Below are 109,900 nucleotides of genomic sequence, written 5' to 3'. Positions count from 1 at the left end.
TCGGTTCAGCTCTGGAAGACTGGGGCCAGTGGCGGCAGTCACAGACAAGGGGGGACTCCGTGGCAACCGGAATGCCCGTACGCAGGCGCTACCTCGTCATCCAGCTCAGGCGACTTCGTCATGCCGCGAAGATGACCCAGGACGAGGTATGGAAGGCGCTGGGCTGGGGTCGGGCCAAGATCCAACGGCTCGAGGCGGGTGAGTTCCAGCGGGTGAAAGCTGGTGACATCATGGCGTTGTGCCAGCTCTACAGCGCCCCTGAAGCCGTCGCCGAGGAACTCGTCCAGATCGCTCGGGACTCCCGCACCGACAAGCCCTGGTGGCTCCAGTACCAGGACGTCCTCCCTGGCGCCTTCGTCGGGCTCGAAGCCGAGGCGACGATGATCCAGGAGTTCAACATCGGCCTGGTGCCCGGTCTGCTCCAGACGGAGCCGTACATCAGGGCGTTGCTCGCTCCCTCCATAGGCAACACGGAGGAACAGGCCAACCTCCGCCTGGAGAGCCGACTCGAACGCCAGAACAAGGTGCTGGGCCGGAGCGAACCGGCGCTGTTCTTCGCGGTGATCGACGAGGCCGCCATCCGGCGTCAGGTCGGTGGACCCGATGTCATGCGTGGACAGATCGAGCATCTCTTGGAGATGAGTCGGCGTCCGAACGTGGAGATCCAGATCCTCCCGTTCAGTGCGGGAGCACACGCCGCAGGAGGGCTACCGTTCACCGTTCTCAGCTTCAGCGACGGCAACAGCGCTGACAGCGTCGTCTTCCTCGAATCTCGGGGCGATGGCTTCTACCTGGAGTCTCAGGAGGAGATCCACCGCCATAGGCTGATCTTCAGCCGAACTCAGGGCAGCGCCCTGTCCGTAGGGGAATCCGCTGACTTCCTGGGATCCCTGATCGGGTGACGTACCGACCGGAATCGAGGCCCCTCCATGGACATGACGACCGCGCAGTGGCGAAAAAGCAGCTACAGCAACCCCGACGGCCCTCAGTGCGTCGAGGTCGCTGATCTGCCAGGCGTGACGGCGGTCCGGGACACCCAGAACAGGGGCCTTGGCCACCTCACCTACCCCAGCGCCGAGTGGTCCGGTCTCGTCGCAGCCCTGAAGGCGTCCTCAGGAAATCGCTGAGCCGCACCCTGTGATGCCAAGCACCAGCCTGCGGTGTGCCCCCGTCCGCGCTGCACACGGGCACACCGCAGCGACGCTCACTTCGTGTCGAAGCGCAGATCAGTGATGGTGGTCAGGTCGATGCCGTAGTGGGCGTAGACCTTGGTGGTGTTCTCCCCCGTCAGGTCGGCTTCGGTGTAGCCGAGCAGCGCCGCGACGCGCACCACCTCGGCGCGACTGTCAGCCTCGATCTCCAGATAGGCCGGGATGCGGGGCCAGGCGTCGATCTCCAACTGAGCGCCGTCCAGGGTGAAGCTGCGCCTGCGGTTCTCTTGGTAGGCCTTGGGTGCATAACCCAGCTTGCCTAGCAGGGCGTTGGTCGTCGCGAAGTCGCCAACCTCGGTCTCTGTCTCGCGGGTCCCGCCGATGGCGTCGGAGTCGATCTCCTTGACCGTGAGCGTGACCTGCTTCCCGGTGTCGCGCAGCCGCACCCACCGGGAGGCATCGCCCGGCTCGATGTCGTAGACGTAGCGGCGTTGGAGCACCTCCCCGAGGTCCTGGCCGCCCTTGTCGAGGATGAGCCGGGCGACCTGGTCGGGGGATATGTCCAGCACCTTGGCCTCGTACTCGATCACGCTCATGTCGTCGTGCTCCCTTTCGTGTGGTGTGTGTTCGCCAGAGCGGCGGTCGGGGCGCTGTGTTCGGCTTCCAGCCTGGCACGGTCGGCCTGGCGGAAACGGAGGATCTCGGTACTCACGGGTCCGTGGAGGAATTCCTCGATCGTTTGGCACAGGTCCATGCGCTGTAGACACACGCCCACCAGGTAGATCCCCTGACGGTCTCGGTAGAGGCGCAGGCCGTAGAAGCCCTCCTGGCAGTCGGTGCCGTTGTTGAAGTGGCACCCTTGGCACGTGGTCGGCAGGCGGACGGGGCGGATCCATTTGACGTGGATGCGGCGTCGTCCACCGTCGATGCGGTAGGTGGTGCGGGATCCGGATGCTCCGGCGGTGAGGTGGTGGGACTCTCCGACCGCGCCGCGCTGGGCCAAGACTTCGCCGATGGCGTCGATGGATACCTGGCCGTGGTCGAGGGAGTTGAGCAGGCGGACGGAGAGCTCCGGGGCGTAGGTGTCCAGAAGCCGGTGGACGCGGTCGATATGGGTGTGGTCGAGGACGACGATGTTGGCACTGGCGCGGACTCCGTGGTCGACGCAGGCCTGGATGGAGGCGTGGAGGGCTTCGATCTTGGTGGCGGCTTTGGCCGGGTCGCGGAAGCGGTCGTGCTGGACCTGGGCGAGTTCGTCGGGTGTGGTGCCGAAGATGGAGAAGTTGACCCGGTCGAGTCCGGCCTCGGCGCAGGCGGGGATCTGTCGGGCTCCGTTCTCGCCGTTGGAGGTCATGCATACCCGATATCCCTGATTGGTGGCCAGTCGGACCATGTCGGGCAGACGGGGGTGGAGTGTGGGTTCACCTCCGGTGAGGTGGAGTTCGGTGAAACCCATGCCCTCTCCCAACTGCTGCAGGGTGTGGGAGAAGCCCTGGTCGGCTGGAATGGTGGTGGGCAGGAAGGTGGAACCGTTGGTCGCCGCGTAGATCGACGTCCGTCCGGAGCTTCCAGCAGCCAGGAAGGGACCAGGGGCGCGGTTGCGGTTGTCGACCACGACGGGTGTGCCCTCGTTGTGGCAAAAGGTGCAGGTCATACCGCAGGCGTCGAGGATCTTGACGCGCAAGGTGGTATCGGTGTCGATGTATGTCGGCAGGGGTTCGCAGGTCAGGGAATCGTCCATGATCGGGCTCCTGTGACAGTGCTCGCGCTGGAGCGGGAGGGTGTGTCACAGGCGACGATTCCGTCACGGGTACCGCCCCTCCCATCCCTTGTGGATATCCCACTTCGGGATAATCGGTTGCGCGTCGACCTCGCCCTGTGAACGATCGGAAGGAAGTCATGCCTGGTCATGCCTGGGAAAGGATCGACATTCCGTCCTGGGCGTGGGAACGGCAGCAGACACGACATCTCTTACGGGAGCGCGACATTGCTGGATTGCTGGGTCTGGCTCAGGCCCATGGGGCGAGCCAGACCCGAATCGCATCGGCGACCGGCATCGCTCAGGGGCGCGTGAGCGAGATCCTGAGCGGGAGACGGACGGTCAGTTCACTGCAGCTGATCGAACGGATCGCGGACGGGCTCGGCATGCCCGACCACTCCCGGATCCTGCTCGGCCTGGCACCCAGACGGACACCTCAGGAGACGGCGCACTCCGCAGTCGGCGACGCTACCGATCGCGCCGCCCCACCGAGGGCATCGGCCATCGACCACCAGGTACGGGAGCGACTGGAGGTCGCGTCTGTCGATCATGCGCTCATCCGCCTCTTCGAAGCCCAGACGCAGAACCTACGGTTGATCGATCGCAAGCTGGGAGCCCACTACCTCCTCGCCCAGAGCCAAGCCCACGTCCAGCAGATGCATGATCTGTTACATCACTCGATTCCGGGTTCCGTGCGGCGCGACCTCGCGCGCGTCCTGGCCGAGGCCGCGTCCCTGACCGGATGGCAGGCGCTCGACGCCGGACGTGTCGCCACGTCCTGGCGCTACTACGAGCTTGCCAAAGCCGCGGCCCGTGAGAGCGAGGACCTCGTCGTGCTGGCACACGTGAGCGCCGAACAGACCTATGTCCTCTTGGATACCGATCGCTCAGACGAGGCACTCGCGGCCCTCCGAGCAGCACACGACGGCGGTGAAAAATCACTGCCCGCCCTGCTGCGCTCATGGCTGTGGGCGGTCGAGGGAGAGGTACGCGCTGCCCTCGGGCAGGAACGGGAATCCCAGAGGACCTTGGAGCGTGCCTTCCTCGTTCTGCCTCAGCAGCCGAATGATCCCTCGCTGCCGTTCCTCATGTTGGACCACACGCATCTATTGCGCTGGAGAGGACACTGCCTGGCCCGCCTCGGGCGCGGTGAGGCGATCGAGGATCTCACCCGGGCGCTCGATGGCATCGCCCCGTTGGAACTCGGGCGTGCCGAGGCCGGACTGCGTACCGATCTGGCTCTGGCCTACTCCGCCCACGGCGACCTCACGCAGGCCCGCCGACAGGCACGAAACGCCGCCGAACTCTCCAAGCGGTCTGGGTCCGTTCGCCAACGTGCCCGCCTGGCGCGGCTTCTGGAACCGCAGACTCCTTCAGGAGGCGAGGATGTGGAGCAGGGCGATGAGGGTTCCTGAGCTCTGTACCCGCCCCTCGGTGACCAGGCCGCGGACCTTGGCCAAGGGCACCCATTCGTAGACGCCCTCGTCGAACTCGGTCGGATCCGCTACCAGCTCGACATCGCGGCCGACAAAGACGTGGTGGGGGCTGCGGACCGTGCCGATCATCGGCTCGAACGTGGCCACGTGCTCCACCGAGCCGACCCGGTGACCGGTCTCCTCCAGCGCTTCGCGGACGGCGGTCTGCTCCGGTGATTCTTCGGGATCCAGTAGGCCGCCGGGCAGTTCCCACCCCCACACGTCGGGCACGAATCGGTGCCGGTAGCTCATCAGGACGCACTCCTCGTCCTGGTCCAGGATCGCGATTACCGCGGCTGAGGGCAAGGTGACGGTGTGGTGCTCGAACCTGCTGCCGGAAGGCGTGGTGATGTCGGCCTTGCCCAACCGCACCCACGGGTTGTCGTAGAGGGTGCGCTCACCGTGCACCACCCAGCGGCCCTGACTGTCGTCGGTCCTGTCCATGCCCCGAAACTACCGTGACGGAGTTCGCGTGGCGGGAGTGGGATGCGCCCACCTTGGAGGCCAGTGACGCCCGCATTCTCCTCCGAGGCCCGGGACATACAAGGTCTGTTCCGAGGGGCGGAATCGGCCTGGTCAGGAGGTACTGCGCCATGATGCAACGTCCGTGGCGCCTGAGTTCCTGTGGACACGCATTCAGGGGGCAGATCTAGGCGTACAGCGACAAATCAAACTAAAAGATCGTGAATCATCTTGTGTCTGTCGATAAGGTACGCAGCATGCCAGCCAGCGATGAGCGCACATTCCCCTTCTCCGAGCTGCCGGAGAGCGACCTCCTCCTGGACGCCGTCTACCAGGGTGGAACGGCAGGACACAGCGGTGACGACCCGATCGCCCGCCTCGTCAGAGTCGGTAACCAGGGCGGGTTCCGGATGATGGGCTCTCCCTGGAAGCGGTCCGTCAAGCTGGCAGTGCTCTACAGCTCGGCTCAGGAACCGGACTGGCCCGACAACCTCGATGTTCAGACCGGACGCTTCACCTACTACGGAGACAACCGCCGCCCCGGGTACGACCTCCATGACACTCGACGGGGCGGGAACTGCCTGCTGCGCGACACCTTCGCGGCGGCCTCGGGGAGCGCTGACGATCGGAGCCGGATCCCTCCCTTCCTGCTGTTTCAGAAGACGGGCAGAGGGAGGGACGTCCGCTTCCGCGGCCTCCTCGCTCCGGGTGCCGAGGGGCTGTCCTCCGACGACGAACTCGTCGCCCTATGGCGGAGCACACGCGGCCAGCGCTTCCAGAACTATCGGGCGGTCTTCACCGTCCTGGACACCGCCTGCGTCACCCGTGAGTGGATCAATGAGCTGTCCGCAGGGCTGACGACGGGTCAGCATGCCCCTGATACGTGGCTGTCCTGGGTCAAAGGCCGCCAGTACCAGGCGCTGACCGCCCCAGCGACAGTGAACACGCGCACCCGGGATGAACAGACCCCGACCCCGGGCGAGCAGGTACTGATCTCGGAGATCACGGAGTACTTCAAGGACCGCTGGCACGACTTCGAAGAATGCGCTGTGGCGCTGTGGAGGATGCAGGCCCCCGCGACGGGCCAGTGTGAGGTCACGCCGCCGTACAAGGACGGAGGGCGTGACGCCATCGGCCAATACATGCTCGGGCCCGATGCTGACCCTGTGCCGGTTGAATTCGCTCTGGAGGCCAAGTGCTACGGCCCTGACACGTCTGTGGGCGTGCGGGATGTATCCCGGTTGATCTCACGCCTCCGCAACCGCCAGTTCGGAGTGTTCGTCACAACTTCCTACTTCCACGCCCAGGCCTACCAGGAAGTGCGTGATGACCACCATCCAGTCGTCCTCATGTGCGGCAGGGACATCGCCGATCTGCTGAAGGCGCGCGGCTTCAGCTCGCCGCAGGACGTCCGGCAGTGGTTGCAGGCGTCGTTTCCCGAGCGTCCGTGAACTTCCTGCGCTGTCCCAGAGAGGACGGGCCGCAGGTAGTTCCCGGGGTCAGAGCAGCTCGGCGGGCAGGGCCTCGGGCGTCAGGTCGCCGGGGCCGGTGAGGGACCAGGCGGGACACGGACCGAGGGTCCGCAGGACGCGGCCCCGGCGCTCGCGGTGGGTGGCGCGGCGGTCGTCGGTCAGGCGGTGCCATACGGGCGCGCCGAAGGCCGACTCCACGTTCGCGGCCAGGGCGGACACGTGCCCCTCCGTCCCGCCGGTCAGCGGCGTGACCCGGGTGGTTCCGGGGCCGATCCGGGGGTGTAGCACGCCCCTGACCGGGAAGGACAGCCCGACCGGGGTGCTCGGGAAGCGCTCGCGGAAGCGCACGGGGTCCACCGCGTACTTCCCGTAGGGCGAGAAGTCGGCCGCAGGCGCCTCTTCTGGCGAGACATCGGTGATCTCCGGCAGGCCGGGGTACTTGGCGATCGTCCCGTGGCCCAGGTGCGGGTAGCCCGGCCAGCCGGAGGCGAGCACGGCCCCGTCCGGTTGTTCGCGGAGCACGGTCTTGTCCCCGCTCAGGATTCGGAAACCGCAGTGCTCCACCAGTTCGAGCAGGATTGTGCTCTTCCCGGTGCCCTTCGCTCCCGTGACCAGCACGGCCTCTCCGTCGCGGACGGCGGCCGTGGCGTGCAGCACCACCGCGCCCCGGTTCTCCTGGTCCTTCAGGAACAGGTCCCGCAGCAGCTCGACGAGGTCGAGTGCCCCCTTCGGGTCCGCGACCGCGTCGATCCGCCGGGTGGCATGGTCGATCGCGAAGCGCGTGCCGGTCCGCACGCACTCGACCAGGTCGCGCCCGTCGACGCGGGCCAGGCGCGCCGGGATCGTGAAGAAGTCGCTCGCGCTCTGGCGCACGAACCCCTCGCGCCACTCCGGCGCTGATGGCCACTCCTCCGGCTCAGCCGCCACACGCAGGTCCGCCAGGGGCTCGGGGCCCTCCGCCGGTCCCACGGTGACGTGCGTCCCCAGGAAATCGTGGGCCCCACCGATGTCCGCGCCGGGTGCCACCGTCACGTCCACGTGCGTGTCCAGGTAGGACAGGCGCGTCCGTTCGTCGGTCACCGCAGCGCTCCGGCCTCCTCGGCCTCCTTGCGGATGCGCGCCACCACCTCCGCCGCCGGGGCGTCGGTCGCGGACCGGAAGCCCTCGCCCGCCCACAGCGCCATCCCGTCCGGAGCGCCCGCGCCCGCGGCGGCAGCGCGCAGCGGCCTGGTCATGTGGTGGACCTCCGGGTAGGCGGTCGGGGCGTCCACGTGCTCCCGCGTGAACCGGTTGGCCAGTCCCCGCGCCGGTCGCCCCGTGAACGCCCTGGTCAGCGTGGTCTCGGTGAACGCCGGGTCCACCAGCGCCGCCTTGTGCGCCGGGTTCGCCCCGCTCTCCGGGCAGCGCAGGAACGCCGTCCCCAGCTGCACGGCCGCCGCCCCCAGCTCCAGCGCCCGGGCGGCGTCGCGACCGTTCATCAACCCGCCCGCCGCGATCACCGGCACGTCCACCGCCGCCGCCACCTCGGGCAGCAGCTCGAACAGTGGCGACCCGGCCCCTCCGGCCGGGTCGAACACCGCGCGGTGCCCTCCGGCCTCCGAACCCTGCGCGCACACCCCGTCGGCGCCGCGCTCCACCGCGATCCGTGCCTCCTCGACGGTCGTCACCGTCACCACGGTCGTCGAACCCACCGCGCGCAGCCGATCCAGCGCCTCGGCCGACGGGCACTCGAAGGTGAAGCTCACCACCGGCACCGGGTCCGCCACCAGGAGGTCGATCTTGGCGGTCCACGCGTCGTCGTCCCGGACCGGCTCGCCCACGGTCCCGCCGTGCCGCTCGGCCTCCGAACCCAGCTCCTCCCGGTAGGCCGCCAGTGCCTCCGGCGGGGCGGGCTGTCCCGAGGGGACGAACACGTTCACCCCGAACGCCGTGGTCCCCAGCGCCCGCACGGCCCCGATCCGCTCCGCCAGGGCGTCCGCCGACAGGTACCCCGCGGCCAGCGAACCGAGCCCGCCCGCCCCGGAGACCGCGGCCACCAGTTCGGGAGTCGATCCGCCGCCCGCCATCGGCGCCTGGACGATCCACCGTTCCCGCAGCAGCTCCGCCAACCGCATGAGCCCCCCGCCTTCCCGCACGTTCGACGGGACGGAGGCTAACAGCGGCCCCCGCGGCGGCGGGTCACCGGCCCGGCCTCACGCCTGGGGCACCGTCCCGAACAGCGGCAGCAGCACCGTGTCCACGATCTCCTCGATCATCGCGTCGCCGACCGGCTCGTGGTGGAAGACGAAGTGGTTGCGCACCAGCGCCTGCCCCACGTCCAACCGCATCGGCGTCACGGCGCGCGCGTCGATCTCCCCGCGCTCCACCGCCCGCCGGGTCACCTCCGCCATCATCCGGCGGCCCATCCCCTGCGAGTGCGACCGCAGCCGTGCCGCGCGCTCCGGGTCGGGCAGGATCTCCGTCATCAACCCCCGCAGCCCCGTGCCCGCCGGTCCCGCCAGGGTCCGCGCGGTCCACCGCAGCGCCGCCAGCAGGTCGCCGCGCAGCTCACCGGTGTCCGGCAGCTCGCCCGGCGCGGGGACGACCGTGTACACCGCGTCCATCACCAGCTCGGCCCGGCCCGGCCACCGCCGGTACAGCGACGCCTTGCTCGCCCGCGCGCGCTCGGCGACCCCCTCCATCGTCAACGCCGCGTAGCCGTGCTCCTCCAACTCCTCGACGGTCGCCCGCAGGATGGCGGACACGAGCGCCTCGCCCCGGCGGCGGGGACGTTTGCGGTGGTCGGTGCTCTCGGGATCGGCGGCCATGTCCCGCATCCTACGAAGCCCGGACGACCCGGCCCGCCGAGCCGTCGACGGTGACCCGCTCACCGTCGGTGAGGACGGCCGTTCCCGTGCCCGACCCCATCACCGCCGGGATGCCGTACTCGCGGGCGACGATCGCCGCGTGCGACGCGGCCGCGCCCGTGTCGACCACCACCGCGGCCGCCCGCTGGAACAGCGGTGTCCACGACGGGTTGGTGTAGGGGCACACCAGGACGTCACCGCTCTCCAACCGGTGGAAGTCGGCGGGTCCGCGCACCACCCGGACCGGGCCCGTCGCCGTTCCCGCGCTGGCCGGTGTGCCGGACACCAGCGCGTCGCCCCGGTCCTTGACGGGGAACACCCGCGCGGGGTCGATCAGCCGTACCCCGGCGAGCTCGGCGCGTTTGGCGGCCCGGGCCCGGACCAGGGAGCGCAGCCGGGTGACCTGGTCGGCGGGCACGTCCTCGACGTCGCGGATCTCCAGGACCTCCTCCAGGCGCAGGTGGAACACGTCGAAGGGCTCGTCCACGACCCCCGCCGCCCGCAGCCGCGCGCCGACCTCCAGCAGCGCCCTCCGCAGGGCCGGGAGCCCCGCGGTGAAGTAGAAGTGCGAGTCCTCCCGGAAGGCCAGACCGCTCTGGGCGGCCCGCACCCAACGGATCATCCGCGCCCGGGCCCGCTCGCCCCGCAGCAGCGGGTGCTCCAGCAGCCGGGACAGCGCCCGCTCGGACCGGGACCCGGGATCGTCCTCGCGTTCCCGCCCGACCAGGACCCGGACCAGCCCGACCACGCTCTCCGGCGACTCGGCGAGGGTGGGCGGGCTGACCAGCAACGGCGTGGTGGTCTCACGGCGTCCGTACTCGCGCTGGAAGGCGTCGAGGTCCTTCGCGAACGCCCCGAGCGGCCCCCGCCCCGACCGCAGCTCCCGCACGATCTCCGCCGGGTCGGCGGACGCGAAGAGCGCGCGCAGCTCGGGGGTGGCGCGGACCGTGTCCGCCAGGTCCTGCAGCGCCCGGTTGGCGTCCTCGGTCCGCGTCCTGGCCCCGCCCAACAGGTCGCCGAGCAGGGAGCGCCGTCCGAGCAGGGCCGTGGCCGCGGCCAACCGCGCCACCGACACCCCGGTGCTCGGCAGGTAGTCCAGGCGCAGGTCACGGCAGTGGTCGAGCAGGGCGAGCACCCGGTCGGGCACCTGGACCAGATCCGGCCACGGCAGCGCCGCCGGGTCGAGGGCGTCGAGTTCGTCGGCACGGCGCAGGAACTCGGTGAACCGGGGGTCCTCCCGCCAGGCGCGGACGTCCATCGCGCGGGGCCTGCGGGCGAGGCGGAACGGAGCGGCCAGCGCGCGGAGCGTCGGTCGGGGCGCCCGCGGGGTGAGCTGGGTGACCACCCCGTCCTCCTCCGCGTAGAAGTCCTCGAATCCGCCGGTGATCCCGTAGGCCTCGGCGATCTCCTGCATCATGCGCGCCGGGCCACGGCCGAACCACGTGCTGACGTCCATCGGGTACGGCCGCACCGGGACGTACTCGGTCAGGACCGAGCCGAGCAGCCGCTGGCGCCGGTTGAGCGGCCCGGTCACCGGCGGCAGGGCGGTCATCGGTCGGGACTGGACGATGTACACGCGTCCACCCGACAGGCACCACTCGATGTCCTGGGGGCGGCCGAAGTGCTGGGCGATCGTACGTCCGTGCGCGACCAGGACCGAGAGCTGGTCGTCGGTCAGCAGCGGTTCGCCCCGCCCCGCCCCCGCCCCCTCCCGGTCGCCGGTGTCCCCGGCCTCCGGCCGCTCCTGACGCCTGACCCCGCCCCCGGCCACGGCGCGGATCACCACCTCGCCCCTACCCGGGGTCCACTCCAGGAGGCGGCCCCCGTGGTCGAGCACGTAGTGGTCGGGGGTGACCAGGCCGGACACCACCGCCTCCCCGAGCCCGGCGCCGGCGTCGACGATGACGCGGTCGCGCGCACCGCTCACCGGGTCGGCGGTGAACATGACCCCGGCGACGTCGGAGTCGACCATCCGCTGCACGACCACCGCGATCCGCACCTCGGAGTCGGCCACCGACCGCTCCGCGCGGTAGGACACCGCCCGGTCGGTCCACAGCGACGCCCAGCACCGGCGGACCGCGTCGACCACGGCGTCGGCGCCGACCACGTTGAGGTGGGTGTCCTGCTGCCCGGCGAACGTGGCCCCGGGCAGGTCCTCGGCGGTGGCGCTGGAGCGGACCGCGACCGGGACGTCCGCGCCGAGGTCGGCGTAGGCGGCGGTGATCGCCGCGCGCAGCCCCTCGGGGACGGGCGCGGACTCCAGGTCGGCGCGGAGCGCGGCGGGGTCGGGGGCGGTGTCCGCGTCCCGGCCGGTGAACCGCTCCTCCAGGCCGATCCCGGCGGCGACCTTCGCGTAGGCGTCGGTGGTGACCACGAACCCGGGCGGCACCGGCAGCCCGGCCCGCAGGAGTTCGCCGAGGTTGGCGCTCTTGCCGCCGACGGCCTGGAGGTCGTCGGCGCCGAAGGCGTCCAGGGGGGCGACGGAACGTGTGTGGGTCATCGGGGAGTCTCTCTGTCTGGATCCGCGTGCGCCGTGGTGCGCAGGGGGAGCTGGGGAAGGGCGAGGGCGATCAGGAACGCCAGGTCCATGAGCGCGGTCACCAGCAGGCCCGCCCGGGTGGCGCTCCTACCCGGGGCGATCCGCGAGAACGCGGGCACGTGGGTGAGCACGCCGGAGAGGCCGAACCCCAGCAGGAAGCCGACCGCCGCGGGCAGGGCGAACGCCCGGTCGCCCAGGCGGCCGAAGACCGGCATCACGGCGGTGGTCGCGACCGGGTAGGCGGTGACGATGACGGGCATCTGGTCGAGCCCGCCGAGGTCGCCCGCGATCTCGGGGAGGGCGGGGGCCGGGGCCGTCTGGTCCAGTGCCGCCATCAGCATCGCCATCAGCGGCCCGGAGAGCGCCAGGGCCACGGGGATCGGTCGTCGCGGCACGGCCCTCGTCCTCCTGACCAAATTAGGAAACGGTTCGTTCTCTAATGAGGCTAGCTCCCGGCCTTGGGGAACGCAACGTTTCCTGTGGGTGCATCGAAGGGAACGGTCGAGGGAACGCGGGCCGCGCCGCTCCCGTGGGAGGGCGGTGCCGTGGTGTGGCGGACGCGGTGGCTGTGACCGGCCCGGCCCACGCCCCGGCGGGGCTCAGCGTCGATGGGTGGACGGGCGGGGGTCAGGGCCGTATCCCGGGCCACGCATGGCGGGCACCGCTGTCCGCCCGGGCCCCGGCCGGCCGGTGCGTCACCGGATGACCACACCACCGCCCATCGCTCGCGCACGCCTGGCGGCGTCCTCGATGTGCGCCAACCGCACGGAGATCCTGTCCTGGTGTTCCCCGACCGTCCGCGCCGGGCGCGTGCCCGCGGCGATCCTCCCACGGTTCTCGCGGAGAAGGGCGCACTCCCGAAGGAAGGCCGGAACCTGGTCGGGTTCGACCCACAGGTCGGCGTCGGCCAGGGTCGGAAAGAACCGGGCCCCCAGCGCACGGACCACCTCCGAGCCCCACACCTCGGTACGCCACCTCTCGAATCCAGCCAGGTCGGAACATCCCTCCGGAACGTCCAACACCCGCCTGACCCCGTCCGGCCCGAGGGCGAAGACATGCACCGACAAACTCATGGGTGCAGTGGATCACGGCCGCCGTGCGCCGGTCCAGCGGATTCGGCGCCCGGGAGCCCGGTGCCGCCGCCGGTGCCGTCGCACCCGAGCGGGGCGGCACCTCGAATCGCCGCTCGCGGCCCGACCCGGCCTCCCGCACGCTCCCCGCGTCGGCCGGAACACCGGGGCGGCGGAGCGGGGTCGCGCGGTTGCGCCGCGTGGCCCGAACCAAGAGGAGACCGATCGGTCTCCTCGTTTCTGTCCCCGCCTCCGGCCGCCCACCCCGCCGGGGCCGTTCCCGCCGCGCCGACGACCCGCGTGTACGCTCGGCCCGACACCGCATCCGCCCAGGAGGAACCCACCATGACCGCGACCGCCGTCGTCACCGGAGCCAGCAGCGGGATCGGCGCGGCCACCGCGCGCGGACTCGCCGCCGAGGGCTACGACGTGGTCCTCGTCGCCCGCCGCGCCGACCGGATCGAGGCCCTGGCCGAGGAGCTGACCAAGGCCGGGCACAGCGCCCGCGCCCAGGTCCTGGACGTCACCGACCGCGCCGCCGTCGACGCCTTCGCCGAGGCCCTGCCCGCCTGCTCGGTCCTGGTCAACAACGCGGGCGGGGCGATCGGGACCGAGACCGTCGCCACCGCCGACCCCGCGGACTGGCGGGCCATGTACGAGGTGAACGTCCTCGGTGTGCTCAACATGACCCAGGCCCTGCTGCCCAAGCTCGTGGCCAGCGGGGACGGCACCGTCCTGGTGGTCTCCTCCGTCGCCGGGCACGTGGTCTACGAGGGCGGCGGCGGGTACGTGGCCGCCAAGCACGGCGCGCACACGCTCGCGGCCACGCTGCGGCTCGAACTGGTCGGCCAGCCCGTGCGCGTCCTGGAGGTCGCCCCGGGCATGGTCAAGACCGAGGAGTTCACCCTCAACCGCCTGCGCGGGAACGCCGAGGCGGCCGAGGCGGTCTACGCCGGGGTGCCCGACCCTCTGTCGGCCGAGGACGTCGCGGACACCATCGTCTGGGCGGTCACCCGGCCTCCGCACGTCAACATCGACCTGCTGGTCGTCCGTCCGCGCGCGCAGGCCGCCCAGCACCGCATCCACCGGGTGAAGGAGTAGCCGGACCGGGGCGGTCGGCCGGGGGCGGTCGGTCGGCGTGGGGGCGGGGTCGGAACCCGGCTTGACCCTGACGCCGCGTCAACTCCTAGCGTCGGCGGCATGAGTGAGAACAGCGCCGCGCGCGTCACCGGCGGGAACGCCACCCCCGAGATCGACCGCACCATCTATCCCATGCCGATGTTCGCCACCCTCCGGGTCGCGGACCCGGCGGCGGCCGAGGCGTTCTACCACGCCGTCGGCTTCGTCTCCCTGGCCACCCTCCCGGGCCCGGACGGGTCCCCCGCGGTGGTGCACCTGCGCCGGACGCGCTACCAGGACCTGCTGCTCGTCCCCGGTGAGCCGGAGCGCGGCAGCACCACCGTGAGCTTCAACGCCGCCGGGCTGGACCTCGCGGAGCTGGCGGAGGCGATCCGCGCCGCGGCCCCCGAGGGCGCGCGGGTCCAGGGGCCCGAGGACACCGCCTGGTTCACCACCGACCTGACCGTCGACGACCCCGACGGCAACCGGGTGATCCTCACCGCGCCCCGCGAAGCGGACATGGAGCGCGCCAGGGAGTGGGCGGCCACCTTCGAGGGGGACTACGTCGTGGAACGGTAGACGGGGCCGGGCGGCACCCGGGAGAGGGGGAGGAGCCCGTGGAGTGGACCATCCACCAGGTCGCGGCGGACGCGGGCGTCACCAGCCGGACCCTGCGCCACTACGACGCGATCGGCCTCCTGCCGCCCTCCCGGGTCGGCGACAACGGCTACCGCTACTACGACTCCGTCGCCGTCGCCCGCCTCCAGCGCATCCTTCTGCTGCGTGACCTCGGCCTGAACCTGTCCGTGATCGCGGACGTCCTGGACCGTGAGGAGGACGAGGAGGCGGCCCTGGCCGAGCACATCGGGTCGCTGGAGGCCGAGCGCGACCGTCTCGACCGGAGGATCGGCGCCGTCCGGTACACCCTCGACGCGCGCCGGTCGGGACGCGACCCCTCGATGGGGACGCTGCTGGAGGGCTTCAACGACCCCTACGAGGAGGAGGTCGTCGCCCGGTGGGGCGAGGAGGTCTTCCGGAAGAGCAACGCCTGGTGGCACGGGAAGACCACGACGCAGCGGATCGAGTGGAAGCGGGAGACCGACGCCCTCGTCACCGCGTGGACGGCCGCCTGGCGGGACGGCGTGGACCCCGCCTCGGGCCGCGCGCGGGAGCTGGTCGCCCGGCACGTGGAGTGGCTCCGCCGGATCCCGGGGACCCCGGTGGCCGAGGGCGACCGCGAGCGTTCCGTCGAACTCCTGCGCTGCCTGGGCGACACGTACGTCGAGGACCCCGGCTTCGTCGACACCTACGGGGGGCCGGAGGGGGCCGCCTTCGTGCGCGACGCCCTGCGCGCCCACGCCGACCGCGCCGTGTGACCGGCCGGGTCCTCCCGCGTGCCGCGGCCGACCGCCACCGCGCCTTCGGAGCACCCGCCCGGCGCGGTCGGTCCGGGGGCGCACGCCCGTGCCCGGACCGCCTTCACGGCCGTGAAGGGGCCGTGATACCTGTGATGTGTCCCACACGGGGGTTCCGGGGGATGTCCGCGCCCCGGTTCCCGCCCGTGTCCCGGCACGGCAAGGAGTCCGGATTGAGTTCTCGCGTTCCCCGGAGCAGTTACTCCTCAGGCACCTCCGGCACCCCCCTCCTCGGCGACACCATCGGCGCGAACCTCGCCCGCACCGCCGCCGACCACCCGGACCGCGAGGCCCTGGTCGACCGCGCGGGCGGGGTGCGGCTCACCTACCGCGAGTTCGACGCGATCGTCGACCGGGTCGCGCTCGGCCTGCTCGACCTCGGCGTCGCCAAGGGCGACCGGGTCGGCGTGTGGTCCCCCAACCGCGCCGAGTGGGTCTACGTGCAGTACGCGACCGCCCGGATCGGCGCGGTCATGGTCAACGTCAACCCCGCCTACCGGACCCACGAGCTGGAGTACGTGCTGGGCCAGGCGGGCATCTCCGTCCTGGTGGCCGCGCCGTCGTTCAAGACCTCCGACTACGCGGCGATGATCGACGAGGTCCGGGGGCGCTGCCCGGACCTGCGCGAGGTCGTGCTGTTCGACACCCCGGCGTGGTCGTCCCTGCTCGCGGCGGGCGAGGCGGGGGATCCGGCGCGGCTGGCGGAGATCGAGGCGGGGCTGTCCCCGGACGACCCCATCAACATCCAGTACACCTCGGGCACCACCGGGTTCCCCAAGGGAGCCACGCTCTCTCACCACAACATCCTCAACAACGGATTCTTTGTGGGTGAATTGTGTGGATACACGCATGTTGATCGCATTTGCGTGCCAGTTCCCTTTTATCACTGTTTCGGGATGGTCATGGGAAATCTGGCCGCCACCACCCACGGCGCGTGCGTCGTCCTCCCCGGTCCCGGCTTCGACCCGGCGGCGACCCTCGACGCCGTCCAGGCCGAACGCTGCACCTCGCTGTACGGGGTGCCCGCGATGTTCATCGCCGAACTGGCCCTGCCCGACTTCGACGACTACGACCTCTCCACGCTGCGCACCGGGATCATGGCGGGCTCGCCCTGCCCCGTCGAGGTGATGCGCCAGGTCATGGGCCGGATGGGCATGCGCGAGGTGTCCATCTGCTACGGGATGACCGAGACATCCCCGGTGTCCACCCAGACCCGCCGCGACGACACGGTGGAGCGCCGGGTCTCCACGGTGGGCCGGGTGGGTCCGCACCTGGAGGTCAAGGTGATCGACCCGGACACCGGGGTCACCGTCCCGCGTGGGACCCCCGGCGAGCTGTGCACCCGGGGGTACTCGGTCATGCTCGGGTACTGGGACATGCCCGACCGCACGGCGGAGGCGATCGACGCGAGCCGCTGGATGCACACCGGCGACCTCGCGGTCATGGACGAGGAGGGGTACGTCAGCATCACCGGGCGGATCAAGGACATGGTGATCCGCGGCGGGGAGAACGTCTACCCGCGCGAGGTCGAGGAGCTGCTGCACACCCACCCCGACCTTCTGGACGCGCAGGTCATCGGGGTTCCGGACGAGAGGTACGGCGAGGAACTCATGGCGTGGGTGCGGATGCGCGACGGAGCCGAACCGATCACCGCCGAGGCGCTGCGCGCGTTCTGCGAGGGGCGGATCGCGCACTTCAAGATCCCGCGCTACGTCCACGTCGTCGACGGGTTCCCGATGACCGTCACCGGCAAGGTCCGCAAGGTGGAGATGCGCGAGCAGGCGATCCGGCTGCTCGGCTGAGTTCGTCGCCCGGCCCCGCCCCGGCCGGGCCTTTCCACGGTGGCACGCCGTTCGGAGGGGCGGGCCCCGCCCCGCGCACGGGCCGTGCGCGGGGCCGGAGCGCGTACGGCCGGCGCCCTACGCCTCGGAGGGGGCCGTGTCCATGTCGGAGGCCAGCAGCTCCGCCAGCCCGTCCAGGGCCTGGTCGGCGGTGTCGGCGTCGTCGCAGGCCAGGGTCACGGTCTCGTTGTGGCCCGCGCCCATGGACATGACCGCCAGGACGCTGCGCGCGTCCACCGGGTCGTGTCCCTCGCGGGAGATGGTGACGGGCAGGCCCGTCTCGTTGACGGCCTGCACGAAGAGGGCCGCGGGCCGGGCGTGCAGTCCGAGGTGGGATCCGACGGTCACGGTGCGCTGGGGCATGTCAGTCCTTCTCTGGTCGAGAGCGGCGGGGCGGATCACAGGTCGTCGATCCGCCGCCGCGGGTCGGGGTCGGCCACGACCGTGGCCTCGTGCGCGGCCACGTCGTCGGGTGTGGGGATGGTCGTACCGGGAGGGGAGACGGCGGCCGTCCCCCAGGACACGGCGCGGCCCAGCCCCGTGTCGGGAAGGCCGTCCTCGCTGAGGTAGCCCGCGAGGGCGCAGTCGCCCGCACCCACCGTGCTGCGGGTGCGTACCCGGGGACCGCGCGCCCACCAGGTTCGCTCGGCGTCCACGAGTATGGCCCCATGGCCGCCCAATGTCACGAGGGCCAGCTCATTGCCCCAGGAGAGGACCTCGCGGGCGGCCCCGACGCCGCCCCGACGGTGGGCAGGTCGCGGCCGGTCAGCTCGGCGAGCTCCTCGCGGTTGGGCTTGAGCAGGGTCGCCCCGCCCGCGTGGGCCGCCTTCGCGAGCGGCTCCCCCGAGGCGTCCAGGGCGAGCGGGACCCCGTAGGCCGAAGCCAGCCCGGCGACGCGGACGTACAGGTCGCCGGGTGCCCCCGAGGGAGGCTGCCGCAGGCCGCGATCCGGTCCGGGTCCAGGGACAGCTCCTGTTCCACGACGTCGAGCAGGGCGTCGGTCCGATCGGCTGCCTGTACGTCCGGCTGGCCCGCGCCCGCGGCGCCTCCCGCGTGTACCTGGTGGACGTCAACGGGGAACGCCTCGACATGTCCGCGCGGGTCGTCCGGCCGGAGGCCGCCGTCTCGGGCCGCGCCCAGGAGGACGCCGTGCGCATGGTCGCGCGCGGTGGCCGGATCAGCTTCTTCGGCGGGCTGCCCAAGGACGACCCGATCATCCGGCTGGACTCCAACATCGTGCACTACCGGGAGATCTCGGTCCTCGGCGCGAACGGCTCCAGCCCCGCCCACAACCGCCGCGCCCTGGAGCTCATCTCCTCCGGCGCCGTGCCGGTCGCCGACCTCGTCACCGAGCGGATGGGCCTGTCCGACGTGCACGAGGCCATCGAGACGGTGGCGTCGGGCAACGCGATCACGGTGACCGTCGAGCCGTGAGACGCCCCGGCCCACTGGCGTCCCGGGGCGTTTCACGATTGGCTGTGTACCCGGCATTCGCACACGCCCGCCGGTTCGCAGGACGGGCCCGGGTGAGCCGAGACCGATCGATGACCCGATCCAGGAGCGATGATGCCGCAGCCCGGCCCCCTGCCCCCTGACACCCAGAGCACCGAGACACGCACCCCCCGCCTGACGGGCGTCCCCGCCAGCCCCGGCGCGGCCGTCGGACCGGTGGCCCGGATGGCCGCCCGTCCCACCCTGCCCGACCGGCCCCCGGCCCCCGGGGACCCGGCCGCCGAGGCGGACCGGGCGCGCGACGCCCTGGGCCGCGTCGCCGACTGGCTGGACGCCCGGGCCGCCGGACTGACCGGTGAGGGGGCGGCCGTGCTCTCCGCGCAGGCGCTCATGGCCCGCGACCCCGAACTCGCCCGCCGGGTCGGCGAGCGCGCGGAGTCGGGCGAGGCCGCCGCGTGGGCGGTCCACTCGGCGGTCGGCGCCTACCAGGACCTGCTGCTCGCGGCCGGGGGCTACCTGGCCGAGCGCGCCGCCGACCTGGCCGACATCCGCGACCGGGCCGTCGCCGACCTGCTCGGGGAGCCCGTGCCCGGGCTGCCCGACCCCGGCCGCGACCACGTCCTGGTCGCCGACGACCTCGCGCCCGCCGACACCGTCCAACTCGACGCCGACCGCGTGCTGGCGATCGTCACCCGGCAGGGCGGCCCCACCAGCCACACGGTGATCCTGGCCCGCGCGCTCGGCATCCCCGCCGTCGTGGGGTGCGCGGGCGCCGACGCCCTCCGGGACGGGACCGCCGTGGCCGTGGACGGGGACGCGGGGACCGTCGACGTCGAGCCCGACACGGAGGCGGTCGAGCGGATCCGCGGCCGGGGCGAGCGCCGCCGCGCGCTGCTCGCCGAGTCCTCCGGCCCCGGCCGCACCCGGGACGGCTCCTCCGTGGCGCTGCTGCTCAACGTGGGCGAGGGCGACCCGGAGGCCGCGGCCGCGCACGACAGCGAGGGCGTGGGCCTGCTGCGGACGGAGTTCCTCTTCCTGGACCGGTCCGAGCCGCCGACGGTCGACGAGCAGACCGCCGGGTACACGCGGCTGCTCAGATCCTTCTCCGGCCGCACGGTCACCGTCCGCACCCTGGACGCCGGGTCCGACAAACCGCTGCCGTTCGTGGAGACCGGCCCCGAGGACAACCCCGCGCTCGGGGTGCGCGGGTACCGGACCGCACGCGATCAGCCCGGCCTGCTGGCCGACCAGTTGACGGCGATCTCCGGCGCCGTGCGGGCGGCCGGTACGCGCACGCGTGTCATGGCGCCCATGGTGTCCACCCCCGACGAGGCGGCGGAGTTCGCGGCGCTGGCCCGGGAGGCGGGACTGGCGGAGGTGGGCGTCATGATCGAGGTCCCCGGCGCCGCGCTGCTGGCCGACCGGATCCTGGCGCACGTCGACTTCGTGTCGATCGGCACCAACGACCTCGCCCAGTACACGATGGCCGCCGACCGCACCCTCGGGTCGCTGCCCGACCTGCTCGATCCGTGGCAGCCCGCCCTGGTGTCCCTGGTGGCGGCCGTGGGCCGGGCGGGGGAGCGCCTGAGACGTCCGGTGGGGGTGTGCGGCGAGGCCGCCGCCGACCCGCTGCTGGCGCTGGTGCTGGTGGGGGCGGGGGTGAGCAGCCTGTCGATGTCGGCGCCCGCGCTGCCCGCCGTGCGGCACGCGCTCGCCCACCACACCCGCGAGGAGTGCCGCCGCCTGGCCGACCTGGCCCTGGCCGCGTCCAGCGCCGAGCGTGCCAGGGAGGCCGTGCGCGGCGCCGCGAACCCGGAGGTCGGCCTCTGGTGACCGCCTCCCCCTGACCCGTCGCGCCCGTTCCCCTCCCCTCAGGCCCCGGGAGCGGGCGCGGGGTGCTCAGCCTCTCGCGTCCCCCAGCCGCCTCCGACGACCTCGGGCAGCAGGTCGAGCCGCTCCCGGGCGGCCGCGAGCAGGTCGTCGGCGTCGGTGGAGCCGGAGGCGCTCCAGGACTCGCGGGCCGTGCCGAGCACGGAGAGGAAGGCGGCGGTCAGGACGTCGGGCCGCGGGTCGGCGGCGCGGTCGACCCCGGCGCGTTCGGCGACGACCTCCGCGATCCGCTCCTGGTGGCGTCGGCAGGAGCCCGTCATCGCGTCGACCACTGCGGGGTCGTCCTTCAGGACGGTGGCGGCGCGGCTCAGGAAGTCGCGGGTTCGGGGATCGACGCTGTTCCAGTGGTCCTGGACGGCGTTGCGCAGCGCGGTCAGCGGGGGTTCGTCGGCGGGGCGGGCGCGCAGGGCCGACAGGAAGAGTTCGTCGACGCCCGCCACCGCCTCCAGGAGGAGCTCCTCCTTGGTGGCGAAGTAGCGGAAGAAGGTCCGCTGGGAGACGCCGACGCTGGCGGCGATCTGTTCCGTCGTCGTCCCGTGGTACCCCTGTTCGAGGAAGAGGCGGAGCCCCGACCCGACCAGGTTCTGGCGCAGCCGCGCCTTCTTGCGCTCCCGCAGCCCCACCGTCCCGGATGCGACCGTGTCCGTCATGGGTCCTCCCACCGTCGGTACTCCTCCTCCCCGCGACGTTTCCGCGCCCCGAATATTACGTCAGTCACAGTCAAAAATCACTTGCTGCAAAGTGTCAGCCGCTGACAGACTTTCGCCCGGCGCACCGAGAATCTGGGGGAAACATGACACACGGGGAAGCTCCGCCCGCGTCCAGGGCGGCCCGACTACGGGAAAGCCCGTGGTCGACACTGGTCGCCATCGCCTTCGGCGTGATGATGGTGGCCCTGGACGGCACGATCGTGGCCGTCGCCAACCCCGCGATCGGCGCGAGCCTGGGGGCCTCCCTGGCCGAACTCCAGTGGGTGACCCACGGGTACCTGCTGGGTCTGGCGGTCTTCCTCATCACCGCGGGCAAGCTCGGCGACCGCTTCGGCCACCGCCGCACCTACATGGTGGGCGTGGTCGGCTTCGTCCTGTCCTCGGTGGCGATCGGGCTGTCCGCCGGGGTGGTCATGCTCATCGCCTTCCGCGTGCTCCAGGGGATCTTCGGCGCGCTGCTGCTGCCCGCCACCATGGGGCTGCTGCGCGCCGCCTTCCCGCCGGACAAGCTCGGTCGGGCGTTCGGCGTCTTCGGCAGCCTCATCGGCGCCGCGACCGCGGGCGGTCCCATCGTCGGCGGAATCCTGGTGGGCGCCTTCGGCTGGCAGGCGGTGTTCTTCATCAACCTCCCGGTCGGCGTGGCGACCGTCGTCCTGGCGCTGTGGCTGCTCGGCCCGAACCAGGCCACCGACGTCGGCGCCCGGATGGACGTCCCGGGCATCGCGCTGCTCAGTGTGGCGATGTTCGCGCTGGTGTGGGCCCTCGTGGAGGCGCCCACCGCGGGGTGGACCGCTCCGGTCACCCTGGGATCGCTCGCCGTCGCCCTCGTCGTGGGCGCGGCCTTCCTCCTGTGGGAGCGGCGTCCGAGGGACCCGCTGGTGCCCCTGGGACTGTTCACCCATCCGTCGATCGCCATCGGCGCGGTGCTCACGGCGTTCATGGCGGTCAGCCTCATGGGCGGGCTGTTCTTCGTGACCTTCTACCTCCAGGGCGTGCGCGGCATGTCCCCGGCCGAGACCGGGCTCCAACTGCTGCCGATGACCGCCACGATGGGCCTGACCTCGCCGATCGCCGGACGGGTGCTGGACCGGGTGGGCGCCCGCGCGCCGACGACGGCCGGTCTGCTGATGGCGGCGCTGGGCATGTTCATGCTGTCCAGGCTGGACGGGGAGACCGGGGTCCCCTACATCTCGGTCGCGTTCGTCCTGGTCGGGATGGGGTTGAGCCTGGTCATGACCGGTGCCACGGCCGCCATCATCGGCAACGCGCCGCTGCGCTTCGCGGGGGTGGCCTCGGCGGTGCAGCAGGCCGCCATGCAGCTGGGCGGTTCGCTGGGCACGGCGGCTCTGGGCGCGGTGATGTCGCTGAGCATCATGGCGACCCTGCCCGGCCACTTCGCCGCCGCCGGGCTGGCCGAACCCGCCGCGGGTGAGCTGACGGAGATACAGAGCGCCGTCGCCCAGGGCGGGGCGGTCGTCCCGCAGGGGGCCTCCGCCGAGACCGTACGGGCGGTCACCGAGGCCAGCCACCTGGCCTTCATGGACGGGCTGCACCTGGCGTTCGGGATCGCCGCGGCGCTCATGCTGGCGTCGGCCGCGCTGTCGCTGTTCATGCGCGCGGGCCACCCGACCGGGGAGGACGCCGCCGAGGGCGAGTCCGCCACAGGCGCGTCCGCCGTCCACGTGTAGGCGGACCCGTGCCGGGGAGGGGCCGACCGGCCGCGCCCCGGAACGGGCCACCGCTCAGTGCGGGATTCCGTCGATGATGCCGCGCGCTCCCTTCCGCAGAAGAGTGGCGGCGACGAACGCGCCCAGCTCCTCCGGGCGGTCAGGCGTGTCCCACTCATGGGCGTAGGCGAACCGGCCGCCCTCGCGGGTGAACACCATCCCGAGCAGGGAGAGCTGACCGTCCGCCGTGGTGTGGGCGTGCCCGGCGATCGGTGAGTTGCAGTGCCCCTGGAGAGCGGACAGCATCGTGCGCTCGGTGGTGACCCAGGTGCGGGTGTCGGGGTCGTCGAGCAGCCGCAGGAGTTCGGCGATGTGGGTGTCGGCGGTGCGGCACTGGACTCCGATCACGCCGGAGCCGACCGGAGGGCACCTGATCTCGGGCGGAATGACCTGGGTGATCCGGTGTTCCATGTGGACGCGGCGCAGCCCGCTCGCGTTGAGGATGATCGCCTCGAACCGCCGTTCGGCGTCCAACCGGGCGATCCGACCGTTGACGTTGCCGCGCAGCCGGTCGACGTGCAGGTCCGGGCGGTGTTTGAGGAGTTGGGCCTTGCGGCGGACCGCCGACGTGCCGATCCGGCTGCCCGGCGGCATGGCCTCCAGACCGGTGTACGGGGACCCCTCGCGGACCACCAACACGTCCGAGACGTCCTCGCGGGGCAGGTAGGCGGCGAAGGCGGTTCCCTCGGGCATCGGGACATCGCCCGGGACGTCCTTCATGGCGTGGACCGCGATGTCGATGCCGCCCATCATGAGGTGCCGGTCGATCTCCTTGAGGAAGGCGCCCTTTCCGCCCAGTTCGGCGAGGTCGCCCATCCACTTGTCGCCGCTGGTCTCGATGCCGACGATCGCCGTGGGGAGGTCGCCCGCGATCTTGGCGACGAGGTCCTGGACGAGGCGGGCCTGGGCCATGGCCATGGGCGAGGTGCGGGAGCCGATACGGAGTGGCGGACGGTCGGCGAGCATGTGCTCAAAGTACTCGGCCGCGGGTGCGGGCCGCTGGCGTTCCGGCGGGTCGGGGCGGGACGGGATGAGGTCGGACACGTGATCTCCTCAGGTAAAAGCCCGCGCCCCGACGTCGGACGAGCCCTCCCTCTCAGGTCATGACGCCAGGGCGCGGGGGTCGGTGGTGTGTCAGCGGAGTGGTCGATCGCCGTTCCCGGCGGTGCGCAGAACGGCCTGGACGCGACCGATCGGATCGTCGGCGCCGCGCGGCGGGCACACCAGGGCGAGACCGACCGCTTCCGTGGCCGTGACCGGGGCCGGGGGCGGAGGCTCCTCCCACCTGGGCGGGCCGGGGTCGGCTGTCTCGAAGCCGTCGCCCCAGGGGCGGTTGTCGGTGGTCACGTGATGTCCCTCCGGTTGCGTCGGGCGATCGCGGCGAGCAATGCGCGGTGTGTCGGCGCGGTCAGGCGCTCGTGGGGGTTTCCGCGGCCGTTCCAGCCGGTCGGACGGTGGGCGACGTAGGTGCGCCTTCCCCTGGTGTCCTCGGTGAAGGTGAGCACCCAGCGGCCCGCGATCAGGTCGTCGAGGACGCGGTCCATGGCCGGGTCCGGGCCCGTCGGGTCCTCCTGGCCGATGTCCTCCAGCGGGGACCGCCACACCAGGGGACGGGTGCCGGGGGCGCGTTCGCGGCCGCGCGCCACCCTGGTCACGTGGCCACGGGTGGCGGTGTAGACCGGGCGGCCGTACAGGTCCCATCCCTGGTGGCGCACCGTCGTGCCGTGTTCGGCCGCCCAGGTCCGGAGTGCGGACATGCTGGGCAGTTCGCGGATGTCGCAGACACGCGTCATCGGGGGCTCACCGCCCATCGGAGGAGCGGGGGGACGACGTTCTCGATCACCAGCAGCGGGGTGATTCGTGCGGACTTCGGCCGGGCCGCGTAGGGGCGCACGCGCGTGAGACGTCGGGGTCGGCGGTTGCGCGGGTTCACGCGCCCACCCCCGCGAGCTCTCGCCAGCTGCGAACGGCGATGGCCAGGTCCTCCAGGTCCACGGGCGGCTCCGGGCGCGCATCGGCGTCGGGGGCGAGGAGGTCACGGCCCCGAGCGGGCTGTTCGGCGTGGTGGCGTTCGACGGCCAGGAGGTACGGGCGCGCCAACGGGGGGTCGTCCACGGGGGCCGGGGCCGCCGAACGCGGAGCCCGGACCGGGGGCGGAACGATCGACTCCTCTTGGAGAACCGGGGGACGGGGCCGGGGGATCGGGTGGCTGTCGTCGTGTGCGGCGGGCCGGAGGTTCGAGCGGGCGTGGCGTCCGCAGGGCGGGGGCCACAGCCTCAGGATCAGGTTTCGCAGGTATCGCATACGCGACTCCTCGATGGATGCCGGATGGGAGGTCCGGCGGGAGTTAGAACACCTCCATCATGTAACGTAAATTTTAGATACTCAAGTCCATGTCTAAAAATCGACGAGAGATCATTTACGTCCGAAAAGTGAACGTTGAGACGGCTGATGACATGCGGAGATAGGATTCAGCGCGTCTGGCGAGGAGGGCAAGTATCAGGTCGTACTGCGGGACCCACCATCAGTAGGAGGCAGCTCTCGGGCGTGCTTCGTCGCCTCCGCCGCGAACAGGGCAAAACCCTGGAGCAGGTGGCCGAACAGGTTGAATGGTCGACCGCGAAGGTCTCCAACTTCGAGACGGGTAGAACCGCGCGCCCCTCGGTGACGGATGTCAGCGCGCTTCTACGCGTCTACGGCGTGCCAGCGGACAGCCCCGAGGACGAGGCGATCCTGACTCTTGTACGTCAGTCGAGACAGAAGAATCGCTGGTCAGGCTTTGGGGACGTCCTCACCGGCGAGTACGCGGCGCTGGAGGAGGAAGCTGCGCGGATCTCCACCTATGAGCCGATCGTCATTCCGGGTCTGGTGCAGACCGACAGCTACGCTCGCCTTCACATGCAGTCCGCGTCCGTGCCCCGCGTCGACGCCGACATCGACCGTGCGGTGGCCGCACGTCGTCATCGACAGGAAATCCTCTCCAGGCCGGACGCTCCCGAGCTCTGGATGATCATCGACGAGAACGCCATCCGCCGCATGCAGGCGGAACCAAAGATGATGCGTGAGCAGATCGAACACCTGCTCGCGGTGTCGCGCGACCTCTCCAATGGAGTCACCCTCCAGGTGATGCCCACGAGTGCGTCATTCCGGTCGGGCCTCGTCGGACCGTTCGTGATCCTGGAGTACGACGATCCCGACGTGGCTCCGTTCGTGTTCCTGGAGACGGACACCGACGGCCTCTACCTGGAACGAGACGAGGAGGTCGACCGGTACCGGCGACTCTTCGAGCAGGCCCAGTCCATCGCCCTGAGCGCCCACGAGTCGGCGGAGCTGTTGCGTGCTCTCACACCCTAGAAAGAAGTGAATCCGATGCGTTTGACTCCCATTCCCGCGGACCTCTCCTTCCGCAAGAGCAGCTACAGCACCCCGCAGAACTGCGTGGAGGTGGCTGACATCCCCGGTGGTGACACGGCTGTTCGCGACTCGCAGAACCCAGACCTCGGCTACTTCGTCGTTCCCGGGGGCGAGTGGGCGGCGCTTCTGGACTCCGTCAAGCGCCACGGCCTGTGAACGGGGGAGGCCCCCGACGCGTTGTCGGCGCCGGGGGCCTCATCTAACTCCCGCGACGAGCCTACAGCGCACCGCCCTCACCGGCCAGCGCCAGAACGATCCCCGGACGAGTTTGGACAGCTACGGGCGCGCCACCTCGTTCTCCGGGGTGTCCAGCCAGACGTGTTGTCCGCCCGGGGCGACCGTGAGCCCGAACCGCGTGTGCGCGGGACTCCCGACTTCCTTCCACCACGAGTAGGCGGTCTCCAGTTCGTCGAACAACCGCCGCGGCCCGTGCTGGCGTACCACGTACGTCATCGGCCCGGGTTCGATCCGCCACGACGCCCATGACCCGGCGTAGGGGTCCATCAGATACACCGTGTACGAACCGCACGCGGGATCGTCATCGTCGAACACCACGACAGAGGTCATCGCGGGCACACGCAGGCCGATGGCGAAGCTGCCGTCGAAGTCACCGACCGATTCGTGGGGGTGCAGGCCGGTGGTCAGCTCATCGAAATCGTGGTCAGGCAGGACTCGGTCCTCGACGGCTCCGTGCGGGGCGCGTTGGGCACGGGTCCACATGAACGCCGCGTCCCCTCCAAAGTTCCCCTGGGCCGTGCTCCCATCGGAGCTGACCCGCAAACGGAGCAGGGCGCCACTGTGGAAGGCCGTGCCGAACGGAGTGAGAACGATTCCGTCCGCGCGTGTCTGTTCGACCCACGTGTAGGGGATGGTCCGCACGGCCGCCGTCGCCATGATCCGATCGAACGGCGCGTTCTTCGGACACCCCTTCTCACCGTCGCCGTTGACGACCTCCACCGGCCAACCAGCACGCTCCAAGGCGGTGGCGGCCCGCTCGGCCAGCACGGCGTCGATCTCGATCGTGGTGACGTTCTCGATCCCGGTCACGGAGGCCAACAGTGCGGCGTTGTAGCCGGTCCCCGTCCCGATCTCCAGTGTGCGCAGACCGGGGGAGAGGTCCGCCGCGTCGAGCATCCGGGCGACGACCGTGGGCATGGAGGCCGTCGACGACACGTACCCGGATCCGGTGCCGTCCCCGTCGTCGAGTTGGACCGCGACCGGGGCGTCGGAGTAGCAGACCTCCAGCCACCGGGCGGGGTCGTCCTCACGCCGGAGGGGGTAGGGACGGTCGTCGGTGCCCCTGACCCAGACGGTGTCGGGGATGAACAGGTGGCGGGGCACCTTCAGAAAGGAGTCCCGCCACGCGGGAGGCATGCCCTCCGCGAGGCGGGACCGGAGGGTCTGGGCGTCGGTCACTTGTCGTCTCGCTCGTGCTTTCCGCCGCCGCTCCCACCGTCGTTGGGGGTGGGCGGAGGTGGTGGTTTGTCCTTCTGCCCGTCCCAGCGGGAGGGGTCATCGTGCTTGCCCACGGGCACCTCCAGGGATTGGGGACACCGTCACGTCAACGGTAACCCTGAGCGTCCTCCGCGTCACAGGAATGGCCGCATGCGGACTGGAGGGCGTGCGAATCCGCCCCGAGGGGTAGGGAGCGAAGGATGTCGGTTCCAGGCCAGGATGTTCCGGAGGTCGATCTTCAACTCCGATCCGCGCCCTACGCTGTGGGCGGTGATCGACGAGGCCGCTCTTCTGCGCATCCCGCCAGAGCTCTCCGGTCAGCTGGAATACCTGATCGAGATGAGCCACCAGCCGAACATCGGGGTTCAGGTTCTACCGTTGAGTCGAGGACTCCACGGTGAAACGGGGCAACTGGTCATCATGGACTTCCAGCCACCAGACCCGACGACGGTCTACCTGGAGGTCATGGCCCAAGAGCTGTACCTGGAGAAGCCGCGCGAGATCACCTACTACCAGCACGTGTACGACCGCCTACAGGCCGCCGCGCTCCCCGTCGAAGAGTCCCGGGAGCTGATCAGTGGACTGCTGGCCCGATAGGAAACCGATGCAGCCTGAGACAAGCCATCTGACCTTCCGCAAGAGCAGTTACAGCGGAGCCCGCACCCAGGACTGCGTGGAGGTCGCCGACCTCCCCGGCGGTGCCGCCGTTCGCGACTCCAAGCACCCCGAGGCCGGGCACATCACCTTCCCGGTCTCTGAGTGGAACGCGTTCCTGGCCGAGGTCACTCGCTAGACCCTGAGAACGCAACGGGCCCCCAGCGCTGGCTGGGGGCCCGTGCTGCTTTACCTGAAAGCAACCCAGGAACACTCTACTGGCCGCCGCTGACGCGGACCAGCGCCCGAACGGTCCTGAACGAGTCCGGGTAGCTACGGGCGCGCTACCTCGTTCTCCGGGGTGTCCAGCCAGACGTGTTGTCCGTCCGGGGTGACCGTGAGTCCGAACCGTTCACGACCAGGGCGGTCCGCGTCCTGCCACCCCCGGAAGGCGTACGCGATCTCCGCGCACAGGTCACGGGGCCCGAACCGGTGGGCCTCGTAGTCATCGGCTTCTGGCCGGTACTCGATGAGCACCCACGACCCGGCCCGGTCGTAGAAGTACACCGACGCCTCACCACTGCCGTCCGTGGCGTGGAAACGGGTGAAGCTCAGGTTCGGCACCAGTGCACCGATGGTCAGGGCCAGGCCGCCCGCCGGGTCCGCGTCGCAGACCGGCATCGGATCCAGCCCGGTTCGGAACTCCTCGACCTCGTCGGCGGCCTCGTCCACGTGGTCCCACAGCTCGCCGAGGGCGACCCGTTGGCCACGCAACCACATGAACGGCGCGTCGCCCACGAAGCGTCCGCGCGCGGTTCCATCGTCATCGACGACCAGGCGAGCCAGCGCGGTGGTCGCGAACCCGGTGGCCCACGGCGTGACGATGACACCGCCGGGCCGGGTTTGGTCGATCCACGTCGACGGGATGTCCTGGGCGGCCACCGTCGCCAGTACCCGGTCGAACGGCGCCCGGTCGGGAACACCGTCGGCACCGTCACCCACGACCAGGTGGGGCTTGTACCCGGCCGACTCCAGGTTCGAGCGCGCCTGTTCGGCCAGGGCCGGGTCGATCTCGATCGAGGTGACGGTGTCCGATCCGAGTCGCTCGCACAGCAGCGCGCAGTTGTACCCGGTGGCGGTGCCGATCTCCAGCACGCTCACACCGTCCGTCACGCCGAGCGCGTGGAGCATCCGGGCGACGAGGGAGGGCTGGGAGGCCGAGGATGTGGCCCGGTCCCCACGGCCGTCAGGGAAGGCGGGGGTACCGTCGTCGACCTGGGTGATGACGGAGACGTCGTCGTAGGCCCACCGAACCCAGTCCGGGTGGGAACGGCCGACAGCGACGAGACGGCCGTCCCCGGTCGCGGTGTCCTCGCCCCATACGGTGTCCGGGAGGAAGGCGTGCCGGGGCACCCTGAGCATGGCGTCACGCCATGCCGGGTCGGTCAGGACGCCCCGTGGGGCGAGCTGGTCGACGAGCGCGGCCCGCCGACCGGTGAAGTCGTCCACTACTTTCCCTGCTTCTCGCCGCCGCCACCGTGTGGTGAGGGGTACTGGGAATCGTTGTCCTTGGGGTCGCCGCGCTGGTCCTGGGGCTTGTCCGGGTCGCTGTGCTTTCCCATCACGGGCTCCTCGGTTCGGGGGACGTCCACGATGAATGTAACCGGGTGAGATCGGACTGTCACAGATATGGCCGCATGCGGACTGGAGGGGTGTGAGTCCGCCCCGAGGGGTAGGGGACGAAGGATGTCGGTGCAGGTCCTGGCCGGTGCCGATCAGGTCCGTCACCGGGGTCCGCATGCCCCGGGCTCCGTCAGCCCCGGGCGATGCGGTAGAGCACGTTCGGCCGCAGGGGACCCTCGGGCGCGGCGGGGTCGTCGAAGTCGTCGGCCGGGTCCCGGGTCATGCCGATCCGGCGCATGACCGCTTGTGAACGGAGGTTGGCGGCCGTGGTCACGGCGAGGATCTCGGGGAGCGCGAGCGTGCCGAACCCGTGGGCCAGGCACGCCCGCGCGGCCTCGGTCGCGTAGCCCCGGCCCCAGGCCGGGCGGGCGAGCCGCCAGCCGATCTCCACCCCCGTGAACGGCATGTGGTCCTCCACCTCGTCCAGACCGGTGAAACCGGCGAACTCGCCCGTGGCCCGCACCTCCAGTGCCCACCACCCCCAGCCGCGCCGGTCGAGGTCCGCCTGGAACCGCGCCACGGACGCGTCGCTCTGTTCGCGGGTGAGCGGGTCACCCAGGTGCCTCCGGACCTCGGGGTCGGCGTTCATCGCCGCCCACGGTTCGAGGTCGGACTCCCGCCACGGGCGAAGGACGAGGCGGTCGGTGCGCAGTTCGGTCATACGGCTCAGCCAACCCGGGCCCGGGCCCCGGGGTAATCGCTTTTCCCCCGGCCCCGGATCAGGTGGTGTAGTCGGCGTTGATCCGGATGTAGCCCTCGGTCAGATCGCATCCGTACACGGTGAAGGCGCCCTCGGAGATCCCCAGGTCCACGGAGATCACCACCTCGTCGCCCTTCATGTGCTCGGCGGCGCGGGCCAGGACCTCGTCGGTGGCCTCGGTCGGGAACATCTCCACGTCGCCGAAGAGGATCCGCACACGGTCCGGCTCGACGTCGTCCTCGGACTCGCACTTGCCGATCGCCATCGCCACCCGGCCCCAGTTCGGGTCCGCGCCGTGGACGGCCGTCTTCACCAGCGGCGAGTTCACCACCGCCTTGCCGACCCGCCTGGCCTGGGCGTCGTCGCGCGCACCGGTCACGCGCACCTCGATCAGTTTGCTGGCGCCCTCGCCGTCGGAGGCGATCATCCGCACCAGCTCGAGCGCCACCCCGTACAGCGCCTCCTCGAACTCCGCCGCGTCCACCGGACCGGCGAGCCCGTTGGCGAAGATCGCCGCCGAGTCGCTGGTGGAGGTGTCCGTGTCGATGCTCAGGGCGTTGAACGTGCGGTCCACGACCCGCCGGAACACCGCGTCCAGCACCGGCTGGTCGAGGTCGGCGTCGGTGAAGAACCAGGCCAGCATGGTCGCCATGTTCGGCTCGATCATGCCGACGCCCTTGGCGATACCGGTCACCGTGGCCGCGCCCACCCGGGCCGAGGCCGTCTTGGGGCGGGTGTCGGTGGTCATCATCGCCGACGCCGCGCGGTCCAGGTCGGCCGGGGGGAACTCGGCGGGCAGCGTGTCCAGGTACGCCCGGACCTTGTCCATCGGGTACGGCTTGCCGATCACCCCGGTGGAGGCGATGAGGATCTCCTCGGGCTCCACCCCCGCCGCGCGCGCCACGCGCTCGCGCACCTCGCGGGCGTTGGCCTCGCCCGTCATGGTGGCCACGTTGGCGTTGCGCGCGATGACCGTGACGCCGCGCGCGCGCCCGTCCGCGGCCGCCTGACGGCTGAGCACCACGCTCGACCCGGCGAACCGGGACCTGGTGAACACGGCCGACACGTGTGCGGGGACCTCCGACACCACGGCGAAGAAGTCGTCCTTGGGGTCCTTGATCCCGATGTTGCCCGCGACGCCACGGAATCCGGCGGGTACGGGGGTCTGGCTGCTCATCGTCCTCCTCCGAGCTCGATGGGCGACACCTTACTTCCTGCCTGACCAGGGGGCATTACGGGCGTGCCCCGCGGGGGTTTCGTACCGTGCGTGACCAGGACGGGTGTGACAACGAGTGGGTGACGGGGTATCCGCCGAGAGGGGTGACCACCACGGGGGGAGGCGTGTCGTGCGTGACGGTGACTGGCTCACGGAGACCGGGGGGCGGATCCGCGGAGTCCTGAAGGTGATGGTGGACGCCGGGTGGCTACCGGGCGGCACAGCGGTCGTCGGGACCGGTGGGATGTGGGAGTTCGTCGCGGTCGGGAGGGTGGACGGGGAGACCGAGACCGCCCCGGACGTGTTCTACGACGTCGCGAGCCTGACCAAGGTCACGGCCACCTGGCCGCTCGTGGGCCGGGCGGTCGCCGAGGGGGCGCTCGACCTCGACGCGCCGATGTCCGAATACCTGCCCGCCGAGGGACTTCCGGGCGCCGACGTCACCGTCCGCGAGATCCTCACCCACACGAGCGGCCTCAACCCGGTGACCTGGCTGGAACGCTACGTCGGCACCGAACAGGACCTGGCCGAGGCGATCCTGGCCGACCCGCTGGAGGGCCGAGGCCACCACCGCTACGTCGACCGCGGGTTCATCCTGCTCGGGATGCTCCTGGAACGCCGCTACGGCGTCCGACTGGACCGGTTGGCCGGCGACCTGTGGGACGAGTTGGGGATGCGCTCCACGGCCTTCGGACCGCTGGCGCGCTCGCCCTCGGTGGCGCCGACCGAACGCCGCCTGGTCGGCGCCGCCCCCGCGTGGGGGGTGGTCCACGACGAGGCGGCGGCGCTCATGGGCGGGGTGGCGGGGCACGCAGGGGTGTTCACCACCGCGATCGACCTGGGCGCCTTCGCCCGCGAGCTGCTTCGGATCGGTGAGGGCTGTGGCGGGCCGGTCCCGTCGTCGTACGTGTGCGAGAGCTGGCAACCGCACGTGGAGGCGGGTCACCGGCTCTGGCGGGGGCTGGGCTGGCTGGTCACCCCGGAGGGGGTCGTCTACCACAACGGCTACACGGGGGCCAGCCTGTTCATGCACCCCGCCAGCGGCCGCTACGTCGGCGTGCTCACCAACGCCGTGCACTTCGGCCGGGAACGGACGGGGCTGGGGGAGCTGCGCGCGTCGGCACGGGCGGCACTCACGCCCCAGGCCCACGGATCGACGCCGTGAGGTCGGCGACGAGGTCGCTCAGTCCGGCGGGTCCGGCGACGACGAGGTCCGCGGCCTCGGCCACGGCGGTGACCTCCTCGGAGGAGGAGCACACGGTCAGCCCGGCCACACCCTCGGCGCGCAGGTCGGCCACGGCGTCGAAGGCGGGCAGATCGCCGAGGTCGTCGCCCGCGTAGAGGACCGCGCGCGCCTTCGTCGACCGGACGAGGTCGGTCAGCGCCGCGCCCTTGTCCACACCCTGTGGACGGAGCTCGATCACCATCCGCCCCGGCTCCACCCGCAGCTCCGCCCGCTCGGCCAGGGCCGACAGCGGTCGGGTCAGCAGGGCGAGCGCCCCGTCGGGGTCGGCGGTGCGGCGGGTGTGCACGGCCAGGGAGCGGCCCTTGTCCTCGATCCACGTGCCCTCCGGCGCTCCGACGCGGTCGATCAGACCGGGGAGTTCGCGCCGTACCAGCTCCACCCCGGGCGGCGGATCGGCGGCCAGGACGCGCCCGTCGGTCCAGCGCTCGGCCCCGTAGTGGCCGAGGACGGTGATACCGGGCACCCGGTCGAGCCCGCCCAGGCGGACGGCGGTGGCGGCGGGGCGGCCGGTGACCACGGCGACGGCGCCGACGAGTCCGGCCAGGTCGGCGAGGCGGTCCACGACGCCGGGGAAGGGGGCGGAGGTGCGCGGGTCGTCGACGATGGGGGCGAGGGTCCCGTCGAAGTCGAAGGCGGCCAGGGCCTCGGCGGGCTCGGCGAGGAGGGAGTCGAGCGCGGCGCGTCCGGCGTCCGTGCTCGGTCGGGGCAGGGACATGCGCGTGCCTTTCGGGTCGCGGCGGTCGGGGCCGTCCGGGCGGTCAGACTACCCGGACGCCCGCGGGGCGGGTATCCCCTTCCGGAGGGGCGGAGCCGCGGGGGTGGCCCGTGCGGCCCGCCCGGGTCCCCTGCTCGGCCGGGGAGGGGCCACCCGCGGCGGAGGGTGGGCCGGGGTGGCCGGGGGTCGGGGGCGGGATCAGAGCCGGATTCCGAGTTGGCGTGCGTTGCGTTGGCGCCGTCTGTCGGCACGCAGCCGACGCAGGCGTTTGACGGTCATCGGGTCGAAGGCGAGTGCCTCGGGCCGCTCCACCAGCCCGTTGAGCAGTTGGTAGTAGCGGGTCGCGGAGAACCCGAACTCGTCACGGATCGCCTGTTCCTTGGAGCCCTCGAACTTCCACCACTGGCGTTCGAAGGCGAGGATGCGTTGTTCGCGTTCGGCGAGGGCCGACTGACCGTCCTCGGTTGGACCGATATTCGGCATAGGACACCCCCTGGACGGGAAATTGGATGGTCCGGATCGGCGCGACTCATGCTAGCGACTCGACATGCCGGATGAGGCGTGCGGACGTGAGGACTGGCACGGGGGATACAGTTGCGTTTCCTCACCGTCTGGCCACTTGTACACGCCGGAATCCTGTGCTCGTGACAGAATTGCGGTGGTCCGGGGGAGGGCCGTGACACGCCGACCGCAACGTTCGAGGGAGCCCGTCGTGCTCGGGGGCAACAACCGTAACAGGACACGCAAACGTCGCTTCGGAGCCGCCGGATGCGCGGTCGCCACCGTGATCGGTCTCACGGCCACCCCGGCGGCGGCCGACGGCCTTCCCGACCTCCGTCCCGAGCAGTGGGGGCTGGTGTCGATCGGCGCCCAGGAGGAGTGGGAGATCACCCGAGGCCAGGGCGCCACCGTGGCGCTGCCCGGCGTCCCCGTCCCGGAGGACCACCCCGACCTCGTGGACAACGTCCGCGTCGACACCGAGTTCGGCGCCAACGAGGGCGATCTGGCCGAGGGCACCGCCCTGGCGGTCCTGGTCGCCAGCCACGGGCACGGACGCGACGCCGAGGGCGGCGTGCTCGGGGTGGCCCCGGAGGCCGAGCTGCTGGTCCTGCCCACCGACGACGCCCTCCCGGACGCGGTCCGCCGCGCGGCCGACGAGGGCGCCCAGGTCATCCTGCTGCCCGAGGTCGCGGCCGACGGAGCGGTGGACGGAGCGGTGGACGGGGCCGCCGGGACCACCGGGACAGCGGGGGCCACCGGTGTGACCGGAACCGCGGCCGTCGGCGCGACGACCGCGGCCGGCGGCACCGGGGAGATCGGCGCGGTGGACGCCCCCGACGACGGCCTGCGCGCCGCGACCCGTGCTGCGGTCGACTCCGGCGCCCTGGTCGTGGGCCCGGCCGGAGGCGACGACCCCAACGTCCTCTCCGTCGCCGGGGTCGACGAGAACGGCGTCCTGATCCCCGGCAGCCCCGCGCCGGACACCGTCGAACTCACCGCCCCCGGCGCCGACCTGGAGGTCGCCGACCCGGAGGGCGGCGAGGCCCAGGTGACCGGGACCCCCTACGCCGCCGCGATGGCGGCCGGGGCCGCGGCACTGCTGCGCGCGGAGTACCCGCGACTGAGCGTCGAGCAGATCCGCCAGGCGCTCGTGGAGGGCTCCCAGGAGGGCCCGGACGGGCTGCCCACGCTCCACCTGCCCACCGCCCACGCCCAGGCCGCCGAGAGCGCCCGGGGCGTTCCGCTGGAGGACCTGGCCGACCGTGCCGACCAGGGGCCGCGCGTCCCGCTGTGGGCCTGGTTCGTCAGCGTGGGCGCGGTGCTGGTCCTGGGCGTCCTCCTGGCCGTGGTGTGGGTGCGGCGCTCGACCGCCGATCCCTACGGTGTGCGCGAGGAGCGCCGCGAGGAGGAAGAGGGGATCGCCGCCGAACGCGGCAGGGCGGCCGAGGAGGAGCCGCCGTCGCGTCGGAGGGGCGGTCGGCGCCGCAAGCCGCGCGGGAGGTGAGCCGCGCGGGAGGTGCCCCGGCCCTGGCCACCGCGCGGATCCGCGCCGCCCCCTCGTTCCCCGCCTCCCGGAGCGTGGTCCCCACACCCCGTCGGAGCGCGGTCCCGCCGGTCCTCACGCCGGACGTACACCGGGGCGAAGCCGCGCCGACCTCCACGCCGTCGCCTGTCGTGACTGGTAACACACCTTGTGTGGTCATGTGCGCGCGTGCATATGTAAGCACGCTCGGCCGCCTTGACGCGGGCGGGCGAGGAGAGAAGGCTTTGTAGAATGTCACCCCTCGAAGCGTCACCGTTGCCCTCACGGGGCGGGTCGGTGGCCGGGATCCGTCCCGAGCACCGCAACCTCGTCAGCGGGCGTGTGCACCTGTCCCAGTACGATCCCAAGTGGCCCTACCTGTTCAGGCGTGAGTCCGACCGGGTCCACGCGGCGCTCGGCGACCGCGTCCTGCTCTTCGAACACGTCGGCTCCACCGCTGTCCCCGGGCTCGCCGCCAAGCCCTGCGTCGACCTCCTGCTCGTGGTCGCCGACTCCGCGGACGAACCCGCCTACCTCCCCGACCTGGAGGCCGCCGGGTACAGCCTCGTCATCCGCGAGCCCCACTGGTACGAGCACCGGGTGCTCAAGGGCCGCGACGTCAACCTCAACCTGCACGTCTTCACCGAGGGCTGCGTCGAGATCGAGCGGATGCGCGCCTTCCGCGACCGCCTGATCGCCGACGCCGACGCCCGTGCGCGCTACGAGGCGCACAAACGCGAACTGGCCGAACGCCGCTGGGACCGCATCCAGGACTACGCGGAGGCCAAGTCCGAGGTGATCGAGGAGATCCTCGCCCGGACCGGTGCGCCTGGCCCCGACGCCGACCACGGAGGCGGCGGCGAGCACGCGGAGCCGGTCGAGCCCTGATCGCCGGGCCGGGTCCCGATCGCGCGGAAATGTGCGGAAGACCACCCCACGACCGTTCCATCCGTGCTTCTCTGGTCACCGTGTGTGCGGAACGTGAGAGGTGGCGTGGATGAGGTCGGTTCTGGTGACCGGTGGGACCAGGGGCATCGGCCTGGGCATCGCCCGGGGGTTCGCGGAGGCGGGGGACCGGGTCGTGGTCTGCGGTCGCGACGAGGCGCGGGCACGCGAGGCGGCGCGCGGACTGCCGGGAGCGGCGGAGTGGGTCGTCGGTGACGTGTCCAGGGCCGACGACTGCGCACGCGTCGTGGCGGAGGCCGTGCGGCGCACCGGAGGTCTGGACGTGCTCTGCGCCAACGCCGGGGTCTTCCCCTCGTCCCCGCTGACGTCGATGAGCCAGGACGAACTCGACGAGGTCATCGACACCAACCTCAAGGGCACCGTGCTGACCGTGCGGGCGGCGGTGGAGCCGCTGGCGGCCTCGGGCCGGGGCCGGGTGGTGATCACCTCGTCCATCACCGGACCGCTGACCGGGTACGCGGGCTGGTCCCACTACGGCGCCACCAAGGCCGCCCAGCTGGGGTTCATGCGCAGCGCGGCCCTGGAACTGGCGCCGCGCGGCATCACGGTCAACGCCGTGCTGCCGGGCAACGTGCGCACCGAGGGTCTGGCGGAGCTGGGGGAGGACTACCTGGAGCGGATGCGCTCGGCGATCCCGCTCGGCCGCATCGGCGAGGTCGACGACATCGCCTCGGCCTGCCTGTTCCTGTCCGGCCCCGGCGCCTCCTTCATCACCGGTCAGACCCTGGTGGTCGACGGCGGCCAGGTGCTGCCCGCGGACGGCTGGGCCTTCGAGCCCCGGGTGCCGGGCTGAGAGCCCGGCACCGCGCCTCAGCCCAGGGAACGCAGCTGCTCCTGGAACCACCGCCGCGGCGGCAGCGCCACGGCGGCCTCCCGGAGCCGCTCGCGCCGTGCCCGACGCTCGTCCGCGCCCATCGACAGCGCCCGGTGCAGGGCCTCCGCCGTCTCCACGGTGTCGTACGGGTTGACCAGCAGCGCGTCGCGGCCCAGCTCGTCCGCCGCGCCCGCCTCACGCGACAGCACCAGCACCGAGTCCCGCTCCGACAGCACCGGCCCCTCCTTGGCGACCAGGTTCATGCCGTCCCGGACCGGGTTGACCAGCAGCACGTCGGCCATCTGGAAGGACGCCAGCGAACGCGGGTAGTCGTCGTTGACCTCCAACACCAGCGGCGCCCACTCGGCCGTGCCGAACTCCTCGTTGATCTCCTTGGCCACGCGCAGCACCGCGTCGGTGTACTCCTGGTACTCGGGCACGTCCCCCCGGCTCGGGTAGGCGAACGCCAGGTGCGTGACCCGACCCCGCCACTCCGGGTGCGCGGTCAGCAGTTCCCGGTACGCCTCCAGGCCGCGCACGATGTTCTTGGACAGCTCCGTCCGGTCCACCCGCACGATCAGCCGGGTGTCGCCGACGACCTCTCCCAGCGTCTCCCGGCGTTCCGCGACGCGGGGGTCCGCCGCGCTCGCGCGCAGCCCCTCCTCGTCCGCGCCCAGGGCGTACACGCCCACCTCGACCACCCGTCCGCCGTGCTCGACCGTGCGCTTGGCCGGGTCCACGTCGGCGTGCAGGATCTCCGCGCAGCACCGCAGGAACGCGTCGGCCCAGCGCGGGCTGTGGAAGCCCAGGCGGTCGGCGCCGAGCATGCCCTCCAGCAGTTCGCGGGCGACCTGGTCGGGCAGCGTCCGGAAGTACTCCGGCGGGGCCCACGGGGTGTGCGAGAAGTGCGCGATCCGCAGGTCGGGGCGGCGGGCGCGCAGGATGCGCGGCACCAGCGCCAGGTGGTAGTCCTGCACGGCCACCCGCGCGTTGTCGGCGGCCCCTGCCACCAGCGCCTCGGCGAACGCGTTGTTGTAGGCGGTGTAGTCCTCCCACCGCCGCCGGAACCCGGAGCCGAAGGACGGCTTGTTCGGGGTGTCGTACAGCATGTGCTGGATGAACCACAGGGTCGAGTTGGCGATCCCGGTGTAGGCGCCCGCGAAGGTCTCCTCCGGGATGTCCAGCATGTGGACGCGCATGCCGTCCAGGTCGTGCGTCCGGTCCAGACGGGCGCCGGGCGCCTCGGCGGCGGCGCGGCGGTCGGAGGGCGACAGGGCGGCGCACACCCAGAGCCCGTCGATCTCGGAGGCCACCGAGATCATCCCCGACACGAGTCCGCCGCCGCCCCGGCGGTACTCCAGGGAACCGTCGTCGGCGGTCGAGAAGGACACGGGTCCCCGGTTGGAGGCGATGAGGATCTGTGCCTTGTCCACGTGCTCGTCCTCTCGGTGGCGCGGAAGGGTCTGCCGCCCGGTGAGCGGGGGGTGGTGCGGGGCGGGGTGTTCCCTGGAGTCTTCGCCTGCGGGCCGGGGCTCCAAACCCGCGGGGGGCCGATGCGGGCGCGTGTCACACCGCCGGAACCGGGCGCGTGCGCACGGACGTCCTCGGAGCTGGGGCGTCTCACCATGCGAGCGGGTTCGTGTAATCCAGGTCACCACATGTGGAAAGCCGGTCGACGCGTCCGTTACAGTGACCATGCGGATCCGACAGGATCGGCGCACAATTTCATATTGCTCATCCAGAGGGGTGGAGGGACCGGCCCTGCGAAGCCCCGGCAACCATCTCAGCATGCGATACTCGCGCTCCTCGCGAGGCGGCTGAGGCAGGTGCCAACTCCGGCCTGGGGTCAAGGTGGCCACCAGGAAAGATGAGGGGAGACGCCTCGCTATGGCGATGACCGCCACAGAACCCACCTCCGTCCGCTCCTTCGGTCCCGCGACCGCGCTGTCCTGTCGCGAGTGCGGCGAGCGCTACGACCTCACCCCCCGGTTCGCCTGCGAATTCTGTTTCGGCCCCCTGGAGGTCGCCTACGACTTCGGGACCGTCACCCGCGCCGACATCGAGAGCGGCCCGAACAACATCTGGCGCTACCGCTCCCTCCTGCCGGTGCCGACCAACGTCGCCGAACTCCCGAACATGAACCCCGGCCTGACCCCCCTGGTCCGCGCCGACCGCCTCGCCGCCGAGCTGGGCCTGGACTCCCTCCACGTCAAGGACGACTCGGGCAACCCGACGCACTCCTTCAAGGACCGGGTGGTCGCCATCGCCGTCGAGGCCGCCCGCACCTTCGGCTTCACCACCCTGTCCTGCTCCTCCACCGGCAACCTCGCCGGTGCCGTGGGCGCCGCCGCGGCCCGCGCCGGGTTCGAGTCCTGCGTGTTCATCCCCGCGGGCCTGGAGGAGGGCAAGGTCGTCATGGCGGCCGTCTACGGCGGCAAGGTCGTGGCCATCGACGGCAACTACGACGACGTCAACCGCTTCTGCTCCGAGCTCATCGGAGACCCGGCCGGCGAGGGCTGGGGCTTCGTCAACGTGAACCTGCGCCCCTACTACGGCGAGGGCTCCAAGACGCTGGCCTACGAGATCGCCGAGCAGCTCGGCTGGCGCCTGCCCGAGCAGATCGTCATCCCGATCGCCTCCGGTTCCCAGCTGACCAAGATCGACAAGGGCTTCCAGGAGCTGATCAAGCTCGGCCTGGTCCAGGACCGCCCGTACAGGATCTTCGGCGCCCAGGCGACCGGCTGCTCTCCGGTCGCGAAGGCGTGGGAGGCGGGCCACGACGTCATCCAGCCGGTCAAGCCCGACACCATCGCCAAGTCGCTGGCCATCGGCAACCCGGCCGACGGGCCCTACGTCCTGGACGTCGCCAAGCGCACCGGCGGGTCCGTGGAGCATGTGAGCGACGCCGAGGTGGTCGACTCCATCAACCTGCTCGCCCGCACCGAGGGCATCTTCGCCGAGACGGCGGGCGGCGTCACCACCGGTGTCCTGCGCAAGCTCGTGCGCGAGGGCCGACTCGACCCGAAGGCCGAGACCGTCGTGCTCAACACCGGTGACGGACTCAAGACCCTGGGCGCCGTGGACGCGGGCGTGACCGCCACGATCGCCCCCTCCCTGGCCGCGTTCGCCGAGGCGGGCCTGCTGTAACGGCAGCCGCGGCCACCCCGACGACCTCGCGGGGTCCGGTGACCGTTCCCGGACCCCGCACCCCACCCGACGAAGGAAGAACACCGACATGAGCGCCAGCGTCCGCGTGCCCACCATCCTGCGCACCTACACCGACGACGCCTCCGAGGTGACCGCCGAGGGCACGACCCTCGCCGAGGTCATCGACGACCTGGAGGCCAACTACCCGGGCATCCGGGCCCGGATCCTCGACGACGCGGGCAAGGTCCGCCGCTTCGTCAACGTGTACGTGGGCGACGAGGACGTGCGGTTCGAGAAGGGCCTGCAGACCGAGGTGGCCGACGGCTCCCAGATCTCGATCATCCCGGCGGTCGCCGGGGGCTGCTGAGCCGCCACCGCGCGACCGCGGCGGTCCCGAACGGGGCGGCCCCGTCCCCTCACCCCCCGGGAGGACGGCGCCGCCCCGTTCGACGTCTCCGGGGCCGGACGGCCTTCCCACCGCCCCTCGTAGGCTGGGGCCCATCGAGCTTGGACGAGGGTGGCGATGTCGGCGACACGGTTGTTGGTCCTGGGTGTGGTGCGGATCCACGGGCACGCGCACGGGTACCGGGTGGGGCGCGAACTGCTCTCCTGGAACGCCGGTGAGTGGGCGAACGTCAAGTGGGGTTCGATCTACCACGCGTTGCGCAAGCTCGGCCGGGAGGGGAAGCTGCGCGAGTTCGTCGCCGAGGGCGACGACGTGGTCGACCGCACCTCCTACGCGTTGACCGACGACGGCGAGGCCGAGTTCCACCGGCTGCTGCGCGCGGCGTTGGGCCACTCCGGCCACGACCTCGCCCTGCTCTACGCGGGGGTCACGTTGATGACCGCGTTGCCCAGGGCCGAGGCGATCGCGATGCTGGAGCGGCGCCTGGCCGGGCTGGAGGAGGTCGGCGCCCAGGTGCGCGCGGGACTGGGACGAGAAGGCGCCGGTCCGCCGCACGTGGCGGAGCTGTTCGGGCTCTGGCGGACGACGGTCGACGCCCATGCCGGGTGGACCCGCCAGCTCATCGACGCCCTGCGGGAGGGCCGCTACACGATGGCCGATGACGCCTCCGACGCCTTCGGTCTCCCACCGGTCGGGCGCTGAGCGCCTCACCCGCCGGACTTCGGGCGTCGGCCCCCTGAACCTTCCGGACACGCCGCGGCGCCGCCCCGGAGACCGGCGCCGAAAAACCTGTTGAATCCCCGTCACGGGTGCGCCACACTCATCCCGCAATTCAAGTTTTAATACTGGAGCGAGGATGATCCGCACACGGCAGCTCACCCGGACCTTCCGGTCCGGCAAACGGACGGTCGAGGCCGTCCGGGGCGTCGACATCGACGTCGGGGAGGGCGAGTTCGTCGCCCTCCTCGGGCCCAACGGGGCGGGCAAGTCCACCACCCTGCGCATGCTCACCACCTTGCTCGCCCCCACCTCGGGCACCGCCGAGGTGGCCGGGCGCGACGTGCGCGCCGAGCCCGCCGAGGTGCGGCGCCGGATCGGGTTCGTCGGCCAGGGGCACGGCGCCGGGGACGACCAGCGCGCCCGGGACGAGCTGTACACCCAGGGCCTGCTGTACGGACTCGACCGGCGCACCGCCCGCCGCCGCACCGGTGAACTGCTCGACCTGCTGGAGCTCGACGGCGTGGCCGACCGCGTGGTCACCGCGCTCTCCGGAGGCCAGCGCCGCCGACTCGACATCGCGATGGGGCTGATCCACCGCCCCGGACTGCTGTTCCTCGACGAGCCGTCCACCGGGCTCGACCCCCACAGCCGCGCCAACCTGTGGGAGCACGTGACCCGCCTGCGCGAGGGGTTCGGCACCACCGTCGTGGTGACCACCCACTACCTGGAGGAGGCGGACGGCGTGGCCGAGCGGGTCCTGGTCATCGACCACGGCCGGGTCATCGCCGACGGCACCGCCGACGAGCTCAAGGGCCGGGTGTCCGGGGACCTGATCACGTTCACCACCGAGGACGAGGACACCGCCCGACTGGGGGCCAAGGTCGTGGAACCGCTGCCGTCGGCCGGTGCGGCGGAGGTCGTGGAGGGGGCGGGCCGCGACCATCAGGTCCGCGTCCGGGTGGAGCGCGGTGACGCCGCCCTGCCGGGGCTGCTCCGCTCGCTCGACGAGGCGGGTGTCACTCCGCTCACCGTGAGCGTGAGCCGACCGACGTTGGACGACGTCTTCCTGACCCTGACCGGACGCAGCCTGAGAGAGGGAGAGTGATGACCGCACGGACGAGGGCGGAGCCGCCGTCGGAGGCCACGACGAGGGGGACGATGGTGCGCGACACCTGGACCGTCTTCCAGCGGCAGGGACGGCCGGTGCTGCGGAGACCCGCGTTGATCCTGTTCGGCATGTTGCAGCCGGTGCTCTACCTGGCGCTGTTCTCGCCCCTGCTGGAAGGGCTCGGCGGCCCCACGGGGGAGGACGCCCGGCAGTGGTTCGTACCGGGGCTCCTGGTGATGCTCGCGCTGTTCGCCGGCGGGTTCGCGGGGTTCGGTCTCCTGCCCGAGATGGCCTCGGGCGCGCACGAGCGGCTACTGGCCTCGCCGGCGAGCCGGGTGGCGCTGCTGCTCGGACGGGTGCTCGCGGACGTGGTCATGGTGGTCGCGCAGACGCTGCTCATCCTGGTGCTGGTGGTCGCGTTCGGGTTCCGGGTCGCGCCACAGGACGCCGTCGTGGGCCTGGCGCTCCTGGCCGTCCTCGGCGTCGGGCTGTCCACCCTGTCGTACCTGGCGGCGCTGGCGGCCAGGCGGACCTACGTCTTCGCGCCGGTGGTCCAGGGAGCGCTGATGCCGCTGATGCTGCTGTCGGGGGTGCTGCTGCCGATGGACCTGGCACCGGGGTGGCTGTACGCGCTGTCGCGGCTGAACCCGATCGCCTACGTGGTGGACGCCGAGCGCGCCCTGTTCGCGGGCGAGTGGGGGCAGGCCGTGGCTCTCGGCTGGGCCGTGGCGCTCGGCCTGGCGGTCGCGGCGCTCGCCGTCGGAGCCAACGCCGTGCACCGGTCGGCCCGCTGACCTGGGGCGGGGGCCGAGGGCGTGTCCACCCAGGGCGAAATCCGCGCGTAGTGTCGGATCGGCGCAGGTAAACCCTGGTGAGAGGGCTGGGGAAATCGTGACCACATCGTTTGCACTCTCCAGGGGCGAGTGCTAAAAAGGGACCTGGTTAGCACTCGCCTTTCCGGAGTGCTAACCAGGATCGAGGCTGCGAGATCGCGGTTCCCGGCAGCGGGGTTGTCGGGGTGACCGCGGTCGTCCGTCGCGGGCGCACGCCTCGTCCCATCGCGTATCAGCCCGGTCACGGGAGGACAAGAACTCAATGGCAGCCAAACTGATCGCGTTCGACGAGGACGCCCGTCGCGGTCTTGAGCGCGGCATGAACCAGCTCGCCGACGCCGTCAAGGTCACGCTCGGCCCCAAGGGCCGCAACGTGGTTCTGGAGAAGAAGTGGGGCGCCCCCACCATCACCAACGACGGCGTCTCCATCGCCAAGGAGATCGAGCTCGAGGACCCGTGGGAGAAGATCGGGGCCGAGCTGGTCAAGGAGGTCGCCAAGAAGACCGACGACGTCGCGGGTGACGGCACCACCACCGCCACCGTGCTCGCCCAGGCTCTCGTCCGCGAGGGTCTGCGCAACGTCGCCGCCGGCGCCAACCCGGTTGGTCTCAAGCGCGGCATCGAGTCCGCCGTGGCTCGCATCAACGAGGAGCTCGGCAAGCTCTCCAAGGACGTCGAGACCAAGGAGCAGATCGCCTCCACCGCCTCGATCTCGGCCGGTGACGCCCAGATCGGTGAGACCATCGCCGAGGCGATGGACAAGGTCGGCAAGGAAGGCGTCATCACCGTCGAGGAGGGGCAGACCTTCGGGCTGGAGCTGGAGCTCGCCGAGGGTATGCGCTTCGACAAGGGCTACATCTCGCCCTACTTCGCCACCGACCTTGAGCGCATGGAGACGGTCCTCGAGGACCCCTACATCCTCATCGTCAACTCCAAGATCTCGAACAACAACGAGTTCCTTCCCGTCGTGGAGAAGGTCCTCCAGGCCGGCCGTCCGCTGATGGTCATCGCCGAGGACGTCGAGCAGGGCGCGCTCCAGACCCTGGTCGTCAACAAGATCCGCGGCACCTTCAAGTCCGTCGCCGTCAAGGCCCCGGGCTTCGGTGACCGCCGCAAGGCCCAGCTCGGCGACATCGCCGTGCTGACCGGCGGCCAGGTCATCACCGAGGAGGTCGGCCTCAAGCTGGAGAACACCGAGCTCGACATGCTCGGCCGTGCCCGCAAGGTCGTCGTCACCAAGGACGAGACCACCATCGTGGACGGCGCCGGTGACGCCACCGCGATCGCCGGTCGCGTCAACGAGATCCGCAACGAGATCGAGCGCACCGACTCCGACTACGACCGCGAGAAGCTCCAGGAGCGTCTCGCCCGCCTGGCCGGCGGCGTGGCCGTCATCAAGGCCGGTGCCGCCACCGAGGTGGAGCTCAAGGAGCGCAAGCACCGCATCGAGGACGCCGTCCGCAACGCCAAGGCCGCGGTCGAGGAGGGCATCCTGCCCGGCGGTGGTGTCGCCCTGCTCCAGGCCAGCGTCCCGGCCTTCGAGAAGCTCGACCTGGACGGCGACGAGGCCATCGGCGCCGACATCGTCCGCCGCGCCATCGCCGAGCCGCTGAAGCAGATCGCCGTCAACGCCGGTCTCGAGGGCGGCGTCGTGGCGGACAAGGTCAAGAACCTGGAGCCCGGGTTCGGCCTCAACGCCGCCACCGGTGAGTACACCGACCTGTTCAAGGACGGCGTCATCGACCCGACCAAGGTGACCCGTTCCGCTCTGCAGAACGCCGCCTCCATCGCTGGTCTGTTCCTGACCACCGAGGCCGTCATCGCCGAGAAGCCGGAGAAGGCCGCGGCTCCCGCCGCCGACCCGACCGGTGGCATGGGCGGCATGGACTTCTAGGCTCCGCCTGGAGTCCGAGGTCCGGATACGCGACCTCGCCCGCGACGACCGGGTGGCCCCTCACGGGGCCGCCCGGTTTCGCTGTTCTCCGGGCGTTTTCGGGGGTAGCCGCGCCGGACGGGACGCTGGCCCGGAGAAATCCCGGGGGTTGTTCTGCGGAGTGTCGGGCGGGCACGGACACGGAGCGTTAGTGTCCTTGTCCGGAGGTGCAACGCGAAATGAGTCTTGCCGTGGCTGAACCCCCTGTCCAGGAGGGGCTGTCGAGATGGGACTACCTGCTGCGCACCTGGCAGGAGCTTGACGTGCCCGACGGCTGGCGGGCTGAGATCCTTGATGACAACGGAGTCGTTCTGGCGGCCCCCCGTCCATTCCACACAACCTCATCGCTGATCTGGTGCACTGGTCCCTGATGGAAGCGATCCCGAGGGAGAGGGGATGGGGCCTCTACCAGACCCTGGGAATCCAGGTGACCACATCCGGGCAGGTCTTCATGCCCGACCTGGTGGTGATTCCGCGGTCGGCTCTCCGAGGGAGGACGAAGCCGCCCTGCCCGGCGGAGAAGGCATTCCTGGCTGTTGAGATCGTGTCTCCGAGCAGCAGGAACAACGATCGCACCATCAAGCTCCGGGGGTACGCCCGAGCGGGAGTTCCGCTGTATCTGCTCATCGACGCCTTCAACGAGGTGGGCCCCTCGGTCACTCTCCACGAACAGCCAGCCAACGGCCAGTACGACCGCACCACATCGGTGAGGTTCGGTGACAAGATTCGACTTCCGGACCCGTTCGACACCGAGATCGACACCGATGAGTTCCCTGGACTCGACGAGTGGTAGGACCGGTGGGACCGGTCAGGCGCGGACGAGCGTCAGGTACGCGAACCCGAGGGTCTCCCGCATGCCGTGAACCCGGGCGTGGCGGTGCCGGTCCGCCCGCTCGCGCACCCCGTCGGCGTGCGGCGAGTCCGGGTTCCGCGCCAGCCGCTCCTCCCGGCCCAGCGCCTGGCGGTTCTCGAAGTCGTCCCACTCCCACGTGGCGGCCTCGGACAGCGCGAGCAGGCGGAAGCCGTGCGCGAGGGCGAGGTCGACGAGCCCGGACAGCGGACGGTACTGGGCCGGGGGGATGAACGGCACGGCCGCCGCCTCGGCCTCGGTCGGCGGCCGCCTCCAGAAGCACTCGCCGAACAGGAGCCTGCCACCGGGACGCAGCAGGTCCCGCAGGGCCGTGAGCGCGTTCGCGGTGTGCTTCACCGGGTCGCCGCCCCACACATGGGTGGCCCCGCTGCTGACCACCACGTCCGCCGGTTCCCCCCGCCACGCGCCGACGTCGGCCGCGATCAGCTCGACCCGGTCCGCCAGGCCACGCGCCCGGGCGTTGGCCCGCCCATGGGCGAGGAGGTCCTCGTCGAGGTCGACACCGAGGCCGGTGGCGGTGGGGTCGGTCGCCAGCGCGCGGAGCAGGAACTCGGCCCAGCCGCAGCCGACGTCCACCACGCGGCGGCCGGTGAGCGGGCCGAGTCCGCGGATCAACCGGGCGGCGTGCCCGTCGGAGAGCGGGCCGTTGAAGTCCGCGTCCCGGTACAGGCGCGGGATCTCGGGTGTGGTCATGTGGGAGGGGCCTCCTGGGGTCGGCGTCGGGTCACGGGTCGATCGGGGCGTGGTCCGGTGCGGGCTCAACCGCCGTGCCAGGCGCGCCACAGTTCGGCGTAGGCGCCCCCGCGCGCGAGCAGCTCGTCGTGCGTGCCCAGTTCGCTGATCCGGCCCTCCTCCACCACCGCGATCCGGTCGGCGTCGTGCGCCGTGTGCAGGCGGTGCGCGATCGCCACCACCGTGCGGCCCGCGAGCACGCCGCCGAGCGACCGCTCCAGGTGGCGGGCCGAGCGCGGGTCGATCAGCGACGTCGCCTCGTCGAGCACCAGGACCTCCGGGTCGGCCAGGACGAGTCGGGCCAGCGCCAGCTGCTGCACGTGGGACGGGTCCAGCGTGGTGTTCCCCGAGCCGACCCGCGTCGCCAGCCCGTCCGGCAGCGCGCGCACCCACGTGTCGGCGTCCACGGCGGCCAGCGCCTTCCACAGCGCGTCCTCGTCGACCTCCTCCCCGTCCCGCGCGAGTGACAGGTTCTCCGCGACGCTCCCCCGGAACACGTGGCTCTCCTGGCTCAGCAGGATCGCCCGGCGCCTGCGTTCCTCCGGCGGCAGCCCCGTCAGCTCCACGCCCCCCACCCGGACACCGCCCGAGGTCGGCGGGTGGATCCCCGCGACCAGCTTCCCGAGCGTCGACTTGCCCGCACCGCTCGGTCCGACCACGGCCAACCGTTCGCCGGGACGGACGACCAGGTCCACCCCGTGCAGCACCTCGGTGTCCGTGTACGCGAACCGCACCCCCTCGACCTCCACCGTGCCCGGGTCCGCGCCCGAGGCCGGGGCCCCGGTCGGTGCGGGGGCCTCCTCCCCGGTCAGCCCGACCCCGAGCAGCCGCCGGAGGCTGGTGAACCCCATCATCACGCTGTCGATCTCGTCGATCAGCTTCTCCACCGGCCGTGCCAGCTGCGAGCTGAGGAACACCGCCGTGGCGATCGCACCCACGCTGATCGCGCCGTTCACGTGGAGCGCCCCCGCGACCAGGAGCGTCACGGCCACGGGGAACTGGTAGGAGAACTCCAGCGGCGGATACCACACGGTCCGCAGCCAGAGCGTGTACCGCTCGGCCAGGTAGGCGCGGTGCACACGCCGGTCGTTCAGCGCCACCTGGCGTGCCTGCCGCCCCAGGGCCTCGATCGTGCGCGCCCCCTCCACGGCGTCCGTCACCCCCTGGGTCAGGTCGGAGTAGGCCGCCAGCTCGCGCACGTACCCGTCCGGCGCCCGCCGCACGTACCAGCGCGTGGACACCCACAACACGAGGACGGAGGGTGTCATGGCCAGCAGCAGCATCGGGTGCACCACGCCGATCGCGGAGACCACGACCACCACCGTCACCGCGCTCACCATCATGAGCGGGACCGAGTGGCGCACGGCGTGACTCAGGTGGCCGATGTCGCGTCCGGTGCGCGCCACCAGGTCGCCGGTCCCGGCGCGCTCCACGGTGCCCAGCGGCAGGCGCAGGACGTCGTGCACGAACTCCTCGCGCAGCTCCGCCAGCACCCCCTCACCGAACCGGATCGACAGCGCCACCGACACCAGGACGAACGCCGCGTTGACCAGGAGCGAGCCGACGATCGCGAGCGCCAGCAGGTCGACGCTCCCCGTCGGCCCGTCGGCCCGCACGGTGTCGATGACCCGGCCGAGCGCCCACGGGGCGACCAGCGCGCTCAGCGCCGCCACCCCGTACAGCCCGACCACGCCCGCGAGCGTCCACCCGTGCTCCCGACCCGCCCGGCGCAGCCGACGCCACACCACGGCGGCCGGGGCGACCGGCAGGCCGTCGACCGGTTGCCACGCGGTGGCCTCGGGCAGGTGCGGCGGGGGGTGTTCGGCGGTCTGGGTCATGGGGTCTCCTCGGCGGTCAGCGAGCGCAGCACGGTGGCGGCGTAGTCGGGAACGTCCGCGAGCAGTTCCGCGTGCGTCCCCTGGGCGGTCACCCGCCCCTCCTGGACGAAGACCACGTGGTCGGTGTGGGCCAGCAGCAGTGGGCTGGTGGTGAACAGGGCGGTCGTCCGGCCCGCCCGCGCCGCGGGGAGCTTCTTCGCGATGGCCGCCTCCGAGTGGGCGTCCACGGCCGAGGCCGGGTCGACCAGGACGAGGATCTCCGGGTCGAGCCCGAGCGCCCGCGCGAGCCGGAGCCGCTGCTGCTGGCCGCCGGAGTACTCGCGTCCGCGCTCGGTGAGCACGGTGTCCAGCCCCCGTGACGACTGGCGCACGATGTCGTCGGCGTGCGCGGCGTCGATCACCCGCGCCAGCCGCTCCTCGGACAGGCCGCCGTCGGGGGAGAGTTCGTCCCGGAGCCTGCCGGAGAGCAGGTGGGCGTCGTTGGTCGCGACCAGCACGCGGTGGCGCACCGTGCGACGCGGCAGGTCGCGGAGGCGTACCGCGCGACCGGTGGAGCGCTCGACCAGCTCGGCGTCCTCCTCCTCGCGGTAGCGGCCGAGGCGTTCGGCGATCACCGTGGCGTCGGAGGGGGCGGCGCACACGACACCGACCGTCCGCTCCGCCGTGACCGTCACCCCGCTGGCCGGGTCGCGCAGGTCGCACGGCCCCTCCGGCTCCCGGGCCGGGGCCGCCGGATCGGGGTGGTCGTGGGTCAGGGACAGGACGCCGACGACCCGGCGGGCGGCGACCCGCGCCGAGATGTAGAGGGACGCCGTGTGGGACAGGTAGCGCACGTCCGTGCCCAGGATGGCGGTGTAGCCGTAGAAGGCGACCAGTTGGCCGACGGTGAGCTCGCCTGTGAGCGCGAGCCTGGCCCCGTACCAGACGATCCCGACCAGCAGCAGTCCGGGCAGCAGTTCCCGCACGGCCTGGAGGGCCGCGTCGGCCCACCCGACCCGCACCCCGGCCGCCCGGACCCGCTGGGACTCCTCCCGGTACCGGCGGCCGAACGTGTGCTCCCCGCCCACGCCGCGCAGGACGCGCAGGCCCGCCACCAGGTCGCCCGCGATCGTGGTCAGCTCGGCCTGGCGGTCGCGCTGGTGCTGTTCGCGCCGGGAGAGCGCCCCCAGCAGCGGCACCGTCGAGAGCATGATCAGCGGCGCCGCCACCAGTACGGCCAGGCCGAACGTGACATGGGAGGTGAGCATCAGGGCGCCGGTCACGGCGACGGAGACGACCGCTCCCGGCGCCACGGCGCTCATCTCGTAGAAGTCGCCGATCCGGTCGATGTCGTCGGTGCCGACCGCGACCACCTCGCCGGAGGGCAGCCGCCGGGTGAGCGTGGGGCCCAGGTCCACCGAGCGGCCGGTCACCGCCTGCACGGTGCGGTAGGCCGACGCGTACCAGCTGAACGCCTGGGCGCGGTGGAGGAAGTGCAGGAGGGCGACGGAGGCCAGGACGAGGGCGGTGAGCACCCCGACCCAGGCCAGGAGCGCCCCCGTGTCCCCGTCGGTGAGATCGGAGTCGAGTGCCGCGCCGAGCGCCGCCGAGGTGAGGACCCCGCAGGTGGTGAACGCCCCCATGACCAGGGAGGCCCACGCCAGGGTGCCCCGCTGGCGTCGGGCGAGCCAGAGGAGGAAGCGGTCGGCGGATCGGTGGTCGGGGACCCCCGGAGGTTCGGGAAACACGCGCACGGTTTCGGACCCTAGCCAGGGGCCTCCCGCGTCGGCCACTGGTTTTCCCGCCCGACCCCCGGCGGCGGCCGGAGCGCGGATCACGGGGCCGCCCCCGCGGGGATCGGGGATGAGCCAGGGTGATTCCGGATGTCGATGGTCACAGCGGCTTGGGATCGTGAAGGACATGAACGGTATTCACGCATCCGAGCGCGCGGTGGCGGGCGCCCGGCCGGAGCGTCCGCACCTGCTCGTCCGGGTCGGCCTGGTGACGGCGGGCGCCCTGCTGGTCTGGCTGCTGATGGGGTGGCTGGACGGCACCCTCTTCCCGGCCGAGGAGGTGACGACGGCCGGACACGTGGTGAACGCGCTGGTCGTCTTCGTGCTGGCGGTGCCCCTGGTGTGGGCCGCGCGGCGGTTCCTCGACCGGCGGCCCTGGAGCGGGCTCGCCCTGACCGGGGTGCGGGAGGGGTGGCGGCCGTTCCTGGTCGGGGCGGGCGCCTGGGCGCTGCCCGGCGCGGCCGGGATCGCGCTGTGCGTCGCGATGGGGTGGTCGTCGGTCACCGCCGCCGTGCCCTGGACCGAACTGCTGCCCGGGGTCCTGCTGCTGGCGGCGCTGGTCCTGGTGTTCGAGGCGGTGCCGGAGGAGCTGATCTTCCGCGGCTACCTGTACCGGAACCTCAACGCGGCCATGCCCGCCTGGCTCGCGGTGCTGGCGCAGGCGGTGCTGTTCACCCTGTTCGGCACCGCGCTGTGGGTGCTCTCCCAGGGCTGGGGCGTGCTGGCGGAGCGGCTGCCGCTCTTCCTCGGCACGGGGATCGTGCTGGGCGGGATCCGGCTGGTCACGGGGAACCTGTGGGCGTGCGTGGGCTTCCACCTGGTGTTCCAGACGGTCGCGCAGACCATGCTGAGCAGCGGTGACGTGGAGGTCCGGGGGGTCGACGCCGTCATGTCGACCGGGTTCCTCGCCCCGTTCGTGTTCGGTGTGCCGACCGCGATGCTACTGTCGCTCACCATCGGTGACTGGGCGCGCCGCGTGCCGGACCCGATCGCCCCCGAGGGCCTTCCGCGCTGAGCGCACGGTCCGTCCCGGGCGGAAGGTCCGGCCGGCTCAGCGGACGGAGCCCTCCTCGTGCAGGAGCTCCACCAGCCTGCGCACGGCCGGGGCGCAGCGGTCGCGCTCGGCGAAGCCGATCCACTCCAGGCCGGTGATCTCGTTGTCCGCCGCGATCGCCCCGTCGTGGTCGGCGGTGTAGCAGGTCAGCCGTACGCGGGTGCCGGGGGCCTGGTCGTGGGCGATCTCGTCGATCACCGCCACCCTGCGGAGGGTCCCCGGGCGCAGGTCGACGCTGACCTCCTCGCGGGCCTCCCGCGTCACGGCGGCCTCGTCGCTCTCGCCGGGGTCCCGCTTCCCGCCCGGCACGTAGAGCAGGTCCCGCCCCCGGGAACGGACGCACAGCAGGCGGCCGTCGCGGACGTGGACCCAGGCCAGGGCGTCGATCACGGCGGGTACCCCGGAGGGGGCGGAGGCAGTCGCTGTCATGGTGGCCACTCTAGGCGGTGTTCTCCGGCTCCTCCGACGCGCTTCGGACCATGCCGCCACCTCGGGTGTCCATCCCGGGAAACGGGCGCCGGGCGGGTCTCCGTCCGGTGAAACCCCCCGTTCGGAGCGGCGTGAGGCACTACCATCCCCGATGCCGACAACGGCGACCGACCGATCGGCTCCGGCCTTCGGGGCCAGGGAAGGACAGGCATGATGACCACCTTCGGCGCCGGGGACGCGACCGGGACCGACGAGACGGCCCGGGTGCGGCCACTCCTGGGGGACACGTCCAGCGGTGGTGTCCCGCCGCAGACCGACGCCCAGCGCGAGGCCAGGGAACGCGCCTACAACCTGTACAGCGCCGCGATCGGGGCGTGCCTGTCCCGTGGCGACCGGGCCCGGGCCGGGGCGCTGCTCACCGAGGAGGCCCGGCTCGCGTTCCTCACCCCCGACCAGCTCGACCGGGTCGACACCGAGCTCCCCTCCACCGTCGAGGACCTGCGCCGCGAACCCGTGCGCGTGCCCGAGGGCGCCACCCCCGAGGACCCGGGCCCGGCACCGGACTGGGAGGGGCTGGAGGAGCTGTTCGACCTCGCGCTGCGGCCCCGCCTGACCGGACCGGCGCGGGAGCGCCCCCGGCTGCTGCTCTTCGGCGGTCAGCCGGGGTCGGGCAAGTCGACGCTCCAGCGGCTCGTCCTGCCGGTCCTGCCCGAGGGGACGGTCAGTTACGACGGGGACGACCTGCTGCGCCTGGCGCCCGACTACGAGTGGGCGATGCGCGCCGACGACCGTGTCGCCTCGCGCACCCTGCCGCGGCAGGTCGCCGGTCTGCACCAGCTCGCGATGGAGCACGTGCGCGAGGGGCGGGTGGACGTCGTGTGCAGCCACCCGCTGGGGCGCGCGGACTGGGCGGCGGCGTGGGTGGAGGGTTTCCGTTCGGCGGGGTACCGGGTGGAGGTGGCGTTCGTGGCGACGCACAGCAGCAACAGCGCGTTCGGGATCGTCGACCGGTACGAGCGCTCCCGCCGTGACCAGGGGTTCGGCCGGTGGATCAGCCCCCAGGACCACGACCGGTTCTACCTGGGGGTGCCCAACAGCGTCGAGTTCCTGGAGACGCACCGGCTCGTGGACTCGGTGTTCGTGCTCTCCCGGCTGGGTGAGGTGCTCTACGCCAACCACCTCACCGGGGAGGGCGACTGGCTGACCGAGCCGTTCGGCCGGATCGCCCTGGAGGCCGAGCGCGGTCGGCGCGACCTGTGGCGCGCCGAGGAGGCGGTCGGGTAGGCGGCCGGGCCGGTCACCGGCGAACACCCGCGAATCCGACAGGCGCGGGAAAAACGGAATTGCGGGAGAAATCAATTCCTTTTTCCATGGGTGGCGGGGTGTCGTCGGCCGCGCATTATGATCGACGCGTGAAGAGTTCTCGTGTGAGTTTCGCCGCCCTTGTCTCCTGCGCCGTTCTGGCCGCGCTCGCACCGCCCGCCCACGCGCAGACCGCGGTGCCCGACCCGACGTCCGCGGTCCTCGACCGGGTCAACGGCTACCGTGCCCGCCACTCCGCGCCCGCGCTCGTCGCCGACCCCCAGCTCGCCCGGGGGGCGCAGACCTGGGCGGACCGGGGCGTCCTCGAACACAGCGCCTCCGGTGACGGGGAGACCCTGTACAAGCAGATGTCCCCTGATCCGTTGCGCTGTGACGAGCGGGTCCTGCGCCAGGCGGTGGACACCTGGTACCGGGAAATCAATGACTACGATTTCCAGGCGCATTCCCATTCCGCCCGCACGGGAAATTTCACCCAGCTCGTGTGGCGGTCGACCGAGCGGATCGGTGTCGGAATCGCGGCCACCTCCGAGGCGAACGGGTGGCACGGCTGCATGGTGGTGGCGCGGTTCGACCCGCCGGGGAACCACGTCGGCCGGTTCGAGGAGAACGTGCTGCCGCCGAACTCGTAGTGCCGCCTCGGGCCGCGCCACCGGGGCGCGGCCCGAGACGCGTCGCGTCAGTCCTGGCGGCTGGTGACCTCCAGCAGGTGCATCCCGAACTGGGTTCGCACCGGGCCCTGGAGTACGCCGACGGGGGCGGAGAAGACGACCTTGTCGAATTCGGGGACCATCTGTCCCGGAGCGAACGAGCCGAGATTGCCCCCGTCCCTGGCCGAGGGGCACGAGGAGTGCTTCCTGGCGAGGTCGGCGAAGTCCGCCCCGTTCTCGATCTGCTCCTTGAGCTCCAGCGCTTCCGATTCGGTGTTGACCAGGATGTGACGTGCGGTGGCCGTGGCCATGCGTGGTGTCCTTTCGGTTCGGTGCCGATGCCGCCTGAGGATCGCGGACCCGAGGAGGTCCCCGGGGTGGCGGTCGCCGGCCCCGAACCGCCGCAGGTCCACGTGCCGACCGCGGGGGCCGGACACACGACATCCTAGAACCGCGCGGACGATCACCCGTGGAGGACCGGCTGGCCGCCGGTTCCGTCACCCGGTCGCGACGTGGTCAGGCCGTTCTCGCCGCCGCTCGGTCAGCCCTCCGGCCGGACCGACCTCATCGCCTCCCGGTCCTCCTCGCCGAACCGCTCCTCCAACTGCTCGGGGGAGGCGTCGACGTCGATCCGGGCGAGCGGCACCCCGCGCGCGGACTCGATCGCGCCCAGCCGCCGCAGCGCCCGGTCCGCGGCGTAGTCGACCAACGTGCCCGGCGGCAGTTCGTAGCGCTGGTCGGCGGGGTCGTCGGAGGGCGTGTCACCCCGCTTGACCGTCGTCATCACGTGCGGCAGGAGTTCGTCGAGCCGTTCGCGGACCACCTCCCAGTTGGCGTCGTCGGCGGCGACGTGCCTGCGGCAGGTGAAGGTGCCCCACGCCATGTGGCGGCGTTCGTCGTCCCCGATCCTGCGTACGATCTCCCGCATGCCGGGGAAGATGTCGCGCACGGTGCACACGTGGTTCCAGGCGTAGTAGCCGGTGAGCGCGAGCGACCCCTCGATGACGTGGTTGTAGGTGACCGACGCCCGCACCTGGTTGCGCGGGCTCGGGTCGTGCAGGAGCGCGTCCAGCGACCCGGGCAGCTCCTCGTAGAACAGCGCGCGGTACCCCGGGTTGGCGTCGACGTACCCGTGCAGGTCCTCGTACACCCCCAGCGCGTCCAGCCACAGCCGGAACGCCTGGACGTGCTTGGCCTCCTCGAAGGCGAACTGGGTCAGGTACATCTCGTCGCCGAGCCGGCCCTCGGCCGCCATCGCGCGGATGAACGGCTGGAGGTCCTCGGTGACCGCCTCCTCACCGGCCACGAAGAACGCGCACAGCCGCAGGACGCGCGTGCGCGCCGCGTCGTCGAGCCGCTTCCAGTCCTCGGCGTCCTGGCTCAGGTCGATGTCGGCCGGGTTCCAGAAGCGGGCGTTGCCCTTGGTGAACAGGCGGAGCGGAAGGGAGTCCCAGTTCAGGCCGCCGTCGCGGAGTGAGTGGAACCCGGTTCTGTGCTCGTTCGCGGCCGTCGACGTGGCTGGGGTGTCGGGCATGGGATGACCTCCAGGGGCGGACTGACCTCATGGTTGGACACAGATGACTCTCGTGTAAAGAGAAAACGTGCCGTGGGTCACGAAAAAACAGAATCTGGTTCGGTATGGCTGGTGGGGAGGCATCCCCTCCGGGGGATACGGTCAACCTCAGCGGCGATCGCTCCCTTGCCGAAACGGTACGGTCGGGGAGTACCGCTCAGACCGACCGCATCGATCGGGGGACGACGTGTTCTGTGGTGATCCCGGCAGCGAGGGTTACACGACCTGCGCGACCCAGACACAGCTCTTCGCGTTGGCCTCCGCCGTCCCCGCGTTCCTCGGGCTGGCCCTGTTCGTCGCCGCGTTCGCCGCGCCGTCCGTCCGGGGCGACCGCCTCCTGCGCGCCCGCACCCTCACCTACTCCCTCATCGCCTGGGGGATCGCCGTGGGCACGTACGTCATGGGCGGTCTGCCGTCGCTGTGACCCCCGCGGGTCCGGGCCCCGCGAACCGCGCGTGCCGGCCGGGGCGTCCCGGCGCCGTCAGATCTCGTCCCCCGCGAGCAGGTCGCCCGCGTCCGTGATCCGGTAGGCGTACCCCTGCTCGGCGAGGAACCGCTGCCGGTGCGCCGCGTAGTCCTGGTCGAGGGTGTCCCGGGCGACCACGGCGTAGAAGCGCGCCGTCCGGCCGTCGGTCTTGGGCCGCAGCACCCGGCCGAGCCGCTGCGCCTCCTCCTGACGGGACCCGAACGACCCCGACACCTGGACGGCCACCCCCGCCTCCGGCAGGTCGATCGAGAAGTTGGCGACCTTGGACACCACCAGCGTCCGCAGCTCACCCGAACGGAAGGCGTCGAACAACCGCTCGCGCTCCTTGTTGCGGGTCTCGCCCTTGATCACCGGGGCGTCCAGCGACGCGCCCAACTCGTCCAACTGGTCGATGTAGGACCCGATCACCAGGACCTGGTCCCGCGAGTGGCGCCGCACGATCTCCCGCACCACCGTCGTCTTGGCGTCCGACGAGGCGCAGAACCGGTAGCGGTCCTCCGGCTCGGCGGTCGCGTAGGCGAGGCGCTCGGACTCCGACAGGTCCACGCGCACCTCCACGCAGTCCGCCGGGGCGATCCAGCCCTGGTTCTCCATGTCCTTCCACGGAGCGTCGTAGCGCTTCGGGCCGATCAGGGAGAACACGTCCCCCTCGCGGCCGTCCTCGCGCACGAGCGTGGCCGTCAGGCCGAGGCGGCGCCGCGCCTGGAGGTCGGCGGTCATCCGGAAGATCGGCGCGGGCAGCAGGTGCACCTCGTCGTAGACCACCAGCCCCCAGTCACGGGCGTCGAACAGCTCCAGGTGGGTGTACACGCCCTTCCGCCGCGCGGCCATCACCTGGTAGGTCGCGATGGTGACCGGCCGGATCTCCTTGCGCGTGCCGGAGTACTCGCCGATCTCGTCCTCGGTCAGCGACGTGCGCCGCAGCAGCTCCGACCGCCACTGGTGCACCGACACCGTGTTCGTGACGAGGATCAGCGTCGTCGCGCCGGTCATCGCCATCGCCGCGGCTCCGACCACGGTCTTGCCCGCGCCGCAGGGGAGCACGACCACGCCGGACCCGCCCGCGTGGAAGCTCTCCGCGGCCTCCTTCTGGTAACCGCGCAGCTCCCACCCGTCCTGGTCGAGCTCGATCCGGTGCGCCTCACCGTCCACGTACCCGGCCAGGTCCTCGGCGGGCCAGCCGATCTTGAGCAGCGCCTGCTTGAGGTTGCCGCGTTCACTCGGGTGCACGGCCACCGAGTCCTCGTCCAGCCGCTCGCCGAGCATGCCCCTGAGCTTGCGGGCGCGCACGACCTCCTCCAGCACCGCCCGGTCGGAGGACTCCAGGACCAGGCCGTGGGCGGGGTCACCGACCAGTCGCAGCCGCCCGTAGCGGTCCATCGTCTCGGCGATGTCCACCAGCAGGGAGTGGGGGACGGGGAACCGGGAGAACCGGATCAGGGCGTCGACGACCTGTTCGGCGTCGTGCCCGGCCGCCCGCGCGTTCCACAGCGCCAGCGGGGTGATCCGGTAGGTGTGCACGTGCTCGGGGGCGCGTTCGAGTTCGGCGAAGGGGGCGATGGAGCGGCGGCACTCCTCGGCGGACTCGTGGTCGACTTCGAGGAGGAGAGTCTTGTCGGACTGGACGATCAGGCAGGACACACGGACCTTCTCACTCGTGGGCGTGACGGGACTGGGGCCGACGGCACTCCGCGGGAGGGTTCCCCTCCCGCGCGGAGTCCTCTGTGCGGGCGGCGTCAGGTGCAACGCGCCCGATCCCCCGATCATGCCCGGAGGGGGTGAAACCCCCGGTCACCGGGGTCAGGCGGTGTCCACGGCGATCATGACGACGAAGAACAGCACGACGAGGACCACGCTGAGCGCGTTGGTGATCCAGGCGTAGTTCCTGAACCGGGCGGCCCGCCCGTGGTCGCGCTTCTCGGAGAGGGCGATCGCGGAGAAGACGATCCCCGGGATGGCGAGGACGTTGCAGCAGGAGGTCACCATGAGGATGGACATGACCAGGGCGACGATCGTGCTGGCCTGGCCGGGCGGTTCCGGGTACGGCGCGCCGTACCCGGGCGGGACGCCGTAGCCGGGAGGGGTCCCGTACCCCGGGGAGGGGCTGAAGGCCGGGGGCGGGGGACCGTACCCCGGTGACACGCCGTAGCCGGGCGGGGAGTCGTAACCCGGGGGAGGGAGGTAGCCGCCCGTTCCGGCGTCGTAGTCGTAGCCCTCCGGGCCGGGGGGTTGGTGGTGTCGCCAGTCGTCCTTCATCGACGGGTCCTCCAGTGGTCTCGGGGGAGGCGTACGTGGGCGGGGGAGGGGCGGGGTCAGGAGTAGTAGGCCGTCACGGCCACCAGGACCAGGACGGGGACGAGGAACACGACGGACATCGCCACGTAGGCGAGGTTGCAGGCCCAGGTGTAGCGGAGGAACCGCTCGACCTCGGCGGTGTCGGGCACCTTCGCCAGGGCGGTGACGCCCAGCCCGATCCCGGGGATGTTGGTCAGCAGGAGGAAGAACCACAGCCCCAGGGACACGCCCAGGGCGGGTATCGCCAGGGTGAGGACCGCGACCACCAGGGCGGCGACGGCGCCGCCCACGCGCGGGGGCGGCCCGACCGGCCGGGGGGCCGTCGCGGGCCGGAGACCGGGGGGCGGTGCGGCGGCGGGCGTTCGGGTGGGGGGAGGAGCGCCGCCGTCTGCGGGCACGGAGCGCCGGAGAGCGGAGCCCCGCTCCCGCTCCCAGAAGGCCCTGGGGCCACTCCCGCCGATCACAGGCCGTCGCGCTCCCCGCTCGTCGCCCTCCGCCGCATTCTCCGTTCCTCCCGGTCAGACGCCGTACACGGACCCGTGGTTCACCCGTCGGCGATCAGTAGTTCGAGATCGGGACGATACCCTCGATCCACGATCCGGCCTGCGTGAGTGTCACGAAGGTCAACACCATCATGACGAAGAACATCACGCCCGCCGCTCCCAAGCAGTACCAGGAATAACGCGTGAGGGTCTCCGCCTGGTCCGGGCGCCCCCGGTCGCGGGCGTGACCGGCCCGCACCGCGAACACGATCCCGGCGACCCCGAAGAGCCAGTTCGCGCAGCACAGGAACGTGAACGCGTGCAGGATCAGGGCCATGGTCGAGCTGTTGGCGCCGCCCGCCCCCACGGTCGGGCGGTCGTCGCCGACCTCGCGACCGCCGTCGTGGCGGTCGGCGGCTCCGGGGCCGACCGACGCCTGGCGGCCGCGCTCACCGTCACGTCCGTGGTCGCGGGGGGACGATGCCCCGGGGGGCAGCGATGCGTTGCTCATGGCGTGTCTCTCACCGTCGGCGGGTCGACCAACGGCACCACAGTAGCCCGCCCGTCACCCGCCACCAGTCCGGGGGAACGCTTCGTGTCGGTGTCGGGGCCCTCCCCCGGCGGACGCCCGCGGCGCGGTTCCCGCTCTCCGCTCGTGGCCCGGGTGGGCGCGACGGCCACGCGCCCGGAGGGACGAGCGGGGTCAGTCCGCGGTCCGCTCCAGTTCGGCGACGGCGGTGATCCGATGGATCGCGAACCGGTGCACGGCCGCGCGCGTCGTGTCGTAGGCGGTCAGGAAGCCCCCGTCGACCCCCGACGGTTCGACGATCCGGCTCACCTGGCGCCCGTCGGTGTCGGTGTAGCCGATCCACACCCGCCGCTCCTCACCGGCCGCGTGGGTGAGCGCCGCCATGACCGCGTTCGCCCGTGAACCGGGCGGACCGTCCGCCGGGAGCGGTATCGGACGCCGCGCCGCCGTGGCCGCCTCGTCCCCGGCGCGCACCGCCCGGACCGCCGCCCGCACCAGCTCGGCGGGCGAGGCCGCCTCGGCCGGGGGCGGCGCGTCCGCCGGTTCGGCGCGCCGCACCTCCGGGCGGCTCAGGCGCATGCTCCCGTCCCCGCTCTCGGGAACCGGGTGGTAGCCCAGCTGCCGCAGCCGCTCGACCAGCGCCGACCGGCTGACCCGGCTCGCGACCACCGTCGGCGCCAGACGGACCAGCCCGAGGTCCTCGGTGCGGCGGTCGGCGACCAGCTCCTCCAACGCCGCCGGTTCGTCACACCTCAGGTAGCTGGCGGCCGCCCCGGCGCGCAGGCGCCCGTGGCGGCGGCCCACGTCGGACACCAGATAGCGCAGCGCCTGGGGCACGGGTGTGCGCGAGTGGCGTTCGAGCAGGGAGGTGATGTCGGCGACGCCCCGACCCGCGTCGAGCGCCCGCCGCACGGAGTCCTCGGTGAAGCGGAAGACCGTGGCACCGCCGGTCGACTCCACGTCCGCGACCAGCGCGAGCTCCCGGGCCAGCTCGGTCACCAGCGGCCCCGGGGCGATCGCGGTCATGTCCCCCTGGAGGAGGACGTGGTCGAGCGGGCGGGGCAGTTCGGCGGCCAGCACCCGCGCGGCCGCGTCCTCGTCACCGTCCAGCAGCGGACGGGTGTGGTCGGCCAGGGCCCCGCGTCCGGTCAGGCCGAGCACGGCCGCCTCGTCCGCCGCCGCCCGCACCAGTTCCGTGTACACGGGGGACTGCCGGCGGGGCCGACGCCAGGCCAGGCGCACGGCCAACGAGTCCGGGAGCGGCGCGAACCCCGGCGCGGCGGTCGCCAGCTCGCCGAGCACGTCCCGGCGGGCCTGCGGCGCGGCCGGCCGGGTCAGCCCGGGGCCGAGCACGTTGCGCGCCCGGCCACCGGAGTCCGTGGACCCGGTGAGCGCGGCGACGCGGTCCGACTCCAGCCAGGCCGACGCCAACCGCAGCCACCGCCGTTCGGGCGGACTCTCCCGCCACAGGTCGTACTCGCGGGTGGGCAGCCACTCGCCCGCGACCCGGTCGTCGGCGCCGATCAGCCCGGCGGCGTGGGCGGTCTCCACGAGCAGGGCGGCGGTGGTCTCGTCGGTGTCCATCGTCTGGGCGGCGCGGCGCAGGTCCCGGACGCCCATCCCGCCGTTGCGGAGCACGGCCGCGGGGTCCTGGGACCAGCGCTCCAGGAGTTCCTCGACCGCCCGCAGCACCGTGAACGCCTGCCCCGCCGCGGCCCGGGTGACCGCGTCGCCGGGGTTCTCCGTGCCCTGGAACGGCGGCGGTCCGGTGGTGACCTCCCGGAACAGCGGTCCCGCGCGCAGCGCCAGGCCGACCTCGCGCGGCAGGGTCAGTGTGTCGTCCCCGGTGGGGACGAGCAGGGCGCGGGCGAGGAGCGTCTCGACCGGGGACGCCGCCGTGGCCAGGCTGACCTCGCGCCGCGCGTCCGACACGGTGCCGTTCGGCGGTCCCCACGCCATGCTGTCCAGGAGCCTGCGTGCGGGCGCCCCGACCTGGGCGACCAGGCCGTTCACCCGTGCCGGGTCGGACAGGAGGGTGGCGACCGTCTCGACCGGGGTGGCGGCGGTGCTGTCGGGCGCCAGGTCGTCGGCGAGCCGTTTGACCGTGCCGTGCGGCAGGGCGGCGAGCAGGGCGCGGGCGGGCGGACCGAGCCGCGCGGGGTGGGGGAGGAGGTCGCGCAGGACCTGTACCGGGCGCAGCCGCCCCTGGTCGGGCCAGACCAGGGCGAGCCGGTGCAGGGTGTCGAGGGCGCGCGTCAGCGGGTCGTCGGCGGGGACGGGGCTCAGCCCGAGGGCGGCGGCCAGGTCGGCGGGAGGGACGCCGACGGGTTCGCGGAGCCGGTCGTCGCCGAGCGCCACGACCGACTCCAGGACCTGGAGGGTGAAGCGGTCGAGCCGCTCCAGCACGCGTAGGACCGCGTTGCGGCTGGTCGCGCGGGCGGCCAGGGCGCCGATGTCGGCGGGCACCGGCTGGGCGAGGTCGGGCCGGGCGGCCAGCAGCGCGGCGAGGTCCTCGTCCGAGCGGCCGCGCAGCCAGGACGTGAACGTCGGGGGGCGGGAGGCCGTATCGTGACCCTCCGCACCCGGATGGTGCCGGTCCGCTCCCGGGTGCTGTCGGCCGGGCGGTGCGTTGTCGCTCATCGTGTCCACGCTAAGCGATGTCGTCCCGCGCGTCGCGCGCGTGTGCCCCGCTACCATTCGTCGCCGGACGCGCGGCCGAATTCGAGCAGAATTCGATGACCAAAACCAAGGATAAGGGTTAAAAGCCAGGTCATTGTGGGCCAATATGGGGTCATGTCCCAGCGCTCGGAACAACTGGTACTCGACTATCTGTCCGAGGTCGGCCTGATCCTGCACGGTCGGATGACCGCCAGGGAGCGCACCGCCTACCTGGCCGACCTCCGCTCGCGGATCGACGCCCGCCGCGCGGCCGAGGGCGACCCCGGTCCCGACGCGGTCCGCGACGTCCTGCGGTGCTTCGGCACGCCGGAGGACCTCGTCCGCAGGGAGTGCGAGGGCCGCGACCTGGACATCCAGGACGACGAACTCATCCCGCCCAAGCCCGCGCAGGCCAACCGGGAACCGCCGCCGTGGCGGGGCGGACCCAACCGGGGCCTCCTGGCGCTCCTCGACCGGAGCGGGGGGCCGAAGGACGACGCGGCCGTCGCGGGTCGGCCGGGACCCCTGCGCGGTGTGGCGCTCCTGGTGCGCGCGTGCCCGGGGGAGGCCGCCGCCCTGGGGCTGATGCTGCTGACGGTGCCGTGGTGGTGGGAGCTGGCGTTCGTGTGGGTGCTCGCGGCCGCGCTGGTCGTGCTCAGCCGGGTGTGGAGCACCCGCGACAAGTGGGTCGGCGTGGGGTTGCCGGTGGCCTCCTGCGCGGTCGCGATGCTCCTGTGGGACGGCGAGGCCAAGTTCGTCGACCGGTACATCCAGGAGTCGCTGCCCGACACGGGAGTGATCGGACTCGGCCTGGCGTGCCTGGCGACCGCGGTCTACCTGTACCCGAGGGCGCTGCGGGCCGCCCTGGCCGGTCACCGTGTCCGTGAGGGGGCCGTGGAGGGCTGAGGCGCCCACGCCGGGTCATCGCTTGGCAAACGCTCGGAATAGCCTTCTCCGCCCCGCTGGTGGCGGCGCGTTTCGAATCCACGACTTCGTGTAGACCTGTCCCTACGCCGACGCGTCCGCACGGGCGGCGGTCGCGTTCTCAGGGGTGGCCCGGTCTCCAGTCCGGGCACCGCACAGGTCGCGTGGCCCGCGCCACCGCCGAGTCCCGTCCCACACTCCGCGCTCAGCGGTGCGTGGGCCACCGCCGACGCACGAGGCCCGGACGCCGACATCCTCCGGGCCTCGTCGTGCTGCCGGGGGCTTCCCGGCCCCCGAGCCGACCGGCCGCAAGGGCGTCGCGGACCTGTCGGCGGACCGTTCCCGACGCGCGTCCGCGCGGCCACGGGGGGTGAGATATACCCTCGCGCCCGAAGGGTCTCTCCCAGTACCTTGGTCATCGTCCCCGGCAATCCAGGGGCGCCACGGGAACGGGTGGGAGGGCGGACAGGACGCTCCCCGGTGTCCGGACCCCGGTGCCTGACAGCGAAAGCGTGAGGTCACTACGTGCCCACCGGCAAGGTCAAGTGGTACGACGGCGACAAGGGTTTCGGTTTTCTCACCCGCGACGACGGCGGTGAGGTGTTCGTGCACTCCTCCTCCCTGCCCGCGGGCACGACGACGCTCAGGCCCGGCCAGAGGGTCGAGTTCGGCGTGGCCGAGGGGCGCAAGGGCGCGCAGGCGCTCCAGGTGAAACTCCTGGAGGGCCAGCACTCGGTCGCCAAGGCCCGGCGCAAGAAGCCGGACGAGATGGTCGTCATCACCGAGGACCTGATCAAGCTCCTGGAGGGCCTGTCGGAGGGCTACCGGCGGGGGCGCCATCCCGAGCGCCGAGAGGCGTCCAGAATCGCGTCCGTCCTGCGTGTGGTCGCCGACGACCTCGACGTCTGACCCCGCTGCCGCCCGGCGGCCCGCGGCCCCGGGCGCGGCCGCCTCCGCGCGCCGAGACCCGGTCGGGGGGAGGAACCGGGCGAACCTTGACCCTCGACATGGTCAAATCGGTGCGCGCGATCAGTGAGAATGGGGAACGTGAGCCCTTCTCGACGTTCTCCTGTACCGGACAAGGCCTGTATCGAGGCGGTGGACCTGGCCCGCTCGGCGGCCGCCGAGGTCGGGCGGCCCGAGTGGGTGGGGGAGCAGCGCGCCCCCCAGGTCGAGGACACCCGCCTGGTCACCCACTACTTCACCTGCCTGGACCCCGCCTACCCGGGGTGGAACTACGCGGTCACCGTGGTCCGCGCCTCGCGCGCGAAGAAGGTCACGGTCAACGAGGTCGTTCTGCTCCCCGGCGAGGGCGCCCTGGTCGCGCCCGAATGGGTGCCCTGGAAGGATCGGCTGCGCCCCGGTGACCTCGGCGCGGGCGACCTCCTGCCCACGGACGAGGACGACGAGCGCCTCGTCCCCGGTTTCGCGCAGGTGCCCGAGGGCGAACTGGACGAGGAGGGCGCCGACCAGCAGATGCTGTGGGAGCTCGGCCTCGGCCGCCGCCACGTGCTCTCCGAGGTCGGCCGCGAGCAGGCCGCCGAACGGTGGTACAACGGCGAGGCCGGTCCGCGCAGCCCGATCGCGGCCGCCGCGCCCGCCCGCTGCGCCACCTGCGGCTTCCTCACCCCGCTCGCCGGTGAGCTGCGCCAGATGTTCGGTGTGTGCACCAACGAGTTCGCCCCCGACGACGGGCGGGTCGTCTCGCTCGACCACGGCTGCGGGGCCCACTCCGAGGTCCGCCACCCGGCCCAGCGCAACGAACCGGTCGCGCCGGTCGTCGACGAGCTCGGCTACGACCACATCACCTTCGAGGACACCGCCGAGCTGGAACTCGTCTCCGTCGACTCCTGATCGTCGGCGCCGCCCGGTCCCCTCCGCGCGGAACGCGCGCCGGCGGACCGGGGACGGATGTCGGGAATCGGACTCGACGGACATCGTGTCGGTTTCGCCAGCGCTCGTGACCGGGCTCGCCCCGTTCGGCGCGTACCGGAGTGTGACTCCCACGGGCATGGCCTAAGGTCGTTCTGCCGTCCGTGTGCGATCCGGGGCGGCACCGCGCCGGTCCGGTCCGCACCGTAGGAGGAACCCACGATGGCCGAGTCGGTGACCGCTGGGGCGGTCGATCCCTTCCACACCGCCGAACTGCGTCGGCGCGTGCTCGCCGCGTGGGCCGACGCGCCCGCCCGGTTCCGCGAGGACGCCAACGCCGAGGAGGACTTCGCACTCGGCGGCTACCGCGACCGCGTCGTGGTCGAGCTGGCCCAGAACGCCGCCGACGCCGCCCGGCGCGCCGACGTGCCCGGCCGCCTGGCCCTCACCCTGGAGGGCGACCGGTTCACCGCCGCCAACACCGGCGCCCCCCTGACCGCCGCGGGCGTGGAGTCCCTGTCCACCCTGCGCGCCTCCACCAAGCGCGGTGAGCAGGGCTCCGCGGGCCGCTTCGGCGTCGGGTTCTCCGCGGTCGCCGCGATCAGCGACGAGGTCACCGTCTCCTCCGGCGGCTCCGCCGTGGCCTTCAGCGCCGGGCGGGCCGGGAAGGCCGTCGCCGAACTGCTCTCCGCGGGCACGGCGCACGAGGACCTGGCCGACGAGGTGGAGCGCCGCTCCGGACACGTGCCGATGCTGCGCCTGCCCTTCCCCGCGGCCCCGGTCGAGGCGGAGGGCTACGACACCGTCGTCACCCTCGCCCTGCGCGACGCGGCCGCCCGCGAACGCGTGCGCGCCCTCCTGGAGGCCACCGGCGAGGCCCTGCTGCTGGCCCTGCCCGGCCTCACGGAGGTCCGCGTGTCCGTCGAGGGCGCCGAACGGCTCCTCATCCGCGACGACACCGACCCGGCGGGGCCGGTCACCACCCTGAGCGACGCCGACGGGACCCGGAGCACGCGCTGGCGGGTCCTGACCCGCTCGGGCACCTTCGCCCCCTCCCAGCTGGCCGACCGCCCGGTCGAGGAGAGGGGTCGCACGGAATGGGCGCTGACCTGGGCGGTGCCGGTGGACACGGACGGGGTCGTGGCGACCCTGCCCACCGACGTCGAACCGGTCGTGCACGCGCCCACGCCCACCGACACCGAACTCGATCTGCCCGCCGTCCTCATCGGCACCTTCCCCCTCAGCACCGACCGCCGGACGGTCCAGCCCGGCGCCGCCACCGACCTGCTGCTCTCCGAGGCCGCCGACGCCTACTGCGCGCTCCTGCGCCGCTTCGACGCCCGTGCCGCGCTCGACCTGGTGCCGGGGACGCGCGTGGGCGGCGGAGCGGTCGACGCCGCCTTCCGCGCCCGCGTCGCCGGACCGCTCCAGAACACCCCGTTCCTGGCCACCGCCTCCGGGACCCCCGTGGCGCCGCGCGACGCCGCGCTGCTCGACACCGGCGGCTCCGGTGGCGCGGGCGAGCTGGTCGCGGCCCTGACCGAACTCGCCCCGAACCTGCTCCCCGGCACGTGGAACCCGCGCCACCCCGCGCTGACCGCCCTGCGGGTGCGCCGGATCGGACTCGCCGACCTCGCGGACCTGCTCGGCGGCATCGACCGGTCGCCCGGCTGGTGGGCGGAGCTGTACACCGCGCTGGAGATCGCGGGCAGCGGAGGGGCCGACCTCGACGAACTGGGCGCCCTGCCGGTCCCGCTCGCCGACGGCCGCCTCGTGCGCGGTCCGCGTTCCCTGCTGCTGCCCACGGAGGACTGGGCGCGGGTCGCCGACGCGCACGGCGAGCGGCTCGACCCCGCCGCCCTGTCCGCCCTGGGCGTGCGGGTGGTCCACCCGGACGCCGTACGGCCGCTGCTGCGCCGCCTGGGCGCGGTGGACGCCAACCCCGCCGCCGTCCTGGCCGACCCGCGCACCGAGGCCGCCGTCCGCGACTCGCTGGAGGCCGAGGACCCCGAGCCCGTGGCCGAGGCCGTCCTCGACCTGGTGGCCGCCTCCGGGATGACCGTCGCCGACGCCCCCTGGCTGGCCGACCTGGCGCTGCGCGACGACGAGGACGGGTACTCCGTGGCCGCCGAGCTGCTCGTGCCGGGCGCGCCCCTGGCCGACCTCCTCGTGGCCGACGCGCCGTTCGGGACCGTGCACGAGGACGTCGTCGAACGGCACGGCACCGAGGTCCTGCGCGCCGTCGGCGCCCTCTGGGAGCTGACCGTGGTCCGGGCCGGGGAGGTCGCGCTCGGCGAGGACGTGGCGTCGGCCTTCGACGGGGCGGCCGGTGACGGCGGACCGGACGGGCTGGAGGACTGGGCGGACGAGGTGCTGGAGCGGGTCGGCGACCCGGACCTGCCGCCGGTCGTGCCGGAACTGGTGTGCGTGGCCGACCTCGACTACGTGGCCGAGGACCGGTGGCCGGAGGCGCTGGCGATGCTCGCGGGCGGTCCGCTCCGCGAGGCGGTCACCTCACCGGCGCGAGTGCTGCTGCCGGACGGACGCGTGGCCGACGTGCCGTCCTACACGGCGTGGTGGCTGCGCACGCGTGCCCTCCTGGACGGACGAGCCCCGGTCGAGCTGCGCACGGAGGACGCGGAGGCGGTGCTGGTCGGGTTGTACGACGAGGTGCCCGCCGACGTCGACCTGGAGTTCGCCCACGCCCTGGGCGTGCGCACGACCCTCGCCGAGCTGGTCGCCGACCCGGAGGGACCGGACGACCTGCTGTCCCGGTTGGCCGATCCGGCGCGGCACGTGGACCGGGCGGCGCTGCGGCGGGTGTGGACCGCGCTCGCGGCGGTGGACGCGGACCTGGTCACGCCGCCGAGCCGGGTGCGCGCGGTGCGCGGCGGGTCGATCGTCGTGGCCGACGCCGAGGACGCGGTGGTCGTGGACTCGCCGGACCTGCTGCCGCTGCTCGAGGACCGTCCGCTCGTGCTGGCGCCCGCCGACACGGCCGAGGCGCTGGCGGACGTGCTCGACCTGGACCTGGCCAGTGAGACCGTCGAGGGCGAGGTGGGCGCGGGCGGGGAGCTCCGCCAGGTCCCCGGCGAGGCCGAGCTGTTCCTCGACCCCGACGGCGAGCCGGACCGCGCCTACCTGCACCACCAGACGCTCACCGTGGACGGCGTGGAGGTGGAGTGGTACGTGGGCGACGGGTCGGCGCACGCGGCCACCAGCGACGGGCTGGCCCGGGCGCTGTGCTGGCGCGCCGGTCAGTGGGACCGCCGACACCTGGTGGCGGCGGCGCTGCGCGACCCGTCCGCCGCCGCGACCCTGCTCGCCGAGGCCGACCTGGACTGAGGCCCGCCCGGGAGCGCCGCTCCGGGGGCCGCGGGTCAGGCCAGGGCCGCGGCGAGGCGCTCGCCCAGCCCCTCCTCCCGGTCACCCCACGCGGTGACGTCGACCTCGTCGCCGACGGACAGCGTCCCGGGCCGGGTGACCGCGAACTTGGCGCCGAACGCCACACCGCCGCTGTCCGCGCGGCGGTAGCCCGCGAGGGCGCGCAGCGGCTCGGGGCCGTTCTTCTCCCCCCGGTCCTGGGCCACGGTGGTGACCGCGCAGCGGATGCACACCTTGGCGTACCCGAGCTCGGCGGCGCCCAGGCGCACGGCGCGGACCCGGTCCTCGGTGTGCGGCTCCGCCCAACCGGAGACGACGACGTTGGGGCGGAAGCGGTTCATCGGAACGGCCTCGCCGCCCGCGCCGGTGATCCGCTCGTTGAGCAGGTCCAGGGAGGCCAGGGACGTCATGAGCACGGCGGTGCTGTCGGCGAACCCGCTGGTTCCGGGGGTCAGCCCGCCGGTCTCGCGGACGTGGTCGCGGGGGACGCGCACCAGTCGGCTGGCCGAGCCGAGCGCCTCCGACAGCCACGCGGCCGCCTCGTCGCCCTGGTCGACGCCGACGAACGGCTTCCTGTGCAGTGCCACGTCGACGCGCGGCCCCTCGGGGTCGACCTTGAGGTCGAGGGGTTCGAGGCCGTCCCGGCGCAGGCTCAGCCGGGCGCCGTCGGCGTCGAGGTCCGCGCGCACGAGCGCCATGCGCGGGTCGACGCGCTGGCTGCGGAAGGTGCCCTCCGGGTCGACGACCATGAACGTCCGATCGTGGGCGATCCCGGCCGGGGTCATCTCCGCGCTGGTCACGGAGGTCCCCGCGCACCCCTTGACGGGATAGCGGACGAGTTCGGTGATGCGTGCCATGAGCCGAAGGTACCGCGTGGCCGACGGAGTGAGAACGGCGGGACACGGGCACACCGACCAGCGACGCGACGGTCGCGGCGGGAGGGGCACACGATGGACGTCGAGGCGCAGATCGGCTCGGTCGGTCGGACGGTGAGCACACGGGAGGTCGAGGGGGGACGGGAGGGCACGGTGGTCGTGACCCGGAGCTTCGAGGCGACCCCCGAGGACCTGTGGGACGCCTGCACCAACGCCGAGCGGCTGCCGCGCTGGTTCCTTCCGGTCTCGGGCGACCTGCGCGAGGGCGGCTCCTACCGGCTGGAGGGGAACGCGCACGGTCGTGTCCTGGCCTGCGACCCGCCGCGCTCCTTCCGCGCCAGCTGGGAGTTCGGCGGGGAGTACAGCGAGATCGCGGTGCGGCTGATCCCGGTGTCGGACACCCGCACCCGGATCGAGCTGTCCCACTCGGCGCGGCTCACCGAGCACTGGACCGAGTACGGGCCGGGAGCCGTCGGGATCGGGTGGGACCTGGGCGTCCTCGGCCTCACCCTGCACCTGGAACGGGGCGGTCAGGAGCCCCCGGAGACCGCGGAGTGGGCGCGGTCGGCCGAGGCGCGCAGGTTCACCGAGCTCAGCGGGCGCGCCTGGGGCGAGGCGCACATCGCCTCGGGGATGGACGCGGCGACGGCGAAGGCGGCCGCGAACCGGACGGTCGCCGCCTACACGGGTGAGGGGGAGTCCGGGTTCTGACCCGGTGACGCCGACCCCTGTTCGGCGCGGCGCCGCGGAGGCGCGGGCCGGTGTCGGCGCCGCACCGTAGGGTGCCCGGTATGCCCCGACTGTCCGAACCCTGCCCGCCGCACGGACTGAGCGTCGTCCGGGGCGACGCCACCAGCCCCCACGCGCCGGGGCCCAAGATCATCGCCCACGTGTGCAACGACCGCGGCGGCTGGGGCAAGGGGTTCGTCCTCGCGCTGTCCCGGCGCTGGCCGGAGCCGGAACGCGACTACCGGGCCTGGTACCGCGCGCGTGCGGGCAACGACTTCGGGCTGGGCGCCGTGCGGCTCGTGCGGGTCCGCCCCGACACGTGGGTGGCCAACATGGTCGCCCAGCACGGGACGCGGCGGGGGAGGGGAGGCGGGCCGCCCATACGCTACGAGGCGGTCGCCGCCTGCCTGCGCGCGCTGGCCGCGCACGCCGACGAACTCGGGGCCACCGTGCACATGCCGCGCATCGGCTGCGGGCTGGCCGGGGGCAGGTGGGAGCGGATCCAGCCCCTCGTCGAGGCGGAGCTCCTCGCCCGCGGGGTCCGGGTCACCGTCTACGACACCGACTAGCCCGAACCGGGGCCTGCCGGCGGAACGTCCGCCCCGGGGGCGTCGTTCGGGCGCCGCCGGGGTCCTCGTGGGCGGGGCCGCGCCGCCTACCGGGCCACCCGGAAGAAACCCTCCGAGATGAGCGTGCGCAGCGCGTCGGGCGTGCGCTCCCGCACGACCTCCGGGTCCTCCCCGATCAGTTCGGCGATCACGTCCAGCAGCGGTCCGACCGGCATGGTGCCGTCGCACACCCCGGCCAGGGCCGCCTCGACCGTGCCGATGCGCGCGACCCGGCGCAGTCCGTCGCGCTGGCGCAGGACGATCTTCTCCGGGTCCGGCGCGCCCGGACGCCCCACGCGCTCCTCCACCACCCCGGGCGCGAGCGCCACGTGCGCGGACAGCAGGGCCGCGTCGGTGAGCCGCAGCGCGGTCATCGCGCCGTCCACGACGTCCGGCAGGTACGGGCCGACGGGCTGCTCGATCTCGTGCCGCAACTCCTCGACCCGGACGGTGGCGTCCTGGGCGGCGTCGTTGCGCAGGCTGATCCAGCCGAACCCGATCCCCTTGATGCCCTCGCGCTCGAAGTAGTCCAGCCAGGCGTCGTACCGGCGCGTGTACTCGGGGGTGCCGTGCTCGCAGGAGTCGCGCAGCCACAGCTCCACGTACTCCGCGGGGTCCTGCACGTCGCGCTGGACCACCCAGCCCGAACAGCCGGTGCCGGTCACCCAGCCGCCGACCCGGTCCTCCCAGTCGTCGCCGTCGGAGTGCACCCAGTTGGCGAGGAGCTGGCACCAGCCGCCGTCAGTCAGGTGCGCGGGCGCCTGGCGGACCAGTTCGGCGCAGACCGTGTCGCCGGGCAGGTCCGACTCCCGGTAGGTGTACCGCGCCGACTCGGGCGTGATGACGAACGGGGGGTTGGACACGATGAGGTCGAAGCGCTCGTCCGCGACCGGTTCGAACATCGACCCCTGCGCCAGCCGGGCCCCGCCGACGCCCGACAGCGCCAGGCTGATCCCCGCCAGCCGCACGGCACGCGGGTTGAGGTCGGTGGCGACCACCTCGCGGGCACGGGCGGCCAGGTGCAGCGCCTGCACCCCGCACCCGGTGCCCAGGTCCAGCGCGCGCTCGACCGGGCCGTCCACGATGAGCTGGGACAGCGTGGCCGACGCGCCCCCGGCGCCCACCACGTGGTCGGGACGCGGGACGGCGCCCCTGCCCGGGCGGACCTTGGGGTCGGAGACCACGAACCCGGGCCGCCCCTCCTCCAGCTCCCACGGGCCCAGGTGGACCAGGGCGCGGACGACGGGGCCGTCCGCGCCCTCGGCGTCGCGGTCGACGGTGACGAGTCCGGCCTCGGCGAGTTCGTCGACGGGGAGGATGGCGCGCGCGGCCCGTTCCGGGATGGGCGCCTGGAGCCACCACAGCCGCAGCAGCAGTCCGAGCCGTTCGTCCCCGCCGGTGGCGCGCAGGGCGGGCACCAGTTCCTCACGGGCCAGGGCCCGTGCGGCGGCGTCGCCGAGCCGATCACGGACGCCGGACACCGTGTAGTCGGCGTCGATGAGGATGCCGCGGAGTCGGTCGGCGAGTGCGCGAGGGAATTCTGTCTCAGACACCCGCCCATTATCGGTCAGGCACATGGGTGCCGCTGCTGGTCGGCGGGCGGTCAGGAGGGGGTGGAACCGTCGTCGGGGGCGGCGGAGGCGGCGCGTTCGGCGGCCTCGGCGCGCTTGCGGAACAGGCGCGGGATGTAGAGGAAGCCGAACACGCCCAGGACGATCCCGGTCACGCAGACGCCGATCCACCAGCGTTCGGTGTTCGGCAGATCGTCGCCCATGGAGATCAGCACGACGAGGGCGACCGTCCACGCCGCGGTGCCGATGGCGGCGGGGACGCGGTAGTCGCTCTCGTGGACTTCGGGGTCGGGCTGGCGAGGTTTGCGCACGTGCCCAGGCTATCCGTTGGCGGCCGACGCGCCCTGGGGTGTGTTCGGTCACACCGGGGCGGCCGGTCATCCGACCATATGGTGATTTCTATGAAACATGCGTGTCATCAGTGACCTGTGTTGTACGAACATGCAACTAATCTGGCTCAGAATCCTTGTTGTCCCGTAACGCGACCAGGTCAGGCTGACGACGTGAGCACACCGAACACATCCCCCAATGTGTCCAAGGCCCCCTCAGGGCCCGTGGACCGCTTCTTCCATGTCACCGAGCGCGGATCGAACATCGCGACCGAGATCCGCGGCGGTCTGGCGACGTTCTTCGCCATGGCCTACATCGTCGTCCTCAACCCGCTGATCATCGGCACCGCCGAGGACGTCAACGGCGAGACCCTGGGCATCCCCCAGGTCGCGGCCGTCACCGCCCTGATCGCCGCGATCTCCTGCATCCTCATGGGCGTGGTCAGCCGCTATCCGTTCGCCATCGCGGCGGGCATGGGGCTCAACGCGGTCGTCGCCTACGGCCTCGCCCCGCTGATGCCGTGGTCCGACGTCTTCCTGCTGATCATCATCGAGGGCCTCGTGCTGCTCGTCCTGGTGGTCACCGGGTTCCGCACCGCGGTCTTCGCCGCCATCCCGCCGGGGATCAAGACCGCGATCGCGGTCGGCGTGGGCCTGTTCCTGGCCTTCATCGGCCTGGTCAACGCCGGGTTCGTGCAGGCCGGTGAGGGCACCCCGGTCCAGCTCGGCGACGGCGGCCTGAACGGCTGGCCGATCGTGGTCTTCGTGCTCGGCCTGCTGGTGAGCATCGCGCTGTACGTGCGCAGGGTGAAGGGCGCGCTGCTCATCGGCATCGTCCTGGCGACCGTCGTCGCGATCGTCGTGGAGACCGCCTTCGGCTCCGGGGACGCCGAGAACGGCCTCGGCTGGAGCCTGACGGTCCCGAGCCTGCCCACGGGTGTCGGCGACGTCGCCGCCCTGCCCGACCTCAGCCTCGTCGGCCTGTTCGCCGACGGCGGGTTCAACGTCCTGGGGCGGTGGAGCGACATCGGCTTCGCCACGGTCCTGATGCTGCTCTTCACCCTGCTGCTGGCCGACTTCTTCGACACCATGGGCACCATGGTCGGCGTCGCCTACGAGGGCGGGCTGGTCGACGAGGACGGCAACATGCCGAACACCCGCGAGGTGCTGGTCGCCGACTCCTTCGGCACCGTCCTCGGCGGTCTCGGCTCGGCCTCGGTGAACACGGTCTACGCCGAGTCGGCGGCGGGCGTCGGTGAGGGCGCCCGTACGGGCATCGCGCCGCTCGTCACCGGCGGCATGATGCTGCTGGCCACCTTCTTCACCCCGCTCGTCACCCTGGTGCCGTTCGAGGCGGCCACCCCGGTCCTGGTGCTGGTCGGCTTCATGATGATGACCCAGGTGGTCAACATCGACTTCCGGGACCCGGCACTGGGCATCGGGGCGTTCCTGGCGATCATCATGATGCCGTTCACCTACTCCATCGCCAACGGCATCGGGTTCGGTCTGCTCGCCTACGCGTTCGTCCGCCTGGTGCAGGGCAAGGCCAACCAGGTGCACCCGCTGCTGTGGGTGATCTCGGTGATCTTCCTGATCCACTTCGCGGAGGCCCCGATCTACGCGCTGCTCGGCTGACCCGCCCCCGCCCTCTCCCGGGGGCGGGAATGCGCGCGGTCGTGGACGGCGTTGACCTCACTGATGAGTCAACGCCGTTTACCATTGCGCAGCCTCCTCCCGCCCCCGACCGCCACGGCCCCGCACCACGAGCCCGCCAGGGCGGTGAGGGGCTGATGTCGCGTCTGGTGATGTTCCGGTCCCTGGCCGTCCGCAACTACCGCCTCTACGCGCTCGGCCAGCTCATGTCCAACCCCGGGACGTGGATGCAGCGCATCGCCCAGGACTGGCTGGTCCTCCAGCTCAGCGGCGGCAGCGGTATCGCGCTGGGCATGACCACCGCCCTCCAGTTCCTGCCGATGCTCCTGTTCGGGCTGTGGGGCGGCGCGCTGGTGGACCGCTTCGACAAGCGGCGGACGCTCATCCTCACGCAGGGCTCCATGGGCGTGCTGGCCCTCGCGCTGGGCGTCCTCGCCACGGCCGGGGCCGCCCAGGTGTGGCACGTGTACCTGTTCGCCTTCGCGCTGGGGCTCATCACCGTCCTGGACAACCCGGGGCGCCAGGCGTTCGTCCCGGAGATGGTCGACCGGGAGCGCCTCAGCAACGCCATCGCGCTCAACAGCGCCAGCTTCCAGCTCGGCCGGGTCACCGGACCGGCCGTCGCGGGCCTGCTCATCGCGTGGATCGGCAGCGGGCCGGTGTTCATGATCAACGGCGTGTCGTTCGGCTTCACGATCGTCGCGCTGCTGATGATCCGCACCGGCGAACTCCACCGGACCGACCCGGTGCCGGGCGGCAAGGGACGGATCCGTGAGGGCCTGCGGTACGTCAGCGGCAGGCGCGACCTCGTGCTGCTGCTCGTCCTGGCCGCGTGCGTGCAGTTCTTCGGCGCGAACGGGCAGAACCAGATCGCGCTGATGGTGAACAACGTGTTCGAGACGGGCGCCGCCGCCTTCGGCGTGGCCGCCGCCGCGCTGGCGGTCGGGGCGCTCATCGGCGCGCTGCTCGCCGCCCGCCGCGAGCGGCCGAGGCTGAGCCTGGTGCTGCTGGGCTCCCTGGGGTTCGGAGTGTCCCAGGTGGTCGCGGCCGTGATGCCGGGCTACGTGTCGTTCGTGGTGGTGCTCGTTCCGATGGGCGTCGTCTTCATGACCTACGTGACCACCCTGAACGCGACGTTCCAGCTCAGCGTCGATCCGCGGATGCGCGGTCGGGTGATGAGCATGTTCATGCTGGTGTTCATGGGGGTGGCTCCGCTCGGTGCGCCCGTTGTCGGCCTGATCGCCGACGCGTTCGGCCCGCGCGCCAGCCTGACCGTCGGCGGCGTGGTGACGATCGTGGTCGTCACCACCCTGGGCGCGCTCCTGGCGCGGGTCAGGGGCGTCCGGCCGCGGGATCTGGTGCCCGGCGGGCGCGGGCGCCGGGAGGCGCCGCGCTCCGGGGAGGGGGACCCGGCCGGGTCGGAGCCCGGTGGCGCGGACGACCCGGAGGAGGAGAGACCAGGGGCCGCTTCCGGGAACGCGCCGGAGGCGCCGGAGAAGGCCAGGGGCGGAGACGACGGGTCCCGGCAGGTCCCCTCGCCCCGCTGAGCCGCCGACGGTCTGATGGGATACGCGTATGGATTCTGAGGAGAACCGGTCACCGCTGGCCGACCTCCGGGGCGCCACATGGGACCCCCGGCAGGAGGTCGAATACGACATCCTGACGGACCTGATCAGGGACGCGATCGGTGCCCTCACGGCCATGGCCCACCGGGAGCGGGAGGCGGCCGACCCCCGGGACGACGTCATCGCCCGGATCGACGAGCGGAAGACGAGGCTGGTGCGGAGCCTGCGGGACCTGCGCGTCTTTGACGCGGACGGGGCCGAGGCCGACCGGCTGAGGGCGGAGTGCCTGGAGCTCATCAGGGGCTCGGAGGGGTAGCGGCCGGAGGCGCCCGCGAAGAACCCGGCTTCGGGGGAAGCGGGGCCCGGCCGGGGAAGGACGGGGATATGAGACTCTTCCTCGCGCTCAACCCTCCGGAGGCGGCCCTGGACGCCCTGGGCGAGGCGGTCGAGCGCGGCCGGTCGCACGCGCCCCGGCTGCGCTGGACCGCGCGTGACGGATGGCACATCACCCTGGTCTTCCTGGGTGAGGTGGAGGAGGACCGGCTCCCCGACCTCACCGAGGCGATCGGGGCGCGGGCCCGGGAGCACCGCCCGCTCCCCCTCGCCATCGAGGGCTGGGGACGGTTCCCGCCCAGGGGCAGGCGTGCGTCCGTGCTGTGGGCGGGCGTCACCGGCGACACCGACGCCCTGGACGCCCTCGCCCGGGACATGCGCCGCGCCGTCCGCTCGGTGCGGATCCCGGTCGAGCGCCGACCCTACGTGCCGCATGTCACGGTCGCCCGGAGCCGCCCCCCGAGCGACCTCACCGAGGCCGTCGAGGCCCTCGGCACCCTGCGGGAGAACGGCTGGTGGGCGCGGAACGTCCACCTCGTCGAGAGCCGTCCGGGATCGGCCGACCGCTACCGAACCGTCCGCAGGTGGGCGTTAGGCTGGGAAACCGATTCCGACCGAGGACCGGAGCTGGACACGCCATGAGCATGCTCACCAACAACCGCAAGCAGCGCTGGCTGCTGCCCGTGGTGCTCGGTTCGATCATGCTCATCGTCGTCCTCGGCGCGCTCCTCGGCTGATCCCGGCCGGACGCCCCGCGGCCCTCACGCGGTCGCCGAGACCAGCCCCACCGCGTGCGCCACCAGCGCCGCGTTGTCGTGCGCCTCCGCGCCGTCCGGCAGTCGCATGGTGTCCTCCAGCCCGATCCGCACGTCGTAACCGAGGGAGGCGGCGGCCTCCAGCATCGGCCACGCGGTCGCGTCCGCGCCGTGCAGCATGCGCGGCCGGTCCACCCGGGCCCGGTCCAGGAGCGAGATCACCGCGTCCGCGTTCGCGCGCGCCTCCGCCACCGTGACCTGGGTCGGTTCGACCAGGACCGCCGACACCGGGATCTTCGTGGCGACCAGGATGCGCGCCGCCTCCACCGTCCACACCCCGGCCTCCACCGCGACCCTGCGGTCGTCCAACAGGTGCACCAGGTCGACCGACCCCGCCTCGTGCAGGTTCACCGTCACCGAGTCGGGCAGCGCGGACGACGCCCACCTCTGCACCAGGTCGTACCGGCGCCAGGGGTCGGACTCGGCGGACAGCGAGGTGGTCAGCGACACGGGAACGTCCGGCCCCTCGGCGCGCAGCCGCTCCATCAGCGGGGCGACCACCTGCGGTTCGAGCGACTCGGCGCCCCGCGCGTCACGCGGGTGCACGTGGACGCCGGTCGCACCCGCCTCGACCACGGCGTGCGCGTCCGCCACGAGCTGGTCCACGGACACGGGCAGGGCCGGATGCGCGCCGGGACGGCGGTCTCCGTTGAGACAGGCGACGATCCTCATGGGGCCTCCTTAACGGCGCTCCGTATGCGACATGTGCCCGTTCCCCCACGGGCGCAAGCACCGCGCCCCGCGGCCCTGGCAGGATGGCGACCATGACTCGACCGCTCGCACTCGCCGTGGCCGCGCTCCTCGCCGCGGCCCCGGCCGCACCGGCCGCCGCCGCGACGACCGAACCGGACGACGGCGGTCCCGGTGGACTGGACTACCCGCGCGGAGGGGAGGGGCCGGAGGGGTCGGAGGTCGCGTTCACCCTCCAGGACCCGCGGATCACGGAGTCGAGCGGGATCGCCCCGTCCCGGCTGCACGAGGGCGTGTGGTGGACCCACAACGACAGCGGGCCCATCGAACCCGAGGTGTACGCGGTCGACGACAGCGGTGCGACCCTCGCGACGATCACCCTCGCCGTGCGACTGCGCGACTGGGAGGCGATCACGGTCACCGAGGGCGCGGACGGGACCCCGTGGGTGCTCGTCGGCGACATCGGGGACAACTTCGGCGGGGGCTGGCCGGACGTCAGCGTCTACCGGTTCCCCGAGCCCGGGACGCTCGCCGACGCCACCGTCGAACCCGAGGAGATCACCCTCTCCTACGCCGACGGCGGGCGCGACGCGGAGTCGATGATGGTCGACCCCCGCGACGGCCGTCTCTACGTGGTGTCCAAGGAGTTCGCCGCGGGCGTGTACGCCGCGCCCGAGGAGCTGGACCCGGCGGGGGAGAACACCCTGGAGCGGATCGACTCGGCCCCGCTGTACCCCACCGACGCGGCCTTCTCCCCGGACGGCGAGCGGTACGTGATCCGCACCTACTGGAGCGCGTACGTCTACGACGCCGCCGACGGTGTGCCGGGCGCCTCCCTGGGGTCGTTCGAGCTCCCGGAGTCGACGCAGGGCGAGTCGATCGCCTTCACCCCAGACGGCACCGCGCTCATGGCCGGGACGGAGGGGGTCGGCGCCCCCGTGTGGCGGGTGCCGCTGCCCGACCGCTACCTGTCCGGTGAGCCGGACCGGCCGGATGGGCCGAGCGGGGCGGACGCGGAGCCGACGGAGACGGAGAGCGCCGCCGACACCGACTCGGACCGGACCGGTGCGGCGCCGTTCATCCTGGGCGGTGTGGGCGTGGCCGCACTGCTCATCGGCGGGATCGTCCTCCTGGCCCGCCGGGGGTAGGGGGCCGGTTCCGGCGGACCGGGTGCGGGGCGGGTCCTCACCCCGGTTCCGGTCTGCGCCTTCGGTCCCGCAGCGCGCGGACCTTCTCGCGGTTGCCGCAGCGCTCCATCGCGCACCACCGCCGCCGCCCGGGCCGGGAGGTGTCGACGAAGAGCAGTGGGCAGTCGTGCGCGCCGCACTCGCGGACGCGGTCGGCGAAGCGGCCGGTGAACAGCTCGACGGCGTCCCGGGCGACGGTCGACAGCGCCTGCGGGGCGTCGGCGGGCCAGGCCCAGGACGCGGTCCCGTCGGGGGTCATCTCCGGTGCCAGCGGCGGCTTCGCCGCGAACCGGTTGACCTCGGCCACGTCCTGCCCGGGCAGTGCCTTCCCGTGGGCCGCCGCGCGGGTCACCCGCAGGACCGCGTCCCGCAGGCGGCGCGCGTCGGCCACGTCGCCCTCCCCCACCCGCACGTGTGACGGGTCCAGGCGCAGGCGGCACGCCGCCAGCCAGGCGCGCAGGTCGTCGGGGGCGTGCAGCGCCTCCCAGCGCGCCAGCTCCCCGGGGCCGCCCGTGGTCAGCAGTTCCAGGCACAGCGCCCCCGGATCGAACAGGTAGCTCGCCCCGTCCGGGGGGTGCATCGGCATGCCCGTTGCGCTCGCGTTCATGTAACCAGTATAACTGGAATCACGGGGGGCGCCCGGCCCTCCGACGACCCGAAGGAGACCTCCGATGGCCGTGGACGTCCAGCTCGTCGTGGACTGCGCCGAACCGCTCGCGCTCTCCCGGTTCTGGGCCGCGGCCCTGGAGTACGAGGTCGAGGACAACGACGCGCTCATCGGCCGCCTGGTGGCGGCGGGCATGGTCGGGGAGGACGACTACACCGTCGTGGACGGGCGCAGGGCGTTCGTCACCCTCGCCGCGATCCGCCACCCGGACGACCCCGTGCACGGGGACACCGGTATCGGCCTGGGCCGACGCCTCCTCTTCCAGCGCGTCCCCGAGGGCAAGACGACGAAGAACCGCCTCCACCTCGACCTGCGGGTCGGACCCGAACGGCGGGCGGAGACGGTCGAGCGCCTGGAGGAACTCGGCGCCACCGCGGTGCGCGAGATCGAGGAGCCCGGCGTCTCGCTCGTGGCGATGCTCGACCCCGAGGGCAACGAGTTCGACGTCCAGTGAGTGTTTGTTTTGGGCCTCCGCTTCGCTTCGGCCCGGGTTCGGGCGCCCTCAAGGCAGGGATGCCTCATCCTCGGCCACGCCTATCGCTCGTTCCTCGCTACGCGGCTTGCCTCGTCTTGCAGCACCCTGCCGGCACCCGAACGGTAACCCCCTGGGGTGACCGCTCCAGAAGGCAGAGCCCTATCCCTCCGGGGTGAGGAAGTGCTCGCGGACGAGGAAGGCGTGCCGGGAGAAGTCGGTGAACACCCCGTCCACCCCGGCCTCGAAGAAGGCCTCGTACTCCGCGGCGAAGCCCCCGTAGTCGCCCGGTTCGCCGTCCGAGCGCAGCTGCTCGGGCAGGAAGTGGTTCTCACTGCGGAACGTGTACGGGTGCACCAGGAGCCCGGCCTCGTGCGCGTTCGCCACCAGGTCGGTGGGCTCGCCCAGCCCGCCGTCCTCGGTGGTCGGGATCACCAGGCTCTTGTCCGGGCCGATCGCGTGTGCGAAGGAGGCGACCTCCGCCAGGCCGTCCGGGGTGGTGTAGTGCAGCCAGTGCTCCTCGGTGCCCATGAGGTAGACGAGGGGCAGCTCCGTCTCGGCGAGCTTGCGCAGGCTCTCCGCCTCGAAGGACTGGAGGAACACCGGGACCCTCGGCTCCGGCCCGGTCAGCCCCGCCTCACGCAGGGTCGCGATCAGCGTCGGCTCCAGCTCCAGCCCCTGGGACACGTGGTAGGCGGGGTGCTTGGTCTCCGGGTAGATCCCGATCGGGCGCCCCAGCTCCCCGGTGAGCGCGAACGCCAGCTCGATGACCTCGTCCAGGGTCGGGATCTCGTAGGACCCGTCCATCATCGCGTTCATCCCGCGCACGTCCTGGAGCCGCTCCACCGCGCGCAGGGTCTTGATCTCGGCCAGGGTGAAGTCCTGGGCGAAGAACCCCTCCACCTCGTGCCCGTCGATCGTCCGCCGCGTGCGGCGGTCGGCGAACTCCGGGCGCTCGGCCACGTCCGTGGTATGGCCGATCTCCTGCTCGTGGCGGCAGATCAGCTTCCCGTCCTTGGTGGCGACCAGGTCCATCTCGATGAAGTCGCCCCCGTGCCGGGCCCCCAGCTCGTAGGAGGCCAGGGTGTGCTCCGGGCGGTGGCCCGACGCCCCCCGGTGCGAGATGATCTTGATCGGGAGTTCCTTCTTGTTCCTGCGCACAGCCGAACCGTCCTGGGAAGCGGAGTAGACGACAGAGTCCTGGGGGATCACGACCGCCCCGCGAGAGGGGCCGGAGGGTCCATTCTCCCCGAGGCCGAGCCCCGCTCCGACCGCGCCCGACGCGCGCCCCGGCCGCGACGGACCCCGGACACGGCGCGGGGCCGACCGGTCGGCGGTCGGCCCCGTGTGACGGGCGGCGCTGTCCGGGCCGTGGCTCAGGACAGGCGCGAGAGCACGTGGTCCACGCACTCGGTGAGCTTGTGCACGTCGCTCGGCTCGACCGCCGGGAACATGGCGATCCGCAGCTGGTTGCGGCCGAGCTTGCGGTACGGCTCGGTGTCCACGACGCCGTTGGCGCGCAGGACCCTGGCGATCGCGGCGGCGTCGACGTCGTCGCTGAAGTCGATCGTGCCGACCACCTGCGACCGCTGGGCCGGGTCGGTGACGAAGGGCGAGGCCACCGGGGACTTCTCCGCCCAGTTGTACAGGATCGACGACGACTCGGCCGTGCGCGCGACCGTCCACTCCAGGCCGCCCTGGGCGTTCATCCACTCCAGCTGCTCGGCGAGCAGCAGCAGCGTGGCCACGGCCGGGGTGTTGTAGGTCTGGTCCTTGCGGGAGTTGGCCACCGCCGTGGTCAGCGAGAAGAACTCCGGGATGTACCGGCCGCTCGCCGCGATCTCCTCCACGCGTGCCAGCGCCTTGGGCGACATGACCGCGATCCACAGGCCGCCGTCGGACGCGAAGCTCTTCTGCGGCGCGAAGTAGTACACGTCCGTCTCGGAGATGTCGACCGGCAGGCCCCCGGCACCGCTGGTGGCGTCCACGAGCACGAGCGCGTCCTCGTCGGCACCCGCCACCCGGCGGATCGGGGCGGCCACACCGGTGGAGGTCTCGTTGTGGGTGAGCGCGTACACGTCCACACCGGCCTCCGCGACGGCCTCGCCGTGGCTGCCCGGGTCGGTGCTGATGACGGTGGGCTCCTCCAGCCACGGAGCGCCCTTGGCGACCTTCGCGAACTTGCTGGAGAACTCGCCGAACGCCAGGTGCTGCGACTTGGCGCGCAGCAGGCCGTGGGCGGCGATGTCCCAGAAGGCGGTCGTGCCGCCGTTGCCGAGCACGACCTCGTACCCCTCGGGGAGGGAGAAGAGCTCGCTCACACCCGAGCGCACCCGGGACACCAGGGACTTCACCGGCTTCTGGCGGTGGGAGGTGCCCATGTAGCGGGTTCCGGAGGAGGCCAGCGCCTCCAGCTGCTCCGGGCGGACTTTGGACGGGCCGCTGCCGAAACGGCCGTCGGAGGGCAGCAGGTTCGCGGGAATCTGAATGTCGTCGGTCACGGCTCCCAGCGTAGTGGTGGCGCCCCCGACACCGCCGGTCAGGGCGTGGATTGGCGGTGTGAACATTCGTGACGGGGGCGCGGGGGATCACACGCGTCCGGCGCGCCTCCCGGGCCGCGGACGCCGCTCCGGGGCGGGGCGGGGTGGCGCGGGCGGCACACGACGCGAGAGGATGCCCCACGTGGACCACCGAAACCCCGCCGAACTGCGGAAACCGTACATGGGCGATCCCCTGCGCCGCGCCGCCCTGGCCGACCATCCCATGACGCAGTTCCACCTGTGGTTCGAGGAGGCCTACGCCTCCGACCTCGCCGAGCCCAACGCCATGGTGCTCGCCTCGGTCGAGACCACGGGGATGCCGCGTGCCCGCACCGTCCTGATGAAGGGCTACGACCGCCGCGGACTGCGCTTCTTCACCAACTACACCTCCCGCAAGGGCCAGGCCCTGGACGCCGACCCGCGCGCCAGCGTGGTCTTCCCCTGGCACGCCATCCGCCGCCAGGTCCTCATCGCCGGACGGGTCACCCGCCTGTCGGACGCCGAGAACGACCGCTACTTCGCCTCCCGCCCGCGCGGGTCGCAGATCGGCGCGTGGGCGAGCGAACGGCAGTCCCAGCCGGTGGCCGGCCGGGACGAACTGGACCGCCTCTACCGGGAGTTCGACCACGTGTGGGCCGAGGACGAGCCGATCCCCCGCCCCGCCTACTGGGGCGGCTACCGGCTCGTCCCGGAGGAGGTGGAGTTCTGGCAGGGCGGCGCCGACCGCATGCACGACCGCTTCGTCTACACCCCCGACGGCAGCGGGGGCTGGCGGATCGAGCGGCTCGCCCCCTGAGCGGCCGGGACCCGTCCGGCGGCTCCGCGCCCTCCCCGCTCCCCGTGTCCCCCACCGTTCCGGGCGCTCCGAGGGCGCTTCGTACGTCCGTTCGGTATATCGTGGGCCGGGCCGGGGCCGCGCGCGAGCCCCAGGACACCACGACCCCACGCGCGGGGGGACCCGTACCCCGGATCGGCGGGGTCCGCCGCGTCGGGGGCGGGCCACCGCGTACCGGATCCCGACCGGATCCGGGTCCGCACGGTGTGTCCGCATCGTGAGACCTCGTCGAAAACCGGGTCGGTGCCGTCGCGATATGCTTGCGGTATCGGTGGTCGCTCCCGCGGTCCTGCGGACGTCCCGGTCCCCACTCGGCCTCTGGGAATCACGTACCCCCGGCCTGTGTTGTGAGAGACCTGCCGTGCCCGCCGTGACCGCGCGACGGGCACAGAGCCTTGGGAGGGGAGACTTGACCGCACACGGGCTGATCGACACCACGGAGATGTACCTCCGGACGGTCTTCGAGCTCGAGGAGGAGGGGATCGTCCCGCTTCGGGCCCGCATCGCCGAACGCCTGCACCAGAGCGGCCCCACCGTGAGCCAGACCGTGGCCCGCATGGAGCGCGACGGTCTGCTGCGCGTCGAGAACGACCGTCACCTGGTCATGACGGCGGAGGGCCGCCGCCTGGCCACCCACGTCATGCGCAAGCACCGCCTGGCCGAGCGCCTGCTCGTCGACGTCATCGGCCTGCCCTGGGAGGACGTCCACATCGAGGCCTGCCGCTGGGAGCACGTCATCTCCGAGGCGGTGGAGGAGCGGCTCGTCACCCTCCTCAACGCCCCCTCGGTGTGCCCGCACGGCAACCCCATCCCCGGCCTGGACGAGCTGGGCCTGGAGGACTACGCGCCGGAGCCGTTCACCGACGACTCGATCGTCCCCATGATCGACGTCGCGGGCCACGACGACACCACCGTCACCGTCCGGCGCATCAGCGAGCAGTTGCAGTCCGACGCCGACGTCATGCTCACCCTCCGCCGATCCGGGGTACAACCCGATCAGGACGTGGTCCTGCGAGCCGCGGACGGCGGGGTTCTCGTCACGGGCGGGGAGGCCGGATCCGCCGAACTTCCGGCGGATGTCGCCGGGCACATCTTCGTCGCCAAACCGTGAACCGTTCGTATACCTGGATTGGTGGCACATCGGGATTGTCTCAATGCGCTGCGGGAACGTTGACGGTGTTGCTACGCTCGGCCCAAGGTGCGGTCGTTCGGGGTACCGGGAGCGGGCATGTGCGCAGCTCATGACGGCGAGGTGGCGGCTAGATGACACGGTGGGGTGAGCCCTTCCGGGAGAGCGACGCGCTCGCCACGGCCGCCGTGGTGGACCAGGCGCAGATCGCCATCGTCGTCATCGACCGATTCAGCCTGCTCAGGTACTGGAACCCCTTCGCCCGCGAACTCTTCGGCTTCGTCGACGGCCGTGACTACGTCGGGCTCTCCCTGCTCGACATCGGGATCCACGAGTCCGACCGCGAACACGCCTCCCAACTGGCCCGCCGTGTCCTGCGCGGCGAGCCGTGGGAGGGCACCTTCGCCGTGCTCAAGGGCGACGCCAACTGGATCCACGTGCGCGCCCAGGCCGTCCCGCTGCGCAACGACGAGGGCGAGATCGACGGCATCACCCTGATCGCCCGCGAGGCCCTGCGCAGCGGCCGGGTGGAGGAGCAGTACGGCCTGCTGGAGCGGATCGGCAGCCGCCTGGCCAGCTCCCTGGAGTTCGACTCCACGGTCAGGGGCGTGGCGGGCATCCTCGTCCCGCAGTTCGCCGACCACTGCTTCATCGACCTGTACGACCACGACCGCCTGGTCCGGCAGGTCTCGGTGCACGCCGAGGGCTGGTCCCCGCCCGAGCGCACGTGGTACGAGGTCGGCGACGAGGTCCACTACCCCGAACGCCACTTCGTCACCCAGGCCCTGCGCCGCCTGGAGACCGTGGTCACCAGCGACCACCTGCTGGAGAACTCGCCCAACGACCGGGCCAACCTCGTCTCCCGCCAGGTCGGCGTCACCTCCGCGATCGCCGCCCCGCTGCGGGCGCGCGGCGAGGTGCTCGGCGTGCTCACCCTCGCCCTGTCCGGGCTCTCGCCCCGGCAGAAGAGCACCTACGGCGGCTTCGACCGCGACCTGGTCGGCGCGATCGCCTCGCGCGTGGCCCTGGCCATCGACAACGCCCGGCTGTTCGAGGAGGAGCGCAGCACCGCGCTGGCCTTCCAGAACAGCCTGCTGCCGAGCAGCTTCCCGCAGCTCGACGGCCTCACCGTCGCGCACCGCTACCTGCCGGCCGGACCGCTCCAGGCGCACGGCTACGGCGTGCAGACCCAGGTCGGCGGCGACTTCTACGACGCCATCCCGCTGTCCGCCGGACGCGTGGGCCTGGTCATCGGCGACGTGGAGGGGCGCGGCCCGCACGCGGCGGCCGTCATGGGCCAGCTCCGCGCCGCCCTGCGCGCCTTCGCCCAGGCCGACCGCGAACCCGCCGACATCCTCCGCGAGCTCGACGAGTGGGTCCGCCAGCTCGGCCAGCCCGACGGCGACGGCGGCACCTGGATCCCCAGCGTGAGCTGCCTCTACATGGTCTACGACGCCTGGTCGCGTGAGCTGTCCTACGCCAACGCCGGGCACGCCTCGCCCCTGCTGGTCACCTCCGAGGCGGTCGAGACCCTCGACCTGGAGGTCACCGACCGCATGCTGGGCGTCCGCGCGCGCGGCGGGGCCGGGGAGGACATCGTCTACCACCAGGCCAACCTGCGGCTCCCGATCGGCGCCACCCTGGTCCTGTACACCGACGGCCTGGTGGACCGGCGCCCGGCGGGCGGTCGGCCCGACCCGGAGGGGGCCCTCCTCCGCCTGGCCGAACGCGTCACCGAGGTCGCCGACAAGGACGTCGAGCAGATCGCCGAGGCGGCCGTGCACAGCGTGCCCGGTGAGATGGACGACGACACCGCGCTCCTGGTCGTGCGCACCCACTCCGACGAACTCGCGCTGCGCGAGGGGTGGTTCCGGTCCGAGGCCTCCACCGTGGGCGAGGCGCGCCACCTGGCCGCCAACACGTTCAAGGAGTGGGGGATGGACCGCGACCAGGCGGAGCTGGCGTGTCTGCTGGTCTCGGAGATCGTCACCAACGTCGTCATCCACGCCACCCCGCACCCGGTGCACCGCGAGTTCACGGGCAACGGGGTCATGGACTCCGAGACCCCCTTCGACACCGGCGGCATCACCGACGAGTTCGACGAGGACTGGACCGACCTGTTGGAGGAGGCCGCCTCCACCGACGAGTCGGGCGAGGACCCGGAGGAGAAGGAGTTCCTGCTCCGCCTGCGCCGCGGCGCGTCCACCGTGTGGGTGGAGGTCTTCGACCACGACCTGAGGCTGCCCCGCATCCGCAGCGCCGCCGCGGACGACGAGGGCGGCCGGGGGCTCTACCTCGTCGAGCAGCTCGCCACGCGCTGGGGTTCGCGGCCCACCCCGGACGGCAAGGCGGTGTGGTTCGAGATGCCGATGCACGGCGAGGACGCCGACGGGTGCGCGGACGGGGAACGGGCGCAGGACGCCTCGGCGGAGGAGTCGGCCTGATCCCGGCCGGTGGGGAGGGGCCGGACCCGAACCCGCCGCGAACACCGGGGGAAATCTCCTCAGCACCCCTTGTCGCGCGGGAACGCGCTGACTAGTTTGCGCACCGACGCGTGCCCCCCCACGCACGCGGCCGGATCTCCCCCCGCCGGAAGGACCCCCATGTCCGGACCCGCCCGGATCGGCGCCCGCGCCCTGGTCGGAGCACTGTTCCTCGTCCTCGCCCTGCCGGGTGTCGCGCTGGCGGCCCCGCCGTCCGCCCTGCCCGCGGGCCACACCGACGCCGAGGGCAGGTGGCAGCCCGCCTTCGACTACGACACCGACGGCTGCTACCCCACCCCCGCGATCGGCCCGGACGGCACCCTCAACGAGGGGTTGAACACCTCCGGCGCGCTCAACGGGGACTGCCGCGACGCCCACGACCTGGACAACACCAACTCCTACTCCCGCTCCCGCTGCGACGCCGGCGGCTGGTGCGCGTACATGTACGCCCTGTACTTCGAGAAGGACCAGGTCCTCCCCGGCTGCTGCGGGCACCGGCACGACCTGGAGCACGTCGTGGTGTGGGTCCACGACGGCGAGGCGCGGTACGTGTCCGCCTCGGCGCACGGCGAGTACGACACCCGTCCCGCCTCCGAGGTCCGGTGGGAGGGGACGCACGCCAAGATCGTCTACCACAAGGACGGTTGGTCCACCCACGCGTTCCGGTTCGCCGCCGGACACGACGACCCGCCGGAGAACCACCACGGCGCGTGGCAGTACCCGGATCTGGTGGGCTGGGACCACTTCCCGCCGGGCGTCCGCGACATCCTCACCGCGGCGGACTTCGGCAGCGCCCAGCTCGATCTCAGGGACGACCGGTTCGGCGACGCGCTCGCGCGGGCGATGCCCCCGGGGATCGACTTCGACCCGTACGCCGCGGACACCCTCGGCTGAGCCCGCGTGGGGAACGGTCCGGGCGCTCCCCCGGTGACGGTGGTCAGCAGCGGTCCGGCGTCCCGGCGAGGTGGTCGTTGACCCGGCCGGGCGGGGTGAACGGCTGCGCGCGCTCGTCGCCGCCGAGTGGGGCCGTGATGTGCTCGTTGACGCCGTCGAGGACGCGGTGGAGTCTGGGCGGCCGTCATCTTGTCGAGGCGCGAGAGCGGGCCCCTGCGCCGCTCGGGGGCTGGCCGCCGTGGTCGAATCGCGGTTCGTCGCCGCTCTCCGCGCGGGCGGCCTACCCGCTTGTGTTGGTGGCACTAACGATGTAACTTCGTTTATGATTCTAACGTTAGTAGTACTAACTTTTTAGGAGTGGTCATGGCCGACACCGAGACCCTGGTCCGGGAACTCGCCGACCGCGCCGAACTGGCCGACCTGGTCGCCCGCCACAGCCTGTGGATCGACGAGGGCCGCTACGACGAGACCGACCGGCTCTTCACCGAGGACGTCACCGTCGCGTCCGTCCACGGGGAGGCCCGCGGCATCGCCGCACTCGTCGAGCTCGCCCGCTCCGGCCACGACCGCTACCAGCGGACCATGCACTCCAAGTCCAACCTCGTCGTCGAGGTCGACGGCGCGGTCGCCACGGTCCGGGCCCACGACGTCGCCATCTTCGTCATCGACGACGGGACGGAGGCCGTCGCGGCCGGGATCCACCGCTACCGGGCACGCCGCACCGGGGACGGCTGGCGCTTCGATCGCCTGGAGGTCATCCCGGTCGCCCTGACCGAGGCCCTCGACCGGGCCCTCTGACGCGAGTCCCGTGTCCGCCGGCCGTCACGCGGCATCCTGTGAACAGGTCGTCATACTCGCATTGCGCTGATGCGGTGGCGAAGGTCAGAATCAGCGTCAGCTTCGATCCCGACGAGGCGATGCGTCTGGTCCGCGGCGCAGGGCGGGCCCCGGACCGGAGCCGGGGAGAGATGGTGTGAGCGTTCGTGCGCCCGTCGACGCGGCCCGGCGGGCTCAGCGCCAGGACCACGCCCACAGCAGCAGGCACACGAACACGAAGAAGACCACGATCCCGCTGGTCGTCCACGGGATGTGCACCTTGGGCCGCAGCTTGCGCACGCCGATGACGAGCAGCACGACCAGCAGGCCCATGACGATGAGGCCGTCCCACGCACCGCTCATGACCGATCCGACCCCTTCCGGACGGGGGCCGCCTCACAGGCCCAGGCCGCGCCCCACGATCTCCTTCATGATCTCGGTGGTGCCACCGTAGATCGTCTGGACCCGGGCGTCCTGCCAGGCCCTCGCCACCGGATATTCCATCATGTAGCCGTACCCGCCGTGAAGCTGGAGGCAGCGGTCCATCACCCGGTTGCACATCTCGGTGGTCCACCACTTGGCCATCGCGGCGTCCTCGACGGTGAGTTCGCCCCGGTTGAGCAGTTCGACGCCCCGGTCGACGTAGACCCGGGCCATGTCCACCTCGGTGGCCATCTCGGCCAGGGCGAAACGCGAGTTCTGGAAGCGCCCGATCGGGCGGCCGAAGGCGGTGCGCTCCCGGCAGTACTCGATCGTGTGCCGGAGGATCGCGTCGGCGGAGGCGGTCGCGCAGGTGGCGATGGACAGCCGCTCCTGCGGCAGGTTCTGCATCAGGTGGATGAACCCCTGGTTCTCCGTCCCGACGAGGTTGGTGACCGGCACCCGCACGTCGGAGAAGAAGAGTTCGGCGGTGTCCTGGGCCTTCATGCCGATCTTGTCGAGGTTGCGCCCGCGCTCGAAGCCGGGGGTGCCGCGCTCGACGGCGATGAGCGAGAATCCCTGGGCGCCCGCGTCGGGGTCGGTCTGGCAGACCACGATCACGACGTCGGCGTTGACGCCGTTGGTGATGAAGGTCTTCTGCCCGTTGATGACGTACTCGTCGCCGTCCCGCACAGCCGAGGTGCGGATCCCCTGGAGGTCGCTCCCGGTCGAGGGCTCGGTCATGGCGATCGCCGTGATCAGCTCGCCGCTGGCGAAGCCGGGCAGCCACCGGCGCTTCTGCTCGTCGGTGGTCAGCCCGACCATGTACGGGGCCATGACGTCGTTCTGGAGGGTGATGCCGAGGCCGCTGGCGTGCGCGCGGCAGATCTCCTCGTTGACGATCGTGTTGTACCGGTAGTCGTGGACCCCGGTGCCGCCGTACTCCTCGGGCACGCCGTGGCCGAGCAGGCCGACCTCGCCCGCCTTCGTCCACACCTGGCGGGGGACGATCCCGTCCTTCTCCCACTGGTCGTGGAAGGGGACCACCTCGCGTTTGAGGAACTCCCTCACGCTCTCGCGGAAGAGGTCGTGGTCGGCGTCGAAGAGTTCCCGTTTCATGCGCTGCCCCGGGGGTGTCGTCGGTCACGTGCGATCACACGGTAACCGAATCCGATTCGGTTTTGAAGGGGGGCGGGCAAGGGCGGGCAAAGGTTCCCACGGGTGGGGCGATTCCCCGGCTCCCCGGGAACGGACGCTTCCTACCGTGGCCGGAGTGGGGCCGCCGTCACCGGGAGGCGGTCCGGGCGGGGGGAGTGCCGATGGCGGGGAGCGGGGCCGACCGGGGGGAACGGCAGGGGGCGCGGATCGCGGCCATCATGACGGCACTGATGCTGAGCGTGCTGCTCTCGGCGCTGGACCAGACCATCGTGTCGACCGCCCTGCCGACGATCGTGTCCGACCTGGGCGGCCTCAACCACCTGTCCTGGGTGATCACCGCCTACCTGCTCGCCGTCACCGCCAGCACCCCGCTGTGGGGCAAACTCGGCGACCAGTTCGGCCGCAAACAGCTCTTCCTCATCTGCATCTCGGTCTTCGTGGTCGGCTCCGCCCTGTGCGGGACGGCGCAGGACATGCTCCAGCTCATCGTCTTCCGCGGGGTTCAGGGCATCGGCGGGGGCGGGCTGATGGTGCTGGCCGCGGCGATCATCGGCGACGTCGTCTCGCCCCGGGAGCGCGGCAGGTACCAGGGGCTGTTCGGGGCCGTGTTCGGTGTCGCCAGCGTCGCCGGTCCGCTGATCGGCGGACTGTTCGTCGACCACCTGAGCTGGCGCTGGGTGTTCTACGTCAACCTCCCGCTGGGGGTCGTCGCCTTCCTCCTCGTGCTCGCGGTCCTGCCCCGGCACCGACCGGAGGGCCGGGAGCGCGTGGACTACGCGGGGATCCTGCTGCTCGCCGCCACCGCCGTGTGCCTGACGCTCGTGGCCGCCTGGGGCGGGTCGATGTACCCGTGGACGTCGCCGGTGATCCTCGGTCTGGCGGCCACGGCGGCGGTCCTGGGAACGGGCTGGTGGTGGACGGCCCGCCGCGCCGAGGAGCCGGTCATGCCGCTCGGGCTGTTCCGCGACCCGGTGATCGTGGTCCCCATGGCCATCAGCTTCTGCGTGGGGGTCGCGATGATGGGCTCGATGGCCTTCCTGCCGCTGTTCCTCCAGGTCGCGCACGGCCTGTCGCCCACGGCCTCGGGCCTGTACCTGCTGCCGATGGTCGGGGGCATGTTCCTGACCTCGATCGGCAGCGGCCGCCTGGTCACCCGCACCGGCCGGTACAAGGTCTTCCCGGTGGCGGGCATGGCGGTGACGTCGGTGGGGCTGTTCCTGCTCTCGACCATGGGGCCGGACACCGCCGACGCGGCCATGGGCGCCTACTTCTTCGTCCTCGGTTTCGGACTGGGGATGGTGATGCAGGTGGTGATGCTGGCCGTACAGAACGGCGCCGAGTACCGGGACCTGGGGGTGGCCACCTCCGCTGTCACGTTCTTCCGGTCGATCGGTGGCTCCTTCGGGACCGCCGTGTTCGGCTCGGTGTTCGCCGGGCAACTGGCCGCCAACCTCGCCGACCGCGCCGATCGGATCCGGCTCCCGCCCGGGGTGGACATCGCCATGCTGGAGAGCGACCCGCGCACCGTGGACCGGCTGTCCCCCCAGACGCAGGCCTCGTTCCTGGGCGCCTACGCCGACGCCGTCGACACCGTGTTCCTGTGGGCGGTGCCCGTGGCGCTGGCCGGGTTCGTCCTCGCGGTCTTTCTCCGGCAGGTCCCGCTGCGCACCACCGTGGAGTCACCCGACCTGGACGAGGCCGTCTCCCCGGTCATCTCCGCCGGGCGCGGCCCCCTCGCGCACGTGGAGAAGGCGGTGTTCCGGTTCTGCGGCGAGGAGGGCGCCCGCGGGATGTACGACCGCCTGCGGGAGGCCAGCGGGCTGCCGGTCTCCCCGGAGGCGTGCTGGGCGCTCAGCCACCTGGGGACGATGGGACCGCTGGGCCGGGAGGAGGAGGAACGGGTCGCCAGCGTCTCCGACGAGTGGTGGGAGAGGATCCACCGGGAGCTGCGGGAGGCGGGTTACCTGGTCGAGGAGGGCGGGCGCTGGGAGCTCAGCCGGAGCGGGGCCGAGGCGGCGCGGGCGCTGTTCGACGCCCAGCGCACGGCGCTGCGGTCGCTGCTGGCCGACTACGGGCCGGAGGAGCACCCGGAGGTGGTGGCCGCCCTGGAGCGGATGACCGCCGACACCCTCGGGGACGAGGGGGACGCCGAGGCTCTGGAGCGGCGGACGCCGCTGGAGTGACGCGGAGCGGGACCGGGCCCCGGGGCGTGGACGCGGCCTCTTCTGGGGATCATGGTCGGAGCCCGACCCCCCGAGAGAGCGAGCCCGATGGCATCCGCGTCCCGTTCCCCCAAGCGCCGACGCAAGCGTGACAAACTCCGTGCGGCCGAGCGCCGACGCAGGCGCAACGCGCTCCGCGCCGTCGAGCGTCGGCGCGGGCGTGAGGGGTTCCGCGCCGACGCACGTCGACGGGAGCACGGCACACCCCCCGCAGCCGAGCACCGACGGGAGCGCGACACACCCCGTGCCATGGCCGTGCTCGCCGGGTGCGTCGCGCTGCTGGTCCTGCTCGGCCTCGGCGTCCACCACCTCGGGGATTGGGAGTCCCCGCCGGGCGAGTGGCGTGTCACGGGGTTCGACGCCCAGGTCACCGTCCACGCCTCGGGGTCGGTCGACATGGTCGAGACCATCACCTACGACTTCGGGGACCGGCCCTCCCACGGCCTGACCCGGGAACTGCCCGAGACCGGGTGGATCGACGGCTACGGGTGGCGCGACTTCGGCCTCACCGACGTCCGGGCCGACAGCGCCGACGATCTGCCGGTGGAGATCAGCGCCCACGACGGCGACCCCCGTGCGGAGAGCTGGACCGTCGTGCGCGTCGGCGACTTCGAGGACGACCCGGCGCTCACCGGTGAGCACGTCTTCGAGATCGCCTACACCTACGAACGTCTCACCACGCCGGGCGCGGACGGCGGGGCGCACTACTACGCCGACATCGTCGGCAGCGGATGGAGGGTCCCCGTCGAGTCGGTCACCGCGGCGTTCCACCTGCCCGACCTGGCCGAATCGGGGGAAGAGGGGGAGGTGTACGAGGAGATCGACGCCGCCTGCCACGCGGGGGACGTCGGCGACCGCGGCGGCTGCGCCGACATCGCGTGGGCGGATCCGGGCGCCGCCGGACCGTTGCTGACCGCCGAGCACGGGAGGCTCTCACCCGGGCAGGCCATGAGCGTGCGGCTGTCCCTTCCCCCGTCCGTGTACTCCGCCGACCACACCGGCTGGGACGAGGGCCCCGCCCAGCCCGAACCGCCCTCCGCCGACCTCCTCGTCGCGGTCGTCGCCGTCATGGTCCTCGGCTGCTTCGTGGGACTGCTGCTCGGACTGAACCACCTGGGCGAGTACTTCTTCGGGCGCGAGGCCTGGTCGGGGAGCGGCTCCCGCCGGGGCGGAGGCGCCGGTGGAGGCGGCGGTGGCGGAGGCGCCGGTGGAGGTGGCGGCGGCGGTGGCGGCGGTGGCGGAGGCTGACCTGCGACGGAGGGGGAAAGCCCGGGGCGGGGGCTTGCCACGGCAGCCAAACCGAATACAGTTCGGTTTAGAACCGTCATCCACGTCCCTGGAGGACCCCCGTGGCCGAGGCATACATCGTCGGCGCAGTACGCACCCCCGTCGGCACCAAGAAGGGCGCGCTCGCGGCCGTGCACCCCGCGGACCTGGGGGCGCACGTGCTCAAGGAACTCGTCACGCGCACCGGGATCGACCCGGCCGCGGTCGAGGACGTCGTCATGGGCTGTGTGACCCAGGCCGGGCCGCAGGCCCTCGACCTGGCCCGCACCGCCTGGCTGTCCGCCGGGCTGCCCGAGTCCGTTCCCGGCGTCACCATCGACCGCCAGTGCGGCTCCTCCCAGCAGGCCGTGCACTTCGCCGCCCAGGGCGTGATGTCAGGGACCCAGGACCTGGTCGTGGCCTCCGGCGTGGAGAACATGGGCATGGTCCCCATGGGCGCCAACGTCCAGTTCGCCATCGACAACGGCCTGGGCCTGTACGGCGACGGCTGGACCGAGCGCTACGGGACGCAGGAGATCTCCCAGTTCCGGGGCGCCCAGCTCATGTGCGAGAAGTGGGGCTACAAGCGTGAGGAGCTGGAGCGCTTCGCCCTGGAGAGCCACCAGCGCGCGGCGCGGGCGATCGAGGACGGCCGCTTCGACGACCAGATCGCCCCCCTGGCCGGGGTCACCCGGGACGAGGGCGTGCGCCCCGACACCACCCTGGAGAAGATGGCGGGCCTGAAGCCGCTGCGTGAGGGCTGGGAGCTCACCGCCGCCGTCGCCAGCCAGATCTCCGTGGGCGCGGGTGCGGTCCTGCTCGCCTCCGAGCGCGCCGTGCGCGAGCACGGCCTGACCCCGCTCGCCCGGATCGTGCAGCTGTCCCTGGTCGGCGACGACCCGGTGTACATGCTCACCGCGCCCATCCCCGCGACCCGGATCGCGCTGGACAAGGCCGGGCTGACCATCGACGACATCGACGTCACCGAGATCAACGAGGCCTTCGCCCCCGTCCCGATGTCCTGGATCCAGGAGCTGGGCGCGGACCCGGCGAAGGTGAACCCCAACGGCGGCGCGATCGCCCTGGGCCACCCGCTGGGCGCGACCGGCGCCGTCCTCATGACCAAGCTGGTCAACGAACTGCACCGGTCCGGCGGCCGCTACGGCCTCCAGACCATGTGCGAGGGCGGCGGTCAGGCCAACGTCACCATCATCGAGCGGGTCTGAGGCCACCCGGGGGTTCCCGGAATTGACCCCGCGTGCGACTGGAATTCACGCGGTCGCACGCGGGGCTGCCTCTGCCGGCCCTCACCCCTCCCGGGGCCTCGGCGGCTGGTACGCCGTGTGGGCGGGCCAGATGTTGTGGTTGCGACGGAAGACGTTGTCCGGGTCGAACTCCCGCTTGACCTCCGCCAGTCGCTCGTGGTTGTCCAGGCCGTGCCCGGCCACGACGCGCTCGGCGCCCTCGTCCCCGACGAAGTTCAGGTAGACGTCCCCCGTCCGCCAGGGGCGGGTGTCCTCGCGCGCGTCGCGCACCCACTGGCGGGCGCGCGCGTCGTCCTCGGTGTCCTCCCACATCGCCATCGGGTGGACGGCCCACGCGGCGTGCCGCCACGGCACGGGGTAGTCGGTCTTGGGCCGGTCCATCGCGCCGCCGAACGGGAAGAGGACGTACTGGGTCGGGGAGGGGACCAGCATCTGGTGGGCCCGGGTGCAGAACCGCTCGACGAACTCGTCCGGCAGCGAGTCCAAGTGCTCCACCGACCAGTAGTTGCGGTATCCGTGCGGGTCGTCCAGGGCCTTCTGCGCCTGCGGGTAGGGCATGTCGGTGAGGAGTTCGGCCTCCGCCCCCATCCTGGTCAGCGGGGCGGCCAGGTCCCGGAGCATGCGCTCGTCGCCCGCGCAGGTCAGCACGACCGCGCACATGAGCGTGCCGACCAACCTGTCGGGGATGAACGGCTCCGGCTGGGGGACCAGGTAGATGACGCCGCCGCCGAGTTCGTCCGGGGCCTGTGCCATGAGGTCCCGGTACACGCGGACCACACCTGGGCCGGTGTCGGGGTGGAACAGGAGCAGCCCGAGCGAGAACTCCGGCAGCGGGTGCAGACGGAAGGCCAACTGGGTGGCGACGCCGAAGTTGCCGCCGCCGCCGTGCAGGGCCCAGAACAGCTCCGGGTTCTCCCCGGCCGAGGCGTGCACCCGGTCGCCCTCGGCGGTCACCAGGTCCACGTTGAGCAGGTTGTCGCAGGTCAGACCGAACTTGCGCTCCAGCCACCCCGAGCCCCCGCCGAGCGCTAGACCGGCGACGCCCGTGGTCGACACCCGGCCGCCCGTGGTGGCCAGCCCGAACGACGCGGTGGTCGCGTCCAGGTCGCGCATGAGGGCGCCCCCGCCGACCCTGACCTCCATCGCCTCCGGGTCCACCGTCACCGAGTGCATGCGGCGCAGGTCGATGACCAGACCGCCGTCGGTGAGCCCCATGCCCGCGACGCTGTGCCCGCCGCCGCGCACGGCGATCTCCAGACCCTCCTCGCGCGCGCACTCGACGCAGCGGCGGACGTCGTCGACGGACGCGCACTCGGCGATGGCGCTCGGGCGCAGGTCGATCATCCCGTTGAAGACCGTGCGGGCGTCCTCGTACTCGGGCCCTCCGGGGGCGATCACGGGTCCGGTCAGCCCGGACCGGAGGGATGCGAGCGCGCTGTCGGAGATCGCCGTTGTGAGATGGGCCATGACCGTCCCCCTCGCCGTGGCGGGACCGGAGCGGCACGGGGTGGGCGCGCCGCTGTTCCCTCTCCCTCAGCGTAGGTCGGCGACCCGTCCCGAAATAAGCCCACTTTGAACGAAAATTGCTTGATCATGCGTGCTCAGTGGGGGTCCGCCGTCCTCCGGGGCGGCACCCCGCTGCGTGCGTATGACGCGGTGCAGTTGGCCACGGGGAAGGCCGTGCGCTCCGTGGACCCGGGCTGTTCCACCTTCGCCGTCTTCGACAAGGACCTCAGAGGCGCCGCCGCGTTGGAGGGGTTCGCGCTGCTTCCGGAGCGGTAGCCGCTCCGGCTACGGCGGGTCGGAGGCCGTCGCCGGGCGCCTGGCCGGAGCCCCGCTCACCGTCACCGGGGGAGCGCCGCCCGCGCCCGGCCCTCAGGGGGTCTCCGTGCTCGTCCCGGGGGATTGGGTGTGGAGGACTTCGCGGGACTGTCGTGCGGCGCGCAGGATGCTCTCGCTGATGAAGTCGCTGAAGCGGGCGACGTTCTCCAGGCGGACGGCGGCCGGGGTGTCGCGGCCCAGGACGTTGACGCCCTGCCGGGCGGTCTCGGCGACCTGGGCGAGGCCGTGGGCGCTGGCGACCGTCGACTGGTACCAGACGTCGTCGTCGACGAGGTAGCGCTCGCGGCGGCCCTCGTCGCGTACCCGGCGGATGAGGCCCTGCTCTTCGAGGAAGGCGACCGCCTTGGAGACCGACGCCGGACTGACCTGGAGGTGGTGGGCGAGTTCGGAGGCGGTGAGGCTGCCCGAGTCGGAGATGAACAGGCAGGACAGGACCCGGGCCATCATCTTGGGAGTGCCCTGCCGCATCAGCAGGGTGGCGAACGCCTCCTCGTACTCGCGCACGGCCTCGTCGTCGCGTCCCCGGCCTTGCGCTGGCGCCCGCCGCACCCGGGCCTGCCTGCGCCGGTGGGCGCGACGTTCGGTGGCGCGCTGCGCCAGGTCGGCGCGGTAGGCGCTGGGGCCGCCGTTGCGCGTCACCTCGCGCGTGACGGTGGAGGTGGGGCGGTCCAGGCGTCGGGCGATCTCCGCGTAGGCCAGGCCGTCGGCCAGCCCCAGCGCGATCTGCTGGCGTTCGGACTGGGTGAGTCTGCCTCCCGGCACCGCGATCTCCCTCCGTGCTTCCCCGTGACCGCCAGCGTAGCGTTTCCCGTATCCGAAACAACGGGAGTGCGGCGAGAGCGGGACGCGGGGGCGCCCCCCACCGCCCCGCCGTCGTCGTCGCGGGCGCGGGCACCGCGTCAGGCGGCGCCCGCGCCCGCGGGGCATCCGGTCCGGGTTTCGCGGCGCTAGGGCGTCGGCTCCGCCCGAGCGCGCTCGATCCTCGGGCTGTCGGCGAGCTTGATCCAGACGACGCCGCCGATGATGACGGCCAGCCAGAACGCGCGGACCGGGGTCAGCACCTCGTCGAAGAAGACGGGGCCCAGGAGGGCGGCGCCGACGGCGCCGATCCCGGCCCAGACGGCGTAGCCGATCCCGACGTCGATCGCCTTGAGGGCGACGCTGAGGCAGAACAGGGTCAGCAGGAAGAAGACGAAGGCGGAGACCGACCATCCCAGGACCGTGAAGCCCTCGCTGCCGCCGACGCTGAGGGCGTAGCCGACCTCGAACACTCCGGCCAGCAGCAGCACCAGCCAGGGTCCGGCCTTCTTCTCGGTCTTCTCGGTGTTCGTCGCGGTGGTCATCGTGTGAGTCCTTTCGGCGCGGTACGGGGCTGGTTCCGGGGTGCGGGTCATGCGGCGCCGCTGAGCTGGAGGCCGACGACGCCGCCGATGACGACGGCGATGCCCACCGTCTTCTTCCAGGTCAGGCGCTGGTTGAGGAAGAGCGCGCCGACGAGGACGATCCCGACGCCCGAGACGCTGGTCCAGATCGCGTAGCCGACGCCGACGTCGAAGGTGAGCAGGGCGAGGCCGAGGAAGAGGGTGCCGACCGCGCCGCTGGCGAGGGTGCCGAGGGTCCATCCCAGTTTGGTGAAGCCTTGCGCCTTGCTCGCGAAGATGCCGACGGCGATCTCGAAGATGACGGCGATGCCGAGGTAGAGCCAGCTCATGAGGGTGTTCCCTTCGTGTGTTCCGGCGGTGCCGGGGGCGTGGGTGCGGAGTGGTGCGGGCGGTGGAAGCGCTCGAACGGTTCCAGGCCGCGCGCGACGGGCAGCGGGCTGACCAGCCCGGCGAGCCGGGCGCGGTCGACGCCGAACGCGGGGTAGCTGTGGCGGTAGTCGAATCCGTGTGCCGCCGCGGTGTCCGCGTCCACGGCGACGTGGATCCGCGCGATCCGGTGGTCGATGGCGAAGCGGTAGCACAGCCCGCACGGTTCGCCGGTGGCCAGCAGCCGCAGGCCGCGCACGTCCCGTGCGCGGCGGTCGTGCATGGCCCGCCGCATGGCGACGATCTCGGCGTGAGCGGTCGCGTCGCCGGTCCGGCGGACCTCGTTGACGCCGAAGTCGGACACGTATCCGTCGCCGTCGGTGAGGACGCCGACGAACGGCAGGCCCCCGGACGCGACGTGCCGGACGCCGAACTCGACCGCCTCGGCCATCAGCCCGGCCAGGCCGGCGGTGGTCCGGTTCACGGTGCCGACCTCCGTTCACCGGCTTCGTCGACGGCGCGGACGAGTCGGTCGGCGTCCAGTACCCCGGAGTACAGCCGACCGGCCACCCGGAAGCTGGGGACGGCGGTCACCCCCACCGTCTCGGCCGCGTAGCGCTGGTCGGCGAGGTGGCGACGGCGCGGTTCCCGGCTGGCGAGGGCCCGGGCCACCTCCGACCTGTCGAGACCGACCGACGCGGCGACGTCTTTGATCACCTCGTCCTGGCCGATGTCGCGATTGTGCTGGAAGAAGGCGCGGAGCATCGCGGTGGAGTACGCGCGGGCCGAGCCGTGTTCCCGGGCGAGTCGCAGCACCGTGTGGGCCTTCGCGGTGCGCGGCTGCGGGGAGATCGTCGGCAGGGTGATGTCCACTCCCAACCGGCGGGCCATCGGGTGGACCGAGTCGCGCCAGACGCGCGGCAGGTAGTCGTCCTCCGGTCTCAGCGTGGGCGTCGGGTCCGGTCGCAGCTCGAACGGGCGGACCTCGATCCGCACGTCCCGCTCGTTCTCCAGCCGCTCCACCGCGTCCTCGACGAGGAGGCAGAACGGGCAGACGTAGTCCACGAACATCTCGACCTTCGTGCTCATCTCGTGGGCTCCTCTGGTTGCGATCGTTTTTCCTGCATGTACATGCATGTAAAGGAGTAAGGGTCGGGGATCGCGGCGGCGACCCGCGAACTCAGGGGGTGACGAGGGACTCGACCTTGCTCAGGGCGTGGCCGAGCCGCTCCACGTCCAGGTGCGGGAAGTGAACGGACGCCTTGCCCAGGAGCTCCTGGACGCGGTCTTCGTAGGGGGCTCGCACCTCGCGGAGCAGCGTCTCCCCCTCCTCGGTGATGACCGCGTAGACGCCGCGTCCGTCGTCCGGGCAGACGTCGCGGTAGGCGAGCCCCTTGGTCTCCAGTCGGCTCACCAGGCGCGTCGCCGAACTCTGGTTCAGTCCGACCCGCTGCGCGAGGTCGTTGACCCGCAGCTCCCTGTCCGATGCCTGGCTCAGGAAGGTCAGGGCGCGGAACTCCGTCAGTCCGACCCGGTGGGTGTCGGCGAGCCACCTGTCCAGGCTCGCGTCGACCGCGGAGGCGAACGCGGCGACCTTCGACCACGCGGCGCTCGCGCCGCCTTCGAGCGGAGTCTCTGGTGTAGATGGCTGCATGTGCATGCAAGTACAGTAGCAGAGGTCGGGCCGACCGCAAGCCCTCCCGTTCGGGACGGGGGTGGGCGGTCGGCCGCGTGGAGCAACCTTCGGGGGTGTCAGGCGGAGCGCACGGTGGCGATCAGGGCGCGCCACTCGGAGGCGGGGACCTCCAGGTGGGAGAGGTCGGGGTGCTGGGAGTCGCGGACCACCGCGCTTCCCGGGAGGTCCGCGACCTCGACGCAGTCCTGTGTCTGGCCCCCGCTGTAGGAGGACTTCCGGAAGTTCGGGTTCGCGGAGGGACACATGGTCGCTTTCCTCGTCGGCGCTTCCTTGACCCTCTACCCCGTCCTGAACCTTCTCATGGCGAGCTGCGGTTAACTGCCCCGGACCGATCGGGTACGTGCCAGCGGGCTGTAGGAACGTGAGAGTTATCCTGGGGTTGATGCTCGGTGCGAGCACTCAGGTACGACAGGCCCCCCATTCGATTGAGGACGGGGGGCCTGTGTGCGTGCCAGGTGCCCAGAGTTTTTACCGGTGGGTGTCAGCTTGGGCGGCGGCGAGGAACGCGGCCCAAGCGGGGCTGACGAACGCGAGATGCCCCAGGCGGCGGTTCTGGGTGTCCCGTACCAAGTGCTCACCACCGCAGTCGGCGACCTCCACGCAGTTCTGGGACTGTGGTGTGGAGTAGCTGCTCTTACGGAACTCAGGTGTGGTGTTCATGTGCTCTCTTCCCGGATGCCCTCGATGATCTGGGCACTAGCGACGGTACTCGCTGCGGCAGCCTGCACATGACTGAAGGTGCTCAGGTATCGGTTCACCTCATCCGGGTCCTCCTCGAACAGTCCTGCCCCGATGGTGTCCGTGTACACGATTGTGGGGTCCAGTGGTTCGGCGAACTGGAGGATCGTGAAGGCGATCCCGAGCCCTGCGTGCGCCCCGACAGCGAACGGTAGGACCTGGATGTCGATGGTCGGGTACTGGCCGATACGAGCGAGGTAGTCGAGTTGGCCGCGCATCACTTCGGGGCCGCCGATGGGGCGTCGGAGCGCGGCCTCGTCGATGACCGCCCAGAGACGGGGTGGGTTGTCGTGGCGGTGCAGGATCTCACGTCGGCGCATGCGTGCTTCGACTTTGCGGTCGATGTGGTCCTGTGAGGTCAGAGGGCCACCTCGGAAGATTGCTTCGGCGTACTCGGGTGTCTGGAGGAGCCCCGGCACAGTCGCGATCTCGTAGGTCTGTATGAGCGACGCCTCCGCCTCGAAGTCGGGCAGGGAGTCGTGCCCGAACACGTCGCGATAGCGCCACCACCAGCCGCGTTCTCCGGCGTCGGCGGCGAGTTGACGCAGCGCCTCAGCCTCGGCTGGGGGAACCTCGTACGTCGCGATCATGGCGTCGAGTTGTTTTGTGGGGACCCTCCGAGTCTCAGCCGTCTCAACCTTCCCGAGAGCCGCGCGAGACATTCCAACCCGATTTGCCGCTTCTGTACCAGTGAGCCCGGCTGCTTCACGCATGCGGCGTAGCTGCATGCCCAATCGGCGTCGGCGGACCGTGGGCGAGTAAGTAGGGGATCGCATGGCGACATCGTAACGCCGAAGTTTCGCGAGATTCTCGCTATATCTGTTGATGATATCGCCATGCTCGTGCACTATGGATTCACCTGTAGTGATCTCGCAACTCTAAGTGAAATGGAGAGCATCCTTTATGTCCGAATTCGTGCTGCGTTTGGTGCTGACCCTGCTGGCGCTGTGGCCCCCTGCCCGCGCCGTCGCCCGTCCCCCGGCGACCGACCGCGTTCCCGGTGCTGTGCGTCGGCTCGTGCGCGGGGCCGTCCGCCCCCGTCGCGCGGCGCGCGCCCGCCGCTACGCCCCCCCGGCCCCGCGCTGCCGTTCGTGGTCTCCGGCCCGGCCGACCTGCTGCGCCTGCTCCCCGCCCCCCGTGCGGTAGCCGCCGGGCTGAGCTGGCTGAGGGCGGGGTGGCGGTGATGGACCGCAGGGACCGACGCCAGGCGCACCGCGCCCTGGACGAGCTCATCGCCGGTCGGTGGGTCGTCTCCTTCGAGGTCGACAACCACGGCGTGAAGACCTACACCGCGCGGCGGCCGGTCGGCTGGACCGGCGACGGCAACCCGTTCGAGCGGCTGGAGGCTCCCTCCTACACGGAGCTGTTCTCGGTCATCGCCCGCCGGACGTTGAGGGTGGTTCCGCCGCCCCGGGACGGAGGCACGCGGTGACCGAACACCCGGAGAACGCCCCGACATTGCTGACGGCCGGTGAGGTCGCGGCGATCTTCCGGGTCGCCAACGCCACGGTCAACCGGTGGGCCCGCCAGGGCAAGGTGCGGTCCGTGCGCACCCCCAGCGGCGGCCAACGATTCGACGAGAACGAGATCCGCCGTCTCTTCGGCGAGCAGACGGGCGGGCGGCCATGAACGACTGGGAGAACGCCCCGCTGACACCTGAGGAGGAGCGCGCGGTCGAGACCCAGGGCCGCTGGGTGGCCCTGCGGATCGCCTGGGAGGACAGGCTCCGCGCCCGGGGCGAACGGGTGCCGGACCTCTTCGAGGGCGTCGAGTGGGGCGACTGAGGAGGAGAGGAAGGGACGTGTTCCGTGCGCCGGGCGGCGCACGGAACACGTGTGTCAGCGGCCGGTGAGCGCCGGGCCGCCGACCCCGCGCACCAGGCCCAGCCACTCGGCCATCCGGGCGAGCTGGTCGGTGAGCTGGTCCAGGGTGTCGGCGGGCGCGTCCTCCTCCAGCGTGATCCTTTGGGCCAGCAGCACCCCCTCGGCGCGGTCGGCCTTGAGGTCCACGCGGGCCACGAGCCGATCCCCCAGCAGGAACGGCAACACGTAGTAGCCGTGCACCCGCTTGGCCGCCGGGACGTAGATCTCCAGCCGGTACCGGAACCCGAACAGCTCCTCGGTGCGCTCCCGGTGCCAGATCAGCGAGTCGAACGGGCTGAGCAGCGCGCGGGCCTCCACCCGGCGCGGCACCCGGGCGTCCCTGTGCAGGTACGCGGGCCGCCGCCACCCCTGCACCCGGACGGGGACCAGCTCACCGGAGTCCACCAGGTCCCGCACGGCCGCCTTGGACTCCTCTGGCCGCAGCCGGAAGTAGTCCCGCAGGCTCGGCTCGGTCGCCACCCCGTGCGCGCGGGCCGAGATCGCGACCAGCTCGCGGTGGGCGTCGGCGGGCTCGGGCAGGGGAAGGTCGCGCAGCTCCGGGGGCAGCACACGCTCGGTCAGGTCGTAGCGGCGCTCGAACTGCCCGTTGCGCCCGTCGACCATGACGTCACCCACCCAGAACAGGTACTCCAGGCACTTCTTGACCTCCGACCAGTTCCACCCCCAGTGGTCCCTGGCGCGCGGCAGGTCGTGGGCCAGCGCCGCCTCCACCTCGCGTGCGGTGGCCGGGCCGGTCCGGGCCACCTCCTCGTGCACCGCCTTGACCAGTTCCGGCTTCTGGTGCTGGACGGCGTTGATCCACCCGGCATCGGTGCGGGTCCGGTTGCCCTCCATCCGGAACCGCATCAGCTGGCGGGTGGCGGGCGGCACCAGACTCGCCTCGTGCGCCCAGCACTCCACCAGACGCGCGGCGCTGGCGCGCGCCCTCGTCGTGGTGGCCCGGTCGAGCATCGCGGGGTCGTAGCCGCCGATACGCGCGAACACCGGCAGGTACTGGCTGCGCGCCAGCACGTTCACGCTGTCGATCTGCACGACGCCCACCCTGCGCACGACCCGGGCCAGGTGGGTGAGCGTCGGCCGCCCGGCGGGTCGACGGTCGGCGAAGCCCTGGGCGGCGAGGGCGATCCGGCGCGCCTGGGTGAGGGAGAGTTCCGCGTCGCGGCGGGGGTGCGGTTCGGCCATCCGAACACGCTAACCCCCGCCGACGACAGTCCGCGGATCCGGGTGGAGCAGCCGGTGCGGGGGCGGCCGGTCAGCCCATCCGGCGGTGCTGGTCCGGCAGCTCGGTCGGCCCCGGTTCGGCGGGACCGATCAGCGGGCCGGGCAGGGAGGGGTCGAGCACCCCCTCCTCCAGCCAGGTGTAGGAGTCGTCCATCAGGCGGCGGGACAGCTTGCCGTTCACGTCGTCGGTGTTGGACCACAGGTCGGTGAAGAGCGCCTCGATCCGCAGCCGCGCCTGGCGGCAGAACACGTCGGCCAGCTCGAACGGGGTGTCCCCGCGCTCGGGGTGGGCGTCGGCGTCGTACCGGGCCCGCACGGCGACGGCGCTCATCGCGAACAGCTCCGCGCCGATGTCCACGATCCGGGAGAGGAACCCCTGCTTGACCTCCAACCTCCCCTGCCACCGCGACATCCCGTAGAACGTCGACCGGGCGAGCCTGCGCGCCGTCCGCTCGACGAACCGCAGGTGCGGGGCGATCGGCCCGAACTCGGCGAACGCCGACGGCACCTGCCCCTGCCCGACCACGAGCGTGGGCAGCCACCTGGCGTAGAACCCGCCCGCCCTGGCCAGCGCACGCGCCCGGTCCGCGCGGTCGACGTCGGGGTCGATGAGGTCCCCGGCGACGGACAGGTGCGCGTCCACCGCCTCACGCGCGATGAACAGGTGCATGACCTCCGAGGACCCCTCGAAGATCCGGTTGATCCGCAGGTCGCGCAGCAGCTGTTCGGCGGGTATCCCGCGCTCGCCGCGCGCGGCCAGGGACCCGGCGGTCTCGTAGCCGCGCCCGCCGCGGATCTGCACCAGGTCGTCGGCGATCGCGTACGCGTGCTCGGACGCCCACAGCTTGGCGATGGCCGCCTCGATGCGGATGTCGGCGTCGGAGTCGTCGGCGAGCTGGCTGGCCAGGTCGAGCATCGCCTCCATCGCGTAGGTGGTGGCGGTGATGTAGGAGATCCGCTTGGCGACCTCCTCGTGCCTGCCGATCGGGCGTCCCCACTGGACCCGTTCGCGGGACCACTCGCGGGCGATCCGGGTGGACCACTTGCCCGCGGCCACGCACAGCGCGGGCAGCGAGAGCCGTCCGGTGTTGAGCGTGGACAGGGCGATCCGCAGCCCCTGCCCCTCCTTCCCGATCCGGTTGGCGGCCGGGACCCGTACCCGGTGCAGCCGGGTGACGCCGTTCTCCAGGCCGCGCAGCCCCATGAAGCGGTTGCGGTGCTCGACGGTGATCCCGGGGGAGTCGCCCTCGACCACGAACGCCGTGATGCCGCCCCGGTGGCCGGGGCCCTCCGGGACGCGGGCCATGACGACGAGCAGGTCGGCCACCACCCCGTTGGTGGTCCACAGCTTGACGCCGTCGAGGACGTACTCGGTGCCGTCCTCGCTGGGTGTGGCGGTGGTCCGCAGGCGGGCGGGGTCGCTGCCGACGTCGGGCTCGGTGAGCAGGAACGCGCTGATGTCCGAGCGCGCGCAGCGGGGCAGGAAGGCCCGCTTCTGCTCCTCGGTGCCGAACATGGAGACCGGCTGCGGGACGCCGATGGACTGGTGGGCGGACAGCAGCGCGCCGATCGCGGGGGAGACCGAGCCGACGAGCGTGAGGGCGCGGTTGTAGTAGAGCTGGCTGAGCCCCAGACCGCCGTACTCGGTGGGGATCTTCATCCCGAACGCGCCGAGGTCGCGCAGCCCGGCGACCACCTCGTCGGGGATGCGCTCGTCGAGTTCGATGCGCTGGGCGTCGACGCTCTGGCAGAACTCGCGGAGTTCGGCGAGGAACGTCTCGCCGGTGGCGCGGGCGACGGGGTCGGGTTCGGGGAGGGGGTGGATCAGGTCCAGACGGAGCCGTCCCAGGTACAGCTCCTTGGCGAAGCTGGGGCGGACCCACTCCGCCTCGCGGGCCTGTTCCGCCACGGCACGTGCCCGCCGTTCGTCGACCTCGGGCGCGTCGGTGGGTGTGGTGCCGGGTTCGACGGTCGACATGGATCGCTCACCTCATCGAGGGAAGGGCTGTGTCCTGTATCACAGCACTACCCGTGGGCGTCCGGTCTGACGCTCCTTCGGGCCTTCTGTGGATCAGGGGCGTCAGTCTCCATAGAGAAAAGTTCGGGTCGATGCGAACCGTGGGGAGGGCTCGTACGTCAAAAGGGACGCGACACAAACCACCGAGCAAGTGCTGGGAGTCGCACTGCCCCGGTGCGGAGGACGGCCGCACCGGGGCTCACCCGTCTCCGCTCGCCGTCCCGCACCGTTCCCGCCGCCCCCGGTGTGACGACCGAGGCGCCGCCCTCCCTCCCCTCGGACGCCTCCGACGCGTTCTCCGGTCGTCGCCGTTGCCGTGCGTGTCGTCCGCATGGCCTAGCCTTTTCCTGTGCGTATCGCGACATGGAATGTGAACAGTGCCCGGGCCAGGGCGGAGCGGATCGGCGCCTGGCTCGACCGCAGCGACGTCGACGTGCTCGCCGTCCAGGAGACCAAGGCCCGGGACGACCAGTTCCCCGCCGACGTCTTCACCGACCGCGGCTACGAGGTGGCCCACTTCGGCTTCTCCCAGTGGAACGGTGTCGCGATCGCCTCCCGCGTCGGGTTGGCGGACGTGCGCACCGGATTCCCCGGCCAGCCCGGGTACGGGGAGCCCGAGGAGGTCGAGGCGCGCGCGATCGGCGCCGTCTGCGGCGGCGTGCGGGTCTGGAGCCTGTACGTGCCCAACGGCCGCGAGATCGACCACCCGCACTACGCCTACAAGCTGCGCTGGCTGGAGGCGCTGCGCGAGGCGAACGCCGCCGAGCTGGCCGCCGACCCGGACGCGCGGATCGCCCTCATGGGCGACTTCAACATCGCGCCCCAGGACGACGACGTGTGGGACATGGCCGAGTTCGAGGGCAAGACCCACGTCACCGAGCCCGAGCGCGCCGCGTTCCGCGCGCTCGTCGACACCGGGTTCGACGACGTCGTCCGCAAGTACGCCCCCGGCCCCGGTGTGTACACCTACTGGGACTACAAGGCGCTGTCCTTCCCCAAGAAGAAGGGCATGCGGATCGACTTCGTGCTCACCTCCCCGGCGCTGAGCGGCCGGGTGACCGGAGCCGTGATCGACCGCGAGGAGCGCAAGGGCAAGGGACCCTCCGATCACGCCCCCGTGATCGTCGAGCTGGACGGTGAGAAGGGATCGGGCGAGTGAGCGCACCACGGATCGCCGTCTTCGGCAGCGTGAACATGGACCTGGTGGCCTACGTCGACCAGGTGCCCTCCTCCGGAGAGACGGTCGCCGGAACCGACTTCCGCCAGGTGCCCGGCGGCAAGGGCGCCAACCAGGCGGTCGCCGCCGCGCGGGCCGGGGCCGAGGTGGCCTTCCTCGGCGCGGTGGGCGAGGACTCCTTCGGCGGGGAGCTGCGCGCCAACCTCGTCGAGAGCGGTGTCGACGTGTCCGGCCTGCGCACCGTGCCCGGGTCGTCGGGCGTGGCGCACATCGTCGTGGACGGCCGGGGCGGCAACCAGATCATCGTGGTCCCGGGCGCCAACGGGCAGGTGCGGGGCACCGCCGACGGCGACGCGGGGATCATCGAGGGCAGCGCCGCGCTGCTGCTCCAGCTCGAACTGCCGATGGCGGCGGTCGTGGCCGCCGCGCGCACGGGCAGCGCCCTGGGCGTGCCGGTGTACCTGACCCCGGCGCCCGCGCGCGAGCTGCCCGACGAGCTGCTGGAGTGCGTGGACGTGCTCGTCCCCAACCAGCACGAGGCCGCCGCGATCACCGGCCGCACCGAGCCCCGCCAGGCCCTGACGGCGCTGCTGGAGCGGGTGCCGGAGGTGCTGCTGACCCTGGGCGAGGACGGGTGCCTGTTCGGGCGGCGCGGTGTGGAGCCGGTGCACGTCCCTGCCCGGAAGGTGACCGCCGTGGACACGACCGCGGCCGGGGACACCTACTGCGGGTCGTTCGCCGTGGCGCGGGCGGAGGGTCGCCCGCCGGAGGAGGCGATGCGGTTCGCCGCCGCTGCCGCCGCGCTGTCCGTGCAGCGGCCGGGCGCGAGTTCGTCGATGCCCACCCGTGACGAGGTCGAGGCGCTGCTGGCTGAGTGAGCCCGCCCCGGAGGCGGGGACGCCGCCCGGGGGCGGTGGCGTCGCTCAGGAGGCGACGTGGCCGATCCGCTCCAGGAACGGCGCCGGGTCCTGGTTCTGGACGCGGACCTCCAGCACGATGTCGACGTCGTCGCCGACCAGGCGCCCGCCCCAGGGCAGCTCGCCGCCGTCGCCCACACCGAAGTCGGACAGCCGGAGGCGGGTGGTCGCGGAGAAGAAGTGGCCGTGGGTGTCGTCGGGGGAGGCGTAGTCCGGTGCGTCGCCGACCCAACGGGCGTCGAGGGTGACCGGGGCGGTGGCGCCGTGGAGGGTCAGGTCGCCGTGGAGGAGGAAGGCGTGCCGTCCCCGGCGGCCGGGCTCGATCCCGGCGGCGGCGAAGCGGATCTCGGGGTACCGGGCCGCGTCGAGGAAGTCGGCGGAGCGCAGGTGGGCGTCGCGGGCGCCCACACCGGTGTTGACGCTGTCCGCGCGCAGGACGACCTCCGCCGAGGAGTCGGCCGGGTCCTCGGCGACGTCGAACCGGCCCCGGGCCTGGCCGAAGGTTCCCTGGACGCGGCCGAAACGCAGGTAGCGGGCGACGAAGATCAGGCTGGAGTGCAATGGGTCGAGGTACCAGGTGCCGGGGCCCGGACCCACCTCGACGGGGAAGTCAGCCATCCTAAATCTCCCATTTATCGCCTATGTTCCTTTTGTCCACATTAGGCGCGGTGCCGACCCGGCTTGAGGGGTTTCGGCCCGGTGGGCGCGAGACATTCGACTCCCCTCCGGGCGGGAACGGACACACCCCCTCTGGCGGGGGCGACGCGCGCCGTGAGCGGTCCGGGGGATGCGCGGCGGGAAAGCGGCCACACCGGGGGAGGCGACACCGGGAGAGGCGACGGGGGAGCCCCGTGCACGCACGGGAGGCCGGAGCCCTCCGGCCCCGGCCTCCCGGTTCGCGTGCGACGCGGCGCGCCCGACGCGGCGACTACATGTGCTCGGGAGCCTCCACGCCCAGCAGGTCCAGGCCCTGGACCAGAACGCGCAGCGCGACCGCGACCAGCGCGAGCCGCGACTCGCGCTGTTCCTCGGTCTCGGCGGTGAGCACCGGGCAGTGCTCGTAGAACGCCGTGAGCGCCTGGCCGAGGTCGAACAGGTACGCGCACAGGCGGTGCGGCTGGAGGAGCTCGCCGACCTGGGCCACGACCCCGCCGAACGCCAGCAGCTTCAGCGCCAGGTCGCGCTCGGCGCCCTCCGTGACCGTGATCGCGCCGCGCGCCTGGTCCGGGTCCAGCCCGCCCTTGCGGAAGATGGAGCGGATCCGCGCCTGCGCGTACTGGAGGTAGGGGCCCGTGTTGCCGGTCAGCGCCAGCATCCGGTCGAAGTCGAAGGTGTACTCGGTGTCGTGCGAGACCGACAGGTCCGCGT

General features: G+C 72.2%; 114 protein-coding genes and 1 riboswitch (1 of these 115 running past the window's edge). Of the genes, 57 read left to right on the top strand and 57 right to left on the bottom strand.

Going from position 1 to position 109,900, the window contains the following annotated elements; translation table 11 throughout:
• Window positions 1–59 precede the first annotated feature (59 nt).
• Together DVR05_RS13775 and DVR05_RS13770 are read left to right on the top strand one after the other, a co-directional pair.
• Entirely contained in the window at window positions 60–902 is an 843-nt protein-coding gene (locus DVR05_RS13775) for a helix-turn-helix transcriptional regulator (RefSeq protein WP_116246246.1), read from the top strand.
• A gap of 27 nt (window positions 903–929) precedes the next feature.
• Complete coding sequence (locus tag DVR05_RS13770; RefSeq protein WP_116246245.1) at window positions 930–1,127, top strand: DUF397 domain-containing protein; 198 nt, start codon at window positions 930–932, stop codon at window positions 1,125–1,127.
• A 77-nt stretch (window positions 1,128–1,204) separates the two neighbouring features.
• On the opposite strand, the gene DVR05_RS13765 is transcribed toward DVR05_RS13770, so the two are convergent.
• Entirely contained in the window at window positions 1,205–1,747 is a 543-nt protein-coding gene (locus DVR05_RS13765; RefSeq protein WP_116246244.1) for a class IV adenylate cyclase, read from the bottom strand.
• Window positions 1,744–2,892 carry a radical SAM protein gene (locus tag DVR05_RS13760; protein WP_116246243.1) on the bottom strand — a complete coding sequence of 383 codons (1,149 nt, stop codon included), beginning with the start codon at window positions 2,890–2,892 and terminating at the stop codon, window positions 1,744–1,746. Before DVR05_RS13760 ends, DVR05_RS13765 begins: the two co-directional genes overlap by 4 nt.
• Window positions 2,893–3,029: 137 nt before the next feature.
• Between DVR05_RS13760 and DVR05_RS13755 the strand changes: the two genes are divergently transcribed.
• Complete coding sequence (locus DVR05_RS13755) at window positions 3,030–4,325, top strand: helix-turn-helix transcriptional regulator (RefSeq protein ID WP_232832121.1); 1,296 nt, start codon at window positions 3,030–3,032, stop codon at window positions 4,323–4,325.
• Here DVR05_RS13755 and DVR05_RS13750 read toward each other — a convergent pair.
• A complete protein-coding gene (locus DVR05_RS13750) occupies window positions 4,284–4,829 on the bottom strand; it encodes an NUDIX hydrolase (protein WP_116246241.1) in 546 nt (181 codons plus the stop codon). The genes DVR05_RS13755 and DVR05_RS13750 overlap by 42 nt on opposite strands.
• 275 nt (window positions 4,830–5,104) lie before the next feature.
• Between DVR05_RS13750 and DVR05_RS13745 the strand changes: the two genes are divergently transcribed.
• Window positions 5,105–6,298 (top strand): restriction endonuclease, encoded by a 1,194-nt coding sequence (locus DVR05_RS13745; RefSeq protein WP_116246240.1) that lies wholly within the window; start codon window positions 5,105–5,107, stop codon window positions 6,296–6,298.
• A gap of 48 nt (window positions 6,299–6,346) precedes the next feature.
• Here DVR05_RS13745 and DVR05_RS13740 read toward each other — a convergent pair whose 3' ends face one another.
• The 6 genes from DVR05_RS13740 to DVR05_RS13715 all read right to left on the bottom strand — a co-directional run bounded on the left by DVR05_RS13740 (window position 6,347) and on the right by DVR05_RS13715 (window position 12,777).
• Entirely contained in the window at window positions 6,347–7,399 is a 1,053-nt protein-coding gene (locus tag DVR05_RS13740; protein ID WP_116246239.1) for a hypothetical protein, read from the bottom strand.
• Window positions 7,396–8,433 carry a nitronate monooxygenase gene (locus DVR05_RS13735; protein ID WP_116246238.1) on the bottom strand — a complete coding sequence of 346 codons (1,038 nt, stop codon included), beginning with the start codon at window positions 8,431–8,433 and terminating at the stop codon, window positions 7,396–7,398. The genes DVR05_RS13740 and DVR05_RS13735 overlap by 4 nt, the downstream gene beginning before the upstream one ends.
• A gap of 78 nt (window positions 8,434–8,511) precedes the next feature.
• A complete protein-coding gene (locus DVR05_RS13730; RefSeq protein WP_116246237.1) occupies window positions 8,512–9,126 on the bottom strand; it encodes a TetR/AcrR family transcriptional regulator in 615 nt (204 codons plus the stop codon).
• A gap of 10 nt (window positions 9,127–9,136) precedes the next feature.
• Window positions 9,137–11,665 carry a PEP/pyruvate-binding domain-containing protein gene (locus DVR05_RS13725; protein ID WP_116246236.1) on the bottom strand — a complete coding sequence of 843 codons (2,529 nt, stop codon included), beginning with the start codon at window positions 11,663–11,665 and terminating at the stop codon, window positions 9,137–9,139.
• The gene (locus DVR05_RS27400) at window positions 11,662–12,099 is read right to left on the bottom strand and encodes a hypothetical protein (protein ID WP_232832120.1); all 438 of its coding nucleotides are present in this window, start codon (window positions 12,097–12,099) and stop codon (window positions 11,662–11,664) included. The genes DVR05_RS13725 and DVR05_RS27400 overlap by 4 nt, the downstream gene beginning before the upstream one ends.
• A 300-nt stretch (window positions 12,100–12,399) precedes the next feature.
• Complete coding sequence (locus DVR05_RS13715) at window positions 12,400–12,777, bottom strand: hypothetical protein (RefSeq protein ID WP_116246235.1); 378 nt, start codon at window positions 12,775–12,777, stop codon at window positions 12,400–12,402.
• 342 nt (window positions 12,778–13,119) lie between these two features.
• On the opposite strand from DVR05_RS13715, the gene DVR05_RS13710 reads away from it, so the two are divergent.
• From DVR05_RS13710 to DVR05_RS13695, 4 genes are all read left to right on the top strand, one after another.
• Window positions 13,120–13,875: an SDR family NAD(P)-dependent oxidoreductase gene (locus DVR05_RS13710; protein ID WP_116246234.1), complete on the top strand. Its 756-nt coding sequence runs from the start codon at window positions 13,120–13,122 to the stop codon at window positions 13,873–13,875.
• 99 nt (window positions 13,876–13,974) lie between these two features.
• Entirely contained in the window at window positions 13,975–14,472 is a 498-nt protein-coding gene (locus DVR05_RS13705) for a glyoxalase/bleomycin resistance/extradiol dioxygenase family protein (protein WP_198659164.1), read from the top strand.
• A 38-nt stretch (window positions 14,473–14,510) separates the two neighbouring features.
• The gene (locus DVR05_RS13700; protein ID WP_116246233.1) at window positions 14,511–15,269 is read left to right on the top strand and encodes a MerR family transcriptional regulator; all 759 of its coding nucleotides are present in this window, start codon (window positions 14,511–14,513) and stop codon (window positions 15,267–15,269) included.
• A gap of 212 nt (window positions 15,270–15,481) precedes the next feature.
• Window positions 15,482–17,110 (top strand): AMP-binding protein, encoded by a 1,629-nt coding sequence (locus DVR05_RS13695; protein ID WP_116246232.1) that lies wholly within the window; start codon window positions 15,482–15,484, stop codon window positions 17,108–17,110.
• Between the two features lie 117 nt (window positions 17,111–17,227).
• Here DVR05_RS13695 and DVR05_RS13690 read toward each other — a convergent pair whose 3' ends face one another.
• Complete coding sequence (locus DVR05_RS13690; RefSeq protein ID WP_116246231.1) at window positions 17,228–17,512, bottom strand: HPr family phosphocarrier protein; 285 nt, start codon at window positions 17,510–17,512, stop codon at window positions 17,228–17,230.
• 35 nt (window positions 17,513–17,547) lie between these two features.
• Window positions 17,548–17,835 (bottom strand): hypothetical protein, encoded by a 288-nt coding sequence (locus tag DVR05_RS27915; protein WP_369974532.1) that lies wholly within the window; start codon window positions 17,833–17,835, stop codon window positions 17,548–17,550.
• Here DVR05_RS27915 and DVR05_RS27910 point away from each other — a divergent pair.
• The 3 genes from DVR05_RS27910 (at window position 17,818) to ptsP (ending at window position 20,434) form a co-directional block, all read left to right on the top strand.
• Window positions 17,818–18,024, top strand: coding sequence for a hypothetical protein (locus DVR05_RS27910; protein WP_369974534.1), 207 nt, complete (start codon window positions 17,818–17,820; stop codon window positions 18,022–18,024). The genes DVR05_RS27915 and DVR05_RS27910 overlap by 18 nt on opposite strands.
• Before the next feature lie 40 nt (window positions 18,025–18,064).
• On the top strand, window positions 18,065–18,583 hold the full coding sequence (locus DVR05_RS27905) for a hypothetical protein (protein WP_369974531.1): 519 nt from the start codon (window positions 18,065–18,067) through the stop codon (window positions 18,581–18,583).
• Between the two features lie 132 nt (window positions 18,584–18,715).
• Window positions 18,716–20,434 carry a phosphoenolpyruvate--protein phosphotransferase gene (gene ptsP / locus DVR05_RS13675; protein ID WP_116246230.1) on the top strand — a complete coding sequence of 573 codons (1,719 nt, stop codon included), beginning with the start codon at window positions 18,716–18,718 and terminating at the stop codon, window positions 20,432–20,434.
• A gap of 38 nt (window positions 20,435–20,472) precedes the next feature.
• On the opposite strand, the gene DVR05_RS13670 is transcribed toward ptsP, so the two are convergent.
• A complete protein-coding gene (locus DVR05_RS13670; RefSeq protein WP_116246229.1) occupies window positions 20,473–21,141 on the bottom strand; it encodes a TetR/AcrR family transcriptional regulator in 669 nt (222 codons plus the stop codon).
• Between the two features lie 143 nt (window positions 21,142–21,284).
• On the opposite strand from DVR05_RS13670, the gene DVR05_RS13665 reads away from it, so the two are divergent.
• The gene (locus tag DVR05_RS13665; protein ID WP_116246228.1) at window positions 21,285–22,889 is read left to right on the top strand and encodes a DHA2 family efflux MFS transporter permease subunit; all 1,605 of its coding nucleotides are present in this window, start codon (window positions 21,285–21,287) and stop codon (window positions 22,887–22,889) included.
• Between the two features lie 54 nt (window positions 22,890–22,943).
• Here the strand turns inward: DVR05_RS13665 and hemC are convergent, their stop codons facing one another.
• From hemC to DVR05_RS13640, 4 genes are all read right to left on the bottom strand, one after another.
• Entirely contained in the window at window positions 22,944–23,972 is a 1,029-nt protein-coding gene (hemC, locus tag DVR05_RS13660) for a hydroxymethylbilane synthase (protein ID WP_198659163.1), read from the bottom strand.
• Between the two features lie 90 nt (window positions 23,973–24,062).
• Window positions 24,063–24,275 (bottom strand): hypothetical protein, encoded by a 213-nt coding sequence (locus tag DVR05_RS13655; protein ID WP_116246227.1) that lies wholly within the window; start codon window positions 24,273–24,275, stop codon window positions 24,063–24,065.
• Window positions 24,272–24,721, bottom strand: a complete 450-nt coding sequence (locus DVR05_RS27390; protein WP_232832118.1) for a hypothetical protein — start codon at window positions 24,719–24,721, stop codon at window positions 24,272–24,274. Before DVR05_RS27390 ends, DVR05_RS13655 begins: the two co-directional genes overlap by 4 nt.
• A 136-nt stretch (window positions 24,722–24,857) precedes the next feature.
• Window positions 24,858–25,232 (bottom strand): hypothetical protein, encoded by a 375-nt coding sequence (locus DVR05_RS13640; RefSeq protein WP_116246226.1) that lies wholly within the window; start codon window positions 25,230–25,232, stop codon window positions 24,858–24,860.
• A 243-nt stretch (window positions 25,233–25,475) separates the two neighbouring features.
• On the opposite strand from DVR05_RS13640, the gene DVR05_RS13635 reads away from it, so the two are divergent.
• Complete coding sequence (locus tag DVR05_RS13635; protein ID WP_232832117.1) at window positions 25,476–26,282, top strand: helix-turn-helix transcriptional regulator; 807 nt, start codon at window positions 25,476–25,478, stop codon at window positions 26,280–26,282.
• A 15-nt stretch (window positions 26,283–26,297) separates the two neighbouring features.
• A complete protein-coding gene (locus DVR05_RS13630; RefSeq protein WP_116246224.1) occupies window positions 26,298–26,498 on the top strand; it encodes a DUF397 domain-containing protein in 201 nt (66 codons plus the stop codon).
• 120 nt (window positions 26,499–26,618) lie between these two features.
• Here the strand turns inward: DVR05_RS13630 and DVR05_RS13625 are convergent, their stop codons facing one another.
• Window positions 26,619–27,758, bottom strand: a complete 1,140-nt coding sequence (locus tag DVR05_RS13625; RefSeq protein ID WP_116246223.1) for a methyltransferase domain-containing protein — start codon at window positions 27,756–27,758, stop codon at window positions 26,619–26,621.
• A 189-nt stretch (window positions 27,759–27,947) separates the two neighbouring features.
• On the opposite strand from DVR05_RS13625, the gene DVR05_RS13620 reads away from it, so the two are divergent.
• Together DVR05_RS13620 and DVR05_RS13615 are read left to right on the top strand one after the other, a co-directional pair.
• Window positions 27,948–28,394: a DUF5753 domain-containing protein gene (locus DVR05_RS13620; RefSeq protein ID WP_255423084.1), complete on the top strand. Its 447-nt coding sequence runs from the start codon at window positions 27,948–27,950 to the stop codon at window positions 28,392–28,394.
• Between the two features lie 7 nt (window positions 28,395–28,401).
• A complete protein-coding gene (locus tag DVR05_RS13615; RefSeq protein WP_116246222.1) occupies window positions 28,402–28,590 on the top strand; it encodes a DUF397 domain-containing protein in 189 nt (62 codons plus the stop codon).
• A 134-nt stretch (window positions 28,591–28,724) separates the two neighbouring features.
• On the opposite strand, the gene DVR05_RS13610 is transcribed toward DVR05_RS13615, so the two are convergent.
• From DVR05_RS13610 to argJ, 3 genes are all read right to left on the bottom strand, one after another.
• Complete coding sequence (locus tag DVR05_RS13610; RefSeq protein ID WP_232832115.1) at window positions 28,725–29,900, bottom strand: methyltransferase domain-containing protein; 1,176 nt, start codon at window positions 29,898–29,900, stop codon at window positions 28,725–28,727.
• Between the two features lie 304 nt (window positions 29,901–30,204).
• Window positions 30,205–30,735, bottom strand: a complete 531-nt coding sequence (locus tag DVR05_RS13605; RefSeq protein WP_116246221.1) for a GNAT family N-acetyltransferase — start codon at window positions 30,733–30,735, stop codon at window positions 30,205–30,207.
• A gap of 58 nt (window positions 30,736–30,793) precedes the next feature.
• Entirely contained in the window at window positions 30,794–31,951 is a 1,158-nt protein-coding gene (gene argJ / locus DVR05_RS13600) for a bifunctional glutamate N-acetyltransferase/amino-acid acetyltransferase ArgJ (protein WP_116246220.1), read from the bottom strand.
• A 169-nt stretch (window positions 31,952–32,120) separates the two neighbouring features.
• Between argJ and DVR05_RS13595 the strand changes: the two genes are divergently transcribed.
• On the top strand, window positions 32,121–33,155 hold the full coding sequence (locus DVR05_RS13595; protein ID WP_116246219.1) for a serine hydrolase: 1,035 nt from the start codon (window positions 32,121–32,123) through the stop codon (window positions 33,153–33,155).
• Here the strand turns inward: DVR05_RS13595 and otsB are convergent.
• The gene (otsB, locus tag DVR05_RS13590; RefSeq protein WP_116246218.1) at window positions 33,124–33,951 is read right to left on the bottom strand and encodes a trehalose-phosphatase; all 828 of its coding nucleotides are present in this window, start codon (window positions 33,949–33,951) and stop codon (window positions 33,124–33,126) included. The two genes, DVR05_RS13595 and otsB, sit on opposite strands and share 32 nt — an antisense overlap.
• Before the next feature lie 198 nt (window positions 33,952–34,149).
• Window positions 34,150–34,434: a DUF3263 domain-containing protein gene (locus DVR05_RS13585; RefSeq protein ID WP_017599306.1), complete on the bottom strand. Its 285-nt coding sequence runs from the start codon at window positions 34,432–34,434 to the stop codon at window positions 34,150–34,152.
• Window positions 34,435–34,663: 229 nt separating this feature from the next.
• Here DVR05_RS13585 and DVR05_RS13580 point away from each other — a divergent pair, with 229 nt between their 5' ends.
• The 3 genes from DVR05_RS13580 (at window position 34,664) to fabG (ending at window position 37,733) form a co-directional block, all read left to right on the top strand.
• Window positions 34,664–35,956: a S8 family serine peptidase gene (locus DVR05_RS13580; RefSeq protein WP_232832114.1), complete on the top strand. Its 1,293-nt coding sequence runs from the start codon at window positions 34,664–34,666 to the stop codon at window positions 35,954–35,956.
• Between the two features lie 270 nt (window positions 35,957–36,226).
• Window positions 36,227–36,862 (top strand): GrpB family protein, encoded by a 636-nt coding sequence (locus DVR05_RS13575; RefSeq protein WP_232832113.1) that lies wholly within the window; start codon window positions 36,227–36,229, stop codon window positions 36,860–36,862.
• Window positions 36,863–36,971: 109 nt separating this feature from the next.
• The gene (gene fabG / locus DVR05_RS13570) at window positions 36,972–37,733 is read left to right on the top strand and encodes a 3-oxoacyl-ACP reductase FabG (RefSeq protein WP_116246215.1); all 762 of its coding nucleotides are present in this window, start codon (window positions 36,972–36,974) and stop codon (window positions 37,731–37,733) included.
• Between the two features lie 17 nt (window positions 37,734–37,750).
• Here fabG and DVR05_RS13565 read toward each other — a convergent pair whose 3' ends face one another.
• Window positions 37,751–39,187 carry a trehalose-6-phosphate synthase gene (locus DVR05_RS13565; protein ID WP_116246214.1) on the bottom strand — a complete coding sequence of 479 codons (1,437 nt, stop codon included), beginning with the start codon at window positions 39,185–39,187 and terminating at the stop codon, window positions 37,751–37,753.
• 298 nt (window positions 39,188–39,485) lie between these two features.
• A riboswitch (SAM riboswitch) is annotated at window positions 39,486–39,628 on the top strand.
• 13 nt (window positions 39,629–39,641) lie between these two features.
• On the opposite strand from DVR05_RS13565, the gene thrC reads away from it, so the two are divergent.
• The 7 genes from thrC (at window position 39,642) to DVR05_RS13530 (ending at window position 46,694) form a co-directional block, all read left to right on the top strand.
• Complete coding sequence (thrC, locus tag DVR05_RS13560; RefSeq protein ID WP_116246213.1) at window positions 39,642–40,901, top strand: threonine synthase; 1,260 nt, start codon at window positions 39,642–39,644, stop codon at window positions 40,899–40,901.
• Window positions 40,902–40,989: 88 nt separating this feature from the next.
• Window positions 40,990–41,268 (top strand): ubiquitin-like small modifier protein 1, encoded by a 279-nt coding sequence (locus DVR05_RS13555; RefSeq protein ID WP_116246212.1) that lies wholly within the window; start codon window positions 40,990–40,992, stop codon window positions 41,266–41,268.
• A 156-nt stretch (window positions 41,269–41,424) separates the two neighbouring features.
• On the top strand, window positions 41,425–42,009 hold the full coding sequence (locus tag DVR05_RS13550; protein WP_116246211.1) for a PadR family transcriptional regulator: 585 nt from the start codon (window positions 41,425–41,427) through the stop codon (window positions 42,007–42,009).
• A 154-nt stretch (window positions 42,010–42,163) separates the two neighbouring features.
• Window positions 42,164–43,132 (top strand): ATP-binding cassette domain-containing protein, encoded by a 969-nt coding sequence (locus tag DVR05_RS13545; protein ID WP_116246210.1) that lies wholly within the window; start codon window positions 42,164–42,166, stop codon window positions 43,130–43,132.
• On the top strand, window positions 43,132–43,929 hold the full coding sequence (locus DVR05_RS13540; RefSeq protein WP_116246209.1) for an ABC transporter permease: 798 nt from the start codon (window positions 43,132–43,134) through the stop codon (window positions 43,927–43,929). Before DVR05_RS13545 ends, DVR05_RS13540 begins: the two co-directional genes overlap by 1 nt.
• Window positions 43,930–44,230: 301 nt before the next feature.
• Window positions 44,231–45,862 (top strand): chaperonin GroEL, encoded by a 1,632-nt coding sequence (groL, locus tag DVR05_RS13535; RefSeq protein ID WP_116246208.1) that lies wholly within the window; start codon window positions 44,231–44,233, stop codon window positions 45,860–45,862.
• Window positions 45,863–46,271: 409 nt separating this feature from the next.
• The gene (locus DVR05_RS13530; protein ID WP_232832112.1) at window positions 46,272–46,694 is read left to right on the top strand and encodes a Uma2 family endonuclease; all 423 of its coding nucleotides are present in this window, start codon (window positions 46,272–46,274) and stop codon (window positions 46,692–46,694) included.
• A 15-nt stretch (window positions 46,695–46,709) separates the two neighbouring features.
• Here DVR05_RS13530 and DVR05_RS13525 read toward each other — a convergent pair whose 3' ends face one another.
• From DVR05_RS13525 to DVR05_RS13515, 3 genes are all read right to left on the bottom strand, one after another.
• Window positions 46,710–47,465 carry a cyclopropane-fatty-acyl-phospholipid synthase family protein gene (locus DVR05_RS13525; protein ID WP_116246207.1) on the bottom strand — a complete coding sequence of 252 codons (756 nt, stop codon included), beginning with the start codon at window positions 47,463–47,465 and terminating at the stop codon, window positions 46,710–46,712.
• A gap of 65 nt (window positions 47,466–47,530) precedes the next feature.
• Window positions 47,531–49,342, bottom strand: a complete 1,812-nt coding sequence (locus tag DVR05_RS13520) for an ABC transporter ATP-binding protein (RefSeq protein ID WP_116246206.1) — start codon at window positions 49,340–49,342, stop codon at window positions 47,531–47,533.
• Window positions 49,339–51,075: an ABC transporter ATP-binding protein gene (locus tag DVR05_RS13515; protein ID WP_116246205.1), complete on the bottom strand. Its 1,737-nt coding sequence runs from the start codon at window positions 51,073–51,075 to the stop codon at window positions 49,339–49,341. The genes DVR05_RS13520 and DVR05_RS13515 overlap by 4 nt, the downstream gene beginning before the upstream one ends.
• A 166-nt stretch (window positions 51,076–51,241) precedes the next feature.
• Here DVR05_RS13515 and DVR05_RS13510 point away from each other — a divergent pair, with 166 nt between their 5' ends.
• Complete coding sequence (locus tag DVR05_RS13510; protein WP_116246204.1) at window positions 51,242–52,129, top strand: CPBP family intramembrane glutamic endopeptidase; 888 nt, start codon at window positions 51,242–51,244, stop codon at window positions 52,127–52,129.
• Between the two features lie 36 nt (window positions 52,130–52,165).
• On the opposite strand, the gene DVR05_RS13505 is transcribed toward DVR05_RS13510, so the two are convergent.
• Window positions 52,166–52,597 carry an NUDIX domain-containing protein gene (locus DVR05_RS13505; RefSeq protein WP_116246278.1) on the bottom strand — a complete coding sequence of 144 codons (432 nt, stop codon included), beginning with the start codon at window positions 52,595–52,597 and terminating at the stop codon, window positions 52,166–52,168.
• A 213-nt stretch (window positions 52,598–52,810) separates the two neighbouring features.
• Here DVR05_RS13505 and DVR05_RS13500 point away from each other — a divergent pair, with 213 nt between their 5' ends.
• Together DVR05_RS13500 and DVR05_RS13495 are read left to right on the top strand one after the other, a co-directional pair.
• Entirely contained in the window at window positions 52,811–53,881 is a 1,071-nt protein-coding gene (locus DVR05_RS13500) for a zeta toxin family protein (RefSeq protein ID WP_116246277.1), read from the top strand.
• A 128-nt stretch (window positions 53,882–54,009) separates the two neighbouring features.
• Window positions 54,010–54,549, top strand: coding sequence for a CAP family protein (locus DVR05_RS13495; protein ID WP_157982441.1), 540 nt, complete (start codon window positions 54,010–54,012; stop codon window positions 54,547–54,549).
• 47 nt (window positions 54,550–54,596) lie between these two features.
• On the opposite strand, the gene DVR05_RS13490 is transcribed toward DVR05_RS13495, so the two are convergent.
• Together DVR05_RS13490 and DVR05_RS13485 are read right to left on the bottom strand one after the other, a co-directional pair.
• Window positions 54,597–54,878 carry a peptidylprolyl isomerase gene (locus DVR05_RS13490; RefSeq protein ID WP_116246202.1) on the bottom strand — a complete coding sequence of 94 codons (282 nt, stop codon included), beginning with the start codon at window positions 54,876–54,878 and terminating at the stop codon, window positions 54,597–54,599.
• 230 nt (window positions 54,879–55,108) lie between these two features.
• On the bottom strand, window positions 55,109–56,101 hold the full coding sequence (locus DVR05_RS13485) for a R2-like ligand-binding oxidase (RefSeq protein WP_116246201.1): 993 nt from the start codon (window positions 56,099–56,101) through the stop codon (window positions 55,109–55,111).
• 226 nt (window positions 56,102–56,327) lie between these two features.
• Between DVR05_RS13485 and DVR05_RS13480 the strand changes: the two genes are divergently transcribed.
• Window positions 56,328–56,564, top strand: a complete 237-nt coding sequence (locus DVR05_RS13480; RefSeq protein WP_116246200.1) for a hypothetical protein — start codon at window positions 56,328–56,330, stop codon at window positions 56,562–56,564.
• 57 nt (window positions 56,565–56,621) lie between these two features.
• Here DVR05_RS13480 and DVR05_RS13475 read toward each other — a convergent pair whose 3' ends face one another.
• The 5 genes from DVR05_RS13475 to DVR05_RS13455 form a co-directional block, all read right to left on the bottom strand.
• Window positions 56,622–58,268, bottom strand: coding sequence for a DNA repair helicase XPB (locus tag DVR05_RS13475; RefSeq protein ID WP_116246199.1), 1,647 nt, complete (start codon window positions 58,266–58,268; stop codon window positions 56,622–56,624).
• Between the two features lie 159 nt (window positions 58,269–58,427).
• On the bottom strand, window positions 58,428–58,883 hold the full coding sequence (locus DVR05_RS13470; protein ID WP_116246198.1) for a DUF4190 domain-containing protein: 456 nt from the start codon (window positions 58,881–58,883) through the stop codon (window positions 58,428–58,430).
• A 56-nt stretch (window positions 58,884–58,939) separates the two neighbouring features.
• Window positions 58,940–59,212 carry a hypothetical protein gene (locus DVR05_RS13465; protein WP_116246197.1) on the bottom strand — a complete coding sequence of 91 codons (273 nt, stop codon included), beginning with the start codon at window positions 59,210–59,212 and terminating at the stop codon, window positions 58,940–58,942.
• Window positions 59,213–59,480: 268 nt separating this feature from the next.
• Window positions 59,481–59,915, bottom strand: coding sequence for a hypothetical protein (locus tag DVR05_RS13460; RefSeq protein ID WP_116246196.1), 435 nt, complete (start codon window positions 59,913–59,915; stop codon window positions 59,481–59,483).
• Window positions 59,916–60,107: 192 nt separating this feature from the next.
• Window positions 60,108–62,573 (bottom strand): helicase-associated domain-containing protein, encoded by a 2,466-nt coding sequence (locus DVR05_RS13455; RefSeq protein WP_116246276.1) that lies wholly within the window; start codon window positions 62,571–62,573, stop codon window positions 60,108–60,110.
• Window positions 62,574–62,726: 153 nt separating this feature from the next.
• Here DVR05_RS13455 and DVR05_RS13450 point away from each other — a divergent pair, with 153 nt between their 5' ends.
• From DVR05_RS13450 to DVR05_RS13435, 4 genes are all read left to right on the top strand, one after another.
• A complete protein-coding gene (locus DVR05_RS13450) occupies window positions 62,727–63,497 on the top strand; it encodes a hypothetical protein (protein ID WP_116246195.1) in 771 nt (256 codons plus the stop codon).
• A 543-nt stretch (window positions 63,498–64,040) separates the two neighbouring features.
• Window positions 64,041–64,424, top strand: a complete 384-nt coding sequence (locus DVR05_RS13445) for a cold-shock protein (protein ID WP_116246194.1) — start codon at window positions 64,041–64,043, stop codon at window positions 64,422–64,424.
• A 189-nt stretch (window positions 64,425–64,613) separates the two neighbouring features.
• Window positions 64,614–65,369 (top strand): DUF3027 domain-containing protein, encoded by a 756-nt coding sequence (locus DVR05_RS13440; protein ID WP_116246193.1) that lies wholly within the window; start codon window positions 64,614–64,616, stop codon window positions 65,367–65,369.
• Between the two features lie 240 nt (window positions 65,370–65,609).
• Window positions 65,610–68,732 (top strand): sacsin N-terminal ATP-binding-like domain-containing protein, encoded by a 3,123-nt coding sequence (locus tag DVR05_RS13435; protein ID WP_116246192.1) that lies wholly within the window; start codon window positions 65,610–65,612, stop codon window positions 68,730–68,732.
• Between the two features lie 35 nt (window positions 68,733–68,767).
• Here the strand turns inward: DVR05_RS13435 and DVR05_RS13430 are convergent, their stop codons facing one another.
• Entirely contained in the window at window positions 68,768–69,628 is an 861-nt protein-coding gene (locus DVR05_RS13430; RefSeq protein ID WP_116246191.1) for an MOSC domain-containing protein, read from the bottom strand.
• A 93-nt stretch (window positions 69,629–69,721) separates the two neighbouring features.
• On the opposite strand from DVR05_RS13430, the gene DVR05_RS13425 reads away from it, so the two are divergent.
• Window positions 69,722–70,357, top strand: coding sequence for an SRPBCC family protein (locus DVR05_RS13425; protein ID WP_116246190.1), 636 nt, complete (start codon window positions 69,722–69,724; stop codon window positions 70,355–70,357).
• An 80-nt stretch (window positions 70,358–70,437) separates the two neighbouring features.
• A complete protein-coding gene (locus DVR05_RS13420) occupies window positions 70,438–70,944 on the top strand; it encodes a macro domain-containing protein (protein ID WP_116246189.1) in 507 nt (168 codons plus the stop codon).
• An 86-nt stretch (window positions 70,945–71,030) separates the two neighbouring features.
• Here DVR05_RS13420 and DVR05_RS13415 read toward each other — a convergent pair whose 3' ends face one another.
• Together DVR05_RS13415 and DVR05_RS13410 are read right to left on the bottom strand one after the other, a co-directional pair.
• The gene (locus DVR05_RS13415) at window positions 71,031–72,536 is read right to left on the bottom strand and encodes a class I SAM-dependent methyltransferase (protein ID WP_116246188.1); all 1,506 of its coding nucleotides are present in this window, start codon (window positions 72,534–72,536) and stop codon (window positions 71,031–71,033) included.
• A 50-nt stretch (window positions 72,537–72,586) separates the two neighbouring features.
• Window positions 72,587–72,865, bottom strand: a complete 279-nt coding sequence (locus DVR05_RS13410; RefSeq protein WP_116246187.1) for a DUF2530 domain-containing protein — start codon at window positions 72,863–72,865, stop codon at window positions 72,587–72,589.
• A gap of 192 nt (window positions 72,866–73,057) precedes the next feature.
• Between DVR05_RS13410 and DVR05_RS13405 the strand changes: the two genes are divergently transcribed.
• The 4 genes from DVR05_RS13405 (at window position 73,058) to thpR (ending at window position 77,076) form a co-directional block, all read left to right on the top strand.
• Window positions 73,058–74,518 (top strand): NCS2 family permease, encoded by a 1,461-nt coding sequence (locus tag DVR05_RS13405; RefSeq protein ID WP_198659162.1) that lies wholly within the window; start codon window positions 73,058–73,060, stop codon window positions 74,516–74,518.
• 155 nt (window positions 74,519–74,673) lie between these two features.
• The gene (locus DVR05_RS13400; protein WP_116246186.1) at window positions 74,674–76,083 is read left to right on the top strand and encodes an MFS transporter; all 1,410 of its coding nucleotides are present in this window, start codon (window positions 74,674–74,676) and stop codon (window positions 76,081–76,083) included.
• A gap of 28 nt (window positions 76,084–76,111) precedes the next feature.
• Window positions 76,112–76,417, top strand: a complete 306-nt coding sequence (locus DVR05_RS13395; protein ID WP_116246185.1) for a hypothetical protein — start codon at window positions 76,112–76,114, stop codon at window positions 76,415–76,417.
• 68 nt (window positions 76,418–76,485) lie between these two features.
• Complete coding sequence (gene thpR / locus DVR05_RS13390) at window positions 76,486–77,076, top strand: RNA 2',3'-cyclic phosphodiesterase (protein ID WP_116246184.1); 591 nt, start codon at window positions 76,486–76,488, stop codon at window positions 77,074–77,076.
• 119 nt (window positions 77,077–77,195) lie between these two features.
• Here the strand turns inward: thpR and DVR05_RS13385 are convergent, their stop codons facing one another.
• Window positions 77,196–77,921: a 3-keto-5-aminohexanoate cleavage protein gene (locus DVR05_RS13385; RefSeq protein ID WP_116246183.1), complete on the bottom strand. Its 726-nt coding sequence runs from the start codon at window positions 77,919–77,921 to the stop codon at window positions 77,196–77,198.
• Between the two features lie 92 nt (window positions 77,922–78,013).
• Here DVR05_RS13385 and DVR05_RS13380 point away from each other — a divergent pair, with 92 nt between their 5' ends.
• Window positions 78,014–79,087: a hypothetical protein gene (locus DVR05_RS13380; protein ID WP_116246182.1), complete on the top strand. Its 1,074-nt coding sequence runs from the start codon at window positions 78,014–78,016 to the stop codon at window positions 79,085–79,087.
• A 37-nt stretch (window positions 79,088–79,124) separates the two neighbouring features.
• On the opposite strand, the gene DVR05_RS13375 is transcribed toward DVR05_RS13380, so the two are convergent.
• Complete coding sequence (locus tag DVR05_RS13375) at window positions 79,125–79,733, bottom strand: ABATE domain-containing protein (protein ID WP_116246181.1); 609 nt, start codon at window positions 79,731–79,733, stop codon at window positions 79,125–79,127.
• 64 nt (window positions 79,734–79,797) lie between these two features.
• On the opposite strand from DVR05_RS13375, the gene DVR05_RS13370 reads away from it, so the two are divergent.
• Window positions 79,798–80,247, top strand: a complete 450-nt coding sequence (locus DVR05_RS13370) for a VOC family protein (RefSeq protein WP_116246180.1) — start codon at window positions 79,798–79,800, stop codon at window positions 80,245–80,247.
• A gap of 180 nt (window positions 80,248–80,427) precedes the next feature.
• Here the strand turns inward: DVR05_RS13370 and DVR05_RS13365 are convergent, their stop codons facing one another.
• Window positions 80,428–81,426, bottom strand: coding sequence for a glycerophosphodiester phosphodiesterase family protein (locus tag DVR05_RS13365; protein WP_116246179.1), 999 nt, complete (start codon window positions 81,424–81,426; stop codon window positions 80,428–80,430).
• 215 nt (window positions 81,427–81,641) lie between these two features.
• Window positions 81,642–82,766: a phosphoserine transaminase gene (serC, locus tag DVR05_RS13360; RefSeq protein ID WP_116246178.1), complete on the bottom strand. Its 1,125-nt coding sequence runs from the start codon at window positions 82,764–82,766 to the stop codon at window positions 81,642–81,644.
• A gap of 181 nt (window positions 82,767–82,947) precedes the next feature.
• Between serC and pdxH the strand changes: the two genes are divergently transcribed.
• The 5 genes from pdxH (at window position 82,948) to DVR05_RS13330 (ending at window position 88,944) form a co-directional block, all read left to right on the top strand.
• Complete coding sequence (gene pdxH, locus DVR05_RS13355) at window positions 82,948–83,601, top strand: pyridoxamine 5'-phosphate oxidase (protein ID WP_116246274.1); 654 nt, start codon at window positions 82,948–82,950, stop codon at window positions 83,599–83,601.
• Between the two features lie 448 nt (window positions 83,602–84,049).
• Entirely contained in the window at window positions 84,050–84,751 is a 702-nt protein-coding gene (locus tag DVR05_RS13350) for a metal-dependent transcriptional regulator (protein ID WP_116246177.1), read from the top strand.
• A gap of 152 nt (window positions 84,752–84,903) precedes the next feature.
• Window positions 84,904–87,213 (top strand): SpoIIE family protein phosphatase, encoded by a 2,310-nt coding sequence (locus tag DVR05_RS13345; protein ID WP_116246176.1) that lies wholly within the window; start codon window positions 84,904–84,906, stop codon window positions 87,211–87,213.
• Between the two features lie 159 nt (window positions 87,214–87,372).
• A complete protein-coding gene (locus tag DVR05_RS13340) occupies window positions 87,373–88,146 on the top strand; it encodes an NPP1 family protein (RefSeq protein ID WP_116246175.1) in 774 nt (257 codons plus the stop codon).
• A gap of 363 nt (window positions 88,147–88,509) precedes the next feature.
• Window positions 88,510–88,944 (top strand): nuclear transport factor 2 family protein, encoded by a 435-nt coding sequence (locus DVR05_RS13330; RefSeq protein ID WP_116246174.1) that lies wholly within the window; start codon window positions 88,510–88,512, stop codon window positions 88,942–88,944.
• Window positions 88,945–89,157: 213 nt separating this feature from the next.
• Here the strand turns inward: DVR05_RS13330 and DVR05_RS27020 are convergent, their stop codons facing one another.
• Together DVR05_RS27020 and DVR05_RS13325 are read right to left on the bottom strand one after the other, a co-directional pair.
• Window positions 89,158–89,325: a hypothetical protein gene (locus tag DVR05_RS27020; RefSeq protein ID WP_017599363.1), complete on the bottom strand. Its 168-nt coding sequence runs from the start codon at window positions 89,323–89,325 to the stop codon at window positions 89,158–89,160.
• Between the two features lie 33 nt (window positions 89,326–89,358).
• The gene (locus DVR05_RS13325; protein WP_116246173.1) at window positions 89,359–90,501 is read right to left on the bottom strand and encodes an acyl-CoA dehydrogenase family protein; all 1,143 of its coding nucleotides are present in this window, start codon (window positions 90,499–90,501) and stop codon (window positions 89,359–89,361) included.
• A gap of 200 nt (window positions 90,502–90,701) precedes the next feature.
• Between DVR05_RS13325 and DVR05_RS13320 the strand changes: the two genes are divergently transcribed.
• The 3 genes from DVR05_RS13320 to DVR05_RS13310 all read left to right on the top strand — a co-directional run bounded on the left by DVR05_RS13320 (window position 90,702) and on the right by DVR05_RS13310 (window position 95,254).
• On the top strand, window positions 90,702–92,723 hold the full coding sequence (locus DVR05_RS13320; RefSeq protein WP_116246172.1) for an MDR family MFS transporter: 2,022 nt from the start codon (window positions 90,702–90,704) through the stop codon (window positions 92,721–92,723).
• Window positions 92,724–92,810: 87 nt separating this feature from the next.
• On the top strand, window positions 92,811–94,010 hold the full coding sequence (locus DVR05_RS13315) for a DUF2207 domain-containing protein (RefSeq protein ID WP_157982440.1): 1,200 nt from the start codon (window positions 92,811–92,813) through the stop codon (window positions 94,008–94,010).
• A 101-nt stretch (window positions 94,011–94,111) separates the two neighbouring features.
• On the top strand, window positions 94,112–95,254 hold the full coding sequence (locus DVR05_RS13310) for an acetyl-CoA C-acetyltransferase (protein WP_116246170.1): 1,143 nt from the start codon (window positions 94,112–94,114) through the stop codon (window positions 95,252–95,254).
• A gap of 81 nt (window positions 95,255–95,335) precedes the next feature.
• On the opposite strand, the gene DVR05_RS13305 is transcribed toward DVR05_RS13310, so the two are convergent.
• Entirely contained in the window at window positions 95,336–96,760 is a 1,425-nt protein-coding gene (locus DVR05_RS13305) for an FAD-binding oxidoreductase (protein WP_116246169.1), read from the bottom strand.
• Window positions 96,761–96,886: 126 nt separating this feature from the next.
• Here DVR05_RS13305 and DVR05_RS13300 point away from each other — a divergent pair, with 126 nt between their 5' ends.
• Window positions 96,887–97,075, top strand: coding sequence for a hypothetical protein (locus tag DVR05_RS13300; RefSeq protein WP_232832111.1), 189 nt, complete (start codon window positions 96,887–96,889; stop codon window positions 97,073–97,075).
• Between the two features lie 93 nt (window positions 97,076–97,168).
• Here DVR05_RS13300 and DVR05_RS13295 read toward each other — a convergent pair whose 3' ends face one another.
• The 9 genes from DVR05_RS13295 to DVR05_RS13255 all read right to left on the bottom strand — a co-directional run bounded on the left by DVR05_RS13295 (window position 97,169) and on the right by DVR05_RS13255 (window position 102,045).
• Window positions 97,169–97,897, bottom strand: a complete 729-nt coding sequence (locus tag DVR05_RS13295) for a GbsR/MarR family transcriptional regulator (RefSeq protein WP_116246168.1) — start codon at window positions 97,895–97,897, stop codon at window positions 97,169–97,171.
• A gap of 185 nt (window positions 97,898–98,082) precedes the next feature.
• Complete coding sequence (locus DVR05_RS13290) at window positions 98,083–98,478, bottom strand: multidrug efflux SMR transporter (RefSeq protein ID WP_116246167.1); 396 nt, start codon at window positions 98,476–98,478, stop codon at window positions 98,083–98,085.
• 47 nt (window positions 98,479–98,525) lie between these two features.
• Window positions 98,526–98,846: a multidrug efflux SMR transporter gene (locus DVR05_RS13285; protein WP_116246166.1), complete on the bottom strand. Its 321-nt coding sequence runs from the start codon at window positions 98,844–98,846 to the stop codon at window positions 98,526–98,528.
• Window positions 98,843–99,367 carry a nucleoside deaminase gene (locus DVR05_RS13280; RefSeq protein WP_198659161.1) on the bottom strand — a complete coding sequence of 175 codons (525 nt, stop codon included), beginning with the start codon at window positions 99,365–99,367 and terminating at the stop codon, window positions 98,843–98,845. Before DVR05_RS13280 ends, DVR05_RS13285 begins: the two co-directional genes overlap by 4 nt.
• The gene (locus tag DVR05_RS13275) at window positions 99,364–99,972 is read right to left on the bottom strand and encodes a DsbA family protein (protein ID WP_198659160.1); all 609 of its coding nucleotides are present in this window, start codon (window positions 99,970–99,972) and stop codon (window positions 99,364–99,366) included. Before DVR05_RS13275 ends, DVR05_RS13280 begins: the two co-directional genes overlap by 4 nt.
• A gap of 91 nt (window positions 99,973–100,063) precedes the next feature.
• Entirely contained in the window at window positions 100,064–100,543 is a 480-nt protein-coding gene (locus DVR05_RS13270; protein WP_116246165.1) for a MarR family winged helix-turn-helix transcriptional regulator, read from the bottom strand.
• Between the two features lie 92 nt (window positions 100,544–100,635).
• On the bottom strand, window positions 100,636–100,824 hold the full coding sequence (locus DVR05_RS13265; RefSeq protein WP_116246164.1) for a DUF397 domain-containing protein: 189 nt from the start codon (window positions 100,822–100,824) through the stop codon (window positions 100,636–100,638).
• Between the two features lie 223 nt (window positions 100,825–101,047).
• On the bottom strand, window positions 101,048–101,239 hold the full coding sequence (locus tag DVR05_RS13260; protein WP_116246163.1) for a DUF397 domain-containing protein: 192 nt from the start codon (window positions 101,237–101,239) through the stop codon (window positions 101,048–101,050).
• Window positions 101,236–102,045 carry a helix-turn-helix domain-containing protein gene (locus tag DVR05_RS13255; RefSeq protein WP_369974530.1) on the bottom strand — a complete coding sequence of 270 codons (810 nt, stop codon included), beginning with the start codon at window positions 102,043–102,045 and terminating at the stop codon, window positions 101,236–101,238. Before DVR05_RS13255 ends, DVR05_RS13260 begins: the two co-directional genes overlap by 4 nt.
• 455 nt (window positions 102,046–102,500) lie before the next feature.
• Here DVR05_RS13255 and DVR05_RS13245 point away from each other — a divergent pair, with 455 nt between their 5' ends.
• Genes DVR05_RS13245 through DVR05_RS27015 form a run of 3 tightly spaced genes read left to right on the top strand, consistent with a single transcriptional unit; the run spans window position 102,501 to window position 103,101 of the window.
• On the top strand, window positions 102,501–102,749 hold the full coding sequence (locus tag DVR05_RS13245; protein ID WP_232832110.1) for a hypothetical protein: 249 nt from the start codon (window positions 102,501–102,503) through the stop codon (window positions 102,747–102,749).
• Window positions 102,746–102,946, top strand: a complete 201-nt coding sequence (locus DVR05_RS13240; protein WP_157982439.1) for a helix-turn-helix domain-containing protein — start codon at window positions 102,746–102,748, stop codon at window positions 102,944–102,946. Before DVR05_RS13245 ends, DVR05_RS13240 begins: the two co-directional genes overlap by 4 nt.
• Window positions 102,943–103,101, top strand: coding sequence for a hypothetical protein (locus DVR05_RS27015; RefSeq protein ID WP_198659159.1), 159 nt, complete (start codon window positions 102,943–102,945; stop codon window positions 103,099–103,101). Before DVR05_RS13240 ends, DVR05_RS27015 begins: the two co-directional genes overlap by 4 nt.
• Window positions 103,102–103,155: 54 nt before the next feature.
• Here the strand turns inward: DVR05_RS27015 and DVR05_RS13235 are convergent, their stop codons facing one another.
• Window positions 103,156–104,382, bottom strand: coding sequence for a winged helix-turn-helix domain-containing protein (locus DVR05_RS13235; protein WP_116246160.1), 1,227 nt, complete (start codon window positions 104,380–104,382; stop codon window positions 103,156–103,158).
• Window positions 104,383–104,452: 70 nt separating this feature from the next.
• A complete protein-coding gene (locus tag DVR05_RS13230; RefSeq protein ID WP_116246159.1) occupies window positions 104,453–106,399 on the bottom strand; it encodes an acyl-CoA dehydrogenase family protein in 1,947 nt (648 codons plus the stop codon).
• 388 nt (window positions 106,400–106,787) lie between these two features.
• Here DVR05_RS13230 and DVR05_RS13225 point away from each other — a divergent pair, with 388 nt between their 5' ends.
• Complete coding sequence (locus DVR05_RS13225; protein ID WP_198659158.1) at window positions 106,788–107,597, top strand: exodeoxyribonuclease III; 810 nt, start codon at window positions 106,788–106,790, stop codon at window positions 107,595–107,597.
• The gene (rbsK, locus tag DVR05_RS13220; protein ID WP_116246158.1) at window positions 107,594–108,493 is read left to right on the top strand and encodes a ribokinase; all 900 of its coding nucleotides are present in this window, start codon (window positions 107,594–107,596) and stop codon (window positions 108,491–108,493) included. The genes DVR05_RS13225 and rbsK overlap by 4 nt, the downstream gene beginning before the upstream one ends.
• A gap of 45 nt (window positions 108,494–108,538) precedes the next feature.
• On the opposite strand, the gene DVR05_RS13215 is transcribed toward rbsK, so the two are convergent.
• Together DVR05_RS13215 and argS are read right to left on the bottom strand one after the other, a co-directional pair.
• Complete coding sequence (locus DVR05_RS13215) at window positions 108,539–109,150, bottom strand: YceI family protein (RefSeq protein ID WP_116246157.1); 612 nt, start codon at window positions 109,148–109,150, stop codon at window positions 108,539–108,541.
• Between the two features lie 310 nt (window positions 109,151–109,460).
• Window positions 109,461–109,900 carry the final stretch of an arginine--tRNA ligase gene (argS, locus tag DVR05_RS13210; RefSeq protein ID WP_116246156.1) on the bottom strand. It continues 1,306 nt past the right edge of the window, so the window shows 440 of its 1,746 coding nt (coding positions 1,307–1,746); its start codon lies off the right edge, out of view; it ends in the stop codon at window positions 109,461–109,463.

It is taken from the genome of Nocardiopsis sp. FIRDI 009 (assembly GCF_003386285.1).
Taxonomy (GTDB): Bacteria; Actinomycetota; Actinomycetes; order Streptosporangiales; family Streptosporangiaceae; genus Nocardiopsis.
Note: the sequence above shows the minus strand (reverse complement) of the source record. Positions and strands in the feature narration are given on the sequence as shown.

What these genes read in the sequence shown, in the direction of transcription:
- DVR05_RS13450 (WP_116246195.1), top strand. Translation starts at nt 62,727, where the DNA reads ATGTCCCAGCGCTCGGAACAACTGGTACTCGACTATCTGTCCGAGGTC.
- DVR05_RS13270 (WP_116246165.1), bottom strand. Translation starts at nt 100,543, where the DNA reads ATGCACATGCAGCCATCTACACCAGAGACTCCGCTCGAAGGCGGCGCG.
- DVR05_RS13605 (WP_116246221.1), bottom strand. Translation starts at nt 30,735, where the DNA reads ATGACCGAACTGCGCACCGACCGCCTCGTCCTTCGCCCGTGGCGGGAG.
- DVR05_RS13215 (WP_116246157.1), bottom strand. Translation starts at nt 109,150, where the DNA reads ATGGCTGACTTCCCCGTCGAGGTGGGTCCGGGCCCCGGCACCTGGTAC.
- DVR05_RS13665 (WP_116246228.1), top strand. Translation starts at nt 21,285, where the DNA reads ATGACACACGGGGAAGCTCCGCCCGCGTCCAGGGCGGCCCGACTACGG.
- fabG (WP_116246215.1), top strand. Translation starts at nt 36,972, where the DNA reads ATGAGGTCGGTTCTGGTGACCGGTGGGACCAGGGGCATCGGCCTGGGC.
- DVR05_RS13385 (WP_116246183.1), bottom strand. Translation starts at nt 77,921, where the DNA reads ATGAGGATCGTCGCCTGTCTCAACGGAGACCGCCGTCCCGGCGCGCAT.
- DVR05_RS13315 (WP_157982440.1), top strand. Translation starts at nt 92,811, where the DNA reads ATGGCATCCGCGTCCCGTTCCCCCAAGCGCCGACGCAAGCGTGACAAA.
- DVR05_RS13265 (WP_116246164.1), bottom strand. Translation starts at nt 100,824, where the DNA reads ATGTGTCCCTCCGCGAACCCGAACTTCCGGAAGTCCTCCTACAGCGGG.
- DVR05_RS13455 (WP_116246276.1), bottom strand. Translation starts at nt 62,573, where the DNA reads ATGAGCGACAACGCACCGCCCGGCCGACAGCACCCGGGAGCGGACCGG.
- DVR05_RS13545 (WP_116246210.1), top strand. Translation starts at nt 42,164, where the DNA reads ATGATCCGCACACGGCAGCTCACCCGGACCTTCCGGTCCGGCAAACGG.
- DVR05_RS27910 (WP_369974534.1), top strand. Translation starts at nt 17,818, where the DNA reads ATGGCCGCCCAATGTCACGAGGGCCAGCTCATTGCCCCAGGAGAGGAC.
- DVR05_RS13375 (WP_116246181.1), bottom strand. Translation starts at nt 79,733, where the DNA reads ATGAACGCGAGCGCAACGGGCATGCCGATGCACCCCCCGGACGGGGCG.
- DVR05_RS13330 (WP_116246174.1), top strand. Translation starts at nt 88,510, where the DNA reads ATGGCCGACACCGAGACCCTGGTCCGGGAACTCGCCGACCGCGCCGAA.
- DVR05_RS13730 (WP_116246237.1), bottom strand. Translation starts at nt 9,126, where the DNA reads ATGGCCGCCGATCCCGAGAGCACCGACCACCGCAAACGTCCCCGCCGC.
- DVR05_RS13745 (WP_116246240.1), top strand. Translation starts at nt 5,105, where the DNA reads ATGCCAGCCAGCGATGAGCGCACATTCCCCTTCTCCGAGCTGCCGGAG.
- DVR05_RS13305 (WP_116246169.1), bottom strand. Translation starts at nt 96,760, where the DNA reads ATGGCCCATCTCACAACGGCGATCTCCGACAGCGCGCTCGCATCCCTC.
- groL (WP_116246208.1), top strand. Translation starts at nt 44,231, where the DNA reads ATGGCAGCCAAACTGATCGCGTTCGACGAGGACGCCCGTCGCGGTCTT.
- DVR05_RS13420 (WP_116246189.1), top strand. Translation starts at nt 70,438, where the DNA reads ATGCCCCGACTGTCCGAACCCTGCCCGCCGCACGGACTGAGCGTCGTC.
- DVR05_RS13370 (WP_116246180.1), top strand. Translation starts at nt 79,798, where the DNA reads ATGGCCGTGGACGTCCAGCTCGTCGTGGACTGCGCCGAACCGCTCGCG.
- thpR (WP_116246184.1), top strand. Translation starts at nt 76,486, where the DNA reads ATGAGACTCTTCCTCGCGCTCAACCCTCCGGAGGCGGCCCTGGACGCC.
- DVR05_RS13500 (WP_116246277.1), top strand. Translation starts at nt 52,811, where the DNA reads ATGACCACCTTCGGCGCCGGGGACGCGACCGGGACCGACGAGACGGCC.
- DVR05_RS13555 (WP_116246212.1), top strand. Translation starts at nt 40,990, where the DNA reads ATGAGCGCCAGCGTCCGCGTGCCCACCATCCTGCGCACCTACACCGAC.
- DVR05_RS13470 (WP_116246198.1), bottom strand. Translation starts at nt 58,883, where the DNA reads ATGAAGGACGACTGGCGACACCACCAACCCCCCGGCCCGGAGGGCTAC.
- DVR05_RS13490 (WP_116246202.1), bottom strand. Translation starts at nt 54,878, where the DNA reads ATGGCCACGGCCACCGCACGTCACATCCTGGTCAACACCGAATCGGAA.
- DVR05_RS13520 (WP_116246206.1), bottom strand. Translation starts at nt 49,342, where the DNA reads ATGACCCAGACCGCCGAACACCCCCCGCCGCACCTGCCCGAGGCCACC.
- DVR05_RS13620 (WP_255423084.1), top strand. Translation starts at nt 27,948, where the DNA reads ATGCGGACTGGAGGGCGTGCGAATCCGCCCCGAGGGGTAGGGAGCGAA.
- DVR05_RS13510 (WP_116246204.1), top strand. Translation starts at nt 51,242, where the DNA reads ATGAACGGTATTCACGCATCCGAGCGCGCGGTGGCGGGCGCCCGGCCG.
- DVR05_RS13320 (WP_116246172.1), top strand. Translation starts at nt 90,702, where the DNA reads ATGGCGGGGAGCGGGGCCGACCGGGGGGAACGGCAGGGGGCGCGGATC.
- DVR05_RS13300 (WP_232832111.1), top strand. Translation starts at nt 96,887, where the DNA reads ATGCGTGCTCAGTGGGGGTCCGCCGTCCTCCGGGGCGGCACCCCGCTG.
- DVR05_RS13670 (WP_116246229.1), bottom strand. Translation starts at nt 21,141, where the DNA reads ATGACGGACACGGTCGCATCCGGGACGGTGGGGCTGCGGGAGCGCAAG.
- DVR05_RS13585 (WP_017599306.1), bottom strand. Translation starts at nt 34,434, where the DNA reads ATGCCGAATATCGGTCCAACCGAGGACGGTCAGTCGGCCCTCGCCGAA.
- otsB (WP_116246218.1), bottom strand. Translation starts at nt 33,951, where the DNA reads ATGTCCCTGCCCCGACCGAGCACGGACGCCGGACGCGCCGCGCTCGAC.
- argJ (WP_116246220.1), bottom strand. Translation starts at nt 31,951, where the DNA reads ATGAGCAGCCAGACCCCCGTACCCGCCGGATTCCGTGGCGTCGCGGGC.
- DVR05_RS13245 (WP_232832110.1), top strand. Translation starts at nt 102,501, where the DNA reads ATGGACCGCAGGGACCGACGCCAGGCGCACCGCGCCCTGGACGAGCTC.
- DVR05_RS13380 (WP_116246182.1), top strand. Translation starts at nt 78,014, where the DNA reads ATGACTCGACCGCTCGCACTCGCCGTGGCCGCGCTCCTCGCCGCGGCC.
- DVR05_RS13750 (WP_116246241.1), bottom strand. Translation starts at nt 4,829, where the DNA reads ATGGACAGGACCGACGACAGTCAGGGCCGCTGGGTGGTGCACGGTGAG.
- DVR05_RS27015 (WP_198659159.1), top strand. Translation starts at nt 102,943, where the DNA reads ATGAACGACTGGGAGAACGCCCCGCTGACACCTGAGGAGGAGCGCGCG.
- DVR05_RS13235 (WP_116246160.1), bottom strand. Translation starts at nt 104,382, where the DNA reads ATGGCCGAACCGCACCCCCGCCGCGACGCGGAACTCTCCCTCACCCAG.
- DVR05_RS13395 (WP_116246185.1), top strand. Translation starts at nt 76,112, where the DNA reads ATGGATTCTGAGGAGAACCGGTCACCGCTGGCCGACCTCCGGGGCGCC.
- DVR05_RS13690 (WP_116246231.1), bottom strand. Translation starts at nt 17,512, where the DNA reads ATGCCCCAGCGCACCGTGACCGTCGGATCCCACCTCGGACTGCACGCC.
- DVR05_RS13340 (WP_116246175.1), top strand. Translation starts at nt 87,373, where the DNA reads ATGTCCGGACCCGCCCGGATCGGCGCCCGCGCCCTGGTCGGAGCACTG.
- DVR05_RS13530 (WP_232832112.1), top strand. Translation starts at nt 46,272, where the DNA reads ATGGAAGCGATCCCGAGGGAGAGGGGATGGGGCCTCTACCAGACCCTG.
- thrC (WP_116246213.1), top strand. Translation starts at nt 39,642, where the DNA reads ATGGCGATGACCGCCACAGAACCCACCTCCGTCCGCTCCTTCGGTCCC.
- DVR05_RS13710 (WP_116246234.1), top strand. Translation starts at nt 13,120, where the DNA reads ATGACCGCGACCGCCGTCGTCACCGGAGCCAGCAGCGGGATCGGCGCG.
- DVR05_RS13765 (WP_116246244.1), bottom strand. Translation starts at nt 1,747, where the DNA reads ATGAGCGTGATCGAGTACGAGGCCAAGGTGCTGGACATATCCCCCGAC.
- DVR05_RS13505 (WP_116246278.1), bottom strand. Translation starts at nt 52,597, where the DNA reads ATGACAGCGACTGCCTCCGCCCCCTCCGGGGTACCCGCCGTGATCGAC.
- DVR05_RS13345 (WP_116246176.1), top strand. Translation starts at nt 84,904, where the DNA reads ATGACACGGTGGGGTGAGCCCTTCCGGGAGAGCGACGCGCTCGCCACG.
- DVR05_RS13260 (WP_116246163.1), bottom strand. Translation starts at nt 101,239, where the DNA reads ATGAACACCACACCTGAGTTCCGTAAGAGCAGCTACTCCACACCACAG.
- DVR05_RS13285 (WP_116246166.1), bottom strand. Translation starts at nt 98,846, where the DNA reads ATGAGCTGGCTCTACCTCGGCATCGCCGTCATCTTCGAGATCGCCGTC.
- DVR05_RS13230 (WP_116246159.1), bottom strand. Translation starts at nt 106,399, where the DNA reads ATGTCGACCGTCGAACCCGGCACCACACCCACCGACGCGCCCGAGGTC.
- DVR05_RS13485 (WP_116246201.1), bottom strand. Translation starts at nt 56,101, where the DNA reads ATGCCCGACACCCCAGCCACGTCGACGGCCGCGAACGAGCACAGAACC.
- DVR05_RS13400 (WP_116246186.1), top strand. Translation starts at nt 74,674, where the DNA reads ATGTCGCGTCTGGTGATGTTCCGGTCCCTGGCCGTCCGCAACTACCGC.
- DVR05_RS27390 (WP_232832118.1), bottom strand. Translation starts at nt 24,721, where the DNA reads ATGACGCGTGTCTGCGACATCCGCGAACTGCCCAGCATGTCCGCACTC.
- DVR05_RS13290 (WP_116246167.1), bottom strand. Translation starts at nt 98,478, where the DNA reads ATGACCACCGCGACGAACACCGAGAAGACCGAGAAGAAGGCCGGACCC.
- DVR05_RS13325 (WP_116246173.1), bottom strand. Translation starts at nt 90,501, where the DNA reads ATGAAACGGGAACTCTTCGACGCCGACCACGACCTCTTCCGCGAGAGC.
- DVR05_RS13425 (WP_116246190.1), top strand. Translation starts at nt 69,722, where the DNA reads ATGGACGTCGAGGCGCAGATCGGCTCGGTCGGTCGGACGGTGAGCACA.
- DVR05_RS13525 (WP_116246207.1), bottom strand. Translation starts at nt 47,465, where the DNA reads ATGACCACACCCGAGATCCCGCGCCTGTACCGGGACGCGGACTTCAAC.
- DVR05_RS13770 (WP_116246245.1), top strand. Translation starts at nt 930, where the DNA reads ATGGACATGACGACCGCGCAGTGGCGAAAAAGCAGCTACAGCAACCCC.
- DVR05_RS13255 (WP_369974530.1), bottom strand. Translation starts at nt 102,045, where the DNA reads ATGCAGCTACGCCGCATGCGTGAAGCAGCCGGGCTCACTGGTACAGAA.
- DVR05_RS13705 (WP_198659164.1), top strand. Translation starts at nt 13,975, where the DNA reads ATGAGTGAGAACAGCGCCGCGCGCGTCACCGGCGGGAACGCCACCCCC.
- DVR05_RS27020 (WP_017599363.1), bottom strand. Translation starts at nt 89,325, where the DNA reads ATGAGCGGTGCGTGGGACGGCCTCATCGTCATGGGCCTGCTGGTCGTG.
- DVR05_RS13640 (WP_116246226.1), bottom strand. Translation starts at nt 25,232, where the DNA reads ATGCGATACCTGCGAAACCTGATCCTGAGGCTGTGGCCCCCGCCCTGC.
- DVR05_RS13760 (WP_116246243.1), bottom strand. Translation starts at nt 2,892, where the DNA reads ATGGACGATTCCCTGACCTGCGAACCCCTGCCGACATACATCGACACC.
- DVR05_RS13550 (WP_116246211.1), top strand. Translation starts at nt 41,425, where the DNA reads ATGTCGGCGACACGGTTGTTGGTCCTGGGTGTGGTGCGGATCCACGGG.
- DVR05_RS13435 (WP_116246192.1), top strand. Translation starts at nt 65,610, where the DNA reads ATGGCCGAGTCGGTGACCGCTGGGGCGGTCGATCCCTTCCACACCGCC.
- DVR05_RS13735 (WP_116246238.1), bottom strand. Translation starts at nt 8,433, where the DNA reads ATGCGGTTGGCGGAGCTGCTGCGGGAACGGTGGATCGTCCAGGCGCCG.
- DVR05_RS13540 (WP_116246209.1), top strand. Translation starts at nt 43,132, where the DNA reads ATGACCGCACGGACGAGGGCGGAGCCGCCGTCGGAGGCCACGACGAGG.
- DVR05_RS13575 (WP_232832113.1), top strand. Translation starts at nt 36,227, where the DNA reads ATGTCACCCCTCGAAGCGTCACCGTTGCCCTCACGGGGCGGGTCGGTG.
- DVR05_RS13460 (WP_116246196.1), bottom strand. Translation starts at nt 59,915, where the DNA reads ATGAGCAACGCATCGCTGCCCCCCGGGGCATCGTCCCCCCGCGACCAC.
- DVR05_RS13715 (WP_116246235.1), bottom strand. Translation starts at nt 12,777, where the DNA reads ATGAGTTTGTCGGTGCATGTCTTCGCCCTCGGGCCGGACGGGGTCAGG.
- DVR05_RS13630 (WP_116246224.1), top strand. Translation starts at nt 26,298, where the DNA reads ATGCGTTTGACTCCCATTCCCGCGGACCTCTCCTTCCGCAAGAGCAGC.
- DVR05_RS13275 (WP_198659160.1), bottom strand. Translation starts at nt 99,972, where the DNA reads ATGAGCACGAAGGTCGAGATGTTCGTGGACTACGTCTGCCCGTTCTGC.
- DVR05_RS13615 (WP_116246222.1), top strand. Translation starts at nt 28,402, where the DNA reads ATGCAGCCTGAGACAAGCCATCTGACCTTCCGCAAGAGCAGTTACAGC.
- DVR05_RS13430 (WP_116246191.1), bottom strand. Translation starts at nt 69,628, where the DNA reads ATGGCACGCATCACCGAACTCGTCCGCTATCCCGTCAAGGGGTGCGCG.
- DVR05_RS13725 (WP_116246236.1), bottom strand. Translation starts at nt 11,665, where the DNA reads ATGACCCACACACGTTCCGTCGCCCCCCTGGACGCCTTCGGCGCCGAC.
- ptsP (WP_116246230.1), top strand. Translation starts at nt 18,716, where the DNA reads ATGCCGCAGCCCGGCCCCCTGCCCCCTGACACCCAGAGCACCGAGACA.